Below are 115,343 nucleotides of genomic sequence, written 5' to 3' on the forward strand. Positions count from 1 at the left end.
TTTTACATTTGTGGACCGGCTTAGGTTATTACGCCAGAGCCAGAAATTTACATAAAAGCGCACAAATAATTGCGACTGAATACCAGGGACAATTCCCTACAGATTTTGAACAAGTTATCGCGTTACCGGGAATTGGCCGTTCAACCGCTGGAGCTGTGTTGTCACTTTCTTTAGGGCAACATCATCCGATATTAGACGGTAATGTAAAACGTGTGTTAACTCGCTTTATGGCGGTAGAAGGTTGGCCGGGTATGAAAACCGTAGAAAACCAACTTTGGCAAATTGCAGAGCAGTTTTCACCAGTTAAACGTATCGATAACTTTAACCAGGTGATGATGGATTTGGGGGCAATCGTTTGCACTCGTTCAAAACCAAAGTGTGAGCAATGCCCAGTTAGCAGTAAATGTCAGGCACTAGCGTTAGAACGAACCACCGACTTCCCTTATTCCAAACCTAAAAAAGACAAACCAATTAAGTTTGTGTACATGTTGTTGTTAGTTGCGTCTAATAGCAAAAGCGGTGCCGCCAATAAAACAGGCAAACAGGTTTATATGTACCAAAGACCACAAACGGGTATTTGGGGCGGGTTATATTCTTATCCTGAATTTGAAGAGCTATCTCAGCTAGAACAATATTTTCAACAGCAGTCATTACCTATGTCGGTAGATGAGTTAGATTTTAATGAAGACTTATTATTCCGTCACACGTTTAGCCATTACCATTTGGATATTCAGCCTGTTGTCGTGTCAGTAGCGTCTAAGCCTAATGTGATCAATGACAGTAGTGATATTTGGTATTCATTAGCCAATGAAGACGATGAAACATCTAAAATTGGTAAGTCTGCGGTAACAGAAAAGTTATTAAACGTATTGAAAGCTGGTGCTTATTAAAAATTTGATTACAATATTGGCAATTAAAATTAACAGAAGTTATTAAGTCATGGCTAGAACGGTTTTTTGCGAATATTTAAAACAAGACGCTGAAGGATTAGATTTTCAATTGTATCCTGGCGATATCGGCACTCGTATTTACAATGGCATTTCAAAACAAGCTTGGGCTGAATGGCAAAAGAAGCAAGTTATGTTAATTAACGAACATAAATTGTCGATGTTAAAAGTTGAAGATCGCCAATTGTTAGAAGATGCGATGGTTGGTTTCTTGTTTGAAGGTAAAGAAGTAACGGTTGAAGGTTACGTGCCAAAAGCATAATCAGCGTTAACACAATTGTATTTTTATTTAGCCAGCTTATTAGCTGGCTTTTTATTGTTTTAAATAAAATAGAAATGTTTGGCTGTTTTTCTATTGCACGCTTCGCACTTTTTTATTACTTAGTGCCTGGCATTGGAATGTACTTAAAGAAATTAACAAAATATCCACACTAAAGCCTATTTTCAGTCTCGTTGTTAAATTATTTAAAACATATAAGCATCACTTTTTGGGGCAATTGTTCGATAGTTAACTGCTGTTTTTGGGCTAAATACGGCAAATAGTGTAAAAACTGTCCGTTCAGTGAAAATATATGAGAAATAGGTTGACTTGAAAAGCCAAAATCCGTTTAATACACGCCCTCAGCAAGGAGACTCTTGTTGAGTGGTACTGGTTAACACCTTTTGTAAGAAATTATAGAAAAGTTAACTGCACTAAAGCATTCATATTTACCAAGTATGACTGTCATGTGCCTCGATAGCTCAGTCGGTAGAGCAGAGGATTGAAAATCCTCGTGTCCCTGGTTCGATTCCGGGTCGAGGCACCATTTTTTACTAGCATTTCTTTTCAAGAAAACCGCTGCTAAAAAATGCTCTTGTATAGAGATTATGTGCCGACTTAGCTCAGTTGGTAGAGCAACTGACTTGTAATCAGTAGGTCGCCAGTTCGACTCCGGCAGTCGGCACCATTTCTATATCAAAGCTTTCCTCAGTAATATAAAACCCAATAAAGCAAAATCGAGCTCAAGCTCAAGCTCTATAAAGCAAAGCAAACCAACAAATACTTCCTAGCTTAAATTCTTAACCAAGATACAATTTTAATACAACGCTCATAACTATTATTTCTCAGCTCTCAGCTTATAGGCTCATATCAATTGAACTTGATATTAAACAGCGCCCGATACTAATCAGGCACTATTTGTTATTTATGGTCGTTAGCTATTTTTGTTACTTATTTTGGAGTAGTTAACTGCTCAGATAAATGTTGTTTCATAAATCTATTTGCGCGCCATATATCCGCTAAGTGTTCACCCGTTGCTGGAAGAATGTGTGCGTATGGAAATGGGCCAAATTCTGGCGTAATAGTGAAACTGTTATCTTGACGAGCTGCCGCGTTATCAACAACCGCTTGCCATAACTGGGTATGATTTATTAAATGTGCCTGCCAACGTTCATCTTCTGGATTAGTAACTTGCGGGCCTTCTTCAAAACCAACTCTGCCATGTATGTGATACACAGACTTAAATAGTTTATTCAGTCGCTCAATTTGATCAGATAAGTCTGACTCGTGTACTACCATCCAATGACTAATATCTAAATTAAGTTTTAACTCCGGCAACACATCTATAATTTGTTCAGTGCCAAAAGTACTAAAGGTCGGTCTAAACCTGTGTGTTTCATGGGTGATAGTTACGTTATGCTTTTGCTCTAACTCAAGTGCCGCTTCAAATAAAACTAGATTGTCTTTTAGGCTAAAAATATCTCGGCCTGTATGGCAATTGATTAAAGTGGGAGAAAACTCTAACGCTTGCTCTACTTGTTTGGTCAGGCTTGCTAAATGTTGTTGTACATTTGCGCCGTCTGTCGCAATACCCGTTATTATATCTAAGCCAAATTCCGCGTGAGCTTTTAATGTGGTATCCACATCAATAGAGTAAAAAGGTAAAAACAACTCGGTTCCTTGGTAACCTTCATTGTTAATTACGTTCAAGTAATGGCTTAATTCACTCGGGTTTGTACATTGCACTTCCCAAAGGGATTTATGAAAATTTAGCTTCATTTTTATTCTCTACTGCGGGCACCTTAAAATATAAACGCAGAGTACCTTAGCTATTCGCTAAATTAATATTCCTATTTGGAAAGTCGTATATTCCATTTATTCAATATTAGAAAATATTGGTTCGGGCTATAGTCATTACCAAGAGTAAACAATATCTCTGAATTTAAACTCATCACTTAGGAATATTACAATGTTGTCAGCTGAGCAAATTACACATTTCAATGAACAAGGTTACATTGTGTTGGACGAAATTATTCCTTTGGCTGATATCGACGCCATAAAACAACGTGCCAATACCCTTGTTGAGCAGTGGGCAGAAGATAGCCCAGATCATGTTTTTACCACAAATGACAATGACCGCAGTGATGACTCATACTTTCTAGAGTCAGCAGAAAAGATACGATGCTTTTTTGAAGAAGAAGCATTTAATGACCAGGGCGAGTTAGTGCAAGAACGTTCTTTATGCATTAATAAAATTGGCCATGCATTACATGAGTTAGACCCTGTATTTAATGACTTTAGTCATAAGAAATTATTAGGTGAGCTGATATCAGATCTTGGTATGAAGACACCGCAAATTCGTCAGTCTATGTATATTTTTAAGCAGCCTAAAATTGGTGGCATTGTTAATTGGCACCAAGATGCGAGTTTCTTTTTTACCACACCGCAAAGCGTGATCACTTTATGGTTTGCCGTTGAAGACGCGACTTTAGAAAATGGTTGTTTGTGGGTTGAGCCTGCAGGACATTTGGGGCCACTAAGAGAACGTTTTAATTTACACGACCAACAAACCACTATGGTTAATTTAGACCCAATGCCATGGCCAACAGAAAAGTGCGGAGTATCGGTTGAAGTAAAAGCGGGAAGTTTAGTTATGTTCCAAGGGTTATTACCGCATTACAGCGCGCCTAATCGCTCGTCTAAGTCACGCCAAGCGTATACATTGCATGTTACTGACGGTGAGTGTGAATATGCTCCTGAAAACTGGTTACAGACCACAGCACTACCGTTACGCGGTTTTGCTAAATAGTATTTATTCAGCGTCTCTTGTTTAAGAGACGTTTTTTTTTGCTCTTAAATTCAAATAATAAATGCATAACCTAGTTAGTAAAAACACTTAATAATTGTTTACGTAACCAAGTATGGGCGTGGTTAGTTTCGCTACGTTGATGCCAAATAAGAGAATAAACAACGGGATCAGACTGACAAGGCATACTCAGTTTTACTAATTGATTAGATTTTAAAACCGAGTCAGCCCAGCTTGTCGTCGTAGTAAATACCAGATCTGAATGACTGCACAAGCTGGTTGCGGCATTAAAGTCTGGTACTTGTATGGCGACATTTCGTTGGAATCCTAATTTAGATAAAGACTGATCAAACATAGGCATGCCAAGCTCATTATCTTTAACGTGGATATGTTTACTGGCTAAATAAGCCTGTTGATCCCAGTTAGTTTGTAGGATTGGATTTGTTTTTCGTACTAAACAAACCAGATCATCTCGATACAATTCTTCACTGTGAAGTTGGTTGTTTAAATTCGGTTTTTGGCCAGTGTCGTGCGGAATAATGACAAAATCTAGTCGACCTTGGTTTAACTGTTCAATGCTAATACTGTCTTTGAACCAAGTGTCTATTTGCATGTTAGGCGCTTCATCTAACACTCGTTGCATGACTTTTGACAGGACAAATTCGAATGCGCTTTCTTGCATCGAAATTTTAAAACAGCCTTGATACTTTTTTAGGTCAAATTTAGACGGTGAAAAGATCTCGTTAATTGCACTTATTGCTATGTTTAATTTAGGTTCTAATTCTTGTGCTAACGGCGTTGGCATTAAACCGTGAGAAATACGGTGAAATAACGGATCTGCGAATATATGTCTAAGCTGAGACAAGTTCTTACTGATAGTCGACTGACTTAAATTAAGCCGAACCGCAGACGATGATGCATTACGTTCTTGCAACAGAACTTGTAAGGTAACGAGTAAGTTAATATTAATGCGGGTTAATTGCGATATTTCCATATTTTTGGCTTAAACATTCAGGTATTCAAATAAGGAAAATATATTCTACATACTATTCACTTATTGAACAATGGTGGTAAGGTTAGCCGCAAAATTAGGCTCACGCTAAAACTAACCGTTAAAAAATTACGCGTTAACTAACGTTAAAAAAACGACAACAAACACAAAGAGTGAATATGAACGTAATAATGGGTTTTATTGGAATAATAACTTTAGTCGCTTTTGCTATATTGTTGTCGAGTAATAGGCGAGCAATAAATAAAAGAACGGTATTATTAGCATTCGCTATTCAAGCCAGTTTTGGCATATTTGTTCTCTATCTACCTGTGGGAAAAGATATTTTACTGAGCATGGCCAATGGCGTTCAGTGGGTAATTAATAGCAGCCACGAGGGAATAAGCTTTTTGTTTGGTGGGTTAGTCAGCGATAAAATGGCTGAGCTATTTGGCGATGGCGGTTTTATTTTTGCGTTAAAAGTCTTGCCTGTGATCATCTTTTTCTCTTCTCTTATCGCCGTTTTATATTATTTAGGCATCATGCAAAAGGTCATTGCAATCATAGGTGGCGCATTACAAAAGCTACTTAGAATAAGTAAACCTGAAGCTATGTCTGCAACGGCTAATATTTTTGTTGGATTAACTGAAGCTCCGCTGGTGGTTCGTCCGTTTATTGGACGTATGAGCGAATCTCAATTATTTGCCGTTATGGTTGGTGGAACCGCCTCAGTTGCGGGTTCTATACTGGTTGGTTATGCCGCTTTGGGGATAGATTTAAAATACTTAATTGCTGGCTGTTTTATGGCCGCCCCTGGTGGCTTGTTAATGGCAAAACTCATCATGCCTGAGCAAGGAACACCAATAGAGTCAGTTGAAAGTATTGATGAACTTGACGAAGAAAAACCGGTAAATATTATCGATGCCGCAGCTGGTGGAGCAGCGGTTGGGATCAAGCTGGCGATAAATGTAGGTGGTATGTTGTTGGCATTTTTAGGCTTAATTGCCTTGTTAAATGGCATAGTTATGGGCATCGCAAGTTTATTAGGGTTTGACGGTGTAACCATTGAACTCTTGTTAGGTTATATGTTTTCGCCAATTGCTTTTCTTATTGGTGTGCCGTGGGATGAAGCCTTACAAGCTGGCAGCTTTATTGGCCAGAAGTTTATGGTGAATGAATTCATCGCTTACAGTAACTTTGTCGATATTAAAGATACGTTAACGGAGCATACACAAGTTATTATCACGTTTGCATTATGTGGTTTTGCTAACTTAGCCTCTATTGCGATATTAGTTGGGGGCTTAGGTGCTTTAGCTCCAAATCGCCGACATGACATAGCAAGGTTAGGGTTTAAAGCGGTTGTTGCGGGTACATTATCTAACTTAATGAGTGCCACTCTAGCGGGTATCTTTATCAGCTTAGCTGCTTATTAGGCGAGATTAATCACTTAGCTTATTAGCCGCTTAGCCGATTAAACCAAGCTGGCGATTAAAATATTTGGCTTATATGTTTTGCCTGTTTGTAATAAACCGCATGAACATAAAGCCAAATATCGACAATAAACTATTTTAAAACCCGTGTTTCAGCCGTTTAGTTATCAACTGCAATCGTCACAATTTGCGGATTGTTACTTAGTGTTTTATGCACCGGGCATTTATCTGCAATTTCCATTATTCGAGCTCTTTGCTCGCTGGTTAGCTCACCAATTAACTGAACCTTACGAATTAATGACTCCATCTTTTGTTCATGTGCGTCGGTGTTACCAGCATCTTGGATATAATCACGTTCATGCGATAAAGATACTTCTACATGTTCAAGTGGGATTTTTTTATGGCTAGCATACATCCTAATTGTCATTGCAGTACAAGCACCTAACGCGGCTAACAAATGCTCGTAAGGATCGGGGCCTGAGTTTTGTCCGCCAATTGCGGTTGGCTCGTCGGCATACCAGTGATGGTTGTCGGTGAATACTTGCTGCTGAAATTTATGGTCAAGCTCGGCTACCATTACATGTCCTTTACTAACGCTTGGACTCTCAACGCTAGGGGCTGGAATATATCGGCTAGCCCAACCAGAAATCATTTGCGCTACGTATTCGCTGTCGGCTGATTTTGATAAAAGGTGATCCGCAGTATCTAAACTAACAAAGCTTTTTGGGTGTTTGGCCGCTTTGTAAATCTTCTCCGCATCGGAAACCTCTACCGTTAAATCAACAGGCGAATGCATAACCAACAATGCTTTGTTTAGATGCTTTATATGCTCAGTTGTTTGACTGCGTAAATCATCCAAAAACTGTTTTTTAATGGTGAATTCACGAGTGCCTAAATTAACTTTTGCATGGCCGTCACTTTCAATAGTGTCTAAATGAGCATGAAAATTGTGTATAACATGGCTTGCTTCATAGGGCGCTCCAATAGTCACAACGGCTTTTACTTTTGGTAATTGTGCCGCCATAGCTAAAACCGCAGCTCCGCCAAGACTGTGGCCAATTAATAATTGTGGGGCTTCATAATTTTGCTCAAGAAAACTAGCTGCAGCAAGTAAGTCTTCGGTATTAGACGAAAAGTTAGTATTGGCAAAGTCACCGTCACTGTTGCCAAGACCTGTAAAATCAAAACGGAAAACAGCAAAGCCATGCTGAACTAAAAAACGACTTATGCGGGAGGCGGCGGCGACATCTTTGCCGCATGTAAAACAATGGGCAAATAACACATAAGCTCGTATTTTTTGATCTGGTGTTTCAAGTAAACCTGCAAGGTTTTGTCCTTGGCTAGGGAATTCTACTTTTGTTCTCATTGTTATTCCTTGGTTTTTAATAATAGCTTTGTAGTAAAGGGTCTATCAGCGACTGCCATTGAGCTAAGCTCGACTTATGATCAACAGATACATCATCTGCATTGTTAATAAACAATGTAGGCGTTGCCCAAACCGCTTTGGTTGCGGCATAACGAATTGGCGTACGCGCTTTAATATATATGTCGTTATCTTGCATTCGTTTAATAAAGTCTTCGCGGTCTACGTTGGCATGCTCTTGGGCAAAGTCAGCAACTAACTGAATTAGGTCGTTGTGAGTTTTGTTTAAAAAGACGCCATTATAAAATTGCGCTTGGCGGTCATATAAAAAGGATGCAAAGTCATAAAATTTGTTGGCATCATTCTGTGCTAACGCAAACAACCCTAAACTCATATCCCAAGCTTGTCTATGGTTGCTTAGTGTTATCAAGTGGCATCTTAAGCTCACCGATTGATTTTGATAGTGCTTTGATACTTCAAGTAATGTCGGCCAGATAGCCAGTGAGTGAGGGCATTGAATATCAATAAAAGCATCTATAGTGACGACTGCTGCAGGATCTCCAAGAAGAAAACCACTTACACGATGGGGAATAGGTATAGCCATATAAAACTGCTCTCCAAAATAACGTAAAAAAATAGCTCAAAACATGAGTATAGTTGAATATAAACTGTTTTATATTCATTGAGTTAAGTTTTATGTATTTATACTGAGCAACATTTACACTGCGGGTCTTGGTTGATAGTAAATCGTTTGAATTCCATTCCCCATGCATCAAATAATGTGAGTGTATTGAGGTTGTTGGTTTTATTTAATATTAACCTTAATGTTTCGGTCGCTTGTAAGCTGCCCAATACACCAAGCAAGGGACTAAAAACCCCAGAGGTAGCGCAATTTAGGTTATTAGTAGCACCAGCTGGAAATAGACATTGATAACAAGGATTCGCATTGGGCGCGTTAGATGACTGCGATTTTGGCGAAGAGCGCGAAGTAAAGTCAAAGCTGATCAGCTGGCCCTGGCCTTGTATAGCAGAGGCTGAAACTAATTTTATTTTACTCTCAACCGCAGTGGCATTGATGAAATGTCGGGTGCTGGCATTGTCAGTACAATCCAAAACAATGTCAGTGTTATCAAATAAATCAGATAGATTAATATCGAAAACCGATTGTTTGATTGCCTTAATGTCAATTAAGGGATTTAAACTTTTCAGCCGATATTTGGCAACATCTACCTTAGCTTTCCCTATATCTTGCACTGTATAAAGTACTTGTCGTTGCAAGTTACTGGTTTCGATAACGTCATGATCAATTAAGGTGATATGGCCAACACCAGATGCCGCTAAATATTGACTGGCAGTACAGCCTAAACCACCCATTCCGATGATCACGACCTTTGCTTTGGTGAAGGCGAGTTGTCCAGCTTCGCCAATGTGATCCGCCATTATATGACGGTTATAACGCATGAATTGCCCGTCTGTTAATTCAGAGCTTGTTAGCTGAGAGCTTGCCATATCAATTTCTGCTTATTCGTTGTTGAAGTAGCTGTTGTTGTTGAAATAGATGTTGCTGTTGAAGGATCTGTTGGAATTCTTGCACCGCACACTCTGGATCATCGGCTTCTGTAATTGCAGTTACCACAGCAATAGAACCTGCATTGGTTGCCAAAACCGATGGTGCTTTTTCGAGCGTAATACCACCAATAGCAACCATAGGAATGGTCGGATTTAACTTAACTAAATGCGCTAGCGTGTCAACGCCTTGAATTTGCCCTGTCATGTCTTTGGTTTTGGTTGGAAATATAGCACCAACCGCAAGGTAAGAGGGCTTGTATTGCTTGATTTTTAATAGCTCATAATGCCCGTGTGTACTTATGCCTAAGCGCACACCCGCTTTTTTAATGGCGCTGAGATCGGCGGTTTGAATATCTTCTTGGCCTAAATGTATGCCGTAGGCTTTATGTTTAATGGCGAGTTGCCAGTAGTCATTAATAAATAGCTTTGCTTTATATTGTTTACCAAGAGCTATGGCCTGTTGGATAGCAAGTTCTAGCTCATCACCTGTGAGTTTTTTCTCACGGTATTGAATAGTGCTAACGCCAGTTTTTAATAGCCTTTCTAGCCAAGCAATAGAGTCCACTACTGGGTATAAGCCAAGCTTGTCGGTTTCCACAGACGCAAAGTCTGAACAAAAGCCTTGATGCTGTTCTTGTTTCTGATCTTCTTTAGAAGCAGTCCAGCCTATTGACTCAGCAAGCTTGGAGCCTGCCACTAATACTTCTGGGTAATCGTTTATGTCGTTTGGCCATGCACCTTGACAGACAGCTCCTTTAAATAGAGCCCTATTATCACCTAGCTGCTTCGATATTTTTAACCCCTGATTGATATAAGCTTTGGCAATTACAAACGCATCTTTTAAGGCATAACCGAGTGCCAATAATGCAGCTAACGCAGAGGCAAAAGTACAGCCTGTGCCGTGACTGTTTTGCGTATTTATTCTGTCGCTGCTTAACCAATATTCTTGTTTGCCGTCAGTACAAAAATCTATGCTTTTATTCTCAGCTATTTCAATATGTCCACCTTTGATAATGGTTGCCCCAACACCTAAAGCTAATATTTTTTCTGCCGCTGTAGTTAAGCAATCCCAAGAAAAGGCAAATACGCCAGTGAGTTTTTGTACTTCTTTGCCATTGGGAGTCAGTAGGTCAACTAAAGGCAATAGCTTTTCTTTGATAGTAGGCAAAATGTCATCTTCAGTTAAGTTACCGCCGCTTGATGCTACCGCCACTGGGTCGTAAACAATAAAGGGTTTGATTACCCAATTGTTTTTAAATCTAGTTATCTGTTGTGCAATTAACTCTACTTGTTGCTTATTAGCTAACAAGCCTATTTTGATAACGCTTGCGGGCTTTTCCTGCTCTAATGCGTTTATTTGCGACAAGATCACGTCTTGTGACATGGCATTTATCTGTTCTACACCAAAGCTATTTTGTGCGGTAACGGCGGTGATCACAGAGCAAACCTCTAAGCCTATAACTGAAGAGGTGCTAACAAATAGCCCTAGGTTGTGCATGGTTTTGGTGTCAGCCTGAATGCCTGCACCGCCAGTGCAATCGCTACCAGCAATCGTCCAAACAGTGGCTTTGTCATTTTTGTATTGGGTTAATTGACTCATGCTCCGCTCCTGCTAATTTTGATGCCAAAAAGGCGTATCTAATGTTGGTGTGCTTGGGTGGGCGGTTTGTCTTTGTTGCATTAAACCCGCTTGATAAGCTTGCTCGCCAGAGGTGAGGGCATTAGCAAATGCACTGGCCATTAACACTGGATTATCCGCTAGCGCCACAGCACTATTTAGCAAAATACCGTCGTAGCCCATTTCCATTGCCAAGCAAGCGTCGGACGGTTTTCCAATGCCAGCGTCTAAAATTAGCGTGGCTTTTGGTAGTCGTTGTCTTATGGTTTCTAGATTGTATGGATTCATTAAACCTTTGCCGGTTCCAATAGGCGAAGCCCACGGCATAATAACTTCGCAGCCTAAATCGTATAAACGTTGGCATAACACTAAGTCGTCGGTGCAATAAGGTAATACGTTAAAGCCATCTTTTATTAACATCTCGGTGGCTTTTAACAGTTCAAATGGGTCGGGCTGTAAATTGTAATCATCGCCAATGACTTCCAACTTCAACCATGAGGTTTGAAATAATTCACGACTCATTTGCGCCAAGGTAAAGGCTTCTTTAGCGGTTTTACAGCCGGCAGTATTCGGTAGTAAAAATCCGTTGGTTTGCTTCACTATATCTTGGATATATTGCCAAATTTGTTGTCCGGATTGTTCTTGTGGATTCTGTCGTTTTAACGACAAAGTCACCACTTGCGAACCACTGGCTAAAATCGCTTGTTTCATAATATCTGGCGACGGATACAAGGCCGTTCCAATTAATAATCGGCTGTTAAGTTTTTCACCGTAAATGCTCAAACTCATGGTTAACCTCCGTGAATTGGAAATAAAACGTCAATAGAATCACCATCTTTTAATAACCTGTTGGCGTATTGGCTTTTATTGACAAAGTCACTGTTAAGGGCAACGGCAAAACTCATTTCTTGCTGCTTTTGTGACAAATATTGTTGTAACGCGTCGGCTACGGTTGTGTCTTTTACCTTGCCATTTTCTTCGGTACTAGCGCCATTTTCTAGATTTAGCGGTTCACCGTTTATATGTATTTTCATATTTGTGCTCCAGTTCCAGTCTTTTCATTTTGCTTCAGCTGTAGCTCGGACGACTTGTCTAGGGCTAAGACAGCTAACTCAACTTGTTCCAGTACAACGGGTGAAATTAAAAAACCATGACGATACAAACCATTCACCTGAATCAAGCGGCCATCAACTAAAACTTGTGGTTGGTTATCACTAAACGCAGGTCTTAATTGGCTAATGTGCTCACGAATATTAGCTTCTGCAAAACCAGCATTTACACTGTAAGCGGCACTGAGTAATTCCATTGCAGAACGTACTGTCATTGGCGATAAGTCGTCACTTTCTATTTCCGTAGCGCCTACCACGTAAACATGATTGGGTTTAGGGGCGATATAAAGCTGATACCTTGGATGCATTAATCTGACAGGCCGAGTTAAATTCACCTCAGGTGCAAACAAGTGAAACAACTCGCCTCTTACGGCTCGTAAATCGGTAAGTGCCATGCTTTTCTCAGTAAAGTGCTGATCACTTTGTAGATTAGAGTGCTGAGCCGGATCAGTTCTGGCACCAACGCCTCGACAATCAATAACTAAATCAAAGGTATGAACTTGCTCATTCACGGTTAACTGGCAATGACCTGGCTGGTTATTTATTTGAGTAACCTTAGCGCCGGCAAACCAATTTACCTGTTCAAGCTCCAGCTGTTTTTGTAGGGCTGTTAATAACATGCGGTTATCAATTTGCCCTTCGTCGGGTAAAAACAAACCTTGGCTAAAGTTATGGGCCAGTTCAGGCTCTAACTCAGTAAGTTGCTGTCTATTTAATGATTGAGCAGTATGTTGGGGATAACGTCTACTAAGGTGTTGAGCAAAACGTTGGTAGTCACCTTTGTCTTGCTCATGACTGACCATGATAGCGCCTTGTTGTTGAAAATAGACTTTGTCTTCTAACGTGGCTAATAACTCAGGCCACTTTTTAAGCGCGCTAAAGCCCATTGCAACTATGTTAGGTTCGCAGCTCATAGACTCACCCAGCGGAGTTAATAATCCCCCAGCGGCATAAGCTGCACTTTGCCTGGCTTGTTTGCTGTCCTTATCAAACAGGCTCACCTGATAGCCTTGTCTTGTTAAAGACAAAGCACTCAAGCGACCTATTAACCCCGCACCAACAACGGCTATTTTCATAATAGTTTTATCCCCAGCTCTGTTAACAAAGTGCTACTTATAAAAGCTATTCATTACGCTTATTTATAAAAGCTTCACTTCCTAAAGTTCTAATCAATAGTTATTTAGCTGGATGATAAATTTCACTGCCAGTGGCTTTAAATTCAGCCGACTTTTCAGCCATACCTTTTTTTGCTTCATCAAGCACTGCCTTTTCTTGCATAGCCTTTTCTAACTCAGCTTTATTGGTACTGACGGTTTCATCTAGCAGTTTGATAGAGATAGACTCTCCATTAGCTTCCATTTCAGCAGCGTAATCTCTAACTTCCTGGCTTATTTTCATAGAGCAGAATTTAGGGCCACACATAGAGCAAAAGTGCGCTACTTTGCCAGACTCTTGCGGTAAGGTTTCGTCGTGATATTCAAGGGCGCGTTCAGGATCTAAGCCTAAGTTAAATTGATCGTGCCAGCGGAATTCAAAACGCGCTTTAGACAAAGCATTATCACGGATTTGTGCACCCGGATGGCCTTTGGCTAAATCGCCAGCATGTGCGGCTATTTTGTAGGTGATCAACCCTTCTTTAACGTCTTCTTTATTTGGTAAACCCAAATGCTCTTTTGGTGTCACGTAACACAACATGGCACAACCGTACCAACCAATATTGGCCGCACCAATACCAGAGGTTATATGATCATAACCCGGTGCTATGTCGGTAGTTAATGGCCCCAAAGTATAAAATGGCGCTTCGCCACAATGTTCTAATTGCTGCTCCATATTCTCTTTGATCATGTGCAAAGGTACATGACCCGGACCTTCAATGATAGTTTGCACGTCGTGCTGCCACGCAATTTTGGTTAACTCACCTAAGGTTCTTAACTCACTAAATTGGGCTTCGTCGTTAGCGTCGGCTACTGAACCGGGTCTTAAACCATCTCCCAATGAAAATGACACATCGTACTTTTTACAAATCTCACAAATATCTTCAAAGTGAGTGTAAAGGAAGTTTTCTTTGTGGTGCGACAAACACCATTTCGCCATAATAGAACCACCACGTGAGACAATACCCGTAACGCGTTTTGCCGTCATAGGTACAAATCTGAGTAATACGCCTGCGTGAATTGTAAAGTAATCAACACCTTGTTCGGCTTGCTCTATTAAGGTGTCGCGGAAGATCTCCCATGTTAAGTCTTCGGCTACGCCATTTACTTTTTCTAACGCTTGGTAAATAGGGACTGTGCCAATTGGCACTGGCGAGTTACGCACAATCCATTCGCGGGTTTCATGAATATAACGGCCTGTAGACAAATCCATTACCGTGTCTGCGCCCCATTTGGTAGACCAAACTAGCTTTTCTACTTCTTCTTCAATGGATGAAGATACTGCTGAATTACCTATGTTGGCGTTTACTTTGATTAAAAAGTTACGGCCTATGATCATAGGTTCAGCTTCTGGGTGATTAATGTTAGAAGGGATGATGGCACGGCCTCTAGCAACTTCAGCTCTAACAAACTCAGGCGTGATTTCGCTTGGCATGTCTGCACTACCAACCACTGCACCAAAGCTTTGTCCTGGGTGTTGCTGAGTTAGCATTTCGTCATTAAGTTGTTGGAGTTTTAGGTTTTCACGAATGGCAATGTATTCCATTTCTGGCGTGATAATACCTTTGCGAGCGTAATGCATTTGAGTAACGTTTTTGCCCGGTAAAGCGCGGCGTACTTTAGGTAGGTTTTCAAATCGAATATGATCTAAGCCTTCGTCGGCTAAACGCTGTTGACTGTAACCAGACGTTGCGCCTGACAATACTTCAGTGTCGTCTCTGGCTTCAATCCAGCTAGCACGTAATTTATCTAAGCCTTTGTGTACGTCGATTTGCGTATCTTCGTCGGTATAAGGGCCAGAGGTGTCGTAAACACGAATAGGTTGGTTGGGTTCTAGTATTGGCTTTTCCTGGGTGCCGCCTACAAATGAGTCGGCCAGAGAGATTTCACGCATACCTACTTTAATTGGGTAAGTGCTGCCTTCAACATATACTTTTTTAGAATTTGGAAAACGTTGATTTGAACAGTTTGTTAAAAATTGTTCGGCTTGTGCGCGACGTTCGCGGCGAGTAAGTTTAGTCATTGGTTTCTGCCTTTTGGTAAGTTCGCTCAAAAAATTGAGCACAAAAGACGGAGTGTAGATATACAGGAGTTTTGTAAGACCATTCTACTAAAGATCACGCTGTGCGAGCTTTAATAAGATTGGTGTTTATTCCCTTGTTTCCTTCGCAGATATTAGTCTGAATCAGGTTCTACGGATCCCGCTTTCGCGATCTCAGCCATTACAAAAATGTAGATGGCACTCCGACAAGTCGAGCCGATACTATGCTATTGAATTTTACAGTGCAAGTTCTTCGCGCAAAATATAAAAAATTAGGGAATGTAAGAAAAGAGCATTTAAAATGCCGTTAGGTTTAAGTGTTTGTTTGATTATCGAGCAAGCAGTCAAAGTAAGTTAGGTATTTGCAAAATTTCATTTGCTATCTGCCCTGATATTATTTATCCTCCCTGCCGTTAAATTGGCCTCGATAGCTCAGTCGGTAGAGCAGAGGATTGAAAATCCTCGTGTCCCTGGTTCGATTCCGGGTCGAGGCACCATTTACTTTCCAACGGTAAATAGTGTGTCAATTTAATGATGTTCTTGTAAAAGATCATGTGCCGACTTAGCTCAGTTGGTAGAGCAACTGACTTGTAATCAGTAGGTCGCCAGTTCGACTCCGGCAGTCGGCACCATTTCTTTTATAGAATGCAAAGTGTTAAAAATGCATGTCTAAAGCATAAGATACAAAGCACATAATGTGCCTCGATAGCTCAGTCGGTAGAGCAGAGGATTGAAAATCCTCGTGTCCCTGGTTCGATTCCGGGTCGAGGCACCATCTTATTCCCCTTAATATAATTTCTCTTTAGTTAAACACAGCATTAAATAATCCTGTGATTTATTAGTCGATCGTTGTTTTCGAAAGGGAATAAGATTGTGTCTCAACACAATCGAACGCTCGCTTCGCGAGGTTCGATGACTCCGTACATCCATGTACTTCGCCCTACGGGCCAGCCTTCGGCTGTTGATGAATGTTCCCGACATTCATGCTCCGGGTCAGGCACCATCTTAATATTCCCCATGTTTTATAATTAAATTCAAATTTTATATATTCTGAATACTTTTCGTATGCCTATCGTTTGCACAATATGCCGTGGGGAATCAAAGTTTGTTCAGGGTAAGCCGCACCTGTTTCATCAATAACCCAGTCAGTATCTATTCCAAAGAACAAGTCATATAGGTAATCAAACGGATCTGACGTACTACTTGAGTGAGCTTGGCTTGTCACTAATAGCATTAATAATATTATTATTTTTTTCATTTAATTTCCTTTTAATTGTGTTTAATATGTATCTTAAATTGATATGGATTAAAATTATTATGTTTAATAAGATTGATACATTGCTTTTTTTTATATTAGGTATTTCTGCTTTTCCCACTTTTTCGAGCAATAAGTCTATCCCTATAGAAGTTGGTATAGGGGTTGAGTATGGTGGAGCGGGTAGTCAAATATTTCTTCCAGCAAGTAATCAGAAATTTAACTCATATGTTACGGTAGGTGTTGTTAGTGCGTTTAGTGAAAATGAAAACACATTCATTGTTAGTGGTGTAGGCGTAAATTTTCGACTAAATCGACAATCAACCTGGGGATTGTATTCAGGAATTCTGGGAACAGAATCTCACTTTAATATTAATGATGAATCATTAATAGAACGACAAAAAGTAAGTCTTTATGGCTTATCTGTTAACTATAAGCATAAAATTTTAAAATCAAATTTTTATCTTGGGGCAAGCTATAATATTTATTCAGAAGGTACATACCCTATGATAACATTTTCATACAAGTATTGATCTTCGGTTTTTATAGCGATGTTCCTCTAAGTTAGTATTTTTACTATCAATCATTAAACCGATCGATCACAGCTTTCATTTTCTCAGCAACTTGAGTTTGTTCAAGGTGAGCATAGCGCATTGTTGTACCAATATTTGAGTGACCTAAAACGTGTGCAGTTTCTTTTAGATTAAAGCTGTTTTGAACTAATCGACTGGCACAAGTATGACGAAAATCATGTACTCTGAAGTCATCAATACCAGCATTAGCAATAGCTCTACGAATTGAAATAGTAACTTGTTCCAGACAAATTTCCGGGTCGAGGCACCATCTTATTCCCCTTAATATAATTTCTCTTTAGTTAAACACCGCATTAAATAATCCTGTAATTTATTAGTCGATCGTTGTTTTCGAAAGGGAATAAGATTGTGACTCAACATAATCGAACGCTCGCTTCGCGAGGTTCGATGACTCCGTACATCCATGTACTTCGCCCTACGGGCCAGCTAAAGCTGTTGATGAATGTTCCAGACATTTATGCTCCGAGTACGAGGCACCATCTTAATATTCCCATTCTTATATTATTAAATTCAAATCTTATATATTCTGAATACTTTTCGCATGCTTATCGTTCGCATCATATGGCGTGGGGAATAATAAGATAGTTTCACTACACATCGAACGCTCTCTGCGCTCGGTTAGATTATGAAATACATCCATGTATATGTTGTTACGCTTGTTTATTTGCGCATTCAGTAGGAATTAAAAATTGTTTAGGCGAGATAGATTGTGTAGGCATAGTTGTTCTACGTCAAATCAATTTAGCGAAGCATAAACTATTTTTAAACCTATCGCAGACATGACAAAACATGTTTTGGCTTGCTGATTGTGTAAATAAACAAGTGGAACAACATCAAGCCCTACGGGCCAGCTAAAGCTGTTGATGAATGTTCCAGACATTCATGCTCCTGGTATGAATGCTGAGTCGTTGGGTTTTAAGTTAATTCAAAGAATATTTTTTATTTTTCTAGTAATTTTATACGCTTATAAAATTATTTATTACCCGCCTTGTTTTTATATAAATGTGGATTATATTCAATAATACCTTACGTTCCTTTTATCGGAATTTATTATGTCGCTATTTAGAAAGGAAGCTGTAGCCCAACAAAGTGAACGCCTAACGGGCGCGATTATTCTGGCTCAGCCATTATCAATAAAGTTAACGGTAGCCACACTTGTCGCCATTGCTGCTGCAATTGTGTTATTTATTTTTACTGCTGAGTATTCTAGAAAAGAAACAGTTCGTGGCTTTTTAGTCCCAAGCAAAGGTGTAGTTAAAAGCGTAGCAACACAAGGTGGTGTGGTTGATAAACTTTGGGTGAAAGAGGGTGATAAAGTAATAAAAGGCCAACCGCTTGTTAGTATTATTATTCAAAAGAAAAACGCCACAGGAATTGATTTAAGTGACCAGCTTATTGAGCAAATTGAACATCAAACGTTAATGCTTGTTGATGAAATAAGCCAACACAACACACTCCAATTACAAGAAGTTAAACATTTAAAACAACGTTATTTAGCATTGAAAAATGAACAAGGTGCATTAACAAATCAGTTAACTTTAGCGGATGAAAAGTTAATCTTATTGTTGGCACAACAAGATCATTTTAATACGTTAAGTAAAAATGGTCACCTCTCCAAGTTTGAAAAAGACACTCAAGAGCAAGAGTTACTAGCCGCAAAACAAGAAAAACAAAATATTAATCGTTTGTTGATACAACAACAAAATGAACTCACTCAAGTTAGTTTTAATATTGAAAATATTCCTCAGCAATATGCCCTTAAAATCAATAGTCTGAAACGCCAACAAAGCGAATTTTCTAGCCAAATAGCACAAATATCTAACGGCCATAAATATACGATTACCGCGAGCCAAGGCGGAGTCGTGTCTGGCATCCAAGTTTTTGAGGGAGAAAACTTAACCCAGGCAAAATCTATATTGCATATTCTGCCAGAAGATTCAGAACTGATTGCAGAACTGCTATTGCCAACTCGTTCAGCTGGATTTATTGAGGAAGGGAATAACACTCGGTTACGTTTTGATGCCTTCCCATATCAACGCTTCGGTTTTATCCAAAGCCAAATTGTACAAATAGATCAAACATTGATCACACCAAATGAAAGACAAATGCCTATTGCACTACAAGAGCCAGTTTATAGATTAAGAGCTAAGTTGAATCAACAGCAAATCCAAGCGTTTGGCAAAGCGTTCGACTTAAAAAGCGGGATGTTATTTGACGCAGACATCATGCTTGAGCAACGCACATTAATAGAATGGTTACTAGAACCCATATACAGCTTAAAAGGCCGTGTCGATTAATGCTATGGCTAAACTAAAATGGGTGTTTGGTAATAAATAGCGATAAGAATTTAAAAGAATTTTCTAACTAAGGACTTTCTAATCAGAAGATTAGTGTTAATAACTAGACCTTAATGGAAAATAGGGCGGCTAGCTTTAGTCAACTTTGAACAGAACAACTAAAGCCAGCCAAATTAACCGCTAACTTAAATAATTTAAGTTAGCTAATTAACAATCCGACAACATCTTAATGGTAAGAGAACGTCGGAAACATGGAGTATATATTATGCGTGAATTAAACGTAAATGAAATTGAACAAGTTAATGGTGGTGTTATACCTGGTGCTATTATAGGTGCGATTGCTGGTGGTGCTAATGAGGCTGCATCTGGAGGTAGTACCGGTGATATCGTTGGTGCGGTCATGATGGGGGCTATAGCAGGTGCTACTGGTGGCTTAGCTAGTGCTGCTTTCAAAGCAGGACAAAAATTTGCTGGGGCTTTATTGGGTACAACTTCAGTATATTCAACCGTCCTTCCATCACTAACTAAGTCTTGATAATAAATAACATGCAGAAGCTTTAAATTAATGTGCAAAGAGTACTTAGATACTCTTTGCATTTTTCGAAACTATGAAGGCATACAATGAAAAAAGTACTTATTAGATACTGTTCTATTTATCAAGACTGGAACGATGACAACATAGAAAAATGGAATAGCCAAAGACAGAGTGGAATGTTTAAGTTCATATTAATTGAAGGTGTCATTAAATGGGGGGTAACAGCAGCATTTTTATTTATTTCGCTTAAGCTGGTAATGAATGATGTAGGTAAAATGGAGATTATGAGAATTTGTTTTATATGGTTAGTTGCATCACTCGTATATGGCTACGTATATTGGGTAGGTACAACGGCATCATATGAAAATTATGTAGCCAATAATAAAAAAACTCACGATGCTAGAGTCTAGTATTTGGGAGAATAATCTATGCAACAATTAGACTTGAAAGTAGGTTCTGTAGTATTAAACTTTTGTTTAACATTCCTACTTTGCCAAACATTTTTAAGTGTTATTTACGGTTACGAAATTGATCTGTTCAATTTACTTTTATTAATACTACTAGGGCCTCTTATATAATTATTTACGTGAAAGTAAAAAGGTATTATCAATTAAATATTTTGTATTACCGCCTATTTTAGGATTGTGCTTATGGATCGCTTTATATTTATAGCTGGAGTGCTCTTAGCAAGACTCATTAAGGTTAATTTAAAAGAAGATATTGACTTGGAAAGGGTAAATTCATATCTCACTAATTCACTGGCGTAAGTCGTAATTTTAATCCTTTAAGTTGAAGGCTTAAAGGATTAAGAGCATGGAGGGTACAACAATCGACAACTCAATCTTAAACTTCTCATCTTTAAAATCAGTATCTTTGATCCTGCAAGCCGAAGTTGCTGAATGTGGTTTAGCTTCTATGGCGATGGTGGCGAGTTTTTATGGCCACCAACTTGATATGCCTGCCATGCGGAAGCGTTTTTCTGCCAACTTAAAAGGCATGAACTTACAGCAATTAATTGATGTGGGTGACAGTCTTGGTTTAGCAAGCCGTGCATTACAATGCCCGATAGATGACGTGCATAAATTAGCAACGCCATGCATTTTACATTGGGATATGAATCACTTTGTGGTGCTAACTAAAGTCTCTGGTAAAGGCAGTAAATCTACTTTTTCTATTAATGATCCCGCCGTCGGTAAACGTACCTTAACCTTTGACGAATTTGGTAAACATTTTACTGGTATTTGTTTGGAATTAACCCCTACTAATAAATTTGAAGTAAAACAAGAACAAGCTCGGATGAAGTTTACCCAGTTGTGGAGTTCAATGTCTGGATTAAAATCTGGACTGGTTAAGCTGGTATCTTTGTCTTTGGTATTACAACTTTTTGCACTGATGTCGCCATATTATATGCAGTGGGTGGTGGATGAGGTATTAGTTAGTTTTGATGAACCCTTGTTAACTGTGTTGGCTATGGGCTTTGGCTTAATTGTTATTATTTCCACTATAACCAACGCAGTACGTAGTTGGCTTATTCTGCGTTTATCCAGCGTGCTTAATATGCAAATGGGTGTGAATTTACTCAGGCATTTATTGCGCCTGCCAATGAATTATTTTGAGTCTCGGCATGTGGGAGATATTATTTCTCGTTTTGGATCCCTTGCGCAAATCCGTGAACGGATTACTACTGGTTTTGTGGAGACCTTAGTAGATGGTGTGATGTCTATTACGGTATTAATTATGATGGCGTTATATTCATTAAAGTTGACTGCTATTGTTTTAGGGGCAATAACTTTATATACAATAGTGCGTTTAGTTTTGTACCGTCCTTTGCACCAGGCAACAGAGGAGATGATCCAAAGCTCAGCCAAAGAGCAATCTAGTTTTTTAGAAAATATCCGTGGCATGCAAACCATTAAGTTGTTTGGTAATGAATCTCAACGACAAGGTATTTGGCAAAACCGTTATGCAGAAGTGATAAATTCTGAAATTAGACTTGGCCGACTAAACATAAGTTTTGAGTCTTTTAACAAACTGTTATTTGGTCTAGAGAATGTATTTGTTATTTATTTTGCTGCACAGATGGTGATGGTTAATAGCTTAACCGTTGGTATGGTATTGGCGTTTATTGCTTATAAAGGTCAGCTAACGCAACGTTTTGCTAATTTAATTGAGCAAATTATTCAGTTTAAAATGATGCGTTTACACCTTGACCGCATTTCCGATATTGCGCTCACTAATCAAGAGGCTAATAGAGAAGGGAAAGGCGATGGTAATGGAAGTCTACAACTTTCAACTGGTTCTTCAAAAGGAGCGCTAACGTTAGAAAATATATGTTTTGCTTATAGTGATGAAGATGCATCCATTTTAAACAATGTTAACTTGTCATTAAACGCAGGTGATTCTATTGCGATTACTGGCCCATCTGGTGCGGGTAAAACAACGCTAATGAAAATTATGCTTGGGCTATTACAACCAACATCTGGCAGGGTATTGCTCGATGGTAAAGACATTACTCACATTGGCTTAAAAAATTACCGTAAACAGATAGCTGCCGTTATGCAGGACGATACATTATTGGCGGGGTCCATTGCTGACAATATTAGCTTTTTTGATACTCAACCTGATTTTGCAAAAATAGAGCAGAGTGCTCAGTTAGCGTCTATTCATGATGATATTGGTAAAATGACAATGGGATATAACTCTTTGGTGGGTGACATGGGCTCTAACCTTTCAGGTGGACAACTTCAGCGCGTTTTACTCGCCAGAGCTTTATATCAATCACCAAGTATTTTATATATGGATGAAGCGACAAGCCATTTAGACACAGATAATGAAGCTAAAATTAGTGAGCAAATCCAGCACTTATCAATGACGCGTATTATGATTGCACACAGGAAAGAAACGATTAATATGGCCAATAAAGTTTATCAGTTACTTGATGGCCAGTTGACCGAACTCAATAAGCTTTAATTGAATAAGTTTTAAACTAAAAAAGAAATAATCTAAAAAGGAAATAAATTATGGATAACTTGAATCAAGAAAAGGACGTGTTTTCACTTTCAGGATCTTTATTATGGTGCTTTACATTAACTGTTGGGCTTTAGATCATAATTAGTTTTGTATTTACAGTCGGTTTGAGTATAAATGGTGTTGCTTCTGATGATATAGAAGCACAGTTTTTAAAGCCAGATATCATGTTTTATACGTCCTTAATTGCAATGCTCTTATCTATTCCTTTAGTAAAATCTGCTTCCAAACAAGTTACTTATACTCACTTAGCTAGCTTTATAAAAATGATGCCAATTAAAAAAACAGACGTTAATAAAGCCAATTTGTAATTGGCTTTGTGTATTACCTTTTTAAATATTTAACCGTTAAGTTATTAGGTATTGGAACCCCGCAATACATGTTGGATGTAAAATCACAGGTTAGTACTAATTGGGATTTAATTTTACTTGTTATAGCTGTTTGTATTATTGCGCCGATTGTTGAAGAGGTGATTTTTAGAGGTGTTATTTTTTCAAGACTTCAAAACAGTAGAGTTGGTTCACCTGATGCTATTGTCTACACTAGTATTTTTTTTTGTATTTTACATGTACATTATGAGTTAATTATCATGAGATATACACTTTTGATAGGAGTGATGTTGGGCTTTATTAGTTTGAAAACCAGCAATATTTGGTACTGCATAATCTTGCATATGATGGTGAATGTATTTTCTACGATTGAGTTATTTGCGTTTTAGGGGGGGAAGCCGTATATATTTAGTGCTAATGTAATCACCTTTAAAAAGCCTATCTAAATTATAGTGTTACGTCATACATCTAAGTTAGTGCTTATGCACTTAGGAAATTTTTGCTAATAAATTGTTTACGGGAAAAATAATGTTAAGAATATTTTTTATATTAGTCGTCGCTTTGGCTAGTTATACTTACTATAGAGATAATGGCGAAATAAAAATCGGTCTCATGGTAATCCTTGTGTGGTTAGTAGTATCTTTAATACATTCTTATTATGTTAAGTTTTTCCCTCGAGTAAATAAATTATCTACCCCAGAAAACAACTCTCAAATGTAAATTTATTATGAGAGAGGTTAGCGAGCAAAGAACTACTTAACTCATCCCCTAGTGGCTCTTTGTTCATTTATTACCATCTTGGTTAGGCTCTCTTTTTCTAGGTCGATACCTTGCAAATGCGCTATGTCTAAAACCCTAAGTACTATATTTGCCAATACTTCACCAAAGGCATCTGTAGGTATTTCGTTTCGGTATTCTTTAATTGCTTCACCCACTTCAGATGCAACCAGTGCTAAGACTTCTAAATGAGTTGGAGCTAACTTCTCAATACTTAACCAAATTGCAGAATTGGTTACTCTATATTTAATTATATCTTACAGTTTAAACTCCAAGTTTGATTTAAAGCGTAAAAAATAACCTACAGGTTGAATTTTGTTATGTTTTAATTTTTTTCGTGTGAAATTATACACTTCAGTAAGGGGGGTGATATTAATATCATCAATACTAGCTTTTTTCCTTGATATATCAGGTTGATAGATAAATAAAGGTCTGAGTTGAGTAATGTTTTTCTAAAATTAATCAATACAATATTATCTAGTGTAAATTAATAAAGATTTTTATTGACGCAACTTATTTTGTGTGGAAATATTCCAACATTAAGTTGTTGCACGTTGTTATTAATCGGAATTAATATGTCGCTATTTAGAAAGGAAGCTGTAGCTCAACAAAGTGAACGCCTAACGGGTGAGATTATACTGGCTCAGCCATTATCAATAAAATTAACGGTAGGTACGCTTGTCGCCATTACCGCTACAATTGTGTTATTTATTTTTACTGCTGAGTATTCTAGAAAAGAAACCGTTCGTGGCTTTTTAATCCCAATAAAAGGCGTGGTTAAAAGCGTAGCCACACAAGGTGGTGTGGTCGATAAGCTTTGGGTAAAAGAGGGCGATAAGGTAATAAAAGGTCAACCGCTTGTTAGTATTATTATTCAAAAGAAAAACGCCACAGGCATTGACTTAAGTGACCAGCTTATTGAGCAAGTTGAACGTCAAAAGTTAATGCTCTCTGATGAAATAAGCCAACACAACACACTCCAATTACAAGAAGTTAAACATTTAAAACAACGTTATTTAGCATTAAAAAATGAACAAGGTGCATTAACAAATCAGCTAACGTTAGCGGATGAAAAGTTAACCTTATTGTTGGCACAACAAAAATACTTTAATACGTTAAGTAAAAATGGCCATCTCTCCAAGTTTGAAAAAGACACTCAAGAGCAAGAGTTACTAGGCGCAAAACAAGAGAAACAAAATATCAATCGCTTGTTGATACAACAACAAAATGAACTTAGCCAAGTTACTTTTGATATTAATAATATTCCTCAGCAATACGCCCTTAAAATAAATAGTCTTAAACGCCAAAAAAGTGAATTCTCTAGCCAAATAGCACAAATATCTAACGGCCATAAATATACTATTACAGCGAGCCAAGGCGGAGTCGTATCTGGCATTCAAGTTTTTGAGGGCGAAAACTTAACTCAGGCAAAATCTATATTACATATTTTGCCAGAAGACTCAGAACTGATTGCAGAACTGCTATTGCCAACTCGTTCAGCTGGATTTATTGAGGAAGGGAATAACACTCGGTTACGTTTTGATGCCTTCCCATATCAACGCTTCGGTTTTATCCAAAGCCAAATTGTACAAATAGATCAAACATTGATCACACCAAATGAAAGACAAATGCCTATTGCACTACAAGAGCCTGTTTATAGGTTAAGTGCTAAGTTGAATCAACAGCAAATCCAAGCGTTTGGCAAAGCGTTCGACTTAAAAAGCGGGATGTTATTTGACGCAGACATCATGCTTGAGCAGCGCACATTAATAGAATGGCTGCTAGAGCCGCTATACAGCTTAAAAGGCCGAGTTGGTTAAAGCTATGGCTAAACTAAAATGGGTGTTTGGTAATAAGTAGAGATAAGAATTTAAAAGAATTTTCTAACTAAGGGATTAGTGTTAATAACTAGACCTTAACGGAAAATAGAGCGGCTAGCTTTAGTCAACTTTGAACAGAACAACTAAAGTCAGCCAAATTAACCGCTAACTTAAATAATTAAGCTAGCAAATTAACAATCCGACAAATCTTAAGCCTGGATACAAGCAAAGAAATGTCAGAAACATGGAGTATATATTATGCGTGAATTAAACGTAAATGAAATTGAACAAGTTAATGGTGGATTCATTGTGAGTGCAATTAAGGCTATTGTGAAGTCTTTTAGTTCGAAAAACACAGCACGTGCTATTACAGTTTTGGAGACTACTGAAACTTTAGTCTCTGACACTGAGACTGCTAAATAGCAAATAGCAAATAGCAAATAGCAAATAGCTATTTGCTATTTCAACTTCAATTCTAATTTTAAGTGAAAAAGATGTTAAAAATTTTTTTTATACTAGTAGTATCTTTGACTAGCTATACCTACTATAGGGATAATAAAGAAGTAGATGTCGGTCTCATGGTAATCCTTGTTTGGCTACTGTTGTCTTTATTACATTCTTTTTATTTGAAATTGTTATCTTTAAAAAGAAAAAAATATGACCGTTAGTATTTTTGTGAAAAATGCAGCGAAGCTAACTTAAACTACTATTCCAATTATGTGTTCTTTAATGTACACCGGTTTATATATGTAATCACAAATTCAAAAACTAATTAACTTTTCATCCTTAAAATCAGTTCCATTGATCCTGCAAGCTGAAGTTGTTAAATGTGGTTTGGCTTCCATGGCTATGGTGGCGAGTTTTATAGTTTTAAAAAATTAAATATAAATGGTCATGTCATTCAAGACGTTAGCTTTATAAAGGGTGAGAAAAATATTTTAGGGACTAATATTTTGTCAAAATTTGATTTCCCTAATCGTCAAATGTACCTGAAATCAAGGAATGAAAATGAATAAATATATCTTTATTACCTGCATTATCTTTTTGAGTGCCTGTACATCTCAATCTGGACAACGAGGGAATAGTTCTCTTGATTGCAAAAGAGTGGAGGAGCAATGTAGATTCTCAGGATATTATGATGAGTGGTATACAACCAATGGTGATTTAGGATGTAATTGCGTTGACTTGTAGCTAATAGTTTATTTTAAGTGTGGTTATGTAAAAATACACACGTTTAAATTAAGGTTTACATGAAAATATAAGAATGGTATTAATATCACCAATACTAGTTTTTGCCTTGACGTATCAGCTTAGTATGTAACTAAATCTTTGATTTTATTATGTTTTTATAAAATTAACAAATGCAATATCATCTAGTGTAAATTAATAAAAATTTTTATTGACGCAACTTATTTTGTGTGGAAATATTCCAACATTAAGTTGTTGCACGTTGTTATTAATCGGAATTAATATGTCGCTATTTAGAAAGGAAGCTGTAGCTCAACAAAGTGAACGCCTAACGGGTGAGATTATACTGGCTCAGCCATTATCAATAAAATTAACGGTAGGTACGCTTGTCGCCATTACCGCTACAATTGTGTTATTTATTTTTACTGCTGAGTATTCTAGAAAAGAAACCGTTCGTGGCTTTTTAATCCCAATAAAAGGCGTGGTTAAAAGCGTAGCCACACAAGGTGGTGTGGTCGATAAGCTTTGGGTAAAAGAGGGCGATAAGGTAATAAAAGGTCAACCGCTTGTTAGTATTATTATTCAAAAGAAAAACGCCACAGGCATTGACTTAAGTGACCAGCTTATTGAGCAAGTTGAACGTCAAAAGTTAATGCTCTCTGATGAAATAAGCCAACACAACACACTCCAATTACAAGAAGTTAAACATTTAAAACAACGTTATTTAGCATTAAAAAATGAACAAGGTGCATTAACAAATCAGCTAACGTTAGCGGATGAAAAGTTAACCTTATTGTTGGCACAACAAAAATACTTTAATACGTTAAGTAAAAATGGCCATCTCTCCAAGTTTGAAAAAGACACTCAAGAGCAAGAGTTACTAGGCGCAAAACAAGAGAAACAAAATATAAATCGTTTGTTAATACAACAACAAAATGAACTGACTCAAGTTCGTTTTAATATTGAAAATATTCCTCAGCAATATGCACTTAAAATCAATAATCTTAAACGCCAACAAAGTGAATTTTCCAGCCAGATAGCCCAAATATCTAACGGCCATAAATATACGATTACCGCGAGCCAAGGCGGAGTTGTGTCTGGTATTCAAGTGTTTGAAGGTGAAAACTTAACTCAAGCCAAATCCATATTACATATTTTGCCAGAAGACTCAGAACTGATTGCAGAACTGCTATTGCCAACTCGTTCAGCTGGATTTATTGAGGAAGGGAATAACACTCGGTTACGTTTTGATGCCTTCCCATATCAACGCTTCGGTTTTATCCAAAGCCAAATTGTACAAATAGACCAAACTCTGATCACACCAAATGAAAGACAAATGCCTATTGCACTACAAGAGCCAGTTTATAGATTAAGAGCCAAGTTGAACCAACAGCAAATACAAGCTTTTGGCAAAGAGTTCGACTTAAAAAGCGGGATGTTATTTGACGCAGACATCATGCTTGAGCAGCGCACATTAATAGAATGGCTGCTAGAGCCGCTATACAGCTTAAAAGGCCGAGTTGGTTAAAGCTATGGCTAAACTAAAATGGGTGTTTGGTAATAAGTAGCGATAAGAATTTAAAAGAATTTTCTAACTAAGGACTTTCTAATCAGAAGATTAGTGTTAATAACTAGATCTTGAATGGAAAATAGGGCGGCTAGCTTTAGTCAACTTTGAACAGAACAACTAAAGCCAGCCAAATTAACCGCTAACTTAAATAATTAAGTTAGCGAATTAATTCCGACAAACATCTTAATGGTAAGAGAATGTCGGAAACATGGAGTATAGATTATGCGTGAATTAAACGTCAATGAAATAGAGCAAGTTAATGGTGGTTCATTTAATGCGCCAGAGCCTGAATATATTTGGGTTCGCGACCCTCTTACTGGTGGTTACAAAAAAATGCAAGTATCACCATATATTTTTGGCCAATAAGAATTCTCATTCTACTTTTATAACAAAGTAAAATGAAAATAGAGCGGCTAGCTTTAGTCAACTTTGAACAGAACAACTAAAGCCAGCCAAATTAACCGCTAACTTAAATAATTAAGCTAGCAAATTAACAATCCGGCAACTTTCGTATAAAAGTAATGTCGGAAACATGGAGTATATATTATGCGTGAATTAAACGTAAATGAAATAGAGCAAGTTAATGGTGGTATATCGTGGACTGGAGCGGCAAGAATGGCAGTAAAATACTTATCTCGTATGCCATCTTTTAGAGGGCCTAGTAGATATAATGGAGAATGGAATGGTTAAGCGACACCTAATAAAGTATATAAACTAAATAGGAGTTTTTTGAGCATGGATGCTCTCATCTATTATAAAAGTGAAAGTATGGAAGAAGTATTTGATCAAAGAAATAAAAAAATTGGAGATGTCTTAAATACGGCGTATTGGATATTTTTCCTATCAATAGTTTTACCTTTTTTTTCAGCATTTTTTATTTTAATTTCAGGGGTGGGCTCTCTGTTTCTGAGCGATGTGTCTACGTTAGAACATATAGAGTCTAATCCATTCTTTAATTTCTTAAGTACAATTATGTGGACAATATTAATTATTCCATTAATTAAATACTCTCTAGACGTTAAAAGCTACTCGGACTGTATAAGAAAATTAGCATTTAAGTCTATCTCGATTTATCCATTACTGGGAAGTATTCTAGTGATGTTTGTATTTTCATTTTTTGAGTCGTTATTTTTTAAGTTTGAAATATTAGAAGTACCGAGTTTTTTACTCGAGCTTGAGTATCAAACAGATTCAATATTAGAAGTCGTGATGTTATTTATAATTGTTGGTGTAGTGGGTCCTTTTATCGAAGAAATTATATTTAGAGGAATAGCTTATGAAAGATTAAAATACAGTACGTTAGGTCCGGCAGGAGCAGTTATTATGCCAAGTATTATTTTTACATTTATACACACTCAATATGAGCAGCCTATCCTTTTAGCTTTAATTTTTGTTTCATCGTGTATTTTTGGATGGCTTCGTTATTTTACTGGTAATTTATGGTATCCGATAATTGGACATGTTGCTATGAATGTTCTTTCGTTATCAACTGGGCTTTTATGACTATAATTATTAGTTACATTTATTCTCTAAGCTGAATGTGGTTTGGTTTCTATGGAGGAGATGGCTAGTTTTTTTAGATATCAGCTTAATATTAGGGTTACCAAAGAAATATATGAACTGACCAAAGTTGTTAGTTAGTGATTTATTTTTTTAGCAGGTAAGATGAAAAACATACTCTTTATCACAATGTATTTATTTTTTGTGATTTTGAACGCTTACTCTCGGTTTCTTTTGTTGGGATTTTAGCAAGCGCTGTGTTTTCTCACACAATGCAATATAACGCAGCGGACTTATAAAAATAATCAGATATATTTATACAAAATAATACTTAGTTCTGTGCATAAGCAACATTTGAATACTCGACCAATTTTAAAGGTGACGATCATGGAAGATACAATAAATAATAGTTCATTACTTAACTTCTCATCATTAAAATCAGTTCCTTTAATCCTGCAAGCGGAAGTTGCTGAATGTGGACTTGCTTCCATGGCGATGGTGGCGAGTTTTTATGGCCACCAACTTGATATGCCTGCCATGCGGAAGCGTTTTTCTGCCAACTTAAAAGGCATGAACCTGCAGCAATTAATTGATGTGGGTGACAGTCTTGGTTTAGCAAGCCGTGCATTACAATGCCCGATAGATGACGTGCATAAATTAGCAACGCCATGCATTTTACATTGGGATATGAATCACTTTGTGGTGCTAACTAAAGTCTCTGGTAAAGGCAATAAATCTACTTTTTCTATTAATGATCCCGCCGTAGGTAAACGTACTTTAAGTGCTGATGAATTTGGTAAACACTTTACTGGTATTTGTTTGGAGTTAACCCCCACTAATAAATTTGAAGTAAAACAAGAACAAGCTCGAATGAAGTTTACCCAGTTGTGGAGTTCAATGTCTGGATTAAAATCTGGACTGGTTAAACTGGTGGCTTTATCTCTAGTGTTACAACTTTTTGCACTGATGTCGCCGTATTATATGCAGTGGGTAGTGGATGAAGTATTAGTCAGTTTTGATGAACCACTGTTAACTGTGTTGGCAATGGGCTTTGGTTTAATTGTTATTATTTCTACTGTGACTAATGCGGTACGTAGTTGGTTAATATTGCGTTTATCTAGTTTGCTTAATATGCAAATGGGTGTGAATTTACTCAGACACTTATTGCGTTTGCCCATGAATTATTTTGAGTCACGCCATGTGGGAGATATTATTTCTCGTTTTGGATCCCTTGCGCAAATCCGTGAACGGATTACTACTGGTTTTGTAGAGACCTTAGTAGATGGTGTGATGTCTATTACGGTATTAATTATGATGGCGTTATATTCATTAAAACTCACCGCTATTGTTTTAGGTGCAATAACTTTATATACAATAGTGCGTTTAGTTTTGTACCGTCCTTTGCACCAGGCAACAGAGGAGATGATCCAAAGCTCAGCCAAAGAGCAATCTAGTTTTTTAGAAAATATCCGTGGCATGCAAACCATAAAACTGTTTGGTAATGAATCTCAGCGACAAGGTATTTGGCAAAACCGTTATGCAGAAGTGATAAATTCTGAAATTAGACTTGGCCGACTAAACATAAGTTTTGAGTCTTTTAACAAACTGTTATTTGGTCTAGAGAATGTATTTGTTATTTATTTTGCTGCGCAGATGGTGATGTTTAATAGCTTAACTGTAGGTATGGTATTGGCGTTTATTGCTTATAAAGGTCAGCTAACGCAACGTTTTGCTAATTTAATTGAGCAAGTTATTCAGTTTAAAATGATGCGTTTACATCTTGACCGAATTTCCGATATTGCGCTCACCAGTCAAGAGGCTAATAGAGAGGGCTCTGTACAGATTAAAAATGGTGATTCCAAAGGCGCGCTAACGTTAGAAAATATATGTTTTGCTTATAGTGATGAAGACGCAGCCATTTTAAACAAGGTTAACTTGTCATTAAACGCAGGTGATTCTATTGCGATAACTGGCCCATCTGGTGCCGGTAAAACAACGCTAATGAAAATTATGCTTGGGCTATTACAACCAACATCCGGCAAAGTGTTGCTAGATGGTAAAGACATTACTCACATTGGCTTAAAAAATTACCGTAAACAGATAGCTGCCGTTATGCAGGACGATACATTATTGGCGGGGTCCATTGCTGACAATATTAGTTTTTTTGATCCTCAGCCTGATTTTGCAAAAATAGAGCAGTGTGCTCAATTAGCATCTATCCATGATGACATTGGTAAAATGACAATGGGATATAACTCTTTGGTGGGTGACATGGGCTCTAACCTTTCCGGTGGACAACTTCAGCGTATATTATTAGCCAGAGCGTTATATCAATCACCAAGTATTTTATACATGGATGAAGCGACAAGCCATTTAGACACAGATAATGAAGCTAAAATTAGTGAGCAAATCCAACACTTATCCATGACACGTATTATGATTGCACACAGACAAGAAACTATTAATATGGCAAGCAAGGTTTACCGATTGCTAGATGGTGAATTAACCGATGTTCAGTTAACAAAGTAGTGAGCGATAAGAACTTTCTAACCAAGGTACTCGCAAGGTTATAAGAGGCTTGTATACATGAATAAAATAGATAAAACTAAAGAACAAAAGCTAATGAAAAAAATTAGGCAGAGTTTTATTTTCTACACTGTCATTGGTTGTAGTGTTATCTCCTTCTTCTTACTAATTTCTATTTTTACTAGTTCAGGGGCATCTTTATTACCATACTTATTTATAATTATATTACTTTCATTAAATTATCTATTTATTAAAGATTGTTTTGCCGAATTATTAACTCTATTGCAAGGCGATGAGAAATAATAATCTATATGCAGCAGTATCTTTTTTAATACATAGAATTAGTTTTTATACTGTTCTAAATACTTTGGAAGGTATCAGCCATATGAGTATGACTTTAGCTCTTCTTCCTTTGGTACAGCCTGTTTAGATAATCGATACTTTGTTTCTTTTGAGCAATCCATTTTTAAATTTATGAATATGCCCAAGTTGTAAGACTACGCGAACTGAATCAGGGTATTAGATTTGTGTAAGTGAATTATTTTAGCTATTAAAAGTGATCTAAGCTGTAAGTGTGATTATAATACATAGGAATAATTAGTCCCCTCACTTATTTTATAAGCTAACATGCTTAAGGGGATTACAATTAAATAACGAATGGGTAAATATTAGCGATGAAGTTTTCAGGTAAAGAACTAAGGGGATTGAGAAAAGAAGCTGGATTTACTCAAGCTCAAATAGCTAAAGAAATCGGGATCAGTCGTGAAACGGTTGTAGCGATTGAAAATGAACATCCTAAAGTCATAGATGCACTTAGCCTTGAGGTCGTTAATGCCTGGTGGTTAGCGTGCAGACAGTCTGTGTCCGAGAGCAGTCAATTATCATTTAAGGTTCAGTTGCTAAAGTTTTTTGGTATGTAGTTTATGTATCTCATTAGAGATTGGATTGAAAAAGCGATCACAGCAACGTTAGCTTTGGTGTTTATATATTTGGGATATTTATCTTTCGATTACCCCTTATATTTTGATCGATTGTTTATTCTTGTACTACTCGTGTTAATTGCTACATTCAAAGTAAATAAAAACTTATTCTCCATTGGCCTTATCCTTTTACTGGAAAGGGTGTTAGCTGCTTTATTATTTGAAATCAGTTCGGAAATAATGTCTAAAGTGGCGGTTTATTGTTTAGGTTTATTTTTTATGTATAAGCTTAAATTTGACAAGCAGGTCTTTAGTATTCTGTTACCTATCTGGCTTGGTAGTATATGCGCTGAAATTTATTGGTTTGTAACCAATTATCCCGCTCCAAGGATCCACACATATATTGGGTTGATTTATCTTAATTTAGTTACTCGTTTTTTCTTGATCTTTAGAGGGCATATCTTAAATTCTAAATTAACATTTAGAATCTCAAGTTTACCCTTAGATTGGAATTTATATAGAATCGCTGGTTTTTATAACTTGGTTATCGCGGCTATAATAATTGAATATATTATCAGGCATATGACTTCAGCTAAGCCAATGTTGGTTTATACTAACTACTCAGGTATTACCCAATTAACTACATTGGTTACTTTATATTTAATTCTATCTTACGTTTTGAACTCCAAATTTAGATTAAAAGCTTAAAATTCAATCTATATGTTTTAATCTCATTATATTTCTAGTATGTTATGTGTGAAATTTCACACATAATAATAAGGGTTCACATGAAAAAGATAAAAATAATATTAATATCATCAATACTAGTTTTTAGTCTTGACGTATTAGCTGCAGAAACTGGATCTCAGAAAGAGCCACCTACATTGACAAGTATGTTTTTTAAATTGATAAATACAATACTAGGTGATGAAAAAAAATAATCACTTTTTTATTAATGCAACCCTGGTGGTGTGTAAATATATCCACATCGTCAGTGTTGTGCATTCTTATTAATTACATGCTTTCTAACGTTTGGTTGTTCAAATATACCAAAGCATGGATTATCTTCCAGTGAGGTTGAAGCTAATCAAAATCTGCGTTAGAACAATGTGGTAATGGTAATGTTAAAAAAGTAACTAGCTCAGGCTTCGTTTGTAAAAATAAATCTTAATAACAAGTGTAATTGTGAATGGTTTACTCTTAGGAGTGTGTACTTTCAACTTTAGGAGCCTTGTTATGTAAAGTTCCCCCCGAGTAAATAAGTTATCTGATCTAAAAAATAACACTAAAACGTAATTATTAATGAGGTTATAAGTTACTTAACTCGCCCCCTAGTGCCTCTTTGTTCATTTATTGCCATCTTGGCAAGGATCTCTTTTTCTAGGTCAATACCTTGCCAATGGTCTATGTCTAAAACCCTAAGTACTATATCTGCCAGTTCTTCGCCAAAGGCGTCTGTAGGTGTTTCGTTTCGGCATTCGTTAATTGCTTCACCCACTTCCGATGCAACAAGCGCTAAGGCTTCTAAGGTGGTTTTGTTATGCCATCCCATCTTTTCAACCCATAAGTAATTTTGTTCTGCGATGTCGTTGATTTTCATGTGAGGTTCCAAGGTCGATTGTCGAAATTTCTTATTACACCATACCTATCAGGATAAAATAATCCAACTGCGCTAACCTTAATCTTTACCGATTTGCGTGTTAATACACGCTTTTATCAATGTGTTCATGCATTTAGACTAATTGCCGTTAATTAGGTTTTCATATACTGTAGCGGCATATACGTTACCCAATTTCAAAAAATGAAGCATTATGTCTTTTAAAATAACACCCCATAGAATGGCAGTACCAGAATTACAACCACACCACTCAAGGCTAGGAAACCGATTCACTCGCTGGTTTGGCCGTAGCATGTTGGGTTTATTAGGTTGGAAAATTACCGGTGAATTTCCAGCTGATAAAAAATGCGTTATTTGCATTGCGCCACACACTTCCAATTGGGACTTCTTTATTGGTATGTTCACTTTGTTAGCTCTGGACGTAAAATTGAACTGGGGTGGGAAACATCAAATATTTATTTGGCCGATTAAACCTTTATTACTTGGTTTAGGTGGCATCGCCATTAACAGAAAACAAGCGGGTGGATTTGTAGGTCAAATTGTAAATGAATTTGATAAGTCTGAGTCTATGGTTTTTGCCCTTGCACCAGAAGGCACTCGTAATTATGTACCAAAATGGAAAAATGGATTTTTACGAATTGCTAAAGAGGCGAATGTTTCAGTGTATTTAGTCAGTTGGGACTATGGCAATAAAGAAATGCACTTTGGTCACGGTATTGAAGTGAATGACTTGGATGAGTCTATGGATATTGTTCGTGGCTATTATCAAAAAATAGTGGCTAAACACCCAGCGAAAACTAATTAATAAATACCTACTAATTTAGTCTTTATACATTCAGCTATTACTTAAACTGTAAGCTTTCTAGTTTCGTATTTTTAAGGGCAAACACTGAAACCTTTAAAGCGTAAAATAAAAAGTGGAGTCTAAACTTGTGTGTTTAGACTCCATTTTGTTTTTACTACTTAGCACTGTAGCTACATACATCTACTATATGAAAGTAGTTTAATTTAGAACATAAGCTTATGTTCTAAAAGCTTTATGCTTTAGAAGCAACCCACTCATTTACCAAGTCTTCAAGTGTGCTTAGTGGAACGGCACCGTCTTTAAGTACTACGTCATGGAATTCAGGTAAGCTGAATTTATCACCTAGTTTGGCTTTTGCTGCTTCTCGTAATTGAACAATTTTCAGCATACCAATTTTATACGCAGTTGCTTGTGAAGGCATTACTACGTGACGTTCTACCATTTTAACTGCGTCTGGTTTTGGATTTGGTGTATTGGTAACGTAATAGTCTATACCTTCTTGGCGAGTCCATTTTTTCGCATGAATACCAGTATCAACCACTAAACGACATGCTCTCCATAATTCCATTGATAGGCGACCAAAGTCAGAATATGGGTCTTCATAAAGACCAATTTCTTTAGGGATCATTTCTGAATACAAACCCCAACCTTCAACGTATGCGGTATAACCACCAAACTTACGGAACTTAGGAATACCTTCTAGCTCTTGAGCAATCGCAATCTGCATATGGTGTCCTGGAATACCTTCATGGTAAGCAAGTGCTTCCATTTGGTATGTAGGCATATCGCTCATGCGGTATAAGTTTGCGTAATATGTACCAGGGCGAGAACCGTCTGGTGCAGGCTGTTGATAAAATGCTTTACCAGCTGATTTTTCACGGAAAGATTCAACTGCTTTTACAATTAGGTCTGCTTTAGGTTTTACTATAAATAGCTCGTCTAAACGCGACTTCATGTTTTCAATTAAGGCAACTGCTTCGCTAAGGTAACGTTCTTTACCTTTAGCCGTTTCAGGATAATAAAAGCGTTTGTCAGTTCTCATGAATTGGAAAAATTCTTGTAGGTCACCCTCAAATTTTACTTTTTTCATGATGGTGCGCATTTCGTCATGAATTCTTGCAACTTCACTTAATCCAACGTTATGAATTTCATCCGCTGTCATATTTGTCGTTGTGGTGTTTTTAAGTGCGTTGTTATAAAACGCTTCACCTTCTGGGAATTTCCATGCACCGTCACGATCATCAGCTTTAGCTTCTAACTTTTTTAGTGTCATGACTAAGCTTTCGTAACCCGGTTTAACTGACTTGATTAATGCTTTTTTAGCGTCGGCAAGCAGTTGTGCTTTTATAGATTTATCTATCTCTAATGCAGTTACTTTACGTTTAAAGTCTTCCAATAAAGTACTGTCATCACCATTAGTAAATGGTGCACCATTTAATAGATTTTCGCTGTCAGAGATTACATATGGGTATACAAATTTAGGCGCTAAAATACCTAGCTCAGCACGTTTGTTAAGACCTTTTTCTAATTCAGCTAATAGTGCTTCAACACCATTTAAACGGCTGATGTAAGCAACCGCGTCAGACTCTGAAGAGATTGAATGTTGGTTAATTAATAAAGAAGGCACCATAGAGTGTAAGCCAAACATTTGGTTTACTGGGTAGTTATGGTTACGCCATTTATAATCAGCAATTTCATCTTCTAATTGCTGCTCAAGTAACTTGTAGCTTAATGCCGTTTGTGAATCTAACTTAGCACTGTCTAACGTTTGCAACTTAACAAGGTTTGCTTTGGCAAATTCATGATCTTCTAATCCACGAGCTTCAGATATGTCATCCCATTTTCCGTAATCTTTTTTTATCGCCATATAAGTTTGATAAATAGGAGAGCGCATCACGCCTTCCATAAACATGTCGTCAAACATTTTATTGGCTTTTTCTGATTCAGATTGAACAGTTGCTGACGCACTTTGAGTACCAGTTTTTGTCGTTGCTGTTTCATTACTACAGGCACTTAGCCCTAATGATAACGCGATAGCAAGCGCTGTTATTTTAAGTTTCATATCTGTTCCTTAGTTTATTTATAAGCTTATTGTTGTTTTTATATTTTGAAATTTAATGCTGTTAGCAGCATAACACGCCTTACTATTTTTGTGAGTCCATTAGAGGTCTCTATGAGATGAAATATATAAAAAATAAGGTGAATTAATGTAACGTTTTATGTCTGTTTTTTAGGGACTTGTTTTTAGCTACTAGCTCTAGCTTAAACAACACGTTAGGTGAATTTTGTTAACTCGTCACCTGCATTTAACTTGTTTGTGCGATTGCTTGTGATTACCTAGGTTATAAGTGTATGAATATTCATTATGGGTTATTGCTCAGGAATAGGGCATGTCAATAAAGTAGCCTATTTAACCTGTATTATTAGTTTAGGTATTCGATAAAAATTTATGAATTATATTAGTGTCATTGAAAGGTACCAAGATTATAAAAATCCAATTCATGAGCTCATGGCGTCTATTATGGCTGGCGCATTTGATGAGGCTTTCTTTACTGATGAAGATACTTTAGTCAAGTCGATGAAATGGCTGCGCCGCAATTATCCTTTTGTAGAGTTAATGTTTACCTTGGACAGCAAAGGGGTGCAATTAAGCCCTAATATTTCAACCAAATCATTAAGTGATAAAACTTTCGGTCTTGGAAAAGGTATCGACCGGTCTTATCGTCCGTATTTTATTAAAGCCAATGAAAGTGATGGTATTGGCGTTACTGAGCCTTATTTATCAACATCTAGCCACAACTTGTGTATTTCAGCCGCGCTTAAACACGTAAATAAAGAGGGTGAAGTGGTTGGTATTTTAGTACTGGATATTGATCTATCTCACGCCATAGAGTTTTTAATGGGGGACAATAAACGTAAACGTTTTCAACCATTTTTTATTAGTGTTTATTCTTGCATAGTAGTGGGATTGTTTTTTATTGTCGGTATTTTGTTGTACTCAGCAGGTAACGAAATTGTTGGTTTGTTGCTAGACCCCAGTACGGAAGGACTTCAGTCTAAGCCGTTTGGTATTATTATATTCTTAACTCTGGCGTTGGCGATATTTGACTTAGGTAAAACCACCATGGAAGAAGAAGTCTTAATGCAAAAAGACATCTTTAGACACAGCTCTACGCGCAGAACGATTACTCGCTTTATGGCAACGATTCTAATTGCTATCTCTATAGAAGCGCTGTTGTTAATGTTTAAGTCTGTTTTAGGCTCACCTCAGTATTTGGTGAATGCGGTAGCTATGATGGCGGCATCTGCTGGATTATTAGTGGGGTTAGGAATTTATGTGTATTTAGGAGCAAAAGCGGAAGTGTTGTTAAAGGGAAATATGACAGATAAAGGAAGTGCGTAATAGATATAGGGATTCGGTGTTTTATGTTAAATGAGTACTGTATAGTTTAGTTAAAATAAAAGGCTAAGAATGTAAATTCTTAGCCTTTTTGTTCTAATGTATATTTTTCACATCAATTAAAAGCTATATGTTACACCAACGCTAGCTTCAACAGGTGCACCGTAATATCCTATATTTTTTAAGCTAGTGATGTACTTCTCATCAGTTAAGTTGTTGATATTAGCTTGTACACTTAACGCCTTACTGACATTCCAACGGGCAAACGCGTTTACTAACAAGTATGAATCTTGTTTAACGGTGCCAGCTGCATTTTCAACATCTGATTGCCATTTACCACCAAGACCTAATGATAATTCAGGTAGCTGAGGTAAAGCATAATCGGCTGAAAACTTAACTGTGTTTTCAGGCTCCCATGCACTAGTCTCGTCTCCGTTTTCATCTTTTATATCTAGATAAGTGTAAGCAAAGTTTACATTTAGATTCTCTGCAATGTTTCCAAATACTTCTAATTCAAAACCTTCAGTATCTTGAGTTGTACCTTCATAATATGCAAATCCCGCAGCGTTTGCTCCTGCGTAAACCGCGATATTTTCTTGCTCTGCACTAAATACGGCAAAAGTCGTGAGCAACGCGTCATCAAACCACTGACTTTTAACACCGATTTCAAAGTTTACACCTTTACTTGGGTCTAAAAACTCTCCATCAATATCATACTGATCTAATGGTTGATAAATGTCTGAGTAACTTGCATAGACATTAATGTCGTCGTTAATTGAATAAGTCGCCGCTACATAAGGACTTATTTCACTTTCCTGGTTATTTACAGCAACACCAGAGTTATCACCTTCACGGCTGTAATCAATGGCATTAATACCAGCGATGAAAAATAAGTCATCGGTTACATTTAACTTGGTTGAACCAAATACACGAGTTAACGTGACATCAAGATCAGAATATCTAATTTGGTCTTCCCATTCAGGTTCAGGAAGCGCATCAGAGCTTGTAGAGTATGGAAATGCAGGAGCGTATGCGACAGTCGAACCGTAATAAGAAAAATACGGAGCTGATGCAATAGCCATGTTAGTAAAAGACTCAGCAGTGCTTTTAGAGGTACTTACCCCAAACATTAACTCATGTGTTTTTCCTGCTAAATCGAATCCACCTTTAACGGTTACATCGAATAGGTTAGCATTAAATTCAGAATCATAACGCCCTGGTAAAGCAACCAAACCTAAGTTAGTTGCACTGTCAAAAGCACCAAGAGCATCATAAACATAAAGTAATTTACTTTGGTCGTCTGAATTCTGGTGATTATAAGTTGTCTTAATTTCCCAGTCGTTATCGAAGGAGTAAGAGTATTCCACAAAAATATTGTTATTTGCTGCATCCCACATAGTCCAATCTTGAGTGGGACTTGTACTTACATCAAACTCAGCTTGTGTGCCATCAGCGTAGGCTAAAGATAAGCCACCCCACATAACGCCATCGCTATTGGCATCTTGATATGAAAAGCCTGCAGCTAATGTTGAATTGTCAGTTAATTGCCCATCAACTACAAAAGAAACATAAGCGCGGTCATCTTCTAAAGCATCAAGGTATGAACCTGAATCTTCGACTGCAGCAACAAGGCGTGCAGCCCAACTGCCGCTCTCAGTTAATAACATAGAGTAGTCGGCTTGTAAGCGTTTAGAGTCATAAGAACCAAGTGTTACACCAACTTCACCTTCGTTTTTATTGGTTGGACGTTTACGCACATAGTTTATGGTACCTGAAGAGTTACCTACGCCTGTAAGTTGGCCATTGGCGCCACGGATAACTTCAATTTCTTCGTAACCGTAGCTTTCAACTGCACCAGTAACAAGACCCCAAGAGTTAGGTAAACCTATGCCATCAACTTGAGTATTTTGAATGTCGAAACCACGAGCTGTAAATCTAGTGCGGTTGGTTTCACCTTTTTCTACTGTAATGCCTGTTGCTAGTTGCATTGCATCATTTATGTTATCAATCGAGAAATTTTTGATTTGTTCTGCGTTAATAACGCTAATTGATTGTGGAGTTTCATTAATCTCCATTGTTAAGCCTGTTGCGCCTTTACTATCGCGGTCTGTTCTTGTGCCTACGATAAGTATCTGTTCAACATCTTGCTCTACTTCTGTAGCGTTGTTTTTATTTTCAACGTCTTGCGCATGAGCCTGAAAACCCATTGCTAGAACTAGAGTTGTAAGTGCAAAGTTATGATTGTTTTTCATGTTTACGTTTACCTATATCAAGATCTTTATCTTGAAGTTTTGAGTCATATTTAAAATTTTTCAGGAGTATATTTAAATGTCGCGCGAATGTAAATGAGAATTGTTCTCACTACCGAATGGTATAGTAAATAGGAATGATTTTTATTTAGTTTTGTCTTGATGTGGTTATGTCCGGCAAGATAAGATGCTTTTCTAAGTAGTCTAAAACTCAATTTAATTAGGTAACAAATGGCAAAGGTTAGTAATCGTTTTTTATTTCAACTACACGGTTGGTTCTCATTACCAGTGTGGCTTATATTCTGTATTGTTTGCTTAACAGGAACTATTGCTGTGATAAGTCATGAATTAACTTGGCTTACTAATCCAGCATCACGTGCATTGAATCCAGATGCTCTTCCAGAAAAAACCATGCCTGAACTTATCTCTATTGTAGAAAAAGCTTACCCTACGGCGAAAGTCAGTACTGCGATGAATTTTGAAGACTATTTAGTTAATGCGGTTATTTTTACTGACACCGATAAGCCTGTTGCTGTTGCTTATGTAAACCAGTACACAGGAGAGATACAAGAGATCAACCAAGGCATGACATTTATAAACTTTATGCGCTCCTTACATGCCTGGTTGCTGTTTCCTTGGGAGAGTAATTACAGCATTGGTTATTATCTAGTTAACTTAATGGCGTTTGTCATGTTGGGGGCTTTAATTACAGGCTTATTGGTTTATAAGAAGTTTTGGCGTTCTTTTACCCAGCCTAAGTTAAGGGTCGATCAAGGTAAAAAAACGGTATTAGCCGACTTACACAAGCTAGCAGGTGTTTGGTCTATTTGGTTTTTAATAGTTATGAGCGCCACAGGTTTATGGTATTTAATTCAAGCCGTGTTATGGCATGCTGATTACACCATTGAAGAGCACCCACCTTTAGCTGCAATTTCAGAGCTTCCTGCCAGTTCAAATAAAATGACAACTGAAGTAGCTACCGATTCAATACCGTCAATATCTTCAGCACCTCCAGTGTCGTTAGCAAATGCGTTAGAGATCACCAAACAAAAATTTCCAGACTTTAAAAGCTCTTATATTATGCCGATTGAACATAACCGCGATACATATAAGTTGTATGGTGAAGGTGACTTTATTTTCTATGACAAATACGCTTATGGAGTAACGGTTAATCAATGGACTGGCAAAATTGAAAGTGTGCGTGAACCAGATGAAATGACCACATTACAAACCTTATCGCATATTGCAAATCCACTGCATTACGGAACCATTGGCGGTATTTGGACTAAAATAATCTGGTTTTTGTTTGGCGTCTTACTAACAGGAATGTCTATAACTGGTTTTATGATGTGGGGCGGTAGAACGGTTAGGGCAGCTAGAAATACTGACGTTAAATCAAATGAACAGGAGGTTGTGTAATGTCGCGTTCTAAAAGAAACTTTTTATCCCGCAATAAATACAAACTTAACGGTCTTGTTTTAATTCTGCCTTTTATTTTTCTTTATCAATCGCTAAATCCTGTTTTTCCAAGTGTATGGCAAAAACAAATAATAGGTTCATTTGAAATAGCACCTATGCCGTATAATTTAAAGCAACCGTATTTACATGGTGGGCATTACACCAAAGACTTTTTCTTAATATTTAGCAAAGGTAAAGTTGCTGATATTCGTCAGGCTTATCTTAATATTGGTGAGCAAGCACTGCCATTAGTTGAATTGCAAAAACACGATGAAGGTATTTTACATGGTAGCCAGCACGGACAGGAAGTACACGGAATTGCACCTGAAACCTTAAAGCCAGAGCATAAAGTTTGGCTCACCATTGAGGATTGGCAAGGTGATGTGTGGGTGACTAGTTGGGATTTACCAAAAGAGTTATTGGCCGATTGATTTTACTTGTAGTGGATTACAGAACAAAATAGGAAGAAAAAAGGCTTAGTGTTAACTAAGCCTTTTTGCATTCATTTGGACTGATAAATGAAAATCTAACCTGTATTACGCATGCCCGTCGCTATACCTGTCATGCTAACCATAAGTAACTGCTCACATACAGGATGTTCAGGTTGTTTACGTAAACGTTTTAACGCTTCTATTTGCATTAAATGCAACGGCAATAAATACGGCTTACGTAAGTTAAACGAGGTTAGATTCCACTGGTCCGTTTCCAATGTCTCAGTTTGACCAAGTAACTGTAAAATAAATGCTTTATCTTTAGTTAGTTGCGCACGTAATGCATCGCCCATAGGTTGTAGTTCTGGATCAACTAAGCTTTGATCATATAACTGAGAGATCTCTGTGTCAGATTTTAAATACACCATTTCTGTTAATGAAATACGTGCTCTAAAATAAGCCCAGTTATCTAACATATCTTTAATCACGTCACCTTGAGTTTGATTATACTCAGAGATAGCTTGTCCAGACCCTAACCAACTTGGAACCACTAAGCGATTTTGACTCCATGAGAATATCCACGGGATAGCACGCAGCGATTCAATACCACCGTCAGACTTACGTTTGCTTGGACGCGAACCCAGCGGCAAAGAAGAAAGCTCTTGCTCTGGCGTGGCTTGACGGAAGTACTTAACAAAGTCTTCTTGTTCACAAACATAATCACGATAAACCTCACAACTACGTTCAGACATATCATCCATGATTTTACGCCATGCCGCTTTTGGCGCTGGTTGTGGCTTCACTAAGTTAGCTAAAATTGCACTTGCGTATAAATGTAAGCTACGCACCGCTAGGTTAGGTAAACCAAATTTGAAGCGAATAGTCTCGCCTTGTTCAGTGACTCGTAATCCACCCTCCAGTGTTCCAGGAGGTTGTGATGCTATTGCTGCATGTGCAGGACCGCCGCCTCGACCGATTGTGCCACCACGGCCATGAAACAGTTTCAATGTGATCTTATGACCTTTAGCGACCGCAACTAACGCTTCTTGCGCTTGATATTGCGCCCAAGCCGCAGCTAACACACCTGCGTCTTTTGCTGAGTCGCTGTAACCTATCATTACATGCTGTGCGCCATGAGTACGTTTGGTGTAATCTGAGTCGCCTAACAATAAGTCCATGACTTTAGATGCGTTGTTTAAGTCGTCCAAGGTTTCAAACAGAGGTGCAATTGGCATGTCCCAGCTAAGGTCAGTCGCTTTCATTAATAAATTTACGGTAAGCACATCGCTTTGTTGGCTCGCCATAGAAATAATGTAAATACCTAATACTTCTTTTGGCTGCTCCGCTATGAACTTAAAGGTATCGAGTACCTCTTGAGTTTGAGCGCTCCATTTTGCGTTTGGTAATAATGGTCTTGGATTATTTATTTCTTTTTGCAAAAACTCACAACGTTTAGGTTCATCCCAAGATAAGTAATCACCCAAACCAAGACTTTCAACAATTTCGGCGATGACCTGGTCGTGGAATTCACTATGTTGACGTACATCCAATTTCACTAGTGAAATACCAAAACAATGTACTTTGCGTATAACGTCTAACAGGATTGAATTGGCGGCTTTATGCAGACCAACTTCTAACAAGCTTTCACGACATAAGTTTAATGGCTGTAGCAGCTCTTCTGGGCTGGCAATAACCCCCTGAATTTGATCGTTTTTAAGTAACTCAATGCTGTGTTCAAGTTTACCAATGGTTTGTTTTATTAGATTTCTATATGGCCCAATACTATTAGTATCTGCTGCAATAAGCTCGTCGTTGGCTTTGTGCATAGACAGTTCTAAATATAAGTTTTGGAAATCAATTAAATATAATTCAGCCGCAAGCAGTCGAGCTTTTAAAATGGCTTCTTTACTTAATTCAGCGGTTACAAATGGGTTACCGTCGCGGTCACCGGCCATCCAGCTAGCCATTGTTATCGGCGTAGCATCAACAGGTAATTCTTTGCCTGAAACTTCCTGACATAACTCATCAAGCTCACGAACAAATTTAGGAACGGCAAACCACAAGCTGTCACGAATTGCATTCAAACCCCAGCGTGATTCATCTAACGGAGTAGGGCGTTGAGGGCGTATTTCGTTAGTATTCCAAGCCTGTTCAATTAATTCTTCAATACGGCCGTTTAATTCCGGCCCTGTGACTTCTAACTGCTCGGCAATTTCATGATACTTATGAATAAAAGTACGGCGGTTTACTTCGGTTGGATGGGCCGTTAACACTAATTCAATATGCAGTTTTTTAATGGCGGCGAAAAACTCATCAGGTTTACAGTCGCTTAATTGTTCTTGCAAAGACTCTAACGGATGCGGCAGGTCTAATTCAGCTAAACCTTGCTCGCTGGTGGTGTGTTGCTGCTCTGCAATATTGGCTAAGTTTAAAAATTGACTAAACGCGCGAGCATAAATCAATAAGTCTTGTTCATCACAAGATTGGAATAAGGCTTTTAATTCATCAATGGCATAGGCTTCATGCGCTACGCCATCTTTGGCTAATAGTCGAACACGTTCAATGTTGTCCAACCAACGTTGGTCTTTGTCGTTAGCGATAGTTTTACCTAACACCGAACCGAGCGACCGTATGTTTTGTGAGATTGTTTCTAACATAATATTGCTCTCAAATAGTTATTAATGAATTGTCTAATTCATATACGTAATTGGTATAACTCCATCCTAGAATTAGTTTTGAATAGAGTCTAATATATATAATTAATTATATTCATAGATAAAAATCTATAATGAGCTTGAGTCCCAAAACAAATCGACAACCAACAATTAGACAATTCCAATTGGTACAAGCATTAGCTCGGTATCAGAGTTTGTCTGTGGTTGCCGAAAAATTGCATATATCTCAACCTTCTGTTTCTATTCAGTTAAAAAACTTAAGTGATATTCTCGGTTTACCTGTTTATCAAATGCTAGGACGAAAGCTTGAACTAACGGACGCAGGGCAAGCGGTATTACGTAGTGCCAATCAAATCTTTGAAACCTTAGATAATCTCAGAACAGATATCGACAATTTACAGGGCGTGGTAACGGGGACTTTATCTATTTCTGTGGTGACAACAGCGCAATACTTTTTACCTTTGTTATTGGCGGCATTTGCCAAACATTACCCACAAGTTGAGGTTAAATTAGAAATAGGCAACCGCGATAAAATACACGCTAGGTTGGCGGATAAGCTCGATGATTTTTATTTGTTTGGCCAAATACCAGAAAACGTTGAGGTGATAGAAACCCCATTTCTAGATAATGAATTAGTGGTGGTTGCGCCTGAACGACACGAATTAACTTTAATGCCAAACATCACTTTAGCGCGCTTAAGTCACTATCCCTTCATTTTGCGTGAAGAAGGTTCCGGCACCCGAGAAACAACGGTTCAGTTATTCAAACAGCACGGTTTTGAGTTGCACGAAAAAATGACCATAGCCAGCGGTGAAGCAATAAAACAGTCGGTTGCTGCGGGGTTAGGTTTGTCGGTTTTAAGCAAACACAGTTTAGATTTTGGTATTTTGCCAGGATTGAAAATACTTAAAGTAGAGCATTTTCCTATTAGGAGTAAGTGGCGTTTAGTGCAAAATGCATCGCGTAAACCAACTATTTTGGCTCAGGCTTTTCAGCAATTTATGTTAGAAAATGGTGTGCATATTTTGGCGGCAGCAGTGCAAAACAGTCATGATTAGTTTTGTTTTTTCTTCAAATATTTATCCATGCTTTTTCTATAGGCTTGCCTAAGCGGATCGGTCGATAACGGGCAAGGTGTACCTGACCAGACTGAATCACCAAGCGAGTTTTTCTGAATTACAAAACATGCATCGCCAGATTTTATTAATTGGCTACCATCACCCGTTTTCCCTAAATCTGTCATCCCACTAATATCAGGTGTAAATTTACCATCGTATTTTTTAGCTTTTTCATTTTCTACTTGTTCATTTAACTTTTTTTGTGTTTGTTGAAATTGATGTTCCTGCCAGCTTGTCGGAGGCATACTTTGGTTCTGATTTAAATAATCGCGTGCGTTTGAAATACTAGATGGTTTTTTATTTATGATCATCATCGAACTTGTAGGGGCTGTTGGAGTTGAAGTCGGCTTTTCTACCACTGTTGGCTCCTGTGCTGCTTTCTGCACTGGTTTTTTGACAATTGGAGCTTTAGGTTTAACCGTTTTAGGCTTAATAGCTTCAGGTTTTGCAACCTGCTTTTTTACTATTGTTTTCTTTGCTGGGGGAGGTGTTGGTGCTTTTTGTTTTTTCACTACTGTTTTTTTTATTTTAGGTTTGGCGACAATTAAATAGGATTTTATTGCAGTGTTAGTTTGTGCTTTTTGTTTGGGGGTTGTTGCTGACAATTCTTGTTGCACAAGAATTGTGACAATAATGGCATGAATAAAAATAGAGAATAATACAGGGGCTAACCATTTAGGTGTTTGTATTTTAGCGCTCCACTTTTCCATGTAAAAATTCTACTTAGCTATCTGTGTTAGGTTAAACAATGTATTGGGCAAAAAGTTCCATAGTGGAACTCGTAAAGCATAATATCTGTATAAAAGGTTTTATAAAACAGTAACAAAACTGCAGGCTAACGTCTCATATTAAGAGGCGTTAGTCTTGTTTCTCTTTGGTTTTAGGAGTAAATACTTTTCTTAACCTAAATGGAGTAGGTTGTTGTTTCCAATTGGTATATTTGGTGTGAACGCCTTTTGATAAGGTTTGAAATGTGTTTTCCAATATGTCGACACCAACTAAAATAAACACCACAACTAATGACAAAATAATAGAAGTGGAATAATTGTTACTAGCAATAGAAACACCAATAGCCGCCAGTACCCATATAGTTGCAGCAGAAGTAACACCGACCACAGCGCCATCTTTAGCTAACATAACACCAGCACCTAAAAAGCCAACACCTGTGATCACTTGCCCTATGATCCTGGAAGGATCGACTGCTGCAGAGTCAATCACCACATAATTAGCTGTGGCGACAAATACATAAGTTCCAAGCACAATTAAAGACGATGTTCTTATACCTACAGGTTTGCCTCTGAATTGTCTTTCCAGTCCAATAATAGTGCCACACAATAATGACGTAAAAATGCCCATCCAACTATATGGCGTAATGTTAAATATCAGTTCCATTGTGTCCTTGTGTATTTATTATTGGTTTCTAGTTAGTGCAGGTTAATACGTGACGAGGGAAGTTAGCCAATTGTAATGCCTGTGTAATAATTACAAATATATGCAATATGAAGCAATAAGTTAAGTGATTATTTTTACAGGGAAGATTAAGAGCGCTATTCGTGTGAATATGCGCTCTTTTTATTTAGCATTAAATGTTTACAACTTAGTGTTACTTGAACTTTTTTGGCATTTAGTTTGATAAATGCGCGAGAGTTTACTGCTTAAATTTGTGGGAATACTCCCCTACCATTCATCGTAGTAGTTAACCTCTTTGTTCATACGTCGCATTTCTTTTAAATCTTCAATTCGTCTTTGGGTTTCAAAGCGTCTTCTGCGATCACCTTTGTCTGACTTATCAGACACGTCATCAACTTCATCAATTTCACAGATATCGTCAAAATAATCCATAAAAAAACCTCAATAAATTAATATTAGAGTTCTAGATAATATTCACCAGACTCAAAGTTATTTTGTGGGCGTCCCATCCCATATACATTTTCGTACTTTCTTGGTGCCGCTAACGAAATGTATTTCATCCATGTTTTTTCTACCAATGTCTGCGCGATTTCTCGGCCTGTGCAAACATCAGCGAATCTTACTTCCTCTGTATTCTCTGGCATCAAAGAGCCATTGGATAACAGTTGCAAGGAATAGCCATAATCATTTAACAAATTCGATTCTTGTACCGTAAATTCTCCGCTGCGGCTAAAGCCTCTAGGGAAATTAACATCATCAAAAAACGATTTAGAACCTTTTCTAATTTGTGTGTTCATTTTAATACCCTCAACAATTTTGCTAAAAATAGTCTTAGTTTGAGCATTTGAAAAACAAATTATTTTTGTCGAAGTTAAAAAAAAGTTTGTTAATTAATTTTTTTTATTTATCCTGCCCTTATGGACGTAAAAGTATTCAAAACCTTCCTAGAGGTAGCAAACACTAGGCACTTCGGCAAAGCCGCGGAAACACTCTATATTACTCAAGCTGCGGTTAGCGCCAGAATTAAGCAGCTAGAGGAATTTGTCGATGCTCCGTTATTTGAACGTATTAGAAATAATATTTGTTTAACGCCCGCTGGTGAAAGACTCATCCCTTATGCAACCACTATGGTTAGGGCGATGCAGCAGGTGAAAACCGACATATCTTTGGCCGACTCTCAACTTGTGCAACTATCTATTGGCGCTACGCCCAATGTTTGGGATGCGTATTTTCAAAACTACTTAACGGTAGTGACGAAAGGTTTACCAGAGTTAACGTTTAAAACTGAGATGTTAGGCATCAGGCAGTTACATTCTTCTATATTAGATAACACGTTAAATTTAGCGTTAACCTTTGACCCATTCTTATCAAACGAAGTAATTAGTGAACAAATTGCGAATGTAAATTTGGTGATGGTAACCACCAAAGGCAACATTAAAGCAGACGAAGCGATGGCTGAACATTACGTTTATGTTGATTGGGGTACCCAGTTTGCGTCTGAACATGATGCCAAATACGGTAAAAGTTACGTGCCTAAGCTAATTACCTCTACAGGCCGCATCGCGTTGGACTTCATTTTGTCTGAGGGCGGAACGGCATATTTACCAACTGCACTGGCCGAACCCTTTATTGAAAGTGGCGAATTGTTTAAGGTCAAAGGTAAACATTCGTTAACTCGTTCCATCTATGCTGTGTATCAAAAACACAATAGATTGGTCGACACAATAGAGAATGTGGTCACGGTTATTGATCAATCTTCACCAGAACGTTCAGCGGTTATTGAAATGGCTTCTAACAACGACTAAAAAATATTGTTAATTCGATAAAAAATATTAGTTTTCCAAATAGCAAAAACAACACTAATTTAGCGCAACTTCTTTTAGTGAATAAAATGTTTTTAAGAACAAACTTTTTTGGAGAATTAAATAATGAAAAAAATAATTGGCTTAGTGTTGTTAGTTAGTAACTTAGTTTTTAGTAATCTAGCTGTTGCTAACGATGAAGTTGAAAGTCCGGATCCAGAGTTCGTTAGAGACACTTATGAATATTGTCTAAACGTTCAAGATCCTGAAACAATAGATAAAAAAGCATTGTTAGCTTGTGTAAACAGTGAAATGGATTATTACGAATACGCTAAATTTACCAGTGTAGAGAAAATAATTGAGTACATTGCATCGGTAGTTGATGAAGAAGAAATGTAATCAAGCTTATTAAAACCTAAGGTAAAACACCATTAGGTTTGCTACAAAAAAACCAATAACATTTGTTATTGGTTTTTTATTTTGAGAAAAAATAATAGGTTAACGACATACATTAGCTACTAATGCTAAGTTAACAAACGCAGACATGAAGTTTGTACTTAGGCAAAAGTGATAAATATTTATCATCGGCCAACCAAATAAGAAAAATCACAGGCATTATTAACAATGAAATTTATTAAATCAGTTATTTGTTTTATCTCTTTAACCGCGTTATTAACCGGAACTGCTATGGCAGAAACCGTTGATAAAGTAGCGGGTCAATTGTTTAAAAAAGTTGAGATTGAACTCACTAGTTTAAAACAACAAAACAATTTAACGGTTCAAACTGCACAGCTACTTGTTGAAAAAGAGTTGTTGGTCAATATTGACGAAAAGTTTTTTGCTTACAAAGTGTTAGGTAAGCATTTGGTTAAGTTGACGCCAGAGCAAAAAGCCGAATTTGTTACTGTATTAAAAGATACTTTGGTGGCTAATTACGCCAGCAGTTTAGTAAATTATAATAATGAAAAAATTGTTTTAGCGTCATCGATAATGACCAACTCGAATAAAGGTGCCAGCATTACCATGAAGTTGGTAGGCGAGAATAAAACAACTCAGTTGACGACCAAATGGCGCTTTTCTGATGTTGAAGATAAATGGTTAATGTACGATTTTGTTATTGAAGGCATTAGTTTGTTGCAATCAAAACAAAAAGAACTTGCTAAGGTATTAGCTACATCTGGTCCCGAAGCCACGCTTGAATTACTTAAAAGTAAAATTAAAAAATAATAAGGCAGTCACTTGATTACATTTATGCAAAGCCATTTAGCTATCACCATAATGTTGATCCTAACGTCGTGGTTTTTAAAGTACTTTATTTTTCAATTAATCAAAAAAAGAGCCATAGAAAAAGGCGACGATAAACGTTATTTGATCAATCACTTAAAAAACTTAATTAACGTTTTGGTGGTTATCTTATTGTTTGCTATTTGGCATGAAGAAATTCAAGGCTTTGCATTTTCCATTGCTGCTTTTGTGGTGGCAATTATTTTAGTAACTCGTGAAATAATTCAGTGTTTCATTGGCTTTGTTTATATCTCTAGTTCTAGACCATTTAGGATTGGTGATTGGATTCAAGTTGGACACCATGCCGGTGAAGTTACTGCGACAGACATGGCAAAAACCACTTTATTGGAAGTTGATTTAGTTACTTATTCTTATACTGGTAAAAGTGTTTTTATTCCCAATTTACAGTTGATTAATTTACCAATAACTAACTTAAATTATATGAAACGTTATGTGAATCACTCGTTCTTTTATATAAGAGAAAGTTTGACCATTAATCCGTACGCGCTAAAAAATGCTTTGATGAAGCAAGCCCAAAAGTATTGCGCTGAATTTAAAGACGTTGCTGAACGTTATAATTCTATGATTGAAAATAGACTCGACATAAAAATTACCGGACCTGAGCCAACCGTCTCTTTTGAGTCTACCGAGCTAGGTAAAACTAAGGTGGTATTTAGTATTTTTTGTCCAACAGAGCAAGCAACCTTAATTGAGCAGCAAATGTTGGAAGAGTGCATAAGACTCTTTTTACTTGAAGAAAAGAAACAATTAGATAAAAAACAGTTAGCTAGTACGAGTTCAGAAAGTAAATCATTAGAAAATAAGACAGCAGCCAGTACTGCAACTGCTAAACCAAGAGCGAAACCAAGCGCTAAGCCAAATACGAAAGCAAAAACTAAAGCCGTTGTAAAAACAAAGGCAGCAGTTAAAAGTGAGCAAAACAAAACTTAACTTTTTAAGGTAGTCACATGGAACATCAAACAATACCATCACTAGACTTTGTCAGTATCTTAGCTGACGATTTGGTTGTGCTACCGGCTGAAACTGAAAGTTACACACCTAATAAATGGGCATTGATCTTAGAAGGGTTAACCAATGCCCAGCGTTTAAAATTGTGGCCGTTAATCGATCAGTCGCTAGAAGGCGCTATTTTATATGAAATGCGTGACGACGCTCGTCAGCAGCTACTTTCAGTATTAACCTCAGAAGAGTTAGAAGACGCCGTTAAGTCCAGCTCTGACAATGAAGTAGTAGAAATTCTAACTGCGTTACCGCAAAAGTTGGTTGCCAAGTTAATCAACAAGCTATCGCCTCAGTCACAATCAAACGTTGAATCTTCATTAAGTTATGATGAAGAGCAAGTTGGACGTTACGCAAATTCAGATGTTTATACCGTTAAGCACAATACTTCAATTGAAGATGCATTAGACGAAATACGCCAAAGCGATTTAACGGATTATTCTGGTAATTACATAGTGTTAGATGATGAATCTCATTACGTAGGTGAAGTCTCAATAAACGATTTGTTAAACGCTGAAGGCGTAACGTTAGTCCAAGCGATTGCAGAAAAAAGCGATGACAATATCTTAGATACACTTTCATTAATGGAAGCGTCAAATCTGATTAAAAACAGCAATCGCCCAACCTTACCGATATTAACGGACGCGGGTAAGTTTGTTGGTGAGTTTTCTATGGGTGACGCCTTATCTATCTTCCAACATCATTACGAAGCCCAGGTTGCTCACATGGGTCAGGTAAGTGATGAAGATTTATTTGCACCAATATTTACCAGTGCCAGACGCCGAGCGTTATGGTTGGGGATTAATTTAATTACTGCTTTTTTAGCGTCAGCAGTTATTGGTATTTTCGACAAGGTCTTAATTGAAGTGGTGGCTTTAGCGGTATTAATGCCAATTGTCGCAAGCATGGGTGGGATAACAGGTAGTCAAACCTTAACGTTAACCATCCGTGGACTTGCCACTGGACAATTAAATACAGCCAACTACAGAGCGTTGCGTGATAAAGAACTAAGTGTTGCTGCGGTAAACGCGGTTGTTTGGGCTGTTATTGTTGCAGCCATGACTATATTTTGGTTCGACAACTATTTATTATCGGTGATTTTAAGCGTGGCCATGGTGGTGAATATGTTAGTGGCTGCTTTGTCTGGCATTATCATTCCAATGGTGCTTGATAAAAATGGCATAGACCCAGCACTAGCAGGCTCAGTTATTCTAACTACAGTGACAGACGTGGTCGGCTTCTTTGTATTCTTAGGCAGCGCCACTATTATTTTTATGAGTTAAAACCGTTAACAACTTTACCCGAACAATTAAATCAAGTTGGTTAAGTTACCCAACTATTAATGAGTTGTTAATTAACCGAGGGGAAAAGCTCGTTCTTTAGGTAGTACTGAATTAGCCCGTATTGCTGCAGCATCCAATGGCTTATTGATGGCACTACCATACAGGTCACTATGGGAGTGCCAGCGTCAGTGGAATCTATTGAAGCCTTTTTAAGGGCGTTGAGTTTATTATCAAAAAAAGTGAGTCAATAACGTCATTTATTACTGATTAATTTAAAAAGTAAAAACAGCCCAGCTCTGGTTCTATATTTAATAGGGAATGATTTTATTGGTTGATTTTTGTTCAAAAAAGTATTAATACTGAAGTGGTAAAAACTCTAGCATCACATCAATTTTCAAAAAAAAGGAACAGTTATGAAATACTTAGTAATGCTTTCTATTTTAGTTTTGTCAGCTTGCAGTTTAACCACAGAGATTACAAAGGTTGAAGAAGAGGCAAAACCAACAGATTTAAATCAACTTGTTGAAAAAGCGATCATTCGATATCCAGCAAGTGTAAATGGCACCTTTCAATTTCCAATACAAACAGCCGAGAGTAAAGATGGCGTTGTTTACTTGTACACACACTCCAACGAAAAAGACCCTAAAAATATAACGGTTATACTTGCTCAATCAAGTATTGATGCTTTTGTTGATATTTATGGTTCATCACTTGAGTCATATTTCAAAGGAAAAACTATTGAAGTCGATGGTCATGTTAAGCTTAATAAAGTAATCCCTCTTAAAGGTGGTAAACATTATTACAAAACTGAAATAAAAGTGAGATCTACTGACAATTTAAAAGTACTGAACCAAGTTTAATTTTTTAGTCTTCTCTACACAGATTTAAATCTAGTTAATATTTAGGCCTTTTCAACGGTGCTAAATACGGTTGAAAATTCTGCCACTGCTCAGTGGCAAATTTATAAATAGGCTGTTGTACTTGTTCAGAACTTGGTGTTTTGATGTTTCTTTTGGTTTTATGAAAATCAATACAAGGCTGTTCAAACTCCAAACCACAAAAATCTGCCTTATCTATTTTCCAACATCATTACGAAGCTCAGGTTGCTCACATGGGTCAGGTAAGTGATGAAGATTTATTTGCACCAATATTTACCAGTGCCAGACGCCGAGCGTTATGGTTGGGGATTAATTTAATTACTGCTTTTTTAGCGTCAGCAGTTATTGGTATTTTCGACAAGGTATTAATTGAAGTGGCTGCTTTGTCTGGCATTATCATTCCAATGGTGCTTGATAAAAATGGCATAGACCCAGCATTAGCAGGCTCTGTAATTTTAACTACAGTGACAGACGTGGTCGGCTTCTTTGTATTCTTAGGCAGCGCCACTATTATTTTTATGAGTTAAATTTGCCCCGTATCTAGTTTACGGGGTCACACCATACTCATTACGAAATTAGTACCATAACAATAGTTAATTAAATCAAGTGTTTTCATTCTCGACTTTTTGCTACAGTGCATGTATTCACAGTCGTACCACTTGAGTTTTATTTGTATGGAAACGAAACAAGTCACCGTTGTTACTATTTCTCCTATTTATGCACCGTTAGAATTAAAGACGGGCATCAATCGTTTATCAGAACAGTACATTGCGTTCAAAAAACAACTTAAAAGCCCTAACATATTATTTTTAAACGACAGTGTTCAAAAAGAATACGAGTTTATTAATCATGACAGTTGGGATCATCGCCTATTTATATGGTGTGATGAGGCGTTAGACCCAACGCTGTCAATTCATGTATTCCCCAATAATATTGCAATAGCTGTGGTTACACACACTCTTGATTATAACGATGACACTGAAGCCTTAGAAAGCGCGGCTCAAACCAGTGCTAATTTTCAAATCAAACAAGCTTATCCTGGCTTTGTAAATGCGATTAATAATTTAAAAACGGAATCAACACAGACGTTTTTTGAATTTGATAACACTGCGTCATTAACGCCAGATATCTTTTGGGTTTCAAGAACCTTAGTGGTAAATAGTGATGAGGTCTCATCGGATGTTAACCAACCGTTATTAACTAAATGGTTACGACATACTTACAATCCGGATGATGCTCAAAACATTATTGATGGCACTTTAGATTGCTCATTAACCTGGCTTAACTATGTGATTGTTGATTTAGCCTCTTTAAGCGACGAAAGATTAGAAAGTATGATTTTGGCGCAATATTATTACTCTGCGCAAGAACGCTGCAATCGCTTATTAAAATCAGCGATTGATAGCGCGTATAATGACTCAAATGATAAACAAGCCAACAAACAGTTAATTAGCAGTCGTGTTATTACTCGTTTGCATCAGGTGGATTACCATGAGCATTTGAAGTACTTAACGCAAACAAAACGTAAACGTGTGCAAGACATTCTAAAGTGTTGGGACTTTGAACAGCTGACTGAAAATGGTCAAAGAATGATTGAGATATGTTCAAGTAAAATTGAAGACACTGAAAATAAAAAACGTGAAAAAAGCTCCCTGATGACAGACTTACTGCTTGTCGCCTTGAGCTTTTTTACTGTGTTTGAGCTTTCGTTATATTTGACTGAATTAAGCCGCGAAATGATGTCTCGTCCAGCGCTTGATTTTAATGACGATAGTCGCTCGTTCATGCTGCAGTTTATTGCAGGAATAGATACAGATGTCATGTTTGGTTCGGGCTTTGTTCTTACCTTATTGCTGTTCTTCGCTTATAAAATTATAAAATCTAGGTAGTTATCATGTTTCATATTAGCTCACGCTTAATCCGCGTTATTGCATCGTCATTACTTATATTATTTGCCAGCTTGTCATACGCCGAGCCGACAGAAACTATTTTAACTGAAACTTGGCCGCCTTATATTTTGTCGCAAGATGAACCTAAAGGGAGCGCCGCAAAGTGGTTGGATTTACTTTTTGAACATCAAAAAACAACACCTAATTGGCAATACATGCCTTATGACGTTTCTTTTTATTATGTGAGTAAAGGGCAACGAAATTTAGGCTTTCCATTTTTTAAAACGTCCGAAAGGGCATCTCAAGTATTGTTTTCCGATCCTGTTTTTTATGTCACCAGTAAAATGTATTACAACCGCCAATACTTGAATGCGGACTCAGCTAAAATCGCCTTTGAGCAAAAACAAAAAATGGGCAAAGTAGCCGGCTACAGTTATGGCGCAACCTTAGATAAATTGCTTGAAAATGCGATTGAGTTTGGTACTGAAAAGCAGGCGTTAACGGCTTTGTTTAATCATGAGATATACATATTGCCAATGACGGAAGGCGTGATGAATTACCATTTAACCAACGACTTCCCGCTTAGAAAAGAGCTTGTTAAATCGTTAAAAGGCATTGAAGACACGTCTAGCTTGCATGTTATTGCAGCCAACAATAGCGCGGGTAAAAAACTAGTTAATGACATTAACCAAACGATTAAAATATTGGCCGACGCTGGCATTAATGACTTACAAACTAATAAAACCAATATACCTGTTGCTATCGACGTTGCTCAACTGATCACATCGGAAGGTTATCCGTTAATCACCGGGCAAACTGAAAAGCAGGGTGAGAATATTGATTATTACGCGCTACCAAGAGGCAGTAAAGTTATTGTTATCCAGTGGAGTGATAAAATGACTCAGGCTTCAAAGAGCGATAGGATTTATAAAAACATGATGGATTTAAGTAAAGTGGTTGTATTAAATGGGCCTCATGTAGGCAAAGAATTATTTGTGCGTAATATGCATATTGAGCTGCTGTAAGATGATTTTAATAATTGGTTGGTTTGGGACATTTCTTTATTTAATTGGTCATGCTTATATTTCGCTTAAGCAACATTGGCATAAAAATACCTATTACACCTTTAACTTGGTTGCGGCGATAAGCTTAATCATTAGTTCGGTGTATAACGCTTCATGGCAAGCGGTTGTGGTGAATTCATTCTGGGTCATTATCAGTGTTTTACTGCTTCTGAATGTTAACTTAACCTCAACTAAGTTTACAGTGCGTCAGTATTACTGGATATTCTTTGCGCTGGTTGCAAACTTTGTTATTCAATCTCTGTTAAAAAATCAGCTGGATTTAGCCTCTTTAGGTTGGATTGCTGCTTATGTTTTCTCTGCAGTTTACTTGTTGTTTAGTGCCGAAAAAATGCTGCCTAGATATTATTTACTGTGGAATATTTTTGCTGCGTTAGCGCTATTACCACAATTGTGGGTTGATCAAAATTGGCCTGTTTTTGGTTTGGAAGTTAGCTGGGCAATAATTTCAGCATACGGCGCAATACGGAAGTTTGAGCAAGCGCATTTAATAAATTAGAGTGGTCGCTATTTTCAGTTAGAGCCAGCCTGAAAGTGAAGGTATGCATATCATAAAATAGCCACTTTTTAAAAGCAGTGCTCAGTTAAGTTACTACTTATAGAGCGATTTTGATGAGGAATAAATCATGGCGTTTGACAGAGGATTAGAAGAGCGCTTGTACGATCATTTCCAAGGGCGACATGATTTAACCACCAAGAAGATGTTTGGTGGTTTGTGCTTTTTACTGTCAGAGCATATGTGCTGTGTCATCATAGGTGATAAATTGATGGCTCGTGTTGGCCCTGACAATTACCTCGACTGTTTAGCCAAACCTCAGGTTACAGAAATGGATTTTACCGGCAAACCCGTCAAGGGGTTAGTTTATATCCTACCAGATGGGTTTGAGTCAGACTCTGACTTAGCTTATTGGCTAAATACCAGCATTAGCTTTGTTGATTCTTTACCGCCTAAGCAACCCAAGCTTGCTAAAAAAAAACCTTCAAAAAAATAAGAAACTAAAAAACAAAACCACTTAAAAGTTAAAACTAATAAACCTCTAGGTGCGATCTAGATGTTATGTCCAGAGGTTATGCCCAGATGTTAGGTATAGCCTTACATACCAATGTAACTGCGTTGTAAAAACACTTAGTGAATTGGTTTTCTAAATAAGACGTTGCCTATCTTTAAGTCGTTCCATTGTGGTGTAACGGCTTCAACTTCATTATTTAATAAATCAGTTTGCATTCCTGAAGCGTCGCCAGAGCCACTAGTATTATCCATATATTTATATTCCCACTGCTCATTGTTTAATTGGAGCAGATAAGCTGAGTAGTAATTGTCTTCTTCTGATATAAACACAAAGTTTAATTCACCGTCGTTGTTTAAGTCTTTAGCGACAACGTAATTAGTTATTTTACGCCCAGCCCGATAGAGTCCTATTTCCTTGTCATAGATAGCTTGGATTAAGTCCTCAGAGAAATAACTTTGCTCTGGCCAGTATGTAAGGAATTGCTTAAATACGTCAATACTCACTATTTCAACTTCTGTATCGTCATATTTGTAGTTCACATAGAGTCCATCAAGGAGTTCTACTTTTTCAGGTGCGTTTAGCTGTAGTTCAGGTCTAATTTCTTGTAAAGCCAAATAGCCTTGTCTGCCCAAAGAGTTTGCAAAGTAGTAATAACTAAAATCTTGATATGATGTTGTACCGTCTTGCAAGCGAGCTATTTGATTATTGGCGGTTAAACTCTGAAAACTTAACAACGGTGAGTTAACCAGTAACATAAAGGACATTACAACAAGGCCCATGACGACATTGACTTTACTCACGATTTCTAGCCATGCTCCTCGCTTTTTAATAATACCAACCAAATAACTAACTGAAAAACATGCTAATAAAAAGCAAACTAATACAGCCCAGCAGCGTGAAACGGTTAATCCATATTGGTCGATGCGAGACCAAATACCATAAAATGAAATAATGCTATAAAGCGGTAATAACGCCACACTAATAATAATGATTTTATTTAATACTGAGTGATAAATACGTTCTTTGATATTTCCTTGGTAAACCGCATTGACAAAAAATAAGGTTAACGCTTGTAACCAAAGTGCTAGCGAACTGCCTTTGCCTGTTTCCCAAAGTGTGTCTAAACCGGTAAATATGAGTGTTGTTAAAAAGCCTAATGAAATAATACTCAACGCAGGTAACAAAAACTTTATAAGTGTTTTAAGTATGGTTGCTATGCTCTCGGCGGTAGAGGTGATATTTCTAAAAATGACAATAGCAAAGCCAAAAGCAAGATTTAATACTGGTATTACAAACCAATTTTTATCTAATAATGTTGAAAAGAAATGTATGCCCAAAATTGAAAATAACTCAGCACCTAAATTTAGAATTCCCCAAAAAACCAATACAAATAAACAGCACTCACTAAAAATAATAAAGTTTTGCCAAGACAGTTTAAACAATGAATGGAAGTTCGCTTTCTCTCCAGTAAGGCGCAATTGTATATACATTAATGCTTTAAAACACGCGATCAAAACGGTGAAGATAAATACAGTTACAGCGGTGTCGTTATTGATAAGTTTAAGTGGGAGTTGTTGTAGACCAATGTAAGCGCCCAATAGTGATAACACTAAGCTAAAAGGTAATAGGTATTTGAAACAAGCTATAACCTTCTGTTTTGTTATACAAAGTAAAGTTAACAAAGGGAAGCTAATGGTGAAAGTCATCAGTGAAATAAACCAAATAGGGTTACTACTAGGCCAAGATTGAGATTCCGAGCTTTGGTATAAAAGTGTTAATAAAATACCTTGAATGAGAGATATGATAATAATGAGTGGTTTAGGTAATTGATTGTCCATAATGACTTTTTACTTACTTCTCTAATAGTTAGTCCAATATGGGAAAGTATCACTTAGGTGTTTTTGCTACAAGTTTTTCAATGTTGAGTTGCCTGCTCTTTAAATACAGTTGGTGTCATGCCAGTCCAGCGTTTGAAGGCTCGTCTGAAATTGGTCACGTCGTTAAATTGTAAACTGTTGGCTATGTGTTCGTTATTCTGTTGGTTTTCTACCATGGCAAAAATAGCGTGTTGGCAGCGTATTCTATCTAACAAAATTTGATAACTAGTTTGGTGTTGAGCCAACTTACGTTTTAACGTTGATGTGCTAATTGATAAGTATTGAGCGCAATGCTCCAAACTAACATCTTGATACGTTACGCGGGATTCTATGAATTGGCTAACGGCTTGTACAAAGCCAATGGGATGCTGCTGTTCCTTTCTAATAAGTCGTGCATCTAACAAGGACATGTTTTTTAACGACTGACTGCAATTTTCAATTTCATGAAATAACCAAACATCATCAAAGCTGACCATAGCAAGTTGCTGATCAAAGCTTACTTTATTACCTAAGTTAACATGGTACTGCTCAATATAATCCACCTCTTTATAAGGTAACTTTATTGCGATTGGGATGATTTCACCCAATCTATATTTAATGGCACCGACCATGGCAGATAAAATGAATTCGTATAAAAATCGTTGTTGAATATTTGATACTTCGCCTATCGCGCTGTTAAACAAAAGATGAGTTTTGCCTTGGGTTTTTACAACATTGATATATAAAAACGGACATATCTTAAATTGAAATAATTGACACAGCTTTAACATCTGGGCAATGTTTTTACAGTTTAAAAAGGCTTGAGATAAACTACCTAGCTGACCTGGGAAAAACTTTCGACCCAAAATAAAACTCAAATCGCCTCGCTTGGTTAAGCGTATGGCATTGTCAATTATGGTTAATAATTCTGTGGTGGAAATACGTTTGTTAGGGATGTCGAGATCTTGATGAAAGCAACGAGTGCCTTTTAATATTTTATCTGGATGCACACCGCTTTGTTTGGCCAAATCAACAAGAACAACCACGAATTGTCTGCACAAAACAATATTGTCGTGTCGTTCAAATATCTTCATTATGCGACGTCTTTGCTATGTATAAGTTGATTAGGTGAGGCTTGGTTATTTATGTCGTGTTTGGTTGCCAGCATGCGGTCGTTTAACTTGTCTAACACATTTAAGTATTCATCCTCGCCATTACATTCCATGACGCAACTTGTCACATGCTGATATTGTGCAGCGGCTGAATTACCAATTTTAAAGGCTAGATTAGCAATGGCTTGTTCTATATGCGTCGCCACGGTTTGTGCGGTTTGCACTGAAGTGTTTGGCATTAAAATAATAAAACGGTCACTGGCATAACGGCAAGCTAAGTCTTCGTCTCTTAAATTCATTAGAATTAACTGTGCTGTTTCGCGTAATAAAGTGTCGCCTTGTTGATCGCCATATTTACGGTTAAAACTGTCGAACTTACGGATATCTATTAACATCATGACAAATGATTGTTGGTGTATCCCGGCGTTAATAATTTCTCTTTGTAATTGGTTTTTCATGTACTTGGCACTGTAAAGTCCAGTGACAAAGTCGGTTAAGCTATGGTCGCGATAATAACGTTCAGTGTTACGTAATTGTGCGTTGATACTCATTTGTTCTTGATGCCACCAATACAAAGCCACCGACATAATGATCATACCAACAGGTGCTGGTAATGACTCTATGGTGCCTAACCAGGCGCTATCAGAAGTATAAAAGTAGAACTCATCTATAAAATCTAACAACATAGAAACATGAGTTAAGGTTAACCCAACAAATAATAAGTTAGTTACCTTGCCAGAGGGGCGGCTAATTAATATGAAAAATATCCACACTAAAGTCACGAGAGTAATGCCAGCCTCACCAACGGCATCAAACCAGTCGAGTTCAGACGCCTCTTTAAGTGTGCCAAGGTGAGTGGTAATGGCAACTATGCTTGTTATCACTAATAAAAGGATAAGAAACAAGTGACGGTGGAATTTTAAAAAAGATAGATTCATAAGGCTTAATAATAGTTTTGGTCGTTTTTAATAGCGTAAAAGAACGACCTTAAAGTGAATAGGGTCATATTAGCTCAGGTTAATGACACTTTTATGAAACCTATTTACCCTTTTTACTTCATTCACTAAGCCCCCTTTAAATATCCTTTGATTATCAAAAGCTCATACCTCTTAAAATGACTTTTGTATTGGAGTCATATCAGCTCATAGAGTACAAAATGTTCAGCTTAATTGAGTGAAAATCAGATGAATTCTTGTTTATGAAATTTACTGAAATATTTCTGTCACTTTCATTGTTTAGGTTAGCGGCGCTTTAACCAATTATTGATTTGATTGGCAAAACAACAACTAACAATTCAGTACGAACAACATACGCCCTAAATTCGCATAACAACGAGAATGAAAATGAAAAATAAGAACGGAATATTTAAGCTATCACTTTTAAATACCGCTTTGATCAGCGCGATAGCATTATCTTCAACAACGGCATTAGCTAACTCTGATATGTCAGGACGCATTACTGACGCTAAAAATAGTGTTTATTTTGGTGGTGCAAAAGTAACGATTGAAGAACTAAATTTAACTACGATTAGTAAACGCGATGGTTCATTTCATTTTGATAATCTACCTGTTGGCGAATACACCTTAGTGATTAATTATGTGGGTACGGATGAACTACGTAAAAAGCTAGTGGTTACTTCGGATGAACCAATTAATAATAATTATGTGATTGGCGATGTTGAAAACGTGATTGTTTATGGTCAACGAGCAGGGCAAGCGGGCGCGTTGAATCGTCAAAAAAATGCAAATCGTTTAATATCGGTTGTTAGTGCGGACTCAATTGGTCAACTTCCAGACCAGAATGCAGCAGAAGCATTGCAAAGACTACCAGGTTTATCAATACAACGTGACCAAGGCGAAGGCCGTTTTGTTACTATCCGTGGTATAGATCCAAACCTAAATAATGTGACTATCAATGGACTAAACGTACCTTCGCCAGAAGCGGGTGTGCGAAGTGTTGCTATGGATGTTATTCCAAGTGAATTAATATCTAGCCTTGAAGTCAGTAAAACTGTGACGCCAGATATGGATGCAAATGCAGTAGGTGGTTCAATAGAAGTTAAAAGTTTAAGCGCGTTTGACCGTGAAGGTAAGTCGTATAGCGTTACTGCACAAACTTCGTATAACGAATTAGTAGAAGAAGTTAGCCCTAAATTATCCGGTAGTTATTCAGATATATTCACACTTAATAATGGGTATGAATTGGGTATTGCAGGTGCTGTATCTTGGCGCAAGCGTGAATTTGGATCAGAAAATGTAGAAACCGATGGCGGTTGGTCTGAGATTGAAGTTGAAGATGCGGCCACCGGTGATGATGTTGAAATATTTGGCGCTGAAGAAATAGAACAAAGACTATACCGCATTGAGCGTGAGCGAGTGGGTGTAGCGCTTAATCTTGATTTATATACTTCAGTAACCGACAGCTATTATGTTCGTAGCTTCTTTAGTCAATTCTCTGATGATGAATACCGTATAAGAAATGAATACAAACTTGATAAAGGCGAAATCGACTTAACATCGTATTCAGAAACGTCAGCACAGTATTCAAATGCTGAAATGGATCGTGACACCAAAGACAGATACGAAACTCAAGAGATCACGTCTATTGTTGCTGGTGGTGAAAATAAAATAGATTCTTGGTTGCTTGAATATCAATTGGGTTATTCAAAATCTACCGAAGAAGAGCCAGACCGTTTAGATGTATCGTTTAATGGTGAAGATCTTGATTTAGGTTACTTATCTTCTGGAGAAGTTCCTGAATTAACGCAATCGGCTAATGCTCATGATTTATCTAATTTTGCATTGGATGAAATCGTTGCTGAAAATAACTTGGCAGAAGATGAAGAAACCAGTTTCCGTGTCGATATTACCAAGAGCTTTATTTGGAACAATAACAGTGGTGAATTTAAGTTTGGTGGTAAATACAGCACACGTGAAAAAACCAATAGTGTTTTATCTAACATTTATGACGGTGGATTCGACGACTTAACCGCTGAAGATTTTAACGGCGGCAGCGTAGACTTCAGTTTAGGTTCATTTGGTGATGGTTTATCGCGTGAAGGTATTCAACAATTTGTTAGTGACAACAAAGATAACTTTGAGCGCAATGATCTAGAGTCAGAAATCGAAACTAAAGGTAACTCTTATAACAGCAGCGAAGATGTATTTGCAGCGTATGCTATGGTGACGTTAGACATAGATAAGTGGCAAGTTATCACTGGTCTTCGTTATGAAGGCAGTGAGTTTGCAACCAAAGGCAACCAAGTTGAGTTGTTAGTTGATGAGATTAACGACGACGAAAGCGTTGCTATCGATAGCTGGGAAGTTAGTAAAGATTACGATTACTTTTTACCAAGCTTAAATGTTAGATACGCAGCAAGTAAAAAATTGATTGCTCGTTTTGCTTACACACAAACAATTGCCCGTCCTACTTTTGACGATTCAGCGGCATTTCAGGTAATTGAAACTGAAATGACAGACGATGATGGCGAAATTGAAATTGAACGTAAAGCGGAAGTTGGTAACCCAGATTTAGACCCGTATGAGTCACAAAATCTAGACTTTTCTGTGCATTATTATCCTGGTTATATTGGTGTAATATCGGCCGGTGTTTTCTACAAAGATATTGATAACTATATTATTTATAGTGAAGTACAAGAAAATGGTGAGTGGGACGGTTTTGAGGAAGTTATCCAGCCAGTCAATGGCGGCACTGCAGAGTTAACAGGTTTGGAATTAGCGTGGAACAAAACCTTTGATTCTGGTTTGTTACTTGGCGCAAATGGTACGTTTGTCGATGCAAGTAGTGGTTTGCCAAATCAGTCGGACACTATAGCTAACTTAATGTTAGGATTTGAAAATAATACATTTAGCACTCGTTTAAGTGCCAGTTATAAAAGTAATGTATATCAGTTTGATGAAAATGATGCGGGTGTGTTTGAAGACGACCATGCTCAGTTAGACTTTAGCAGCAAATATCACTTTTCAGACTCGATTCAGTTTTACTTTAATGCATCAAACTTAACAGACGAACCTATGTACTTGTATCACGGAGTTAAACAATTTAACTACCAATATGAGCAATACGGTCGTACTTTTGAATTTGGTATTAAGATTAACTCGCTTTAATTACAAACGTTAATATAAAAATAACCTACAAAGTGTGCTTTGTGGGTTATTTGTTTTTTTATATGATTATGGGTAAAGATTTATGAATAAAATGATACTTAGTAGCTTATTGGTTGCTTCTGTTCTAGCTGGTTGTGGTGGTAATAAAGAGACAGAAACAACGACAAAGAAAGATGCAAAAAACATTGAGTTTTTGGCTTTTGGCGATGGTGGATATCATCCGGATTATCCAAAGAAAAAGCATATTAAAAATCCAAGAAATAAAGAAGAGTTTATCGCAAAAGAAAAAGAAGATTGGTTAGAAGATTATCGACCAATTGAAGAATTTGATCATGCGCCAATCTATATGTATCCAAATACCGATATTGCTACCGAGCAAACCGGAGCATCAGCAGTAGGTAATGCAATGGCTGAAGTTTGTCGTACTCGTGAATGTGAGTTTGCTCTGCAACTTGGCGACAACGTTTATCCAGATGGTGCAGACGCCAAAGATGGCAAAGACGACCAGAAACGCATGGACGATCTTATATTAAAACCTTTATTACCTTTGTTAACAGAAAATCCAGATTTAGTGATTTACTCTGCTCTTGGTAACCACGACTGGAAAACGTCGCGTAAAGGTGTTGAATTACAAACTAACTGGATGGCAGAACAGCCAAACTTCCATTTAGATAAAAAAGGTTACTATCAATATAAAATGGGTGAAGCGGGTAACGATGTTGAGTTCTTTGTACTCGATACCAACATGTTATTGTCTGCTAAACCTATTTATGAAATCCCATTAAATCCAGATGGCAGCGAAATGGAATTAGCTGAAGCAAAAAGTAAAGGCATAGGCGAATTAGAAACACCAGAGTCTCACGAAAGCCCAGTTCATGGTGAAGACATAGTACAAATAGATTGGTTGAAAGCGGGCTTAGCTAACTCAACCGCTAAATGGAAAATCGTTTATGGCCACCATATTTTATGGTCAATAGGCGGCAGTAAATACAGTGAAGGCCATGTATTGCGTGAACGCTTAATGCCAATGCTTTGTGAATATGCTGATGCCTATATTGCAGGTCATGAACATGACTTAGAGCTATTAACCGATGATTGTTCGTTATATTTAGCTGACTCAACACGTCCACCTTTACCGCTTATTATTAGTGGTGCTGCATCAAAAATGCGTGGTAAACACACACCATTTGCACAGCAGCAGGAAAAGCGTTACCCAGAATATGACTTGTTGTGGTCTAAGAGTTTTGTATGGGGCTTTGCTCATATTAAGCTAGATAATCAAGCTGACAAACTGGATGTTGAGTTCTTTACAACACCAAGAGATTTATCGAACAAATTAGTACCAGAAGCCAAGTTTAGCTTTGACCGTAGAAATTAATAACCAGGTTAATTTCTTGTGAAATAAGTATTAATTGGAGCCAGTTATGAGAGTAACTGGCTTTTTTGTGATTTTAAAAGAAGTAACTTACTACCTTTATTGAGTATGTAGCTATGCATCTATTTAATTGAAGTCACCGATAAGTGGTGCTAATTTACATCAATATAAGCTTTAGGTTTTCAGGGAAGTATCTATGAATATTAAGAAAATAATGACGTCTCCAGCCTTAACCATAAGTCTTGATGATGATTTGGCAACGGTAAATGAGATCTTTGCGAATGCTAAATTTCATCATTTGTTAGTGGTTGAAAAGAATAAATTATTTGGTGTGGTATCCGACCGAGATTTATTAAAAGCGGTGAGTCCTAAAATTGGTACGGCTGCAGCCAAGTTGACGGACACTGCGACTTTGAATAAGAAAGTGCATCAAATCATGACTAGAAAACCGATATGCTTGCAGCAAGATAATACAGTACACGATGCGGTAAATTTATTTCTAGAGAATAATATATCTTGTATACCTGTGGTAGATAGTAGCTTCTGTCCAGTTGGCATTGTGAGCTGGCGAGATATTCTTAAAGCAATTAAAAAACCAAAGCTTTAATTTTTGCTAACGAAATTCTAACGTCAGCAGTTCTTGAGCGGAGGTCTTATATTGTCTACAATAGGGCACTTTTTTATATTAGGTTACGAACATGAACGACAGCACATCTGAGTCAACAGCGTCTGAATCAGCGGTATCAAAACCAGATTTACCAGATCGCCTTTCTATTAATCCACGCAGCCCACATCATGTGAAAGCAGTTTTTGAACATAATATTGGGATTAAAATCAATGGCAAAGAGCGTTTTGATGTTGAAGAGTATTGCATCAGTGAAGGTTGGATAAAAGTTGCGTCACCTAAAGCGTTAGACCGCCGCGGTCAACCTTTGTTGATCACGCTAAAAGGAACGGTTGAAGCTTTCTATAGCTAAATCGTTTTAACGTGCCCCAATCTAATTATTACTATTATTTAGATTGAGGGCATGAGTCAATTAACTATCAAACCTGCGCCGTAAACTTCAGTAGTTTCCCCATACTCACAATAAATATTCACTCTCGCTAATTAATGACTATTCGTAATCCGTGTTCTTTAGTATTCTCGGTTATATAATTTTTTCAATTACGGTTATCCATTCAAATTATGTTTAAAACGCTGCCAATTTTAGCTTCTCTTTTATTAGCGCCATTTCAGTTGTTGTCTGCACAGCACGACTTCACAGAAATTGATGTCCAGGCGAGACTCTCTGCTATTGCTTATTTAAATGCTGATGGAGTTAAAAGCGGATTAGAAAGTCAAAGTAAGGTGCTTGTTCACCACTCTATGATTGAAGAAAATCAAGTAAGCTACTTTTTAACTCAATCTAACGGCGTGCAAACCATAGTCATACGCGGTACGGCTAATGAAGCAAACGTTATGTTGGACTTAGATTTAGAATTGAAACCTGATACTCAGCTTAATATTAAATTACACCAAGGTTTTGCTTCAGCCGCAAGAGCGGTTTTAAATGACGTAAAACCTTATCTTAACGCTGACCAACCAGTTCATTTAACAGGACATAGCCTAGGCGGTGCGGTTGCCGTTGTGTTGGGAATGTATTTAGAGAAAAACGATTTTAATGTGGCGCAAGTTATTACTTTTGGTCAACCTAAAGTGACCAATGTTGCGGGAGCTGAATTGTTTGCAAGCTTACCTTTACTCCGTATTGTAACGCCTGACGATATCGTGCCTTTAGTTCCGCCAATTAGTCCTTTGCAAATAAGAGATTTAGATATTTATTGGCACATGGGGGTTGGCGTGATTTTGGATGGCAACGGCAAGTATTCTGAAGTTAGTGGCGTAAAAAGTGCACTAAGAGCTACTAAATTTACCTCGTCAGTACCAGGCCAGAAAAATATTAATGCACATATGATGACGGAATATATTCGTTTAATAGAGCAACTTAAAATCTCAGCACAAGAGATACCTTATGAAACCGGCATTAGCTTGTTCGGACTTTCCATTAATTAGTTAATCCGTTTTAAGGGCTCTTTGCATCACATATATTTAAACTGTGATGTACAGTTAGTCTTATTAATTTATTCGTAGTATCAAAAAACACTAGTATCAAAAAACACTAGTATCAAAAAACACTAAGGTTAAAAGCCTTAGTGTTTTTTTGTTTAAACTGCTTTTCTAGGTTCGCGTTTTAAAATAAGTGAGCCGTCGACGTGTACATCTCTTTGTGGGTAAGAGATAACAATTCCGTGTTGGTTAAATAGTTCATCAATCTCAAAGCGGATGTTACTACGCATAACTCTTAATCCACCTTCTACGGTCGAGTTAATCCAAAAATTAACTTCAAACATTAATGAATTGTCACCAAAGTCATCAAAGATCACACTAGGCGCTGGATCTTTTAACACTTCAACTTGTGCATTTGTAGCTTGTAATAATAGCTCAGCAACTTTTTTTGCTGGTGAGCCGTAAGCGACACCCACACGTACCGAGGTTCTCATTAATTTGTCGACTAAGGTCCAATTGATAACGGTGTTTTCTAATAATTTACTGTTTGGAATTAGCATATGAACACCATCAACCCGGCGGAAACGAGTAGAACGTGTGTTTATCTCTTCTACTATACCTTTGGCATTTTCAACTTCTAAAAAGTCACCAATACGTATTGGGCGTTCCCACATTAATATCCAACCGCTAATAAAGTTGTTTATTATGTTTTGAGCACCAAAACCAAAGCCGATAGCGATGGCGCCAGATAAAAAGGCAAAGGCGGCGATAGGAATGTTTATCAGATCTAATGTGGTGATGAGTATGATAGTAATGGCTAATACATACATTAGTCGTTGAGTTAAATGAATTAAGTTAGGATCTTTGCTTTTACTGGTGAGTTTTTTGGTCACAAATCTAACCAAGGCTTTGGTAAGCCAAAATCCAACGAGTAAAACGATGGGGATCAATAAAATATTGCCTAATGAAACTGGTTGGCCGGAGATAATGAAAAGGGTTTCATTTAATATATTTCTAACACTTTCTAAATTCATACTATTCCTTAGGCGTACTTTTTCGGATTGCTTATTTCGAGAGATTTATTGCACATGACTTTTCATGCTCAGCTATAGGTATAGGCTGCTTATAAAGAAAATCCCAATTGCTAAAGGGCAATTGGGATTAATGATATTTTAGTTTTCTGAGATACAAAAAACTTCATCAGGGTCAACTAAGTATCTTGCCCCAATCGCTTCACGGCCAAACAACATGAGATAGTTCATGTCTGAACGGTCGGTAAGCGTGATCTCTACTAACCAAGTGTCTTCACCTAGTGTGAGAGGTGTTTCAATAACGTAGCGCATTTCCGCTGTGCCATTAGACGATTTTATGTTTCTAATATCGCTAAGACGAGCCGTACATGTCACTTGTTTATCAACATTATGAATATCAGGGTGAATGTCGAACTTAACGTGCGGCTTCCCTTTGATTTTCACTTTTTCAATGTTGTCTACATGCAATGACGACGTTTTAGCGCCAGTATCTACCTTCACTTGCATACTTGTTATGCCGAGCTCTGGTAATGATACAGACTCTAGTCGACCAATGATTTTTTTAACGCTTACGTTGCTAGATTCGGCCGTCATTGTTCTATCCTCTTAATAAACCTTCATCTTCAGGCAATAACAACTCATTCGCTGTTTCAATTTGCTCTGCGATGTCTTCGTGATCTTCTTCAAAGCTAGCGATATGGAACATAGCTTCGCCTTCTTGTGCCAAAGGTATGTTTTGTTTACCAATAACAATACCACCGCGGGTTGCAAGTACTTCACCTAAGATGTCACCAAAAGGACCACAGATTTTAGCCAGTAACTGGTTTTTCTGGACATGATCACCAAGAGTAACTAAGTTATTCACAATGCCGCTCGCATTGGCTCGAGTCCAACTGCTGTTATTGGCGATAAAAGGTTCAACTTTACGTTTTTTAGCCGTTTGCTTACGGATCATTTTTAAATGCTGCAATACATTTAATATGCCCTTAAGACCGGCACGGATTGATAATTCATCAAAACGTAATGCTTCACCCGCTTCGTATAACAATACTTTGGTGCCACTGGCAAAAGCTGACTCTCTTAAAGAGCCTTCTAATACTTCAGAATTCAACACCACACTTACACCAAATACTTCTGCCAACTCTTTTACTTCCGCGTCTGACAAGTCAGCTCTTATTTGAGGAAGATTAGAGCGGTGAATCGCACCTGTGTGTAAATCAATACCAAAGTCACAATGTTTAATGATCTCTGTCATAAATATATGTGCCACACGTCCAGCTAAAGAACCTTTAGCTGAGCCTGGAAAACTACGATTTAAATCGCGTCTATCTGGCATGTATCGGCTTTGAGTCACTACGCCATACACATTAACCATAGGTACTACGATTAATGTTCCGCAGGTGATTTTAAAGTTCTTTTGGCTTATCAGACGACGAATGATCTCAATACCATTAAGTTCATCGCCGTGCACTGCCGCGCTTACAAAAACCACAGGCCCAGGCTTTTTACTTCTAAAAATATGTACAGGTAAAGATACTGGAGCATTGGTGTATAACTTTGAAACCTGTAATTCTATTTGACGAGATTCGCCAGGGGCGATTTCAAATTCGCCAATTTTAATATTTTCCATTTTAAAACCTTTATCTTAACCTTGACCTTTAGTCTTATTCACATTGGCTACTGGAGTTTCTGCAACGCGTTTTTCAATAAATTCTATAACCATTTTAGCTACATCTTTACCCGTTGCAGTCTCAATACCTTCAAGACCCGGAGAAGAGTTTACTTCCATTACCATAGGACCGTTTTGTGATTGCAATAAATCAACACCACAAACACCAAGACCCATTATTTTAGCTGCGTTTACTGCAGTTTCACGTTCGGCTTTGGTTAGTTTAACAACTTCAGCTGTACCACCACGGTGAAGGTTTGAGCGGAATTCGCCTTCTGCACCTTGACGTTTCATTGCAGCAACTACTTTACCGCCAACAACTAAACAACGAATGTCAGCACCGCCAGCTTCTTTAACAAATTCTTGTACTAAGATGTTTGCTTTTAAGCCCATGAACGCTTCAATAATAGCTTCAGCTGCTTTTGCAGTGTCGGCTAAAACAACACCAATACCTTGCGTACCTTCCAATAATTTAATAACAACTGGTGCGCCACCAACGTTTTTAATTAAATCTTTTACTTTATCAGGTTTGCTAGCAAATCCAGTTCTTGGTAGACCAATGCCTTTACGAGATAACAATTGTAATGAACGTAATTTGTCACGTGAGCGACTGATAGCAACAGACTCGTTAACGTTAAAGGTTCCCATCATTTCAAACTGTCTTGCTACGGCTGTACCGTAAAAAGTGACTGATGCGCCAATACGAGGGATGATTGCATCGTATTTTGGTAACTCTTTACCATGATAGCGAACTGTCGGACGGCTACTTGTGATGTCCATGTAGCAATGTAAAGTGTCGATGATATCAACTTCATGACCTAGCGCTTCGCCTGCTTCTTTTAATCGTCTAGTTGAATATAAGTTTCCGTTACGAGATAAAATTGCAATTTTCATAGTTATTCCTAATGCGTTTAATTAATTATTTAATTTGATGATTTAAGAATAGCTTTAAACCTGTAATTAATATAATTTATTATTTCTATCGGTTTGATAAAAAATATTGATTAACCTTTTACTTATAATAGCTATGAAAAAAAGGTTTAATTAACAACCCCAGTAAAACCCAAATTTAGTGGCTAAACATAAGCGCCTAAAAACAATAAGTGGCTAAATATAAATGAATACTCAATTGTTAAGAACCTTTCTTGAAGTAAGCGAAACACTTCATTTTAGAATTGCTGGGGAAAACCTTGGTTTGTCACAGGCGGCTGTTAGTTCGCGTATAAAACAGCTGGAAATCGAACTCTCAGCTTCTTTATTCGACCGTACTCACAAACAGTTAAAGCTAACACCAGAAGGGCATAGGTTAATAAAACACGCCAATGGTATTTTAGATATGTGGCAAAAAGCCAAACAAGACATTGGTATGTCACGTCATCAAGCTAGCCAATTGGTTATTGGCGCTATGATGTCTATTTGGGATATTGCCTTACACTCTTGGATGCAAAAAATTCATCGTAATATTGATGATGTTGGTTTGTTTACTCGGATTTATAATCCGTTGGAATTACGTAGTGATATTTTAAATAGAAAAGCCGATATTGGTTTTTTGTTTGAACCGCCATCAGTCGATTTAATTAAAACTCGAAAAGTCGCCTCAATCCCTTTGCACTTAGTGACCACGTCAAAATTGGCCTCAACTAGTCATAACTATCCCAATTTGGTCAGTGTTGATTATGGCGAGTCGATAAATGATGGTTATCGAACATTTTTAGGTGAACAACACCAAGCCAAACATAATATGAGTCAGCCGAAAATTGCTTTGGATTATATTTTAGAAGCTGGCGGAACAGCTTACTTGCCTAAACCTATGACTTTTCAATTAACTCAGCAAAAACAATTGTTTGAGGTTGAAGGTGCGCCCGTATTTTACCGAGATATAAACGCGATATATTTAGAAAAAGGGCAGAAGCAGGAATTGATAGAACAAGCGTTAGATTTGTTTCCAGTTGTGAAATCTTTGGTTAAGACTCCAGTAGATAAACCTTTAGTCTCTAATCGCCCGTTAGCTAATCCCTTGCTAGATGATGTTTTGGTAGATGAGCTTTTAGTAGATGATCTTTTAGTAGGTAGCCCCTCGCTAAATAACTCAGAGCCTACCGATACTGTATGATATTAAGTAAAGAGCAGTTACTCACTTCCTTATTGGCTGAAATAGAAAAGTCATTAGAAATAGCAACACGTGCCGCTAATGACGCCAAGGATCTTGCGACCCACGAGCAAAGCAAACCTGAAACCCAATATGACACGGTGGGATTGGAAGCCTCTTATCTTGCCCACGGGCAAAGTCAGCGAGTCGCCGAGTTAAAACTGGCTTTATTACAATGGCAGAAACTCAGAGGTGTGTTGATAGATCAACACAAACCAATTGAATTCGGTAGTTTAATTCAGCTGCAAAATGACAACGGTGATAGTTCTAGTTCTATTTCTAGCACCAATGTAAACAATCATGCTTCTTGGTTTTTACTCGGTCCTGCAATGGGCGGGTTAAAGTTAAAACAAAACAATAATTTGATAACTGTGATCACAGATTCATCGCCATTAGGTAAACTGCTTATTGGCAAATATTTAGATGATGAAATAACACTGACCTTACAGGGTAAAAAAATAGATTACGAAATTGTGGAAATAGCTTAGGGGCTGTTTATCTTTCATTTTGCGCAACGCTGGCGGCTATTTGTTGCATCCAGCGAGGCAGAAGACTCGCGAATAGTGGTTCTATTTAAGTGTCTGATGACGAAGTTGGGGTGACAAATAGACCCAGCCCTTCGGGTTGAGGTTAAATTATCCCCACTCTTTGTTATAAACATACTTATTTAATCCATTAAACCTCGATTTTTATGCCGCGATTGGGAATGATTTTCCACTCAACGTTGCGTAAAATGAAAGATAAACAGCCCCTAGGTACTTTGTAAAAAATACTAGGCTCTGAAAATTATGGATAGATGGATGATCGAGCACCAATATCTTATTGTTTTAATGTAATTAATTTAGGTATGTATATGAATAAAGAACTTGCTGCACAATTTGTCACTAATATTTTAACGCTAACTACGGTGTTTTTTTCTATTGGGCTGATTTCATCTAATATTCAATTGAATATTCAAAATATTTTCCCGTATTTAACTTCCTCCATAGTAGGGACAGGAGTTGGGATCGTCTATTTTCAATTTATCGGCTTTAAATTTACCAAGTTTCAATTTATATCTTGTATTGTTCCGACCGTCTTGTTTAGTTTTATACTTATGAAATCTGGCTTACACCATAATTGGATAGTCCATGATTTAACCGCCATAATTTCTTTTATGTTAGTCGTGCTTAATTCATTAGAAAGTAAACGCAAGTTATTCTAACAAGGCTGATAGAGCCTTGTTAGATATGGCATAGTGTTTCGGTTACGGTAATTGGCGGCCTCTTGCTGCTAACCATAGCTCATACCAATGACTGCGAGTTAGCTGTATATTTTCAGCTTGTGCGCAGTTTTTAATTCTAGTTGGATTTGTGGTGCCAATAACGGGTTGGATTTTTGCGGGATGTCGCATCAACCAGGCTAAGACGATAGCTTCTTTACTTACCTGATATTCAGCCGCTAATTTTGCTACTAGCTGTGCGGTTTGTTGAACATGCACTGGTTCGTTTGAAACATCAGCACCAGAAAATAATCCTTGCGATAAACTGCCCCAAGATTGCAATTGGATGTTATTTAATTGGCAATATTCCAAAGTCCCTGCACCATAGTTAACAATACTTTCTCCTGAATTCCCTGTAGTTACACCTTCTTCTATAAAGGCTAAGTGAGAAAGACTTAGCTCTACTTGGTTCACTATTAAAGGTTTAGATAACGATGCTTGTAAAAATGCCATCTGGTGATGTTGCATGTTAGATACACCAAAGTGTTTTACTTTGCCTGAGCCTTGTAGCTTATCAAATACTTCAGCAACAAGTTCAGGCTCCATTAATGGATCTGGACGGTGTAATAAAAGAATATCCAGTTGTGTTGTATTAAGTTGTTTTAAGCTGTTATCAACCGATTGTAAAATCCACTCTGGTGAAAAGTCGTATTGCTGAGGGTTGTGTTCGTTGGGAAAGCGGATACCACATTTTGATTGAATGCTAATTTGCTCTCGTAACTCAGGGCGTTGCTTTAATACTTCGCCAAATACTTTTTCTGCTTTGCCTCGGCTATAAATGTCGGCATGGTCAAAGAGTGTTATGCCAGCATCAAGGGCTGCATCTACCGCTTGATGTGCATGTTTAATATTCTCAGCACTAATTTGGTTACTATCCCAACTGCCGCCTAAGCCCATGCAGCCAAATACAATAGGGCTATTTGGTGAAATCAATTTAGATAATGGGTAACGAGAATGAGTCATAAAGGATATTCCTTAATACCAAATTGATAAATTTAACTGATTTATCTAAGTTGGTATAAAAAGCGGGCTAGAGTACAATTACTGCATTGATGATACATGTGTTTTTACTAGGTTTTAAGAGATGATAAATAAAAGTGGCAACGAGGAATATAGTTATTGGGTTCGTTTTGCGAGCTCAGCTGCTATTTTTGCGGCGTTTTCGATGATACTTGTAAAGGGTTATGCCTGGTTAAATACCGACTCTGCTAGTATTTTGGCTTCGTTAACTGACTCTGTATTTGATATTGCAGCTTCGGTTGTTAATTTTTTTGCCGTACGTTATGCGTTAACACCTGCCGATGATGATCATAGATTTGGTCATGGTAAAGCGGAGTCATTGGCCGGATTGTTTCAATCTGCATTTATTACTGGTTCCGCACTGCTATTAATATTTCATTCAGTTGGTCAGCTTTCTCACCCTAATCATGTTGAAAATATTTCAATAGGTTTAATGGCCATTTATTTTAGTATTGTTATTACTTTGCTATTAGTTGTGGTGCAAACCTATGCACTTAAACGTACAAGCTCAATCGCCATTAAAGCCGATAGCTTACATTATAAAGGTGACTTGTTAATGAATGTAGGCGTTCTAGTTGCTTTGTATTTAACTCAATTGGGTTATGCGTCTATTGATTCATGGATTGCTATTGGCATTGCAGGGTATTTATTTTACGGCGCATATTTAGTTGGTAAAGAATCGGTTCAATCGTTAATGGATAAAGAGTTACCAAGTGAAGATGAGCAAAAGATCATACATATAGCTAAAAACATTCCACTAGTAAAAGGGGTTCATGATATTCGAACTCGCCAATCTGGTGGCACAGTATTTATTCAAATGCACCTTGAGTTAGATGATAATCTGATATTACTGGATGCTCATGACGTGAGCGATAATGTAGAAGCGGCTTTGGAAGATGCATACCCATATTCAGATATATTAATTCACTTAGATCCCGTTTCAGTTGTGAGAAAGTAAAAAAATAAATTATGTTAGAAAATAAGGGGTAACGCATAAAATTTTAAATAAATTTGATCTAAAACAACAAAATAAGGGAATTCCCTATGTTTGTTTTTTAGTCGGATCAATACAATGCACCCATCAGATTTATTACACACTAATTTAAATAATTTATTAAACGGGGATTTAAAATGAAAACATTAATCGCAGCATTAACTTTAGTAATTGGATTTGCATCAGCTTCATTCACTCAAACAGCTCAAGCTGCTAGTGCAGACGCGTTAAATGGTATTTGTGAAAACGTAGCAGCAGATAACAAGTCTCGTTTTCGTAAAAAATTAAAAGAGTCAGGTATGAAATTACGTGATATTTATACTGGTATTTCTTGTGGTGGCGAAAACCTAGTTCGTTACGCTATGACAAATAAAGCTGAAACTGTTGGTAGCTACATCGTTAAACGTATGCCTGCTTCTCATTTTGCAGCTTCTGGTGATTTAGATTGGGCTAACACAAGTGGCCATGCTAATTCTTCAATTGCTACTTCTATCGCTTCTCGATAAGAACAAAGTATTTGAATTAAAAAGGATGCCATTGGCATCCTTTTTTTGTGCCTGTAATTTTAAATCATATATTTAAAATTACAGGTTTATAGTTATTTTATTAGCTGAAAACGCTCTGCTAATACATCAATTACTTCTTGTTTTGGATTGTCAGATAATACAATTTTGCTACCTGTGATCTTTTCAGCAATATTGATATAGGTTGAAGATATATCCATTATTACTTCTTCAGGTAATGCGTTGTCACGAGCTAACGCTTCACGCTCCGGCATTCTGTTTTTGTTTAACAAGATGTCAGGGTCTGGAAAATGATTAAGTAACATTTGTCTAAATCCTTCTTTCGAGTTTTCGACAACTTTACCATTTCTAAAATTAGGGCCGTCCCAAATTCTTGATGAATCAGGTGTTCCAACTTCATCCATATAAATTAGCTTGTCATTACCCGCCGCATCTTTTACATAACCGAACTCAAACTTGGTATCTACAAAGACTTGATCTAATTCAGCTAACGCACCACTGATTAAATTAAACCCTTGTTTCAACAGTACTTCATATTTATCAACATCAGCTGTGTTTAAGAAATTGAAGGCTTTGAAATTATTACTAATATCCTGACGGCTTATATTTACATCATCCACTTCTGGCACATTAGGAATACCTTTTAGGATGCCTTTTGTTGATGGTGTTATGAGTATGTCGTTTAACTTTTGATCTTTAGTTAAGCCTTCAGGTAATTGAATGCCACAAAACTCGCGTTCGCCTTTTTCATAACTGCGCCACATAGAACCTGTGATGTATTGACGTGCGATGGCTTCAATCATAACGGGTTTAGCTTTTTGTACTATCCAAACAAATGGATGTGGGATATCTAAAATATGACTGTCGGCTAAACCATTGTCTTTGAACATTTTAAACCAATGATTAGAAACTGCATTTAATGCAGCACCTTTACCTGGAACACCTTTAATACCGCCTTCACCATGCCAAATGCAATCAAATGCAGAGATACGGTCACTGATGACCATAATGGCTAGAGGGGCGTCAGATTGGACGTTATAACCATTTTTTTCAATCAGTCGTTTGCTATCCGCAGCTGTTAACCAGTACACGGAACGAACTTTGCCACTATGAACTTTTTGATCTGTAATGATAGGTAGGTCGTTATTTACGGCTAAAACCGAGTTAGCTAAGCTCATTGGGCTTCCTAATGTAAGAGGTCTGTTGGATGTTAGTACAATTACTTTAATGCGGGCATTCTAGCAAATTCCTTTAGTCAGCATCAAACGTTAAATTTAATAGTTACTTACATCTACATATATAATTTCTAGACATAAAAAAAGACCACATTAAGTGGTCTTCATTTTACAAGGGGCTTTCTTTTATTTGATAGAAAGTGCTTGTTACAGTTTAAATTTAGAAGCGGCTTCCAACAAGTCATCAGACAATGTATGCAAGTTACTTGATACATCTCTAATGCCACCTAAGGCTTCTAATGTTGAGCTAATAGATGTATTCATATCGTTCACGTTATCTATAACTGTTGTCGCTACAGCTGTTTGTTCTTCAGTTGCGGTAGCTACTTGTGTGTTCATGCCATTGATTGTATTAATGTGCTCTGCAATTTTCTTAACTGACTCTCCAGTTTGAGCTGCATACTCTTCATTGCGCTCTGCTTGAGCACTGGCACTTTCCATTGAATCAACTGATGCTGTTGCAGCTTCCGTTAATGCAGTTAATAATTCACGAATTTCAGTAGTTGATTTAGATGTTCTTGATGCTAATCCTCGAACTTCATCAGCAACAACCGCAAAACCTCGTCCATGTTCTCCAGCTCGCGCTGCTTCAATCGCCGCGTTAAGCGCTAACAAGTTAGTTTGGGCTGCAATGGCCGTGATCACATCTAATATTGTATTTACGTTTTGAGTATCTTCTGCAAGTTTATGGATAACCGAAGATGCGCCTTTAATTTCGATATTTAGCGCTTGAGATGCCGCCATCGACTTACTCAAAATTTCTAAGCTTTGTTTTGCTTCTATTTCTGCATCGCTTGTAGCTTGTGATGCTAGAGCTGCAGAGTTAGATATTTCATTTACGCTATGATGCATCTCTTGCATTGATTGGCTTACAAGTTCTGAATCTTCGCTTTGCTTATGCATTGCTGACTCAGCAGTTTCCATGCGTTGAATAAGACGAGTTGAGTTATCAAGTAATGGCTGAACAACTGACATTACATCACTTATCGCACCACGTAATACTTCCATAAACTTATTAAAGTTTTTCGCTAGTTGACCAATTTCATCTTCACTTTCAACATTCAAGCGAGATTTTAAGTCACCATCGCCGTTAGCTAATTCACCTAATGTACAAGCTGCATCTGATGCCGCTTTACGGATGTTAGCACCGATAATATAACCTAATAGGATGATAAGTATGGTAAGTGTGATTGAAATAATAAGACTGTTATTAATTGCATTTTGAGAGCGGGTTTTAGCGTCGTTTGCCATTTTTGAATATAGGTCGTCAGAATTCATTTTATATTCATCTAACGCGGTATTAATGCTTCCGTATAAGTCAGCTTTAATTTTTGATTTTTCTTGGATAATTGAAAAATCTAATGATTCATTAATAAAGCCTTTAACGATTTCAACTGCAATTTGATTATAACTATTAAGGTCGGCTTTAAATTTTTCAAGTAAGCGAGTGTTAGAGGCATTGTCGAGTGCTTCAATTTTTTCAATATTGTTGATTAATAAATTGTATTGTTCACCAGCTGCAGTGATGAGATCTTCATCACCAAATGACACTGCTTGCGTGTAAAGTTCATCGATGCGATTGATGATAAAAGAGTTTGCTGTTGAATACTGAGCAATAAGATAACGTTTATCTTTGAGTTCATCTAAGCTTTTATTGTTTTCACTGATAGCAGATGCATTTAAGATTAATACCACTATTAACGCGAACATAGCGATAACAGTAATGACATTAATTTTAATAAATACACTTAAATTTTTAAATTTGTTCACTCGACACCCTCAAAATAATCAAAATAACCGTTTAACAACATTCATATCGGCACAGAATTAAAATTCTTTATTGGCTATTGTAACCTTTATTGTGCTGATTAGTAGGTAATGGTGCTACTAATGGCATTAAAATTCACATAAATAAATTTATAATGGCAATATATTGTTATGTATCAACAATTAAAGCACATATTTAAAAAAAAGGAGGGGAGAGTGTAATTATTTTTAATAATTACACTCTAAATGACAATTTTTATTGTTTTTCGCTATTTAAGAGCGAATACCAATACCTTTATTGATCAAATAAAGAGCAAGAGCAAAGAAGATAACAGTAAAACCAATGATCATGATAACTGCAAAAGTTAAGTCTACGTCCGATACGCCTAAAAATCCGTAACGAAAGGCGTTAACCATATACACAATTGGGTTTATTTTAGAGATGTCCTGCCAAATTTCAGGTAACAATGTAAGACTATAAAACACACCGCCAAGATAAGTTAATGGCGTTAAAATAAAAGTAGGAATAATAGAGATATCATCAAAACTATTGGCAAAAATAGCGTTAATTAAACCAGCCAATGAAAACACCATGGACGTTAATAACACAGTGAATATCAGTATGGTGTAGCTGTGGATTTGAATATCAACAAACAACATAGATACACAAGTGACAATTAAACCAACTAATAAACCACGCAGCATGCCACCGCCAATATAGCCTAAAATAATAATGTAGTTAGGAACTGGTGCAACCAACAACTCTTCAATGTTACGTTGGAATTTAGCGCTGTAAAACGAGCTTGCTACATTGGAGTAGGAGTTAGTGATAACTGACATCATAATTAAGCCAGGGACAATGAAGGACATATAATCAAAGCCACCCATTTCACCAATACGAGAACCAACTAAGTTACCAAAAATAACAAAATATAATGTCATGGTAATTGCTGGCGGCACTAAGGTCTGTACCCAAATTCGTAGGAAACGATTACATTCTTTAGTGAGAATAGCTTTTAATGCGACTGAATATGACAACATATTATTTATCTCCTTTGGCTTGGTTAGACTTGCCTTCTTCTACTAATCGGACAAACAATTCTTCTAACCTATTGGCTTTATTACGCATACTTAGCACTTGAATATCTTGTGTATCCAATTGTTTAAATATTGCATTTAAGCCTTGTCCTTTTTTCACTTCAACTTCAATTGTATGATCATCGACAATTTGGTGATGATAATCCGCTAAATCTGGTGAGCCTTCAAAAGGGCTAGTGTCTAATACAAATGTTTCTACATTTAATGTAGCTAACAATGATTTCATATTGGTGTTTTGGCCAATTTTGCCGTTGTCGATAATGGCAATGTTACGACACAGCATCTCAGCTTCTTCAAGGTAATGCGTGGTTAAAATAATGGTAATGCCCTGGGCATTTAAGTCTTTTAAGAATTCCCACATACCACGGCGGATTTCAATGTCCACGCCAGCGGTTGGCTCATCCAAAATCAAAATCTTTGGTTCATGCATTAGAGCACGAGCTATCATTAAACGGCGTTTCATGCCGCCAGATAATTCACGACCACGGGCATTACGCTTTTCCCATAAGTCAGTTTGTTTTAAATATTTTTCAGCACGTATTAATGCTTCAGTGCGTTCAACGCCATAGTAACCGGCCTGGTTTAGCACTATTTGTAATACAGTTTCAAACATATTGAAGTTGAATTCTTGAGGAACCAAACCTATTTGAGACTTTGCCGCTTCTACATCAGAGTCGATATCGTAACCAAACACTTTTACTGTGCCTGATGTCTTGTTTACTAATGAACTGATGATACCGATAGTGGTCGACTTACCAGCGCCGTTTGGACCAAGTAAGGCAAAAAAGTCACCTTGTGCCACGTTTAAAGAAATCCCTTTTAACGCTTCAACGGTTCTTGATTTTGATTGGTAGGTTTTTTTGAGATCTGTAATTTCTAAGGCATTCATAGCTGTTTTTTTACCATTAATAGTCGGCTCTAAGGTGTTCATAATAGCCTCTTAAGATTTTGTATAGCCCCAGCGAGGCACTATTTGTTGATTTATTTGTAAGTGGTCTAACACTCGGGCAACCATAAATTGCACTAAGTCTTCGATTGATTTTGGTTGATGATAAAACCCAGGAGCTGCAGGCATGATAGTCACGCCTAAGTTAGAAAGTTTTAACATGTTTTCCAAGTGAATAGAGGAAAACGGAGTTTCTCTAGGCACTATAATTAGTTGTCCACGCTCTTTAATAACCACATCGGCGGCGCGTTCTAATAAGTTATCTGATGCACCAACCGCAATAGAAGAAAGAGTGCCGGTCGAACAAGGGATCACAACCATTTGTTTAGGCGCCGCAGAACCTGATGCTACTGGAGAGAACCATTCGTCTTTACCAAAAACCGTAATTTGTTGGCTTTTCGCATTAAAAAATTCGGTAAAAAACTCAGTTGCCTTTTGCGGATGTCCGGGTACATCAATGTCGGCTTCCGTTTTAAATACCACACGGGCAGCAGAAGAAATAATGACAAATACTTGAATGTTGTTGTTAACCAATTGCTTAATTAATTCAACGGCGTAAGGAGTGCCAGACGCACCTGTGATACCAATAGTAATCTGGCTTGCAAAATTGTTTTCACTGTCAATAACGGACATTAAATGAGCCTTTAAGGTTACTTTATAAGTTAAGCTGGTTTGTTAAATTTGCCATTAATCGCATCGGCTAATTTTACATGGATACCGTCAAAACCACCATTACTCATGATCACTATATGGTCATTAGGCGCAGAAATATCAACAAGCTGTCGGACAATTTGTTCCACATCATCCGAGATAATTAATTTATTATCTTCTGGTAAGTGCCAAGTCTGTTCTTTGCTTTGACATAAAAACACTTTGTCGGCTTCTTGCCACGAATTTGCCAAGGTATCTTTATGTATTCCCATTTTCATTGTGTTAGACCTAGGCTCTAAAACCGCAATGATCCTGTTACTGCCTACCTTGTTGCGTAAGCCTGCTAACGTAGTAGCAATTGCCGTAGGATGGTGAGCAAAGTCGTCATAAATAGTAATGTCATGCTGCGAGTATATTTGCTCCATGCGACGCTTTGGTGTTTTAAAGGTATTCAACGCCTGTATTGCTACTTTAACATCGATACCTGCATGTCTAGCTGCCGCAATCGCCATAACGCCATTATAAACATTATGCTGGCCTGTCATGTCCCAGTTCACTGTGCCCAATACTTGTTTGTTAAACAGTACCTCAAACGACGAACCATCTTTATTGCCTAAGGTATTCGGCAGTAAATTAACTTGCCAAGCACCATTGCCTAGAACAGCAACACTTTGAGTTTCAGTCCAACAACCTAAAGATAAAGTGTCGGTGACATTGGCGTCATCCGAGTTATTTAATATCAGTCCATTGGCTGGCACTGTTCTGATCATATGATGGAATTGACGTTTAATTGCGTCCAAATCATCAAAAATATCGGCGTGATCAAATTCAAGGTTATTAAAAATTAAGGTATTAGGTAAGTAATGAATAAACTTAGAGCGCTTATCGAAAAAGGCGGTGTCGTATTCATCCGCTTCAATAATGAAAAACGGGTCTACGCCCGCAGTCGCTGATAACTCTAAATTACCTGGTACGCCACCAATTAAATAACCCGGTTCAAAACCAGCGTCTGACAATATCCAAGTTAACATGCTTGTTGTGGTGGTTTTGCCATGTGTGCCTGCCACTGCCAATACCCAACGATTTTGCAACAAGTTGTTCTTTAACCATTCCGGACCTGAGGTATATGGAATTTTACGTGATAATACATATTCAACGGCTTGGTTACCGCGAGACAGCGCATTGCCGATAATGACAACGTCAGGTACAGGTTCAAATTGTTCTGGTCCCCAACCTTGGGTTAACGAAATACCCAGTTTTTCTAACTGTGTAGACATTGGCGGATAAACATTTTGATCTGAGCCTGTCACCTGGTGACCTAATTCTTTGGCGATAGCAGCGATGCCACCCATGAATGTGCCGCAAATACCTAAAATATGAATATGCATAAAAGGGGTGTTTTCCTTTGGAATTGTCCTACAGAGTATATATTACGCTAATTTACAGCATTTAAATTATGTAGAAACTATCTTAACAAATAGATTGAAGACGAATAATAACGCAGACAAGGTTAGACGCAAAGCGCCAACCTTATCTAAATGTTATTAAATTGGAGAGCCAGGAGGTAAAGCGGTTGGTTTGATCAGCGGTAACCACTTTCTGTGTTCAAAATACCAAGCTAAATGATGATTAACTAAGTTGTTGAAACTGGTTTTTCTAGAATAGGATGACAACCAAACTGACAATTCTTGTAGTGATTGGAATAACTCAGCTTTGACTTCAACCGAGGTTCCATCACTTAATAACGCATTCATTAACGACTCTACCGTTAATGCCGCGACTCGTTTGTGTAATAAGCCATTAACGCCAGCATCCATATCCGCTTTTATGGTCGAGTCTAAAATTTGCTGTAAATACAAAGATAAAGACCAATTCCCAGTATCAAGCTGATAACTAGACTGTTGAACAAGTCGATTTAATCTAGCCGGATTCAACAAGGCATTTAATGAATGTTGTGCAGACGCGGCAGCTAACTCAATAGGATCAAAAACCAATCCTGTTTTAGTCGGCGCACTTTCTCTATTGCGATAAGCACCATAAGCTTTAGGTGGAATTAAATTAACAATATGCTGTGGAATAACTAATTCAGCAGGGCTTAATGTTAGCAATATAGCGTTAAGCGCCTCTTGTTGCGCCGTAAACGAAACCGCAGTAACACCAACATTTACATCTTCTTTTACTTGATAGCTGTAATCCACACCGCCGATTACTTTCGCCGCAGCAGTCACTTGAAAGCGATGAAATAAATAGATTGGAACTAGTATTTCTTGTAAGTCGGATACATTTCTTCCATCCGCTAAATTATCAAGACCAAAGTTGTTAAGGGCTAATTTACGCACTTTTAACATGCGCTCTAATTCAACCGCTGGATTATCGCCATTATCCCATAAGTGTCCATTAGGCTCGGCACCTGACAATGGACGCGCGTCTGAGTCCGACATATACAAGTAACCTTGTTGTCTGGTTTTAGCCATTAGGTTTGATAACTGTTGTTTTTCGATTTCAGGTGTTGCAAATTCGCTGTAACCATATTTTATGACATAGCTATCCCAAGGGCCTATTTTGTTATCATAAGCGTCAGACAAATCTATTTCACCGTTTGTGATCTTCACTAGCGGGTGAGGGTAGTCCATCACAGACGCTCGGTTGTTTACTGACGCCGAAAAGTTGTGCGATATTCCTAAAGTGTGGCCAACTTCATGAGCGGATAATTGACGAATTCTGGCTAATGCCATTTCTTTTACTGCATTGGTATTTGTATCTTCGCCTTTAAACGGAGCAGTTAAACCTTGGGCAATTAAGTAATCTTGACGAACACGTAATGAACCTAATGTTACATGGCCTTTTAAAATCTCACCGGTTCTTGGGTCGATAACTGACGAACCGTAGCTCCAGCCACGTGTAGCACGGTGAACCCATTGAATGGTGTTGTACCTAACATCCATAGGGTCAGCATCGTCAGGTAACATTTTCACTTGAAAGGCATTGATGTATCCGGCTTGTTCAAACGCTGTATTCCACCACTTTGCACCATCTAACAATGCCGAGCGAACAGGCTCAGGTGCGCCGGGGTCGAGGTAATAAATAATAGGTTCAACCGCTTCGCTTTTTTCAGCGTTAGGATTTTTTTTCTGTAAACGATGACGAGGAATATACTTAACGCTCATGTCGTTATCTAAACTAGCGGCGTAGTCTTTGTATTCAATACTCCAAAAGCCAGAGTACGGGTGGAAAACTCTTGGCTGATACTTATCATCTGGCAACTCAATAAGAGAGTGATGCAAATGTACGGTAATGTTATGTGCATCTGGCGCAATACTTTGTAAATGTTTACCTGGTGAAGTGCCTTTAAAGCTGACGACAGATTCTAATTCGGTATTTTTAGGAAATGCTTTACTGCGCTCGAGAAATACAGCACTGCGGGAGGTATCTAATGAAAACTTGCCTTGTTTCTTATTGTCTAAGCGGCGTTTAATGCCATGAATATCACTTAATAAAAAAGGCGTGTAATCAATTAAGACTGAATTGCCATCTTGGCTGACAATGGTAAAGCCTTGTAAGACCGACTTAGCAAAAGCCTCTTCCACACTTTTTTGTTCAGCTTGGTTGTCAGAGTCAGCTCGGTAATAAGTATTAAGTTGATTTAAGAAAACTTTATTGCCATAACGCTCAAATTGCACAATACGAGTATCGCCAAGTTGTCCACGGTCGAGTCCAATATCATTAGAGCCTAAACCTTGAGGCATTGAACTCTGGAATAGAAAAGGTTGTGATAATTTGTCTATATCTAAATAAACTTTACCTTGGCTGTCATCATAGTAAAAAGTATAAAAGCCTTTGGCTGCCGTCATTTCTTTTGTGAATGAACTGATACTTTTTGCCATTAGCGAGTTAGACGCTAACGCGATAATTAAAACAAACAACTTAATACTTGATGTCATATTTGAGTCCCATTTATGCATTATTTTTGTGTGGCTAATAATTTATAGTAATTGTGTCGATTATTATTATGTGGATTACCGATTTAGTCTGCCTGATTTATTTATATTTAACAAAGACTAACTAAACGCGTGTAAATAATTCAACCTTACTAAGCTATGCAGCAAGTTATACGGAAAGTTACTGGAGAATAGTGTGTAGAGATAGATGGCAGTACAAAACATCTGTACTGCATCCAAAATTAGAATATTAAGACGTGACGGTTGACTTGAAATTACGCTTTGCATAACTCAAGAGTAAAATGCCACAGGCAACAATCATCGCGGTTAAATACAAGGCTTGGTCATAAGTATTAAATTGTTTGATTAACGCCACACAATATAAAGGGGCGACAATTTGTCCTACTCCATAAGCCGAGGTTATTGCGCCCATGATAAATACCGGGTTGTTACTGGATTGCTGACCACCAAAGTTCATAAACAAAGCGACTAAGCCAATAAATGTTGCGCCAAACAGCAGTCCACTGATCAGGTTCATTACTATATTGTTAGAAAGAGTAGGAATTAAAATCCCAACTATCTGTAACAACATGGCAACTATCATAATATTAATGCTGCCAAATCTATGGGCTAAACGCATCCAGATAATACAAGACGGAATACCAGCCAGACCAACCGCCAACCAAACATATCCGCCATAGCCACTTAACCCTTCTAATGAGTTAACTATGTCTGGGAGGAAAGTCGCTTGTACCACCATACCAACACCTTCAGTAAAGTACGCCAGTATTAAGATGATCACCATTGGCGAAAACAGTGACTTATCAAACTTATGTTTAACCACTTGGTCTTTGGGTTGTTTTTCAAATTGTAAAATGTAAACGCAGTAACATGATAATAGCGCTCCCATTATGGCTAATATTAACCATGCATCTTTCCAGTCACCGCCATAATAAAATACCGCTCGCATTAACAAGTCGGTAATGACTATTGAGAACCCTAATCCGCTAAAATGTATGCCCATGGCTTTGGTTTTGTTGGTGGACTGTAGCTTTAACATCACAACGGCAGAACCCACAACAAGTGCCATGGCTGCGCCAAATCCTGCAAGCAATCTAGCAATGATCCATACCGTATTATTCTCGGTAATACCTAATACAAAAGATGAAACAACACACAGAACAAGACCCAAGCGGAAGTATTTAACCTTGCTGTGTATATCTTTAATAAATATAGAGAAAACAGAACCAGCTAAATATCCAAGGTAATTAATGGAAGCCAATACGCCAGCAAAAGCAATGCTAATAGAGTCGACTAACATAGCGGGTAACAATGAAGTGAAAACAAATCGAGCGACACCAACACCAACTACTAGGGCTAATATGCCAGCCAGTAAAATAGAACTATTTTTGTCTCGGTCAAATATCGACATACTTTCCTATTCAAATTTTGATTGTTGTGTTTAGTTATTACTACTTGGAGATATTGTGCATGTAAGCAGTATATGACTAATTGATATCAATAAGGAAGTTAGCAATAAGTCTAAGGAAGACAAAAAGATACTAACTTACTTAAAACTACTTGCGCTTGTTTGGGGGAAATAATCATGGCAGTTAAGATTAGTGATTTTACAGTTAAAGACGTTAACCATACTCAGTCAAAGCCTGTTAAAGTAACGTTGAAAAGTTGTCGATAATTATTAGTCGGCAAGCTCCTTTATCAATTAAACAGAGGTGACGTAACGTTATGCGCAGATTAGCTCCAGTATTACGTGAAGATGGTGTAGAACTCGATCTAATTTCTTTGGTTCGTACCATATTAGCCGCGTGCAAAGATATTTCATTTCGTGTTGGTCAGGCTGAATTATCTGGTGTTCTAGGTTCAACTTTAGACGAGAATATTCAAGGCGAAACACAGAAAAAACTGGATGTATTATCCAATCAATTATTGAAGGACATGTTGCTTGAGTCTGGTTTTGTAAGAGCAATCGCATCGGAAGAAGAAGACTTTATTGTAGAAGGTGAACACGGCGGGCGTTTCTTAGTGGCGTTTGACCCACTTGATGGCAGCTCAAACATAGATATTAATAGCTTAACCGGAACCATTTTTTCTATCTTGCCTGTGCCGGATAACAAGTTAGCTGGCGATGCTATTACTGAGTCTGACTTTTTACAACCTGGGCGCAATCAAGTTGCCTCTGGTTATGTCATGTACGGGCCTTCTACCATATTGGCGTTAACCACAGGTAAAGGCGTAAAACTGTATACGTTAGATAAAACCCATGGCTCGTTTTTATTAACCAATGAAAACGTGAGTATTCCAGAGGAAACTCAGGAGTTTGCGATTAACGCGTCAAATCAACATAGCTGGCAAGCGCCAATGCAACGATATGTTCGAGACCTGTTAGATGGCAAAAACGGAGTGCGCGGTAAACGTTTTAATATGCGCTGGGTCGCTTGTATGGTTGGCGATGTACACCGTATTTTATGTCGCGGAGGTATTTTCACGTATCCTGTTCATACGGATAACCAAGCTCAACCACATAAATTACGTTTGTTGTATGAAGCCAATCCAATGGGCTTGTTGATTGAGCAGGCTGGTGGTTTAGTGTCTACTGGCGAACAAAATATATTGGATATTCAGCCCACTGAATTACACCAAAGAGTCCCTGTTATTTTAGGCTCAAAACAAGAAGTGCAGGTGTGTCTGGGCTACCATGACTAGAACAACAATCATAACCACAAAGAAAAATAATTTTTACGTGTGGTGTGAGTGTATTTTAGAAAATGCTCTAGGCTAAATTTAATGTATGCATTGGCGTCAACAATAAAGCAATTGAGTTTTTCTGGTCGGATGTGTTAATTTGGCGTTAATCAATCGAAGCAATACACACAAACGAATAAAAACAAAAGCAGGGTAATATCATATGAGCAGCAACTACGTTTTAAAACTTTACAATAAATTAGAAAAATACCCGTTTGGTAATAAATTATTTTCTATGTTTGCTGCGAGAAAAGCACCGTATTTTCAAACTATCTCACCAGTTATTACTAAAGTAGTGCCTGGTGAATGTCATTGTTTAATTAAGAAAAAACGTGCGGTAGAAAACCACATAGGCACAGTCCATGTTATTGCGATTTGTAATGGTTTAGAAATGGCGATGGGCTTTATGGCAGAAGCGTCAATTCCAAAACACTTACGTTGGATACCAAAAGGCATGCAAGTGGATTACACCGCCAAAGCTGACTCTAATATTCGTTGTGAAGCGGTATTAAAAGACAATCATTGGGAAGAAGGTGATTTGCTGGTGGATATTAATGCCTATGACGAAAATGACGTGGTTGTGGTTAAAGGTCATATCAAGCTTTGGGTTTCAGCTAAGAAATCAAAATAAGCTCGTTAAACTGAGCTGTACGGTAGTGTTCTGTATAAAAAAGAGCAAAAGAAGCAAAGACCGAAATAACCCAAGAACCAAATAACAAAATAGAAAAGCCGTAAGAGATGCGATCACTTACGGCTTTTTGTTTGGAATTTTATTTTGTTCTTTATTGAAATACGACTGCCAGAGCTTAATCAGGGTTTAGACAGTGCCTAATCAGCAAAGATCACGGTTTTATTGCCTTGCACCATAACTCTATGTTCAAGGTGATACCTTAAGCCTCTAGCAAGTGCCGACTTCTCACACTCTTTGCCTTTTCTTACCATATCTTCCACAGAGTCACTGTGACTGATACGCGATATTTCTTGTTCAATAATCGGTCCAGCATCTAACTCAGCAGTTACATAATGGCAGGTAGCGCCAATCAGTTTTACGCCACGTTTATGTGCTTGATGATAAGGTTTAGCTCCAACAAATGACGGCAAAAAGCTGTGGTGGATATTGATCACTTGGTGTTTAAACTTCTGACAAAGTGAATCTGGAAATATCTGCATAAACCGCGCTAATACTATGGTGTCGGTTTGGTATTGTTCAATTAAGTTTTCTAATTGAGAAAATGCAGCCAGTTTGTCGGTTTTAAAATCAACATGGTGAAACGGCAGTTGATACCAGTTTGCGTACTTTTCCATTTCAGCATGATTGGCAATTACAGCAACAATCTCACAATCTAATTCTTGTTCATGCCAACGGTGAAGTATGTCGGTTAAACAATGGGATTCTTTACTGGCGAGCAGCACGACCTTATTTTTAATTTTTTTAGGTGTAATAGCCCAGGTCATTTTAAATTGTTCGGCTATAACAGAAAACTCTGTATTTAGCTGCTCAAAACTAATAACGCTAGGGTCAAATAACATCTCGTGACGCATAAAAAACCACTGTGTTTCATTATCAGTATGATGATTTGCATCTGAAATTGAGACATTATTTTTTGCTAAAAATTGACTCACTGCGGCAACGAGTCCAACTCGGTCAGGACAAGAAATGGTGAGTGTTAGTTTATTTTCTAAGTTCATGTGTGCCAATGGATTTACTATCAGCTGTCCAATTTAATGATAAAGTAAGCAAAAATAAAGCTGATATTGGTATAACTTAATCTTAGTTATCACAATAGACAGTGAAACCGGGTGAATAGATTAGGTTATTACTTTAATTCAAGGCTCGAATTTTATAAAAAACCGTTTATAATTCCGGGCAATAGTTTTACTGCCGTTAGTTTTTTACCATTAAATTTGGAGGACTGGCGCAACATTTAATTTTTTAAGGTTTGATATGCCAAATTACGTAGTGGGTCATAAGATCCCAGATTCAGATTCAATTTGCTCAGCAATAGCATTAGCGTATTTAAAAACCACGTTAGGTGAGCCTACTGTGCCAGCACGTTTAGGTGAGCTTTCACCTGAGACTTTGTTTATTTTAGATAAGTTTGGTTTTGAACAACCAGAGCTTAAAACCAGTTATGCTGGTGAAAGCCTTTATATTGTTGACCACTCAGACCGAGTTCAAGGGCCAGACGATATTGACCAAGCTACAATATTGGGCATTATTGATCATCATAAATTGGGCGACCTTACAACGTCTACTCCGCTAGAATGTTGGATCCGTCCAGTAGGTTGTACTAATACCATCATAAAAATGATGTATGACTTTCACGATGTTGCTATTCCAAAAGACATCGCGGGTGCCATGATGTGTGCAATTTTAAGTGACACGGTTATTTTCAAGTCACCAACATGTACAACGGCAGACATTAAATGCGTTGAAGCATTAGCTGAAATTGCAGGAATTGAAGACCCACAAGAGTTGGGTATGGATATGTTTAAAGTTAAATCTGCAGTTGAAGGCACACCGGTACGTGACTTAGTATTGCGTGACTTTAAAGACTTCAACATGAACGGTAACTTGGTTGGTATTGGCCAATTAGAAGTTATCGACCTAGCTATTTTTGATGAAATGAAAGCCGACTTAGAAGCTGACATTATTAAGTTAAAACAAGAAGGTAAGCGTCATACGGTTATTTTATTGTTAACTGACATCATGAAAGAGGGCTCTGAGTTCTTAGTTGTGAGTGATGACGCTGCAATTATCGAACGCGCTTATGATGTTACATTAACAGACAACAAAGTGTGGATTGACGGTGTATTAAGCCGTAAAAAACAAGTTGTTCCACCACTTCAAGATGCGTTTGCTTAAGCCTAATATCATTTTGTAAATGAAGCCGCCTAGTTAACAGCTAGGCGGCTTTTTTGTGTCTGGTGGTTTAGTTATTAAGTGTATTCAAATTTTATCTCAACAAGCCATTCAACTTTCTAGCAATTATAAGTTCGATATATGGCAAACTAGAGCACAGTTAACATTCATGATTAGTCAGCATTAGCGATTAACCACTCAAAATAAGTTTTGTCACACCATGAATAAAATTCAGCAAATGTTAAAAAGTTCCATACAAAAGAGCATTACGCAGCCGCAGCTGTTTTTATTAGTAATGGCGTTTGTGATGCCGTTTGTATTTCAAGTGTGGATGACATTATTAAATAACTTTGTAGTGGAAAAAGCAGCTTTTACTGGTGCCGAAATTGGCATGTTGCAATCTATCCGAGAAATCCCAGGCTTTTTAGCATTCACCGCCATTTATATTTTGATTGTTATAAAAGAGCAAAAATTCGCTATTTTATCACTCGGACTATTAAGCATAGGTGTTGCGGTAACAGGCTATTTCCCATCTGAATACGGCCTGTTTATTACTACCTTTATTATGTCTGTTGGGTTTCATTATTACGAGACTATTCAACAGAGCTTAACGCTACAGTGGCTAGATAAAAAAGAAACTGCGCATTTTATGGGTAAGCAACTGGCGGTGAAATCCTTTGCCTCCATATTAGCTTTTGTGGGTATCTGGTTTTTAATGGAGCAATTTAGCGTTAGCTATCAGACCACTTATTTAATAGCCGGCATACTAGGTTTTATCGTGGTGCTGTGGATGGCATGGCATTTTCCGCAATTTGAACAACCGCATGTTCAACATAAGAAGTTCCTTATGAGAAAGCGTTACTGGTTATATTACCTACTCACTTTTTTAAGTGGCGCACGCAGACAAATCTTCGTAGTCTTTGCTGGCTTTATGATGGTTGAGCAGTTTGGTTATAGCGTTGGCGAGATTAGTATCTTGTTTGGTGTGAATTACATATTCAATCTGTTTTTTGCTGCCAAAATTGGCAAGTGGGTTGGTAAAATTGGTGAGCGTAAAGCGTTAACCTTTGAATACGTAGGTTTAATATTTGTATTTACCGGTTATGCGTTTGTTGAAAATGCAGAAATAGCCGCAGGCCTATACATAATCGACCACATGTTTTTTGCTTTAGCCATTGCCATTAAAACCTATTTCCAAAAAATTGCCGACCACAAAGACATAGCCGCCACCGCGTCAGTGAGCTTTACCATTAATCATATTGCCGCCGTGATCATTCCAGTATTATTGGGCATGGTTTGGTTGTATTCACATACTTTAGTGTTTTTTGTAGGCACAGGTTTTGCGGTATTAAGTTTGGTTGGGAGTAGGTTGATTCCGGATAATCCAAGTCAGGAGGAGTATATTCGAGGGTGATATCAAAGGTGAGCTTTGGTCTCTTTTAAGGGCAAATTTGTTTTATACATTTAGTTCTCATTGGTAACGTTCAATTAACTTATTTCTGAACTCTAAGGTTTCGCCCCTCGGCGGTCATCAAGAAAACATCCCTGTATTGATGACATCCCATCGTCCCTGATGTGAACTATACCTTTTTGCAACAGCCCAAAAAGGTAGGCGGCTTTTATAATAAAACAGAGCGCCGCTTCCAAGCAAAATCCAATACTTCATTAAATAGTTATTTTTGTTTACAAAAACGGACTGAAAAGTCGTCCCTGACATACAGTCCTTTCTCAGCATCCATGCTTCGAATTTTATAAAAAATAATATTTGATGAAGTGATTTTGTGATGGAGACTAAAAGCAAAAGCAAAAGCAAAAGCAAAAGCATTACAGTTTTATATGCAAATTACTTTTTCTAGCAATTGATACACGACTCTGGTAAAAATAAGTGATTCAGGAAAGTGAGCTATGACTCGGTAGAAAAATGCGCGATTCGCTCGCTATAAACATGTTATGTTTCAAGGGTAAAACGTGAGAAAAATATTAATTTTACTGCTAGTTACTTGTGATTCATTTTCTTGCCAGTTAAGAGACGAAGAGCGCTTTCGAGATCATTTTTTCGAGGCTATGAGTGCTGGAAAAATAGTGGCTATTGCGGAAGTAAAGCGAACGTATCAGCGGCAAGATGTGTGTGGTTCGAAAAAATTCTGTTCGGATAGCGGGTTAGTTTTCGAAATTAAGGAACTATTGAAAGGTACATCCTCAAGGTTTGTTGAAACATTTAGGTCAATTAGAACCTCTTGTTCTGATATTGAATTTCACCCTTCAATTATAAATGAACCTCGTGAAGCAGGCCTTTTAATCCGTTATCAAGTGGGTAATGATTACCTTGTTGTAATAGACGAATTGGAAAACGACTTTATTCTTGTTGCAGGAAAGAGGTTAAGAGATAGCTTATTGCTGATTAATAAGTACCAGAGTATTGGAATAGCTAGCAAGCCGATGAAGAAATAAAACGAAATAAAACGAAATAAAATAAAACGGGTCAGGGTCAGAGCAAAATTAAATGTTAATCAACTATTTTATTGTGTCAGGAGGTTAGGTAATTTATGAAATATTTTATCCTACTTATTCTTATGTGGCCTAAAGTTGCAATGTCTGAATTGAATGTTATTGCGCCCCCTTTAGGTTTGACTCCTTTCTGGCTATTTGATGCAAGAACTCAATTGGAGAGCGAAGCTTTTTCTGCTGCAAAGTTGTATTTTAATGACAAGAATGAAAGGTTGAATGACTATTATTTAGTAAGCAGTTCTTTAGATGTTTCAACTGGTTTATATAGTTTCTATATAGTGCACCGCTCAACATACAATGAAAGTCGCAAAGTAATGGATGAATCATATAAAAACGGAGAAATTTTCTTTGATATACGTAAAAATAAAATTGTGAAATTTGAGAGGAAAAAGCACAAAACAATCAAAATAAATTAACCCCGTGTCTACTTTTACGAGGTCACATCATACTTACAACTTACAACTTACAACTTACAACTTACAGCTTACAGCTCAAACCTTACAACTCACACCTTGTGACCCTAAGCTTGTTTAATCTCAAAACTATGCGTTATGGTCGCTGCATTTTCTAACATCTTAGCTACTGAGCAATATTTGTCGGCAGACAGTGCTACTGCGCGTTCAACGTGTTTCTCTGCCACGTCGGTGCCAGTTACTACAAAGTTAAGGTGAATAGATGTGAAGACCTTAGGGATGGTTTCAGCACGTTCTGCGCTTAATTCTACATCTACATTTTGAATTTTTTGACGGGCTTTTTCTAAGATAGAAACCACGTCAATTGCGCTACAGCTACCAACCGACATTAGAACCATTTCCATTGGTGATGGTGCGCCACCTTCACGGTCGCCGTCGATAACAACTTTATGACCCGTTTCTGAATGACCAATAAATGCCATTCCATCAACCCAAGATACTTTTGCTTTCATGTTTTCTACTTATTGAATTTTATATTGTAAAAATTAATCTAATAACTCAGCAATGGCTGAATCAAATACATTTTTAATTAAGCCTGCAAATTCGTGAATAAACTCAGCTTGTTCTTCAGTCGCATGGTTAGTCCAATATACGTCTAATACTTGCTGGATATCATAAACAATACCGTCAACTTCACGCACGATAATCGCTCTGTGATTGGTCTCTAATGCTTCTTGTTGAGTACATAAATTGATGATCTGTTCAGACAGTTCTTCTTCAATCAATGTCTCGATTGTTGGCATGTCAGCAACGGGAGTCGTTGTATTGTGGAATATTGATTTACTGGTTGTTAAATAATCTATTAATTGATCATATGCTGGTTTATCTGTGACCATGGTTATACCTATAAAAATACCTGTAAAGTTAAGTTGGTTCAGTAAAAATAAGGATCACTGAACCAAGATTATGTCTAATCTAACCTTTTACGTTGGTACTTTCAAAGATCTTATCGGCAGAAGCTGCAACAAAACCGGTATAAAGTTCGCCAGACGGTAGTGGATAACGTAATGCAAATTCATAAAAACAGCTTGGAATAGTAAAATCACCATCGCTGAAATTAGTCACTGCAGAGTCTGCCATGGTTGAAGATTGCTCTAACAATACTTCAGCAGAACCTTTAATTTCGCCACCGGCACTGTTTAATACAAAACCAGACGCTTTTAATTTTTCGTTAACTTCTTCAATAGTTGAATATTGGCTAAGTTGATTAATGCTTACGGTAAAGTGATTTGCTCTATAACCCCAAGCGGCCATCCATGCGGCATATTCACTTTCTTCAAGCAGTAATTGATATTCAGCGTGGCTGATCTTCCAATGCGTACCAGAGTACGGGAAGTTATCGGCTGTGACGGCATCAATAGAAATCTGATCAACCATTTTGTGAATAATCGTTTGCACATTCTGTGGGAATTCTTCAACAAGCAATTCACTGATAAATACTTTTGGTAATTCAGTATTAGGATGTTCAAAGTGTTTGGCTTTTAATTTTTTAGCTACAAAATCATAATCGCCACAATCTTTATAACCTAAAGCTTCAAAGTGCGCAGATAGCTTTGCTAAATTCACTTTTTCGATGTTAAAGGTACGCAATGCAATATGATCATTAATGATATCTTTACCATTTTGCTCACCCAAAAGTGTGTGAATTTTGTCAGCAGAAGGGGTGACCGTTAAGTAATTTTGCCAAAGGTTATCAAATAGTTCGTTTACATTTGTATGCATAGTATTCATTCCTAAACAAAGTTATTAAAAAGGCAGCTAAGCTGCCTTTAATATGTACCGGCTAATATAAAATCAGCGTAACTAAAAAATTTAGATAGAAAGACCAGGGCTTAATGTCGCTGGTAATTCAACTTTATCTAACTCAACAGACGCTACTGGGTAAGCGCAGTAGTCAGCGGCATAATAAGCGCTGGCTCTGTGATTACCACTTTGACCAATTCCACCAAATGGAGCGGCACTGCTCGCACCTGTAATTGGACGGTTCCAGTTAACGATACCAGCACGAATACGGCTTAAGAAACGGTCGTATAACGCAGCATCATCACTTAATAAGCCTGCAGATAAACCAAATGAGGTATCGTTAGCTAGTTCAATTGCGTGGTCAAAATCTTTGAATCTGAATACTTTTAATAATGGACCAAAGTGTTCGTCATCTGGGAAGTTTTTGATATTAGTACAATCAATGATCCCTGGAGATACAAAACCAGTTTCTTCTTTTAAGTGAACAAGCTCAACTAGAACTTCGCCGCCCATTTCAACTAATTCTTGCTGTACTGCAACCATGCCTAATGCGGCAGTTTCAGAGATCATAGATCCCATAAACGGCTCTGGAGCGCCTTCTAGTAAAGAATCACCAACAACGATAGCCTTTGTTGATTCAATTAATTTGGCTAGCACTGCGTCGCCTTCTGGACCTTCTGGCAACATTAAACGACGCGCACAAGTACAACGTTGTCCACTAGTTACAAAAGCAGACTGAATAATGTCATGAACAACGGCATTAGTATTACTGGCATTAGAAACGATAAGTGGATTATTACCGCCCATTTCAAGCGCTAATATTTTACCCGGTTGAGCTGCAAATTGTTTATGTAGAATGTGACCAGTACCAGAACTACCAGTAAAGAATAAACCGTCAATTTGCGGGTGGTTAGCTAATGCTTTACCCGTTTCAACTTCACCTTGAACTAAGTTTAATACGCCAGCTGGTAAGCCCGCTTTTTCCCATAACTCAACCATAAGTTGAGCAAACATAGGTGTTAATTCACTTGGTTTGAATACCACTGTATTACCAGCGATTAATGCTGGAACTATGTGTCCGTTTGGTAAATGGCCTGGGAAGTTATAAGGGCCATAAATCGCAACAACACCATGTGGGCGGTGACGTAACATTGCTTTACCAACAGGCATTGCATTTTCTTTTGTGCCAGTGCGTTCGAAATACGCTTTCTCAGAAATGGCGACTTTACCAACCATAGCGCCAATTTCAGTGCGGGTTTCCCATAAAGGTTTGCCCGTTTCCATTGCAATGGCTAATGCTAGTTGTTCTTTGTATTCGCCTAACAGTTCTGCGAACTTTTTAGCGATAGTTAAACGTTCTTCAACTGTTTTATCTGCCCAAGGCAAAAATGCTGCACGTGCTGCTAAAACTGCGTCGTTAACTTGTGCAACGGTAGCTGATTTTGCTTGCCAAAGAGGTTCGTCAGTAGCAGGGTTTAATGATTCTAATTCATGGCCTTGACCTGCATGCCATTGACCATTAATGAATTGGCCGTCGATAAATTTATTTTCAGATTGAGTCATTATTTTGCTCTCTATATTAATTTAACTGCACGAAGTTGTTCACCCGCTGATACTTTAAGTACATCAGCAATTTCTTGTGTGATTTGAATCGTTAGCAGTGTTTTATCTAATTGTGCTGTGGCTGCCGTTGCTCGGAACAATTCAACTTCAAGGTTAGACATTAAAACATTGTCTTCCCCAGTTAATTGTTCAACAACTTCAACTGTATATAAGTTACTGCCTTGTACACTGCGTAATTGTGACAAGTTTGCTTCTACAGTGGGGCCGGCATCAAAAATATCAACGTAGCCTTTCCAACTAAATCCTTCAGACTTTAGTAGGTTTAACGCTGGTGCTGTATTTTCGTGTACTTTACCGATTACATCCTGTGCGGCTTGAGATAATAAGTTTACGTACACTGGATATTTAGGCATAAGTTCTGCGATAAATACTTTTTGGCCAATACCTGTTAAATAATCGGCAGTTGGAAAGTCTAATGAAAAGAAGTTATCTTCTAACCACTGCCAAAAAGGAGATTCACCATTGTCGTTTGACACTCCGCGCATTTCTGCAATAACAGTGTCAGAAAAACGAGTTCTATTTTGTGCTAAAAACAAGAAACGACATTTACTTAATACTCGGCCGTTTATTCCTTCGCGATAAGGTTCTCTTAGGAATAATGTACACAGCTCAGATGCAGCAGTGTAGTCATTACATAACGTTAAAACTTCAGCGGTATTGTAAACGTTTAATTCACGGCTGTTGTGGACAACTTTGCTTAAATGGTAATGATAAAACGCATCTTTTAAGCCGACAGAAGATTCAATTCCTGTGGTTCCCATTATTTGGCCAGTGTCGGTATCTTCCATGACAAACAAATAACTATGATCACAAGGTCCATCACCAACATCTTCTTTAAAAGAGGCTTCTGCGTTGTTGATCTTGTTAGCAATCAACTCTTCATTTACTGGTAATGAAGTAAAGCCATGACCCGATTCAACTGCGATTTTGAATAGTTCTGCATAGTCTTTTTGCTGTATAGGGCGCACTACAAACATGCCGTATTCCTTTTATAAAATAAAGCCAATGCAATGCATTGGCTTTTTTATTCAGTAAGTTAAATTATGCGTTTACGATTGCGGCAACGGCTGACTCAAAACGAGCTAACCCTTGTTCAATATCTTCTAAAGGAATAACAAGAGAAGGGGTAAATCTAATCACACTCACTCCAGCAACTAAGATCATAAGACCTTGGTCAACAGCTGCATTAAGGAAGTCTTTGGCACGTCCTTGATACGCTTCAGTTAATTCCGCACCAATTAATAGACCTTGGCCACGGATATCAGCAAATACATTATATTTTGCATTGATGGCTTTTAATCCATCTTTAATAATTACTTCACGTTGTTTAACGCCATTTAATACTTCTGGAGTATTAACGGTATCAAATGCTGCTTCACCAACGGCACACGCTAATGCATTACCACCATAAGTTGAGCCATGAGTACCAATTTTTAAATGCGCCGCTAATTCTGTTGTTGTTAACATAGCGCCAATTGGGAAACCGCCACCAAGTGCTTTAGCTGTAGTTATAATGTCAGGTGTCACACCTAAACCCATGTAAGCGTATAATTCGCCAGTACGGCCAACACCCGTTTGCACTTCGTCAAAAATCATAAGTGCGTTGTGTTTGTCACATAAGTCACGCACACCTTGCATAAATTCTTTAGTTGGTGAAACGATACCGCCTTCACCTTGTAATGGCTCAAGCATAACAGCACAAGTGTTGTCAGAGATAAGCGCTTCTAAGCTTGCTAAGTCGTTGTATTCAGCGTGATCGATATTACCAGGCTTAGGACCAAAACCATCTGAGTAGGCTGCTTGACCACCAACCGTAACAGTAAAGAAAGTACGACCGTGGAAACCTTTATTAAATGCAATGATTTGAGATTTTTTCTCACCGTGAGTATCTAATGCCCAACGACGTGCAAGCTTAAGTGCTGCTTCATTTGCTTCTGCGCCAGAGTTGGCGAAATATACTTTTTCAGCGAATGTCGCATTTACTAATTTTTCAGCTAAACGTAATGCAGGTTCGTTTGTCATTACATTGCTAAGATGCCAAAGTTTTTCACCTTGTTCTTTTAATGCAGCAACTAGATTTGGGTGACAATGACCTAGACAGTTAACTGCGATACCGCCAGCAAAGTCGATGTATTCTTTATCATTTTGATCCCATACTCGAGATCCCATTCCTTTAACTGGAATTACTTGTGAAGGAGAATAGTTTGGTACCATCACTGAATCAAATAACGCTCTGTTTACTGTCATTTCTGAATCCTTAAATAGGTTATATCTTAATATCCCAATTACATTAACTTTAGAGTAAACCCACAGACTAGTTACAACCAGTAGGTGATTTAGCTTTAATTATACTTTTATTGAAAAGTTAAAATCTAATTGGTATTGATTTTTTGACATTATATTTAGCCAAAATTTAACTGATTATTGCAGAAAAAATAACAGAAGTCTTCCTTTGCGATTGTCCGTGATGCCTTTAAAATTGGGCGGTTCGATATAATTTCGATAAATGTGAATAATTATTAAGGTGTTTGGAATATTTGATAGAAAAATAAAGTGGCGGGGGATTAGCTAGAATCGACTTAAGGTGACCAATGCTGGTTTGTAATAGGGCAAGTTACAGCGAATGAATAACCTGCATACTTGCCCAGAATATTTATTTGGTATATTTGATATTTGTTAGGTTAACTTTGTTTAATTCACCGATTATGGCGTTGCTGATCTTGTAATTAGTCAGGAAAACCTTGGCTTCATCGAGTTCAATTAAACGTGCTTTTTGCAGTATTTTATATTGTGCGAATGTACGAGCTTGCATCAATACTTGTGTCATTGGGCTGGCTTGGGCAAATGTTAACTTGTCTTTTATCTCTTCTGCGTATGGCGCGACGACAGCGTATTTTAAGCCTAATTTCTCAAATACTTTATAAGAAATTAAGTTAGAAAACTTACTCAGCGCTTCACTAATAAAGATTGGATCACTTTCTAGACTGTTAAGTACTTTTTCAATATCTCTACGACCCGTTTTTAACGAGTCTTTCATTTGTGCAATTCGTACTGTGTCAAATGCACGTAGATATAAACGTAACGCAATAGAAATACCAACCGCGTGGAATAAGCCTAAGAAAAATGCCACAACTTCATTTAATCCGTTGTACTTGGCTAGCTGTCTTGAGCAATTAGCGGTAGCGATTGCATATTGCCAATAACGACTTTTAAACGTGTTGTAAGGTTCTGTGCTGTGTGGCAACCAATGTTGTGCAGCTTGTGATAGAACCACTAATTTAGTGTTGTCTAACCCTATATATCGAATTGCTAACCCAAGGTTTTCAACCTTTGGTTTAATTGATTTAGCTTCACGAAAAGGAGGGTTGTTGATGGTTTCGATAAACTTGCTTTTTAACCAAGGAATGTTGGCGATAATTTGTTCAAAATGAGTGACGCCAGACGCTTTTGCCGCGCAAGCATCGAACAATTTAGGTAATTCAGGTTCAAAATTGAGTAGTTCATTAAAGATGTAATCTGGGTCAGCAACACGCTGTTTTAAATATTCGAATAGTGTTTCATGGAAATATTCACTGACATAAACTTTAAACTCTTGTTCTGTTTCTTGTCTTTTTTGCTTTTTTTCTTGAGCTTTGGCTTCAATATCTAACAAGGCACGAGTAGAGCTTTGACGTAATTCTTCACGATTGAACCCTAATCGAGATAAGGCAAAGTCATCAGAAAGCAGTAAGTCTGAGAATCTAGACTCGACAAAAGATGCTGTTTTTTGATAATTAGGGTTATTCATATGATAGTTATATTCAGTTTATGTTAGTTATTTAGAATGACGCAATTACATCAAGTCTATTGGAATTTGATCAATATGTCAGGAAATTTGCTAATAATTTATGACCATATTGGGTTAGTACCGACTCAGGATGAAATTGTACACCTACGACAGGGTAATTTTTTAACTTCAAAGCCATCAGTTCATTTTTATTATTATTTTCATCATAGCTCCATGCCGTGGCTTGGATTTGTTCGGGTAATGTCTTTTCATCAACAATTAAAGAGTGATATCGGGTAACGGTAAACGGGTTGTCAATTCCTGCAAAAATATCAGTTTCAGAATGAATGATAGTTGAGGTTTTTCCGTGCATTACCTTATTTGCTCTTATTACTGTAGCACCAAAAGCTTGTGCTATCGCTTGATGGCCTAAACATACTCCCAATATCGGCACGTTTTTATAGAACTGAAGAATAATTTTTTTTGATAAACCAGCCTGTTCTGGTGTTCCAGGTCCAGGAGAAATAACAATATGATCTGGATTTAGTTGTTTGATCTGCTCAATTGTTATTTGGTCATTGCGCTTAACTAAGACATCTGCGCCCAGGGCTTTAAAATATTGCACTAAGGTATAAGTAAAAGAGTCGTAGTTATCAATCATTAACAGCATAAATCTAATCTATAAATATATGTAAGTGGTAATAACTACAGACCACCTAAATTAGGTGGTCTGTTATGGATATTGTGATTAAGGTCTCACAAATCCAATTGCGTCATAAACTGCAGATAATGTTTTTTCTGCTTTGGCGGATGCTTTTTCTGCACCAAGCTTCATTATTCTATTAAGCTCAGTTTTATCATCTCTAATTTGATAAAAACGTTTTTGAATTGGTTCTATCATACTAACAACCGCATCTGCGGTGTCTTTCTTCAAATGGCCGTACATTTTATCTTCGTATTCAGGAACTAAATCTGCAATAGATTTACCTGTTGCAACACTCAATAAAGTTAAAAGATTGGAAACGCCTGGCTTTTCTTTACGATCAAAATAAATACGAGCTTGCTCGTCTGAGTCAGTAACTGCTTTTTTCAGTTTCTTTTCTATTTGTTTAGGTTCATCCAACAACATGATAAAACCATTTAGGTTTTCATCCGACTTAGACATCTTTTTCGTTGGTTCTTGTAGGCTCATGACACGGGCACCAAACTCAGGAATATATGGTTCAGGCACTGTGAAAATATCACCATGGATATTATTAAAACGCGTTGCTATATCGCGTGTTAATTCTAAGTGTTGTTTTTGATCTTCGCCTACAGGCACTTTGTCTGCTTGATACAAAAGAATATCGGCAGCTTGCAATGCTGGGTAAGCAAAAAGGCCAACGTTAATATTATTCTGATTTTTTGATGACTTATCTTTAAATTGAGTCATACGGTTTAGCTCACCCATTTGGGTGTAACAGCTTAACGCCCAAGCAAGTTGAGCATGCTCTTTTACTTGAGATTGTACAAATAGGGCTGATTTATCAGGGTCAATTCCACATGCTGTATATAAGGCAATACCGTCTAGCGTACGATCATGCAGATTCTTAGGATCTTGGCGAACGGTTATTGCATGTAAATCGGCAAGCATAAAGAAACAGTCATGATCTTGTTGTAATGTTAGCCATTGGTTGATGGCACCAATGTAATTACCTATTGTCATTCCGCCTGTGGTTTGGATCCCACTTAAAACTGTCTGTGTCATAACTGTCCCATCATTTGATACTTGTGATTACTATTGTTGATATATTATTTCAACGTACGAAGAGCGACATTGTAACCCGAAAACAAGGTTGCGCAATCTCGCAAAGTGGTTAATTGCTTAATTAAGTTAGAATTAGACTCTTGCTCAGATTTTACTTAGCTTTTATTTAGTTACCAGTTGAGCAAATGCCTGTTCAATGGCAAGCTTTCTGTCTTCTTGATTAAAAATCGCTGAGCCCATTACAAAAGTATCGGCTCCAGCATCGGCGATTGATTTTATGTTCTGTTGATTAACTCCACCATCAACAGAAATACGAATGTTCTTGTTATGCTTCAACGCCATCGCTCTTACACGTTTTATCTTATCTAAAGTACTAGGAATAAAGGCTTGTCCACCAAATCCTGGATTTACCGACATTATCAATACCATGTCTAATTCTTGGATAGACTCTTCAATTAATGACAGTGAAGTTGCAGGGTTTAATACTAACCCAACTTGGCAACCTAATTCTTTCACTAGGTTAATAGAACGATTGATATGTTTGGATGCCTCAGGGTGAAAGCTAATAGACGTCGCACCAGCTTTGGCAAATTGCTCTATCATGTTATCGACAGGTTCAACCATTAAATGCACATCTATTGGTGCGGTAATGCCATGATCTCTAAGGGCAGAACAGATCATTGAACCAAAGGTTAAATTAGGGACGTAATGATTATCCATCACATCAAAATGTACCCACTGACAACCACCGGCTAATACTTCATTCACTTCATCGCCCAACTTGGCAAAATCAGCAGACAATATTGAAGGCGCTATTATTGGTTTATTGTGCATTCTTTATCACTCTTATAATTTATGTAATTAAGCACTACTTTGGTGTATCGCTGCACCAAATTGGCAATAACAAGCTATTTTTTTTTGTTCGTTCAAAAAAACAACAACAATATCATGCGTATATGATTCGGCATGTTTGTTGAATTGTATTCAATAAAAATAAAATCAACAACTACAATTATAATCAATAACTACAATTACAACACATAAAACTATAATAATATTAAGGATGAACAACATGAGAAATAACATGAAAAAAACAATTTTAGCTAGCTTACTGACTGCATCAACATTAGTTTCTGCCGCTGCACAGGCTGAATGGTCATCTAACGCTGGTTTTGTATCTCAGTATCACTTTCGCGGAATTCAACAAACAGCTGGAGCGTCAGCAAGTGGCGGTTTTGATTATGAAAGTGGTTCATTTTCATTTGGTACATGGGCTGCTGACGTACAAGATGGATTAGAAATTGACCTTTACGGCGCATATTCAATGGAAACTGAAAGTGGTTTTGGTTTTAGTATTGGCGCAACAACGTATCAATACACTGGTGATTTTGATACGTCGTATAATGAAGTGAACTTAAACGCTGGTAAAGGTGCATTCAGTGCTGAGATTTCTGTTGGTTCTTGGGAAGAGGGGATGGCTGATGGCAGTGATGCTAGTTATACTTTCTTAGCGGGAACATATTCAGCAGATAGCGGTCTGTACGGAACAGTTGGTGCATTTACAGGTGATATTGAAGGTTCTTATGTAGAAGCGGGCTATGGCACAACCGTTGCTGATTTAGATATTGGTGTATCACTGATCATTAGTGGTAGTGATTTAAGCGATGATGAAGCTTTAGTCTTCAGCATTGGTAAGTCATTTTAAGTTTTATTGATATAGATTAAATAATGCCGACCTAGTGTCGGCATTTTTGTATCCTTTATACTCTGAATATTAAACAATATAGGTTATGCTAGCGTCACTGAATTGGATATTGGAAAAATCATGAACCCAACTAATATATTAGAATCAATCATTAAATTACGCTCTGAATTAGAAACGACAAGTAATTTAGAACCGGCTGTATTGGAACAAGTTAAGTTGTTTCAAAATGAAGTTCAGGAAAAAGTAGATTCAAATGAATTTAAAGCTGAAGAATCTATTTTTGATCAATTGTTAGAATTAGAAACTGACTTTGCTGCAAACCATCCCACCCTAGAAAAACTAACTCGAGACGTTATTGATAAATTATCACTAATGGGGATCTAGATTTCAGACTCAGATTTATACTTTGCTTGAATTATAAGCAGTTAAACAATAAATCTGATGTTTCTCTTGTAGTGACCTTTAATTCTAGCATATCGTCCATATGTCTTTTGTAGCAATATATGGATAGCATTAAGTAGTTATGGACTTTTCTGCCTTAAATAAATCTGCCGCAAATTCGTTTAACCAACAAAAATCTTTAATTAAAAAGGTTTTGGCTGGAAAAACGGTTAAATGTAGTAATTGTAAAACGTTAATTAGCATCAAAACTAGTGTAGACAGTGTGATGATCAAGTGTGAGAAAAACTGCACAGATATAAAGCTTGATGCTGAGTTAATGAAATAAAAATTTGAGTCAGTAAAACTGACCTGGAACATATTGGAGAATCAAAATGGCAGTTAATTTTCAGCCTTTACATAAAGAAACACATAAGAATATTAAAATAAAACCAGTTCAATCTGTAGAAGATTTAGCAACTCAACACGCATTAGGTGTTGTTGTTCAAGAGTTTGCATTAGCTGGGAATCAATACCCAATTGCTTTTATTAAAGAAAAAGATAAAGAAACTTTTTATCCTGTTGTTCTTTTAAGTTTAGAGCCAAACAAAAATTTATTCGTTAATGCTGATAACAAGTGGGATGGTATGTATATGCCAGCTCGCTATACTCACAAACCATTTTCAGTTATTCCAAGCCAAGAAGATAAAAACCTTTTTGGTATTGCTATTAACATGGACAGTGAAGTTATTTCTGAAGATGAAGGCCAAGCGTTATTTGATGAAAAAGGTGAAGAAACTGAGTATTTAGCAAACCGTAAAAAGTCGCTAATTTCTTATGTTGAACATGAGCAAATCACGAAAGCATTTATTGATGAGCTAGTTAAGTTCGATCTTTTACATTCGCAAAATATTGGTGTAAAAGTTGGTGAAAAAGAGTTTAATCTTAACGGTTTGTTTATTGTTGATGAGAAAAAGCTTTCAGCTCTTTCTGATGAAGATTTCCTGAGCTTACGTAAACGTGGATTCTTAGGTCCAATATACTCTCACCTAAGTTCAATGCATCAAGTAAATAACTTAGTTAAAGTGTACACAGAAAAAAATAAGTAATTTAAGTTATTTTTAACTCAAAAAAAACCTCGTTTAATACGAGGTTTTTTTATATCTAAAATTCATAGTTAAAGAATTATTTGATGTTGAATTTAAAACAATTCATCATCTTCTTTAATTTGATTTTTGTTTTGATCTAATCTCATTGATGAATTACTGTCGGCATATTTAGTAGGCTCAGTGCCTTTTATAAAATATTCCCACTGGCTTGTATAGTCTGTTTTACGAGACAATAAGCCAGTGTCAGCATCTATTCTTACCGATATTATTCCTTCAGGGATTTCACGATAGCTCACAGGAATACTTGGAAGTATCTCCTTCATAAACGCCATCCATGTTGGTAATGCAGACTTAGCACCTGATTCACCACCGTAAGTTTGCTTGTCGCTTAAGTTACTATTGTATTGAACTGAACCTAGAGGTCGTCCAGGGGCGTCAAAACCTAACCAGCTAGTCGCTGTGATTTGGCTATTAAACCCGGTAAACCAAGTATCAATTGCGTCATTAGTTGTACCTGTTTTTCCAGATAAGTCACGACGGCGTAGTGATTGTGCTTTCCATGCTGTGCCATTCCAACCTGTACCATTCTTCCAGCTGCCACCGCCCCAAATTGTATCGTTCATGGCATCAGCAATTAAAAATGAATTAGCGGCTGAGATCACTCTTGGCGCTGGCATAATATAGTTAGCTTCTTCTTCAGTTGTAGTTTCTACAGAGTCTGTAAGATAAGTTGGCTCTTTAGGTTCTGGTGCTACATAGCCTGCAACTACCTTACTGTTTTTGAATAAAACGTTACCATTTGAGTCTTCAACTCTGTCTATAACTTGATTACCGACAAGGTAACCACCATTAGCGAATACACTCATGGCTGTGACAACGGAAATTGGTGTTAATGCGGCAGAACCTAACGATAATGATTCATTTCTTGGTAAATCACTTTTATTAAAACCAAATTTTGCCATATGATTTATGGTTTTACTTACACCGACTGAACGCATTAATCGTACTGACATAACGTTTTTCGATTGTGCTAAACCTCTTCTTACTCGAGTCGGCCCGCCATAAGTAGGTGGCGAGTTTTTAGGACGCCATGCTGTTCCTAATTTGTTGTCCCATTTATTAATTGGTGCATCATTAACTAGACTCGCTAGTGTATAACCATTGGCCAATGCTGCAGAATAAACAAATGGTTTTATATTTGAACCTATTTGGCGTTTAGCTTGATTTATTCGGTCAAATTGATTATTACCAAAATAGTAACCACCAACAGAAGCTTTTATATCACCGTTGGTTGGGTCTATGGCAATAAAGGCGCCACTTACATCTGGGATTTGACTTAATCTATAGCTATCATCTTGATTTTTGCGTAGCCATATTAATGCACCAGATTGAATTATTTCAGCAACGATTTTAGGTGCAGGTCCCTGTAAATTATCACTAATATAAGGTCTTGCCCATTTTAAATTGTCCCAATCAAGAACTTCAATAATCCCAGATCTTAATTGAACATAAGCGGTTTTATCCGTTAGGTTAGTCACTATCGCAGGCACTAAATCATCGTAATCTCTCAACGTATTCAAATGATCATTAATTTGTTCAAACGACCAGGATAAATCTTCAGATGGTTTATAGTCACCTGCATCATCAAAAGCGGTAAAGTCATTCTCAGAAAACAGACTGTCAGCCGCTTCACCAATTGAGTCTTCAATTGCTGCAGTTTCAGTAACGGAAGCTTCTTCGTTAGTTGGGGCTTGATAAACTATCTCAGACTCTCGCCATAAGTAGCTAACTGGACCTCTATAACCATGTCTTTCATCGTAATTATGAATATTGTCTTTTACTGCTTTTTGAGCTGCATTTTGAGCTTTTGAATCAATTGTCGTATAGACATTAAAGCCTTCAGTATAAGCGCGTTCAATACCATATTTTTCAACCATTTTTTTACGCACATCTTCCGCTACATAAGGAGCGTAGGATGTGATTTTTGCGCCATGTTGTTTTGCCGTAACCGGTTGTGCAATTGCATCGTCATAGGTCTCTTGGTCAATTGCACCAACAATTAACATTCGACTTAATACGGTATTACGTCTTTGTTTTGATTTTTCAGGATAACGCAGTGGATTGTAGTTAGATGGTGCTTTTGGTAATCCTGCAATTGTAGCGATTTGAGCCAATGTCAGATCATTCAAGTCTTTACCATAATAAACTTGTGCAGCAGCACCCACACCATAAGCTCTATTGCCAAAGAATGTTTTATTGAAATACAGAGTTAAGATTTCATCTTTAGTTAATAGTTGTTCAATATGCAGCGCGATATAAATTTCTTTAACTTTACGGATCAAGGTTCTATCTAATGTCAAAAATGCATTTCGAGCAAACTGCATGGTTATTGTACTTGCACCACGCGCTCTTTTTCTTAGTACAATAGAATCAAATGCAGCTCTTACTACACCAATTGGATCGACACCGTAATGGTAATAAAAACGAGAGTCTTCCGTTGCTAATAATGCATCAATAAGTGCTTGTGGGATCTCATCATGAGAAAGTGGGATCCTACGCTTTTCACCAAACTGTGATATGAGCTCGCCATCAGCCGAATATACTTTCATCGGGATTTGAAAACGAACGTCTCGTATTACCTCCTCAGTCGGTAATTCATCTTTTATATAGTAATAAAAACCAATTACTAAAATAAGTCCTACGAGCATGCCCAATAAGAAAAGTTTAAAAAGTCGTTTAAGCCAAATCATCAAATACATCAAAACTGAATAAAAAAGAGACAGGAATTTTAATCTATGTAGTGGCAAATGATAAGGGAAAAATTAAATATCATTTTTGTATTGATTTTGGGTAATTATATTCTAGTCTTAAATTGCGACTTAAAGGAGATGGGATATGTGGCTTAAAGCACTTAAAAACCTAGTTTGTAGGGAGAAACTCTATTTGGGAATTGATATAGGTTCTAGCTCAATTAAGGCAATTGTATTGTTTAAATTGGCGGGTGAAATGAGGTTAATGTCGCTAGTTATTGTTCCTTTGTCGCAAGGAACGTTAAAAAATAAAGAGGTTTATGGTGTCGATGAGTTTGAAAGTGCTTTGAAATCATTACGTCAATTCATACCTAAACCTGTCAAAAAGGCCGTTATTGCCATAACGGGTTCTCAAGTTATTACTAAAGTCATCCAAGTTGACCGCTCTTTGAGTGAGATAGAAATCGAATATTACCTTTATGGTAATTTGAAGTTAGTCACCGAGAAAATGGCTGGTGAAGTAAATATCGATTTTGTGGTGCTGGGGAAAAATAAAATTGATGAAAATTTAAAAGATGTTTTTGTTGTTGTGGCTAAAAAGAATTTAATTGATAGCAGAACTGCAGCACTAAAACGTTGTGGTTTTGAGGCTGCCGTTGTCGATTTAGAAAGTCACGCTATTACTAGAAGCTTACAATTAGAGTTTTCTTTGGCTAAACAGGACTTAATAGGTGTATTTGCTAACCTTCATATTGGCGAGATGACTTCCTTATTTATGATGTTGGTAGATGGCGAGTTAGTTTTTAGCCGAGAGTTAAACATAGGCGTATCCCAGTTAATAAACAAAAATGCGGACGAAAAAAACGCGACAGCAAAAAAGAATGCCTTGTTAAATATTAGTGCAATAGAAAAATTACTTGCGCAACTTCGGCACTGCCAACAAAGTTACCTAGCTATTTTTGATGGACAACTTATTGAGCATTGGATTTGTTCTGGCGGGGGTTCTCATTTTTCTGAATTAGTCACTTATATAACCAATTCACTAAATGTAAATATTCAGGTGTGTCAGCCGTTAAACCGACTTGTTGCCTCTGATAATAAAGTGAGTTCGGCAAAACAAAACCTTATGTCGGTGCAAGGTAGCTTTCAAGTAGCGTTAGGTTTGGCTGCTAGGGGGTTAGTTTAATGATCAATATAAACTTAATTCGTTGGCGCTCTAGTCAGAGGCAACATCACTTTGCACAATTTGTGGTTAATGTTTGCGCCGCAATTTTACTGGCTCTATGTTTGGTATGGTCTTTATATACTTGGTCTCAAACCGAAGTCATGAAACAAACTGCGATACTGCAGCACGATATTTTATCTTTGAATAAGACTAGGGTGCCTGCGACAAAAGAGAGAATATCTATTGCAAGCTTAGGTATTTATCAGCAGCAATACATGCAGATTAAAAAGATATTACTGAGTCATTATCAAGCCAGTGAATTGCTTGCGGCGTTAGATGAATTATTACCACAGCAAATAGTATTAACTGAACTTCACTTAAAGGACGATCAGCTTTGGTTGAAAGGGATAAGCCATTCTAATAATTCGTTAACTGACTTTCTAGACGAACTTGGGCAGTTTGGATTATTTAAACGACCTAAAATAAGTTTTTCATTGCAAAAAAATCCCCCTTCATTACAGAGTGATCTCAATTCAAAACATGTCTCGTTTGACGATGAAATAAGTAAGTATTTTGAAATTTATGTTTTATTGAACAATAAGCTTGAGGTGTAGGGCATGTTTGGTAATCGTGTTCACTTAACCATTCCTTTGCATTTACCTTATATTGTATTTAGCCATGCAAAATATAGAGCCTTATCTAGTTTGATTGTATTTTTGGTTTTAATTGTCGCTGGCACTTTACTGTTGGTTTATCCAAACTTACAAAACAGCTCAGATTTGAAGGAGCAAATAACTAAAACCAAACAAGATATAAAAGCCAGAAAAAAGCTTTTAATACAACAAACTAAATTACTGGAATTACAACAGCATTTAAAACGAGTGTTAATGCCTTTTGTTATAAATGAGCCAGATTATTTAGTCACCACCAACCTGATCACCCAAATAGAAAATTGGAGCAAACAGCATAATATACGGCTGAATAAAGTAGTTTGGGGGCAGTTAAAACAAGACGATGAGCAAAAAACTCAAGCGGTTAGCTTATATTTTACTGGAACTTATCAGCAGTTGATTAACTTATTTGAGTATATCGGCCAGTATTACGGGCTTGTGGCAATTTCTGAATTTAATATGCATAGCGATTCAAACTCTAACAGTGGCAATAACACAGCGGCAGAAATTTCCTTAGATCTCAATTTAGATATTGTTATGTTAAATATGGATTGGGACTGAAATGTATTGTTACGCCGATAAACAATGTCCTCATACGTTAAAAGATAAACTGAGTTACTTCCTTGTTCCGCTATTGATATTGTCGCTCGCTTTTTCTAGTTTTGCTGTTGCACAAAAACAAGCTGTTAGTTTAGATGTTACGCAATACCCTGAATTGATTTACAAAACACAGAAAATACCTATCACCAGAGACTTGTTTAGCTTTGGTAGTAACCTTGTTGCTAATCGCTCTGAAGATAAAGAGATATCAACCTTTAATAAAGGCTCTTATGGGCCACTAATTTGCAACGAGTGGTCGCAAAAAATTAAGTATTTGGGTGTATTTAAAGCTAAGGGTGAGACTTGGATATTAGTTCAAAATTCAAAGTTGTTAATAGACAAGGTAAGAAAGGGTGACTCAATAACCCACTCTGAATTAGTAATTACCGCTATATCTGAAAATAGTTTTATTGCATCGGTTGGGGACTCATCAGAGTGTTCTTTTCAAAAGATCAATTACTGAGTGACACAAAGTTACATTAACTAGGCCCTTTGGTTGGTGAATTAACTAGCTTGGGTTAAATAACTAACAAGGATGTTAAAATGATACTCAAATTATATTATCGGGCGCTCTCTTTCTTATCCAATTTCATTAATCATTTCTCTAAGTATTTAATCGAGCACTTATCTAAGCATTCGTTTAAGCATTCGGCTAAGCCTTTTACTAAGCGTGTGACGAGAAACTTAATTAGATTTTTAGCCGTGTTTACTCTAGTCATTAATTCCATCGGCTTGTTAGAGGCGAAAGAAATAGACGCCAAACAACCAAGCACCAAGCAGATTAAAACGTCAGAGTTTCTGTCTTTTAAAGTTATTGATATCCCGGTGCGGTCAGCACTACAAAGCATTGCAGATTCTCAAAAGCTCAATTTAGTTATGTCAGAAAATGTAACTGGAACGATTAGCCTAAATCTGTCCAATGTACATTGGCAGCAAGCGTTAGACATAGTGTTAAACCTATGTGGGTTACATAAACATATGGTAGGTAATATATTACTGATAAACACATTGGAAGAATCAGACCTCCAGTTAACCGCTAAATTGGAGACGCAAAACAAACTAGATGAATTTGAGCCTCTTCTGTCTGAGTTTATTCAAATCAATTATGCAAAAGCCGAAGACCTCGGCAAGCTCATTAAAACGGGAACCGACTCCATACTGTCAAATCGAGGGCAGGTGACGATAGATACTAGAACCAATACGTTACTAGTAAGAGATACAGCTAAAGGATTGGCAACCTTGAAGGCAGCGATAACAAAGTTAGATATTCCAGTAAAACAAGTGTTAATCGAAGCCAGGATGGTCACAGTACGAGATAATATGGACGAACAACTGGGGATTCGTTGGGGGATGTCTGGCTCTTCAGTAGAAAGCAATACGCAGAATACTTATTCGGGAACGTTAAGTGGTGCCGAGCAAATTCAAAGTGAAGGCTCTGAACAAAGCTTTACTGATAGGCTCAATGTTAATTTGCCTGTGGCTAGTCCTGCAGGTAGTTTGGCGCTACAACTAGCTAAATTATCAGATGGCTTCCTATTAGATTTAGAATTGTCAGTGTTAGAACGAGAAAATAAAGGTGAAATTGTTGCATCCCCTAGGATATTAGCGTCTAATCAGAACATGTCTCGCATTGAGCAGGGTACTGA

110 protein-coding genes, 5 tRNA genes, 1 pseudogene and 1 riboswitch (2 of these 117 cut by a window edge) are annotated in these 115,343 nt (G+C 37.4%); of the genes and pseudogenes, 67 read left to right on the forward strand and 49 right to left on the reverse strand.

From position 1 onward, the window contains the following. The 4 genes from mutY to BTO11_RS06135 form a co-directional block, all read left to right on the forward strand. Positions 1-890, forward strand: partial view of an A/G-specific adenine glycosylase gene (gene mutY, locus BTO11_RS06120; protein ID WP_105051773.1) — the 3' portion only. The gene continues 235 nt to the left of window position 1, outside the view; the window shows 890 of its 1,125 coding nt (coding positions 236-1,125); the start codon falls outside the window, past its left edge; the stop codon is at positions 888-890. Positions 891-939: 49 nt separating this feature from the next. Further along, the gene (locus BTO11_RS06125) at positions 940-1,209 is read left to right on the forward strand and encodes an oxidative damage protection protein (RefSeq protein ID WP_105051774.1); all 270 of its coding nucleotides are present in this window, start codon (positions 940-942) and stop codon (positions 1,207-1,209) included. Positions 1,210-1,677: 468 nt separating this feature from the next. Next, positions 1,678-1,753, forward strand: a tRNA-Phe gene (locus BTO11_RS06130). A 65-nt stretch (positions 1,754-1,818) separates the two neighbouring features. Beyond that, positions 1,819-1,894, forward strand: a tRNA-Thr gene (locus BTO11_RS06135). A 263-nt stretch (positions 1,895-2,157) separates the two neighbouring features. On the opposite strand, the gene BTO11_RS06140 is transcribed toward BTO11_RS06135, so the two are convergent. Further along, complete coding sequence (locus BTO11_RS06140) at positions 2,158-2,985, reverse strand: sugar phosphate isomerase/epimerase family protein (RefSeq protein WP_105051775.1); 828 nt, start codon at positions 2,983-2,985, stop codon at positions 2,158-2,160. 190 nt (positions 2,986-3,175) lie between these two features. On the opposite strand from BTO11_RS06140, the gene BTO11_RS06145 reads away from it, so the two are divergent. Then, entirely contained in the window at positions 3,176-4,015 is an 840-nt protein-coding gene (locus BTO11_RS06145) for a phytanoyl-CoA dioxygenase family protein (RefSeq protein ID WP_105051776.1), read from the forward strand. A gap of 70 nt (positions 4,016-4,085) precedes the next feature. Here the strand turns inward: BTO11_RS06145 and BTO11_RS06150 are convergent, their stop codons facing one another. Continuing rightward, on the reverse strand, positions 4,086-5,006 hold the full coding sequence (locus BTO11_RS06150) for a LysR family transcriptional regulator (RefSeq protein WP_105051777.1): 921 nt from the start codon (positions 5,004-5,006) through the stop codon (positions 4,086-4,088). Between the two features lie 176 nt (positions 5,007-5,182). Between BTO11_RS06150 and BTO11_RS06155 the strand changes: the two genes are divergently transcribed. Then, the gene (locus BTO11_RS06155; RefSeq protein ID WP_105051778.1) at positions 5,183-6,433 is read left to right on the forward strand and encodes a NupC/NupG family nucleoside CNT transporter; all 1,251 of its coding nucleotides are present in this window, start codon (positions 5,183-5,185) and stop codon (positions 6,431-6,433) included. 157 nt (positions 6,434-6,590) lie between these two features. On the opposite strand, the gene BTO11_RS06160 is transcribed toward BTO11_RS06155, so the two are convergent. The 8 genes from BTO11_RS06160 to thiC form a co-directional block, all read right to left on the reverse strand. Beyond that, positions 6,591-7,796 (reverse strand): bifunctional alpha/beta hydrolase/OsmC family protein, encoded by a 1,206-nt coding sequence (locus tag BTO11_RS06160; protein ID WP_105051779.1) that lies wholly within the window; start codon positions 7,794-7,796, stop codon positions 6,591-6,593. Between the two features lie 16 nt (positions 7,797-7,812). Further along, the gene (locus BTO11_RS06165; protein ID WP_105051780.1) at positions 7,813-8,397 is read right to left on the reverse strand and encodes a DsbA family protein; all 585 of its coding nucleotides are present in this window, start codon (positions 8,395-8,397) and stop codon (positions 7,813-7,815) included. A 98-nt stretch (positions 8,398-8,495) separates the two neighbouring features. Beyond that, the gene (locus BTO11_RS06170) at positions 8,496-9,302 is read right to left on the reverse strand and encodes a HesA/MoeB/ThiF family protein (RefSeq protein ID WP_105051781.1); all 807 of its coding nucleotides are present in this window, start codon (positions 9,300-9,302) and stop codon (positions 8,496-8,498) included. Position 9,303: 1 nt separating this feature from the next. Continuing rightward, entirely contained in the window at positions 9,304-10,962 is a 1,659-nt protein-coding gene (thiE, locus tag BTO11_RS06175) for a thiamine phosphate synthase (protein ID WP_105051782.1), read from the reverse strand. A 12-nt stretch (positions 10,963-10,974) separates the two neighbouring features. Then, positions 10,975-11,769 (reverse strand): thiazole synthase, encoded by a 795-nt coding sequence (locus BTO11_RS06180; RefSeq protein WP_105051783.1) that lies wholly within the window; start codon positions 11,767-11,769, stop codon positions 10,975-10,977. Between the two features lie 2 nt (positions 11,770-11,771). Further along, entirely contained in the window at positions 11,772-12,014 is a 243-nt protein-coding gene (gene thiS, locus BTO11_RS06185; RefSeq protein ID WP_105051784.1) for a sulfur carrier protein ThiS, read from the reverse strand. Next, positions 12,011-13,165: an FAD-dependent oxidoreductase gene (locus BTO11_RS06190; RefSeq protein ID WP_105051785.1), complete on the reverse strand. Its 1,155-nt coding sequence runs from the start codon at positions 13,163-13,165 to the stop codon at positions 12,011-12,013. The genes thiS and BTO11_RS06190 overlap by 4 nt, the downstream gene beginning before the upstream one ends. Before the next feature lie 100 nt (positions 13,166-13,265). Continuing rightward, positions 13,266-15,266: a phosphomethylpyrimidine synthase ThiC gene (gene thiC / locus BTO11_RS06195; protein ID WP_105051786.1), complete on the reverse strand. Its 2,001-nt coding sequence runs from the start codon at positions 15,264-15,266 to the stop codon at positions 13,266-13,268. 121 nt (positions 15,267-15,387) lie between these two features. Next, positions 15,388-15,500, reverse strand: a riboswitch (TPP riboswitch). Between the two features lie 205 nt (positions 15,501-15,705). On the opposite strand from thiC, the gene BTO11_RS06200 reads away from it, so the two are divergent. The 3 genes from BTO11_RS06200 to BTO11_RS06210 all read left to right on the forward strand — a co-directional run bounded on the left by BTO11_RS06200 (position 15,706) and on the right by BTO11_RS06210 (position 16,059). Further along, a tRNA-Phe gene (locus tag BTO11_RS06200) sits at positions 15,706-15,781 on the forward strand. A gap of 59 nt (positions 15,782-15,840) precedes the next feature. Then, positions 15,841-15,916, forward strand: a tRNA-Thr gene (locus BTO11_RS06205). Positions 15,917-15,983: 67 nt separating this feature from the next. Beyond that, positions 15,984-16,059: transfer RNA gene (locus BTO11_RS06210), tRNA-Phe, on the forward strand. A 294-nt stretch (positions 16,060-16,353) separates the two neighbouring features. Here BTO11_RS06210 and BTO11_RS06215 read toward each other — a convergent pair. Continuing rightward, complete coding sequence (locus tag BTO11_RS06215; protein WP_105051787.1) at positions 16,354-16,542, reverse strand: hypothetical protein; 189 nt, start codon at positions 16,540-16,542, stop codon at positions 16,354-16,356. Positions 16,543-16,601: 59 nt separating this feature from the next. On the opposite strand from BTO11_RS06215, the gene BTO11_RS06220 reads away from it, so the two are divergent. After that, the gene (locus BTO11_RS06220) at positions 16,602-17,072 is read left to right on the forward strand and encodes a hypothetical protein (RefSeq protein WP_146105466.1); all 471 of its coding nucleotides are present in this window, start codon (positions 16,602-16,604) and stop codon (positions 17,070-17,072) included. 46 nt (positions 17,073-17,118) lie between these two features. Here the strand turns inward: BTO11_RS06220 and BTO11_RS16695 are convergent, their stop codons facing one another. Then, positions 17,119-17,403: a tyrosine-type recombinase/integrase gene (locus BTO11_RS16695; protein WP_105053673.1), complete on the reverse strand. Its 285-nt coding sequence runs from the start codon at positions 17,401-17,403 to the stop codon at positions 17,119-17,121. Positions 17,404-18,184: 781 nt separating this feature from the next. On the opposite strand from BTO11_RS16695, the gene BTO11_RS06230 reads away from it, so the two are divergent. The 6 genes from BTO11_RS06230 (at position 18,185) to BTO11_RS06255 (ending at position 23,709) form a co-directional block, all read left to right on the forward strand. After that, positions 18,185-19,429 carry a beta-barrel domain-containing protein gene (locus tag BTO11_RS06230; RefSeq protein WP_105051789.1) on the forward strand — a complete coding sequence of 415 codons (1,245 nt, stop codon included), beginning with the start codon at positions 18,185-18,187 and terminating at the stop codon, positions 19,427-19,429. A 265-nt stretch (positions 19,430-19,694) separates the two neighbouring features. Then, positions 19,695-19,964, forward strand: coding sequence for a class IIb bacteriocin, lactobin A/cerein 7B family (locus BTO11_RS06235; RefSeq protein ID WP_105051790.1), 270 nt, complete (start codon positions 19,695-19,697; stop codon positions 19,962-19,964). 86 nt (positions 19,965-20,050) lie between these two features. Beyond that, the gene (locus BTO11_RS06240; protein ID WP_105051791.1) at positions 20,051-20,374 is read left to right on the forward strand and encodes a hypothetical protein; all 324 of its coding nucleotides are present in this window, start codon (positions 20,051-20,053) and stop codon (positions 20,372-20,374) included. Positions 20,375-20,777: 403 nt separating this feature from the next. After that, positions 20,778-22,934, forward strand: coding sequence for a peptidase domain-containing ABC transporter (locus tag BTO11_RS06245; RefSeq protein ID WP_105051792.1), 2,157 nt, complete (start codon positions 20,778-20,780; stop codon positions 22,932-22,934). Between the two features lie 164 nt (positions 22,935-23,098). Further along, on the forward strand, positions 23,099-23,302 hold the full coding sequence (locus BTO11_RS06250) for a hypothetical protein (protein WP_105051793.1): 204 nt from the start codon (positions 23,099-23,101) through the stop codon (positions 23,300-23,302). Between the two features lie 68 nt (positions 23,303-23,370). After that, on the forward strand, positions 23,371-23,709 hold the full coding sequence (locus BTO11_RS06255; protein ID WP_105051794.1) for a CPBP family intramembrane glutamic endopeptidase: 339 nt from the start codon (positions 23,371-23,373) through the stop codon (positions 23,707-23,709). 372 nt (positions 23,710-24,081) lie between these two features. Here BTO11_RS06255 and BTO11_RS16450 read toward each other — a convergent pair whose 3' ends face one another. Continuing rightward, a complete protein-coding gene (locus BTO11_RS16450) occupies positions 24,082-24,255 on the reverse strand; it encodes a nucleoside triphosphate pyrophosphohydrolase family protein (RefSeq protein ID WP_181135854.1) in 174 nt (57 codons plus the stop codon). A 417-nt stretch (positions 24,256-24,672) separates the two neighbouring features. On the opposite strand from BTO11_RS16450, the gene BTO11_RS06260 reads away from it, so the two are divergent. The 11 genes from BTO11_RS06260 to BTO11_RS06295 all read left to right on the forward strand — a co-directional run bounded on the left by BTO11_RS06260 (position 24,673) and on the right by BTO11_RS06295 (position 34,329). After that, positions 24,673-25,917 carry a beta-barrel domain-containing protein gene (locus BTO11_RS06260; protein WP_105051795.1) on the forward strand — a complete coding sequence of 415 codons (1,245 nt, stop codon included), beginning with the start codon at positions 24,673-24,675 and terminating at the stop codon, positions 25,915-25,917. A gap of 258 nt (positions 25,918-26,175) precedes the next feature. After that, on the forward strand, positions 26,176-26,340 hold the full coding sequence (locus BTO11_RS16455; RefSeq protein WP_181135855.1) for a hypothetical protein: 165 nt from the start codon (positions 26,176-26,178) through the stop codon (positions 26,338-26,340). A gap of 404 nt (positions 26,341-26,744) precedes the next feature. Beyond that, the gene (locus tag BTO11_RS06265; RefSeq protein ID WP_105051796.1) at positions 26,745-26,933 is read left to right on the forward strand and encodes a hypothetical protein; all 189 of its coding nucleotides are present in this window, start codon (positions 26,745-26,747) and stop codon (positions 26,931-26,933) included. 455 nt (positions 26,934-27,388) lie between these two features. Then, entirely contained in the window at positions 27,389-28,633 is a 1,245-nt protein-coding gene (locus tag BTO11_RS06270; RefSeq protein WP_105051797.1) for a beta-barrel domain-containing protein, read from the forward strand. A 264-nt stretch (positions 28,634-28,897) separates the two neighbouring features. Then, positions 28,898-29,041, forward strand: a complete 144-nt coding sequence (locus BTO11_RS16460) for a hypothetical protein (protein ID WP_181135856.1) — start codon at positions 28,898-28,900, stop codon at positions 29,039-29,041. Between the two features lie 180 nt (positions 29,042-29,221). Continuing rightward, positions 29,222-29,365, forward strand: coding sequence for a hypothetical protein (locus tag BTO11_RS16465; protein ID WP_181135857.1), 144 nt, complete (start codon positions 29,222-29,224; stop codon positions 29,363-29,365). 78 nt (positions 29,366-29,443) lie between these two features. After that, positions 29,444-30,178, forward strand: coding sequence for a CPBP family intramembrane glutamic endopeptidase (locus BTO11_RS06275; RefSeq protein WP_181135858.1), 735 nt, complete (start codon positions 29,444-29,446; stop codon positions 30,176-30,178). Between the two features lie 384 nt (positions 30,179-30,562). Beyond that, the gene (locus BTO11_RS06280) at positions 30,563-32,704 is read left to right on the forward strand and encodes a peptidase domain-containing ABC transporter (protein ID WP_105051799.1); all 2,142 of its coding nucleotides are present in this window, start codon (positions 30,563-30,565) and stop codon (positions 32,702-32,704) included. Between the two features lie 57 nt (positions 32,705-32,761). Further along, positions 32,762-33,004: a hypothetical protein gene (locus BTO11_RS06285; RefSeq protein WP_105051800.1), complete on the forward strand. Its 243-nt coding sequence runs from the start codon at positions 32,762-32,764 to the stop codon at positions 33,002-33,004. 371 nt (positions 33,005-33,375) lie between these two features. Continuing rightward, complete coding sequence (locus BTO11_RS06290) at positions 33,376-33,621, forward strand: helix-turn-helix transcriptional regulator (RefSeq protein WP_105051801.1); 246 nt, start codon at positions 33,376-33,378, stop codon at positions 33,619-33,621. A gap of 3 nt (positions 33,622-33,624) precedes the next feature. Further along, positions 33,625-34,329, forward strand: coding sequence for a hypothetical protein (locus BTO11_RS06295; protein WP_105051802.1), 705 nt, complete (start codon positions 33,625-33,627; stop codon positions 34,327-34,329). Positions 34,330-34,936: 607 nt separating this feature from the next. On the opposite strand, the gene BTO11_RS06300 is transcribed toward BTO11_RS06295, so the two are convergent. Then, positions 34,937-35,221: a nucleoside triphosphate pyrophosphohydrolase family protein gene (locus BTO11_RS06300; protein ID WP_105051803.1), complete on the reverse strand. Its 285-nt coding sequence runs from the start codon at positions 35,219-35,221 to the stop codon at positions 34,937-34,939. Between the two features lie 211 nt (positions 35,222-35,432). On the opposite strand from BTO11_RS06300, the gene BTO11_RS06305 reads away from it, so the two are divergent. Then, on the forward strand, positions 35,433-36,044 hold the full coding sequence (locus tag BTO11_RS06305; protein WP_105051804.1) for a 1-acyl-sn-glycerol-3-phosphate acyltransferase: 612 nt from the start codon (positions 35,433-35,435) through the stop codon (positions 36,042-36,044). A gap of 232 nt (positions 36,045-36,276) precedes the next feature. On the opposite strand, the gene BTO11_RS06310 is transcribed toward BTO11_RS06305, so the two are convergent. Then, positions 36,277-38,106, reverse strand: coding sequence for a DUF885 domain-containing protein (locus BTO11_RS06310; RefSeq protein WP_105051805.1), 1,830 nt, complete (start codon positions 38,104-38,106; stop codon positions 36,277-36,279). 387 nt (positions 38,107-38,493) lie between these two features. On the opposite strand from BTO11_RS06310, the gene BTO11_RS06315 reads away from it, so the two are divergent. Beyond that, positions 38,494-39,447, forward strand: a complete 954-nt coding sequence (locus BTO11_RS06315; protein WP_105051806.1) for a PDC sensor domain-containing protein — start codon at positions 38,494-38,496, stop codon at positions 39,445-39,447. Between the two features lie 116 nt (positions 39,448-39,563). On the opposite strand, the gene BTO11_RS06320 is transcribed toward BTO11_RS06315, so the two are convergent. Beyond that, positions 39,564-41,696 (reverse strand): TonB-dependent siderophore receptor, encoded by a 2,133-nt coding sequence (locus BTO11_RS06320; protein WP_105051807.1) that lies wholly within the window; start codon positions 41,694-41,696, stop codon positions 39,564-39,566. 228 nt (positions 41,697-41,924) lie between these two features. On the opposite strand from BTO11_RS06320, the gene BTO11_RS06325 reads away from it, so the two are divergent. After that, entirely contained in the window at positions 41,925-43,112 is a 1,188-nt protein-coding gene (locus BTO11_RS06325; protein WP_105051808.1) for a PepSY-associated TM helix domain-containing protein, read from the forward strand. After that, the gene (locus tag BTO11_RS06330) at positions 43,112-43,582 is read left to right on the forward strand and encodes a hypothetical protein (protein ID WP_105051809.1); all 471 of its coding nucleotides are present in this window, start codon (positions 43,112-43,114) and stop codon (positions 43,580-43,582) included. The genes BTO11_RS06325 and BTO11_RS06330 overlap by 1 nt, the downstream gene beginning before the upstream one ends. 95 nt (positions 43,583-43,677) lie before the next feature. On the opposite strand, the gene ppc is transcribed toward BTO11_RS06330, so the two are convergent. Next, positions 43,678-46,239, reverse strand: coding sequence for a phosphoenolpyruvate carboxylase (ppc, locus tag BTO11_RS06335; protein WP_105051810.1), 2,562 nt, complete (start codon positions 46,237-46,239; stop codon positions 43,678-43,680). A 131-nt stretch (positions 46,240-46,370) separates the two neighbouring features. On the opposite strand from ppc, the gene BTO11_RS06340 reads away from it, so the two are divergent. Then, positions 46,371-47,315: a LysR family transcriptional regulator gene (locus BTO11_RS06340; protein WP_105051811.1), complete on the forward strand. Its 945-nt coding sequence runs from the start codon at positions 46,371-46,373 to the stop codon at positions 47,313-47,315. Here BTO11_RS06340 and BTO11_RS06345 read toward each other — a convergent pair. From BTO11_RS06345 to BTO11_RS06355, 4 genes are all read right to left on the reverse strand, one after another. Continuing rightward, on the reverse strand, positions 47,312-48,085 hold the full coding sequence (locus tag BTO11_RS06345; protein ID WP_105051812.1) for a hypothetical protein: 774 nt from the start codon (positions 48,083-48,085) through the stop codon (positions 47,312-47,314). The genes BTO11_RS06340 and BTO11_RS06345 overlap by 4 nt on opposite strands. 148 nt (positions 48,086-48,233) lie before the next feature. Next, positions 48,234-48,767, reverse strand: a complete 534-nt coding sequence (locus BTO11_RS06350; RefSeq protein ID WP_105051813.1) for an MgtC/SapB family protein — start codon at positions 48,765-48,767, stop codon at positions 48,234-48,236. A gap of 285 nt (positions 48,768-49,052) precedes the next feature. Then, positions 49,053-49,217, reverse strand: a complete 165-nt coding sequence (locus BTO11_RS16470; RefSeq protein ID WP_181135859.1) for a PA3496 family putative envelope integrity protein — start codon at positions 49,215-49,217, stop codon at positions 49,053-49,055. Positions 49,218-49,240: 23 nt separating this feature from the next. Beyond that, complete coding sequence (locus tag BTO11_RS06355; protein WP_105051814.1) at positions 49,241-49,582, reverse strand: MaoP family protein; 342 nt, start codon at positions 49,580-49,582, stop codon at positions 49,241-49,243. Positions 49,583-49,702: 120 nt separating this feature from the next. On the opposite strand from BTO11_RS06355, the gene BTO11_RS06360 reads away from it, so the two are divergent. From BTO11_RS06360 to BTO11_RS06410, 11 genes and pseudogenes are all read left to right on the forward strand, one after another. Further along, on the forward strand, positions 49,703-50,590 hold the full coding sequence (locus BTO11_RS06360; RefSeq protein ID WP_105051815.1) for a LysR family transcriptional regulator: 888 nt from the start codon (positions 49,703-49,705) through the stop codon (positions 50,588-50,590). Positions 50,591-50,713: 123 nt separating this feature from the next. Beyond that, the gene (locus BTO11_RS06365) at positions 50,714-50,986 is read left to right on the forward strand and encodes a hypothetical protein (RefSeq protein ID WP_105051816.1); all 273 of its coding nucleotides are present in this window, start codon (positions 50,714-50,716) and stop codon (positions 50,984-50,986) included. Between the two features lie 225 nt (positions 50,987-51,211). Continuing rightward, the gene (locus BTO11_RS06370) at positions 51,212-51,814 is read left to right on the forward strand and encodes an MlaC/ttg2D family ABC transporter substrate-binding protein (RefSeq protein WP_105051817.1); all 603 of its coding nucleotides are present in this window, start codon (positions 51,212-51,214) and stop codon (positions 51,812-51,814) included. Positions 51,815-51,826: 12 nt separating this feature from the next. After that, positions 51,827-52,822, forward strand: coding sequence for a mechanosensitive ion channel family protein (locus BTO11_RS06375; protein ID WP_229793340.1), 996 nt, complete (start codon positions 51,827-51,829; stop codon positions 52,820-52,822). Positions 52,823-52,839: 17 nt separating this feature from the next. Beyond that, a complete protein-coding gene (locus tag BTO11_RS06380) occupies positions 52,840-54,174 on the forward strand; it encodes a magnesium transporter (protein WP_105051819.1) in 1,335 nt (444 codons plus the stop codon). Between the two features lie 413 nt (positions 54,175-54,587). Next, on the forward strand, positions 54,588-55,034 hold the full coding sequence (locus BTO11_RS06385) for a hypothetical protein (RefSeq protein WP_105051820.1): 447 nt from the start codon (positions 54,588-54,590) through the stop codon (positions 55,032-55,034). Between the two features lie 200 nt (positions 55,035-55,234). Then, positions 55,235-55,579, forward strand: a pseudogene (locus BTO11_RS06390) (magnesium transporter); the annotation flags it as partial. Positions 55,580-55,726: 147 nt separating this feature from the next. Continuing rightward, entirely contained in the window at positions 55,727-56,941 is a 1,215-nt protein-coding gene (locus tag BTO11_RS06395) for a hypothetical protein (protein ID WP_105051822.1), read from the forward strand. Between the two features lie 5 nt (positions 56,942-56,946). Further along, positions 56,947-57,966 carry a substrate-binding periplasmic protein gene (locus BTO11_RS06400; RefSeq protein ID WP_105051823.1) on the forward strand — a complete coding sequence of 340 codons (1,020 nt, stop codon included), beginning with the start codon at positions 56,947-56,949 and terminating at the stop codon, positions 57,964-57,966. 1 nt (position 57,967) lies between these two features. Further along, on the forward strand, positions 57,968-58,522 hold the full coding sequence (locus tag BTO11_RS06405; RefSeq protein ID WP_105051824.1) for a CBU_0592 family membrane protein: 555 nt from the start codon (positions 57,968-57,970) through the stop codon (positions 58,520-58,522). 127 nt (positions 58,523-58,649) lie between these two features. Beyond that, entirely contained in the window at positions 58,650-59,015 is a 366-nt protein-coding gene (locus BTO11_RS06410; protein ID WP_105051825.1) for a TfoX/Sxy family protein, read from the forward strand. 134 nt (positions 59,016-59,149) lie between these two features. On the opposite strand, the gene BTO11_RS06415 is transcribed toward BTO11_RS06410, so the two are convergent. The 3 genes from BTO11_RS06415 to BTO11_RS06425 all read right to left on the reverse strand — a co-directional run bounded on the left by BTO11_RS06415 (position 59,150) and on the right by BTO11_RS06425 (position 62,939). Further along, positions 59,150-60,871, reverse strand: coding sequence for a DUF4153 domain-containing protein (locus BTO11_RS06415; RefSeq protein ID WP_105051826.1), 1,722 nt, complete (start codon positions 60,869-60,871; stop codon positions 59,150-59,152). Between the two features lie 77 nt (positions 60,872-60,948). Continuing rightward, positions 60,949-61,983: an AraC family transcriptional regulator gene (locus tag BTO11_RS06420; protein WP_105051827.1), complete on the reverse strand. Its 1,035-nt coding sequence runs from the start codon at positions 61,981-61,983 to the stop codon at positions 60,949-60,951. Continuing rightward, positions 61,983-62,939, reverse strand: coding sequence for a GGDEF domain-containing protein (locus BTO11_RS06425; protein WP_105051828.1), 957 nt, complete (start codon positions 62,937-62,939; stop codon positions 61,983-61,985). Before BTO11_RS06425 ends, BTO11_RS06420 begins: the two co-directional genes overlap by 1 nt. Before the next feature lie 405 nt (positions 62,940-63,344). Between BTO11_RS06425 and BTO11_RS06430 the strand changes: the two genes are divergently transcribed. The 5 genes from BTO11_RS06430 (at position 63,345) to BTO11_RS06450 (ending at position 69,556) form a co-directional block, all read left to right on the forward strand. After that, positions 63,345-66,128: a TonB-dependent receptor gene (locus tag BTO11_RS06430; protein ID WP_373295197.1), complete on the forward strand. Its 2,784-nt coding sequence runs from the start codon at positions 63,345-63,347 to the stop codon at positions 66,126-66,128. 82 nt (positions 66,129-66,210) lie between these two features. Continuing rightward, positions 66,211-67,506, forward strand: coding sequence for a metallophosphoesterase (locus BTO11_RS06435; RefSeq protein WP_105051830.1), 1,296 nt, complete (start codon positions 66,211-66,213; stop codon positions 67,504-67,506). A gap of 193 nt (positions 67,507-67,699) precedes the next feature. Continuing rightward, positions 67,700-68,110 (forward strand): CBS domain-containing protein, encoded by a 411-nt coding sequence (locus BTO11_RS06440; protein WP_105051831.1) that lies wholly within the window; start codon positions 67,700-67,702, stop codon positions 68,108-68,110. Between the two features lie 91 nt (positions 68,111-68,201). Further along, entirely contained in the window at positions 68,202-68,480 is a 279-nt protein-coding gene (locus BTO11_RS06445; RefSeq protein WP_105051832.1) for a DUF3297 family protein, read from the forward strand. A gap of 209 nt (positions 68,481-68,689) precedes the next feature. Next, entirely contained in the window at positions 68,690-69,556 is an 867-nt protein-coding gene (locus BTO11_RS06450) for a lipase family protein (protein WP_105051833.1), read from the forward strand. Between the two features lie 152 nt (positions 69,557-69,708). Here the strand turns inward: BTO11_RS06450 and BTO11_RS06455 are convergent, their stop codons facing one another. The 4 genes from BTO11_RS06455 to rimK all read right to left on the reverse strand — a co-directional run bounded on the left by BTO11_RS06455 (position 69,709) and on the right by rimK (position 73,144). Then, positions 69,709-70,584, reverse strand: coding sequence for a mechanosensitive ion channel family protein (locus BTO11_RS06455; RefSeq protein WP_105051834.1), 876 nt, complete (start codon positions 70,582-70,584; stop codon positions 69,709-69,711). A 138-nt stretch (positions 70,585-70,722) separates the two neighbouring features. Then, positions 70,723-71,175, reverse strand: coding sequence for an ATP-dependent zinc protease family protein (locus tag BTO11_RS06460; RefSeq protein ID WP_105051835.1), 453 nt, complete (start codon positions 71,173-71,175; stop codon positions 70,723-70,725). A gap of 4 nt (positions 71,176-71,179) precedes the next feature. Further along, positions 71,180-72,211 (reverse strand): succinylglutamate desuccinylase/aspartoacylase family protein, encoded by a 1,032-nt coding sequence (locus BTO11_RS06465; RefSeq protein WP_105051836.1) that lies wholly within the window; start codon positions 72,209-72,211, stop codon positions 71,180-71,182. Positions 72,212-72,226: 15 nt separating this feature from the next. Then, a complete protein-coding gene (gene rimK / locus BTO11_RS06470) occupies positions 72,227-73,144 on the reverse strand; it encodes a 30S ribosomal protein S6--L-glutamate ligase (protein ID WP_105051837.1) in 918 nt (305 codons plus the stop codon). 223 nt (positions 73,145-73,367) lie between these two features. Between rimK and BTO11_RS06475 the strand changes: the two genes are divergently transcribed. From BTO11_RS06475 to BTO11_RS06485, 3 genes are all read left to right on the forward strand, one after another. After that, a complete protein-coding gene (locus BTO11_RS06475) occupies positions 73,368-74,363 on the forward strand; it encodes a LysR family transcriptional regulator (protein ID WP_105051838.1) in 996 nt (331 codons plus the stop codon). After that, the gene (locus BTO11_RS06480; RefSeq protein WP_105051839.1) at positions 74,360-74,887 is read left to right on the forward strand and encodes a GreA/GreB family elongation factor; all 528 of its coding nucleotides are present in this window, start codon (positions 74,360-74,362) and stop codon (positions 74,885-74,887) included. The genes BTO11_RS06475 and BTO11_RS06480 overlap by 4 nt, the downstream gene beginning before the upstream one ends. A 365-nt stretch (positions 74,888-75,252) precedes the next feature. Continuing rightward, positions 75,253-75,603, forward strand: a complete 351-nt coding sequence (locus BTO11_RS06485; protein WP_105051840.1) for a hypothetical protein — start codon at positions 75,253-75,255, stop codon at positions 75,601-75,603. A 42-nt stretch (positions 75,604-75,645) separates the two neighbouring features. Here the strand turns inward: BTO11_RS06485 and BTO11_RS06490 are convergent, their stop codons facing one another. Next, positions 75,646-76,623: an aldo/keto reductase gene (locus tag BTO11_RS06490; RefSeq protein ID WP_105051841.1), complete on the reverse strand. Its 978-nt coding sequence runs from the start codon at positions 76,621-76,623 to the stop codon at positions 75,646-75,648. 121 nt (positions 76,624-76,744) lie between these two features. On the opposite strand from BTO11_RS06490, the gene BTO11_RS06495 reads away from it, so the two are divergent. Beyond that, positions 76,745-77,638 (forward strand): cation diffusion facilitator family transporter, encoded by an 894-nt coding sequence (locus tag BTO11_RS06495; RefSeq protein WP_105051842.1) that lies wholly within the window; start codon positions 76,745-76,747, stop codon positions 77,636-77,638. Positions 77,639-77,811: 173 nt separating this feature from the next. After that, the gene (locus BTO11_RS06500) at positions 77,812-78,180 is read left to right on the forward strand and encodes a DUF3718 domain-containing protein (RefSeq protein WP_105051843.1); all 369 of its coding nucleotides are present in this window, start codon (positions 77,812-77,814) and stop codon (positions 78,178-78,180) included. A 92-nt stretch (positions 78,181-78,272) separates the two neighbouring features. Here the strand turns inward: BTO11_RS06500 and BTO11_RS06505 are convergent, their stop codons facing one another. From BTO11_RS06505 to BTO11_RS06540, 8 genes are all read right to left on the reverse strand, one after another. Next, positions 78,273-79,376 (reverse strand): phosphoribosylaminoimidazolesuccinocarboxamide synthase, encoded by a 1,104-nt coding sequence (locus tag BTO11_RS06505; protein ID WP_105051844.1) that lies wholly within the window; start codon positions 79,374-79,376, stop codon positions 78,273-78,275. Between the two features lie 204 nt (positions 79,377-79,580). Then, positions 79,581-81,203 carry a methyl-accepting chemotaxis protein gene (locus tag BTO11_RS06510; RefSeq protein WP_229793339.1) on the reverse strand — a complete coding sequence of 541 codons (1,623 nt, stop codon included), beginning with the start codon at positions 81,201-81,203 and terminating at the stop codon, positions 79,581-79,583. Between the two features lie 270 nt (positions 81,204-81,473). Beyond that, a complete protein-coding gene (locus tag BTO11_RS06515) occupies positions 81,474-82,241 on the reverse strand; it encodes an ABC transporter permease (RefSeq protein WP_105051845.1) in 768 nt (255 codons plus the stop codon). A 1-nt stretch (position 82,242) separates the two neighbouring features. Further along, positions 82,243-83,187, reverse strand: coding sequence for an ABC transporter ATP-binding protein (locus BTO11_RS06520; protein ID WP_105053675.1), 945 nt, complete (start codon positions 83,185-83,187; stop codon positions 82,243-82,245). A 51-nt stretch (positions 83,188-83,238) separates the two neighbouring features. After that, positions 83,239-83,877: a flavin prenyltransferase UbiX gene (locus tag BTO11_RS06525; RefSeq protein WP_105051846.1), complete on the reverse strand. Its 639-nt coding sequence runs from the start codon at positions 83,875-83,877 to the stop codon at positions 83,239-83,241. A 29-nt stretch (positions 83,878-83,906) separates the two neighbouring features. Next, a complete protein-coding gene (mpl, locus tag BTO11_RS06530) occupies positions 83,907-85,283 on the reverse strand; it encodes a UDP-N-acetylmuramate:L-alanyl-gamma-D-glutamyl-meso-diaminopimelate ligase (RefSeq protein WP_105051847.1) in 1,377 nt (458 codons plus the stop codon). A 156-nt stretch (positions 85,284-85,439) separates the two neighbouring features. After that, entirely contained in the window at positions 85,440-87,836 is a 2,397-nt protein-coding gene (locus BTO11_RS06535) for a zinc-dependent metalloprotease (protein WP_105051848.1), read from the reverse strand. A gap of 247 nt (positions 87,837-88,083) precedes the next feature. After that, positions 88,084-89,265, reverse strand: a complete 1,182-nt coding sequence (locus BTO11_RS06540) for a YbfB/YjiJ family MFS transporter (protein WP_105051849.1) — start codon at positions 89,263-89,265, stop codon at positions 88,084-88,086. A gap of 314 nt (positions 89,266-89,579) precedes the next feature. Here BTO11_RS06540 and BTO11_RS06545 point away from each other — a divergent pair, with 314 nt between their 5' ends. Continuing rightward, on the forward strand, positions 89,580-90,557 hold the full coding sequence (locus BTO11_RS06545; RefSeq protein ID WP_105051850.1) for a class 1 fructose-bisphosphatase: 978 nt from the start codon (positions 89,580-89,582) through the stop codon (positions 90,555-90,557). Between the two features lie 202 nt (positions 90,558-90,759). Beyond that, the gene (locus BTO11_RS06550; protein WP_105051851.1) at positions 90,760-91,227 is read left to right on the forward strand and encodes a hotdog fold domain-containing protein; all 468 of its coding nucleotides are present in this window, start codon (positions 90,760-90,762) and stop codon (positions 91,225-91,227) included. 197 nt (positions 91,228-91,424) lie between these two features. Here the strand turns inward: BTO11_RS06550 and purU are convergent, their stop codons facing one another. Then, entirely contained in the window at positions 91,425-92,285 is an 861-nt protein-coding gene (gene purU / locus BTO11_RS06555) for a formyltetrahydrofolate deformylase (RefSeq protein WP_105051852.1), read from the reverse strand. A gap of 256 nt (positions 92,286-92,541) precedes the next feature. Between purU and BTO11_RS06560 the strand changes: the two genes are divergently transcribed. From BTO11_RS06560 to BTO11_RS06580, 4 genes are all read left to right on the forward strand, one after another. Then, the gene (locus tag BTO11_RS06560; RefSeq protein ID WP_105051853.1) at positions 92,542-93,462 is read left to right on the forward strand and encodes a manganese-dependent inorganic pyrophosphatase; all 921 of its coding nucleotides are present in this window, start codon (positions 92,542-92,544) and stop codon (positions 93,460-93,462) included. Positions 93,463-93,679: 217 nt separating this feature from the next. Then, positions 93,680-94,873, forward strand: coding sequence for an MFS transporter (locus BTO11_RS06565; RefSeq protein WP_229793338.1), 1,194 nt, complete (start codon positions 93,680-93,682; stop codon positions 94,871-94,873). Positions 94,874-95,427: 554 nt separating this feature from the next. After that, the gene (locus BTO11_RS06575; protein WP_105051855.1) at positions 95,428-95,910 is read left to right on the forward strand and encodes a hypothetical protein; all 483 of its coding nucleotides are present in this window, start codon (positions 95,428-95,430) and stop codon (positions 95,908-95,910) included. A gap of 95 nt (positions 95,911-96,005) precedes the next feature. After that, positions 96,006-96,383: a hypothetical protein gene (locus BTO11_RS06580; protein WP_105051856.1), complete on the forward strand. Its 378-nt coding sequence runs from the start codon at positions 96,006-96,008 to the stop codon at positions 96,381-96,383. Between the two features lie 104 nt (positions 96,384-96,487). On the opposite strand, the gene BTO11_RS06585 is transcribed toward BTO11_RS06580, so the two are convergent. From BTO11_RS06585 to rpe, 10 genes are all read right to left on the reverse strand, one after another. Then, entirely contained in the window at positions 96,488-96,892 is a 405-nt protein-coding gene (locus BTO11_RS06585) for an OsmC family protein (protein WP_105051857.1), read from the reverse strand. Between the two features lie 33 nt (positions 96,893-96,925). Further along, a complete protein-coding gene (locus BTO11_RS06590; RefSeq protein ID WP_105051858.1) occupies positions 96,926-97,276 on the reverse strand; it encodes a DUF3802 family protein in 351 nt (116 codons plus the stop codon). 79 nt (positions 97,277-97,355) lie between these two features. Beyond that, on the reverse strand, positions 97,356-98,162 hold the full coding sequence (locus tag BTO11_RS06595; protein ID WP_105051859.1) for a DUF1338 domain-containing protein: 807 nt from the start codon (positions 98,160-98,162) through the stop codon (positions 97,356-97,358). Between the two features lie 90 nt (positions 98,163-98,252). Further along, a complete protein-coding gene (gene astD / locus BTO11_RS06600; protein WP_105051860.1) occupies positions 98,253-99,746 on the reverse strand; it encodes a succinylglutamate-semialdehyde dehydrogenase in 1,494 nt (497 codons plus the stop codon). An 11-nt stretch (positions 99,747-99,757) separates the two neighbouring features. Continuing rightward, positions 99,758-100,783, reverse strand: coding sequence for an arginine N-succinyltransferase (astA, locus tag BTO11_RS06605; RefSeq protein WP_105051861.1), 1,026 nt, complete (start codon positions 100,781-100,783; stop codon positions 99,758-99,760). A gap of 64 nt (positions 100,784-100,847) precedes the next feature. Further along, entirely contained in the window at positions 100,848-102,053 is a 1,206-nt protein-coding gene (locus tag BTO11_RS06610) for an aspartate aminotransferase family protein (RefSeq protein ID WP_105051862.1), read from the reverse strand. 406 nt (positions 102,054-102,459) lie between these two features. Continuing rightward, entirely contained in the window at positions 102,460-103,593 is a 1,134-nt protein-coding gene (locus tag BTO11_RS06615; protein ID WP_105051863.1) for an HDOD domain-containing protein, read from the reverse strand. A gap of 70 nt (positions 103,594-103,663) precedes the next feature. Further along, positions 103,664-104,242: an anthranilate synthase component II gene (locus BTO11_RS06620; protein WP_105051864.1), complete on the reverse strand. Its 579-nt coding sequence runs from the start codon at positions 104,240-104,242 to the stop codon at positions 103,664-103,666. Between the two features lie 78 nt (positions 104,243-104,320). Next, the gene (gene trpS / locus BTO11_RS06625; RefSeq protein WP_105051865.1) at positions 104,321-105,319 is read right to left on the reverse strand and encodes a tryptophan--tRNA ligase; all 999 of its coding nucleotides are present in this window, start codon (positions 105,317-105,319) and stop codon (positions 104,321-104,323) included. Positions 105,320-105,481: 162 nt separating this feature from the next. Next, complete coding sequence (rpe, locus tag BTO11_RS06630; RefSeq protein WP_105051866.1) at positions 105,482-106,153, reverse strand: ribulose-phosphate 3-epimerase; 672 nt, start codon at positions 106,151-106,153, stop codon at positions 105,482-105,484. 250 nt (positions 106,154-106,403) lie between these two features. Between rpe and BTO11_RS06635 the strand changes: the two genes are divergently transcribed. The 3 genes from BTO11_RS06635 (at position 106,404) to BTO11_RS06650 (ending at position 108,511) form a co-directional block, all read left to right on the forward strand. Then, complete coding sequence (locus BTO11_RS06635) at positions 106,404-107,024, forward strand: TorF family putative porin (protein ID WP_105053677.1); 621 nt, start codon at positions 106,404-106,406, stop codon at positions 107,022-107,024. Between the two features lie 120 nt (positions 107,025-107,144). Then, positions 107,145-107,408, forward strand: a complete 264-nt coding sequence (locus BTO11_RS06640) for a DUF4404 family protein (RefSeq protein ID WP_105051867.1) — start codon at positions 107,145-107,147, stop codon at positions 107,406-107,408. A gap of 389 nt (positions 107,409-107,797) precedes the next feature. Then, positions 107,798-108,511, forward strand: a complete 714-nt coding sequence (locus tag BTO11_RS06650; protein WP_105051869.1) for a SapC family protein — start codon at positions 107,798-107,800, stop codon at positions 108,509-108,511. Positions 108,512-108,603: 92 nt separating this feature from the next. Here the strand turns inward: BTO11_RS06650 and BTO11_RS06655 are convergent, their stop codons facing one another. Further along, complete coding sequence (locus BTO11_RS06655) at positions 108,604-111,120, reverse strand: penicillin-binding protein 1A (protein WP_189620484.1); 2,517 nt, start codon at positions 111,118-111,120, stop codon at positions 108,604-108,606. Positions 111,121-111,406: 286 nt separating this feature from the next. On the opposite strand from BTO11_RS06655, the gene pilM reads away from it, so the two are divergent. The 5 genes from pilM to BTO11_RS06680 form a co-directional block, all read left to right on the forward strand. Next, positions 111,407-112,447, forward strand: coding sequence for a type IV pilus biogenesis protein PilM (gene pilM / locus BTO11_RS06660; RefSeq protein ID WP_105051871.1), 1,041 nt, complete (start codon positions 111,407-111,409; stop codon positions 112,445-112,447). Beyond that, complete coding sequence (locus BTO11_RS06665) at positions 112,447-113,040, forward strand: PilN domain-containing protein (protein WP_105051872.1); 594 nt, start codon at positions 112,447-112,449, stop codon at positions 113,038-113,040. Before pilM ends, BTO11_RS06665 begins: the two co-directional genes overlap by 1 nt. 3 nt (positions 113,041-113,043) lie before the next feature. Next, entirely contained in the window at positions 113,044-113,658 is a 615-nt protein-coding gene (gene pilO, locus BTO11_RS06670; RefSeq protein ID WP_105051873.1) for a type 4a pilus biogenesis protein PilO, read from the forward strand. A 1-nt stretch (position 113,659) separates the two neighbouring features. Beyond that, positions 113,660-114,160, forward strand: coding sequence for a hypothetical protein (locus BTO11_RS06675; protein ID WP_105051874.1), 501 nt, complete (start codon positions 113,660-113,662; stop codon positions 114,158-114,160). 80 nt (positions 114,161-114,240) lie between these two features. Beyond that, positions 114,241-115,343: the 5' portion of a type IV pilus secretin PilQ gene (locus BTO11_RS06680; RefSeq protein ID WP_105051875.1), read on the forward strand. 397 nt of this gene lie beyond the right edge of the window; the window shows 1,103 of its 1,500 coding nt (coding positions 1-1,103); its start codon is at positions 114,241-114,243; the stop codon falls past the right edge of the window.

Origin of the sequence: Psychrosphaera saromensis (genome assembly GCF_002954545.1) — a bacterium.
In the GTDB taxonomy this organism is placed as follows: domain Bacteria; phylum Pseudomonadota; class Gammaproteobacteria; order Enterobacterales; family Alteromonadaceae; genus Psychrosphaera; species Psychrosphaera saromensis.

What these genes read in the sequence shown, in the direction of transcription:
- BTO11_RS06125 (WP_105051774.1), top strand. Translation starts at nt 940, where the DNA reads ATGGCTAGAACGGTTTTTTGCGAATATTTAAAACAAGACGCTGAAGGA.
- BTO11_RS06140 (WP_105051775.1), bottom strand. Translation starts at nt 2,985, where the DNA reads ATGAAGCTAAATTTTCATAAATCCCTTTGGGAAGTGCAATGTACAAAC.
- BTO11_RS06145 (WP_105051776.1), top strand. Translation starts at nt 3,176, where the DNA reads ATGTTGTCAGCTGAGCAAATTACACATTTCAATGAACAAGGTTACATT.
- BTO11_RS06150 (WP_105051777.1), bottom strand. Translation starts at nt 5,006, where the DNA reads ATGGAAATATCGCAATTAACCCGCATTAATATTAACTTACTCGTTACC.
- BTO11_RS06155 (WP_105051778.1), top strand. Translation starts at nt 5,183, where the DNA reads ATGAACGTAATAATGGGTTTTATTGGAATAATAACTTTAGTCGCTTTT.
- BTO11_RS06160 (WP_105051779.1), bottom strand. Translation starts at nt 7,796, where the DNA reads ATGAGAACAAAAGTAGAATTCCCTAGCCAAGGACAAAACCTTGCAGGT.
- BTO11_RS06165 (WP_105051780.1), bottom strand. Translation starts at nt 8,397, where the DNA reads ATGGCTATACCTATTCCCCATCGTGTAAGTGGTTTTCTTCTTGGAGAT.
- BTO11_RS06170 (WP_105051781.1), bottom strand. Translation starts at nt 9,302, where the DNA reads ATGGCAAGCTCTCAGCTAACAAGCTCTGAATTAACAGACGGGCAATTC.
- thiE (WP_105051782.1), bottom strand. Translation starts at nt 10,962, where the DNA reads ATGAGTCAATTAACCCAATACAAAAATGACAAAGCCACTGTTTGGACG.
- BTO11_RS06180 (WP_105051783.1), bottom strand. Translation starts at nt 11,769, where the DNA reads ATGAGTTTGAGCATTTACGGTGAAAAACTTAACAGCCGATTATTAATT.
- thiS (WP_105051784.1), bottom strand. Translation starts at nt 12,014, where the DNA reads ATGAAAATACATATAAACGGTGAACCGCTAAATCTAGAAAATGGCGCT.
- BTO11_RS06190 (WP_105051785.1), bottom strand. Translation starts at nt 13,165, where the DNA reads ATGAAAATAGCCGTTGTTGGTGCGGGGTTAATAGGTCGCTTGAGTGCT.
- thiC (WP_105051786.1), bottom strand. Translation starts at nt 15,266, where the DNA reads ATGACTAAACTTACTCGCCGCGAACGTCGCGCACAAGCCGAACAATTT.
- BTO11_RS06215 (WP_105051787.1), bottom strand. Translation starts at nt 16,542, where the DNA reads ATGAAAAAAATAATAATATTATTAATGCTATTAGTGACAAGCCAAGCT.
- BTO11_RS06220 (WP_146105466.1), top strand. Translation starts at nt 16,602, where the DNA reads ATGTTTAATAAGATTGATACATTGCTTTTTTTTATATTAGGTATTTCT.
- BTO11_RS06230 (WP_105051789.1), top strand. Translation starts at nt 18,185, where the DNA reads ATGTCGCTATTTAGAAAGGAAGCTGTAGCCCAACAAAGTGAACGCCTA.
- BTO11_RS06235 (WP_105051790.1), top strand. Translation starts at nt 19,695, where the DNA reads ATGCGTGAATTAAACGTAAATGAAATTGAACAAGTTAATGGTGGTGTT.
- BTO11_RS06240 (WP_105051791.1), top strand. Translation starts at nt 20,051, where the DNA reads ATGAAAAAAGTACTTATTAGATACTGTTCTATTTATCAAGACTGGAAC.
- BTO11_RS06245 (WP_105051792.1), top strand. Translation starts at nt 20,778, where the DNA reads ATGGAGGGTACAACAATCGACAACTCAATCTTAAACTTCTCATCTTTA.
- BTO11_RS06255 (WP_105051794.1), top strand. Translation starts at nt 23,371, where the DNA reads ATGTTGGATGTAAAATCACAGGTTAGTACTAATTGGGATTTAATTTTA.
- BTO11_RS06260 (WP_105051795.1), top strand. Translation starts at nt 24,673, where the DNA reads ATGTCGCTATTTAGAAAGGAAGCTGTAGCTCAACAAAGTGAACGCCTA.
- BTO11_RS16455 (WP_181135855.1), top strand. Translation starts at nt 26,176, where the DNA reads ATGCGTGAATTAAACGTAAATGAAATTGAACAAGTTAATGGTGGATTC.
- BTO11_RS06265 (WP_105051796.1), top strand. Translation starts at nt 26,745, where the DNA reads ATGTGGTTTGGCTTCCATGGCTATGGTGGCGAGTTTTATAGTTTTAAA.
- BTO11_RS06270 (WP_105051797.1), top strand. Translation starts at nt 27,389, where the DNA reads ATGTCGCTATTTAGAAAGGAAGCTGTAGCTCAACAAAGTGAACGCCTA.
- BTO11_RS16460 (WP_181135856.1), top strand. Translation starts at nt 28,898, where the DNA reads ATGCGTGAATTAAACGTCAATGAAATAGAGCAAGTTAATGGTGGTTCA.
- BTO11_RS16465 (WP_181135857.1), top strand. Translation starts at nt 29,222, where the DNA reads ATGCGTGAATTAAACGTAAATGAAATAGAGCAAGTTAATGGTGGTATA.
- BTO11_RS06275 (WP_181135858.1), top strand. Translation starts at nt 29,444, where the DNA reads ATGGAAGAAGTATTTGATCAAAGAAATAAAAAAATTGGAGATGTCTTA.
- BTO11_RS06280 (WP_105051799.1), top strand. Translation starts at nt 30,563, where the DNA reads ATGGAAGATACAATAAATAATAGTTCATTACTTAACTTCTCATCATTA.
- BTO11_RS06285 (WP_105051800.1), top strand. Translation starts at nt 32,762, where the DNA reads ATGAATAAAATAGATAAAACTAAAGAACAAAAGCTAATGAAAAAAATT.
- BTO11_RS06290 (WP_105051801.1), top strand. Translation starts at nt 33,376, where the DNA reads ATGAAGTTTTCAGGTAAAGAACTAAGGGGATTGAGAAAAGAAGCTGGA.
- BTO11_RS06295 (WP_105051802.1), top strand. Translation starts at nt 33,625, where the DNA reads ATGTATCTCATTAGAGATTGGATTGAAAAAGCGATCACAGCAACGTTA.
- BTO11_RS06300 (WP_105051803.1), bottom strand. Translation starts at nt 35,221, where the DNA reads ATGAAAATCAACGACATCGCAGAACAAAATTACTTATGGGTTGAAAAG.
- BTO11_RS06305 (WP_105051804.1), top strand. Translation starts at nt 35,433, where the DNA reads ATGTCTTTTAAAATAACACCCCATAGAATGGCAGTACCAGAATTACAA.
- BTO11_RS06310 (WP_105051805.1), bottom strand. Translation starts at nt 38,106, where the DNA reads ATGAAACTTAAAATAACAGCGCTTGCTATCGCGTTATCATTAGGGCTA.
- BTO11_RS06315 (WP_105051806.1), top strand. Translation starts at nt 38,494, where the DNA reads ATGAATTATATTAGTGTCATTGAAAGGTACCAAGATTATAAAAATCCA.
- BTO11_RS06320 (WP_105051807.1), bottom strand. Translation starts at nt 41,696, where the DNA reads ATGAAAAACAATCATAACTTTGCACTTACAACTCTAGTTCTAGCAATG.
- BTO11_RS06325 (WP_105051808.1), top strand. Translation starts at nt 41,925, where the DNA reads ATGGCAAAGGTTAGTAATCGTTTTTTATTTCAACTACACGGTTGGTTC.
- BTO11_RS06330 (WP_105051809.1), top strand. Translation starts at nt 43,112, where the DNA reads ATGTCGCGTTCTAAAAGAAACTTTTTATCCCGCAATAAATACAAACTT.
- ppc (WP_105051810.1), bottom strand. Translation starts at nt 46,239, where the DNA reads ATGTTAGAAACAATCTCACAAAACATACGGTCGCTCGGTTCGGTGTTA.
- BTO11_RS06340 (WP_105051811.1), top strand. Translation starts at nt 46,371, where the DNA reads ATGAGCTTGAGTCCCAAAACAAATCGACAACCAACAATTAGACAATTC.
- BTO11_RS06345 (WP_105051812.1), bottom strand. Translation starts at nt 48,085, where the DNA reads ATGGAAAAGTGGAGCGCTAAAATACAAACACCTAAATGGTTAGCCCCT.
- BTO11_RS06350 (WP_105051813.1), bottom strand. Translation starts at nt 48,767, where the DNA reads ATGGAACTGATATTTAACATTACGCCATATAGTTGGATGGGCATTTTT.
- BTO11_RS16470 (WP_181135859.1), bottom strand. Translation starts at nt 49,217, where the DNA reads ATGGATTATTTTGACGATATCTGTGAAATTGATGAAGTTGATGACGTG.
- BTO11_RS06355 (WP_105051814.1), bottom strand. Translation starts at nt 49,582, where the DNA reads ATGAACACACAAATTAGAAAAGGTTCTAAATCGTTTTTTGATGATGTT.
- BTO11_RS06360 (WP_105051815.1), top strand. Translation starts at nt 49,703, where the DNA reads ATGGACGTAAAAGTATTCAAAACCTTCCTAGAGGTAGCAAACACTAGG.
- BTO11_RS06365 (WP_105051816.1), top strand. Translation starts at nt 50,714, where the DNA reads ATGAAAAAAATAATTGGCTTAGTGTTGTTAGTTAGTAACTTAGTTTTT.
- BTO11_RS06370 (WP_105051817.1), top strand. Translation starts at nt 51,212, where the DNA reads ATGAAATTTATTAAATCAGTTATTTGTTTTATCTCTTTAACCGCGTTA.
- BTO11_RS06380 (WP_105051819.1), top strand. Translation starts at nt 52,840, where the DNA reads ATGGAACATCAAACAATACCATCACTAGACTTTGTCAGTATCTTAGCT.
- BTO11_RS06385 (WP_105051820.1), top strand. Translation starts at nt 54,588, where the DNA reads ATGAAATACTTAGTAATGCTTTCTATTTTAGTTTTGTCAGCTTGCAGT.
- BTO11_RS06395 (WP_105051822.1), top strand. Translation starts at nt 55,727, where the DNA reads ATGGAAACGAAACAAGTCACCGTTGTTACTATTTCTCCTATTTATGCA.
- BTO11_RS06400 (WP_105051823.1), top strand. Translation starts at nt 56,947, where the DNA reads ATGTTTCATATTAGCTCACGCTTAATCCGCGTTATTGCATCGTCATTA.
- BTO11_RS06405 (WP_105051824.1), top strand. Translation starts at nt 57,968, where the DNA reads ATGATTTTAATAATTGGTTGGTTTGGGACATTTCTTTATTTAATTGGT.
- BTO11_RS06410 (WP_105051825.1), top strand. Translation starts at nt 58,650, where the DNA reads ATGGCGTTTGACAGAGGATTAGAAGAGCGCTTGTACGATCATTTCCAA.
- BTO11_RS06415 (WP_105051826.1), bottom strand. Translation starts at nt 60,871, where the DNA reads ATGGACAATCAATTACCTAAACCACTCATTATTATCATATCTCTCATT.
- BTO11_RS06420 (WP_105051827.1), bottom strand. Translation starts at nt 61,983, where the DNA reads ATGAAGATATTTGAACGACACGACAATATTGTTTTGTGCAGACAATTC.
- BTO11_RS06425 (WP_105051828.1), bottom strand. Translation starts at nt 62,939, where the DNA reads ATGAATCTATCTTTTTTAAAATTCCACCGTCACTTGTTTCTTATCCTT.
- BTO11_RS06430 (WP_373295197.1), top strand. Translation starts at nt 63,345, where the DNA reads ATGAAAAATAAGAACGGAATATTTAAGCTATCACTTTTAAATACCGCT.
- BTO11_RS06435 (WP_105051830.1), top strand. Translation starts at nt 66,211, where the DNA reads ATGAATAAAATGATACTTAGTAGCTTATTGGTTGCTTCTGTTCTAGCT.
- BTO11_RS06440 (WP_105051831.1), top strand. Translation starts at nt 67,700, where the DNA reads ATGAATATTAAGAAAATAATGACGTCTCCAGCCTTAACCATAAGTCTT.
- BTO11_RS06445 (WP_105051832.1), top strand. Translation starts at nt 68,202, where the DNA reads ATGAACGACAGCACATCTGAGTCAACAGCGTCTGAATCAGCGGTATCA.
- BTO11_RS06450 (WP_105051833.1), top strand. Translation starts at nt 68,690, where the DNA reads ATGTTTAAAACGCTGCCAATTTTAGCTTCTCTTTTATTAGCGCCATTT.
- BTO11_RS06455 (WP_105051834.1), bottom strand. Translation starts at nt 70,584, where the DNA reads ATGAATTTAGAAAGTGTTAGAAATATATTAAATGAAACCCTTTTCATT.
- BTO11_RS06460 (WP_105051835.1), bottom strand. Translation starts at nt 71,175, where the DNA reads ATGACGGCCGAATCTAGCAACGTAAGCGTTAAAAAAATCATTGGTCGA.
- BTO11_RS06465 (WP_105051836.1), bottom strand. Translation starts at nt 72,211, where the DNA reads ATGGAAAATATTAAAATTGGCGAATTTGAAATCGCCCCTGGCGAATCT.
- rimK (WP_105051837.1), bottom strand. Translation starts at nt 73,144, where the DNA reads ATGAAAATTGCAATTTTATCTCGTAACGGAAACTTATATTCAACTAGA.
- BTO11_RS06475 (WP_105051838.1), top strand. Translation starts at nt 73,368, where the DNA reads ATGAATACTCAATTGTTAAGAACCTTTCTTGAAGTAAGCGAAACACTT.
- BTO11_RS06480 (WP_105051839.1), top strand. Translation starts at nt 74,360, where the DNA reads ATGATATTAAGTAAAGAGCAGTTACTCACTTCCTTATTGGCTGAAATA.
- BTO11_RS06485 (WP_105051840.1), top strand. Translation starts at nt 75,253, where the DNA reads ATGAATAAAGAACTTGCTGCACAATTTGTCACTAATATTTTAACGCTA.
- BTO11_RS06490 (WP_105051841.1), bottom strand. Translation starts at nt 76,623, where the DNA reads ATGACTCATTCTCGTTACCCATTATCTAAATTGATTTCACCAAATAGC.
- BTO11_RS06495 (WP_105051842.1), top strand. Translation starts at nt 76,745, where the DNA reads ATGATAAATAAAAGTGGCAACGAGGAATATAGTTATTGGGTTCGTTTT.
- BTO11_RS06500 (WP_105051843.1), top strand. Translation starts at nt 77,812, where the DNA reads ATGAAAACATTAATCGCAGCATTAACTTTAGTAATTGGATTTGCATCA.
- BTO11_RS06505 (WP_105051844.1), bottom strand. Translation starts at nt 79,376, where the DNA reads ATGAGCTTAGCTAACTCGGTTTTAGCCGTAAATAACGACCTACCTATC.
- BTO11_RS06515 (WP_105051845.1), bottom strand. Translation starts at nt 82,241, where the DNA reads ATGTTGTCATATTCAGTCGCATTAAAAGCTATTCTCACTAAAGAATGT.
- BTO11_RS06520 (WP_105053675.1), bottom strand. Translation starts at nt 83,187, where the DNA reads ATGAATGCCTTAGAAATTACAGATCTCAAAAAAACCTACCAATCAAAA.
- BTO11_RS06525 (WP_105051846.1), bottom strand. Translation starts at nt 83,877, where the DNA reads ATGTCCGTTATTGACAGTGAAAACAATTTTGCAAGCCAGATTACTATT.
- mpl (WP_105051847.1), bottom strand. Translation starts at nt 85,283, where the DNA reads ATGCATATTCATATTTTAGGTATTTGCGGCACATTCATGGGTGGCATC.
- BTO11_RS06535 (WP_105051848.1), bottom strand. Translation starts at nt 87,836, where the DNA reads ATGACATCAAGTATTAAGTTGTTTGTTTTAATTATCGCGTTAGCGTCT.
- BTO11_RS06540 (WP_105051849.1), bottom strand. Translation starts at nt 89,265, where the DNA reads ATGTCGATATTTGACCGAGACAAAAATAGTTCTATTTTACTGGCTGGC.
- BTO11_RS06545 (WP_105051850.1), top strand. Translation starts at nt 89,580, where the DNA reads ATGCGCAGATTAGCTCCAGTATTACGTGAAGATGGTGTAGAACTCGAT.
- BTO11_RS06550 (WP_105051851.1), top strand. Translation starts at nt 90,760, where the DNA reads ATGAGCAGCAACTACGTTTTAAAACTTTACAATAAATTAGAAAAATAC.
- purU (WP_105051852.1), bottom strand. Translation starts at nt 92,285, where the DNA reads ATGAACTTAGAAAATAAACTAACACTCACCATTTCTTGTCCTGACCGA.
- BTO11_RS06560 (WP_105051853.1), top strand. Translation starts at nt 92,542, where the DNA reads ATGCCAAATTACGTAGTGGGTCATAAGATCCCAGATTCAGATTCAATT.
- BTO11_RS06565 (WP_229793338.1), top strand. Translation starts at nt 93,680, where the DNA reads ATGAATAAAATTCAGCAAATGTTAAAAAGTTCCATACAAAAGAGCATT.
- BTO11_RS06580 (WP_105051856.1), top strand. Translation starts at nt 96,006, where the DNA reads ATGAAATATTTTATCCTACTTATTCTTATGTGGCCTAAAGTTGCAATG.
- BTO11_RS06585 (WP_105051857.1), bottom strand. Translation starts at nt 96,892, where the DNA reads ATGAAAGCAAAAGTATCTTGGGTTGATGGAATGGCATTTATTGGTCAT.
- BTO11_RS06590 (WP_105051858.1), bottom strand. Translation starts at nt 97,276, where the DNA reads ATGGTCACAGATAAACCAGCATATGATCAATTAATAGATTATTTAACA.
- BTO11_RS06595 (WP_105051859.1), bottom strand. Translation starts at nt 98,162, where the DNA reads ATGCATACAAATGTAAACGAACTATTTGATAACCTTTGGCAAAATTAC.
- astD (WP_105051860.1), bottom strand. Translation starts at nt 99,746, where the DNA reads ATGACTCAATCTGAAAATAAATTTATCGACGGCCAATTCATTAATGGT.
- astA (WP_105051861.1), bottom strand. Translation starts at nt 100,783, where the DNA reads ATGTTTGTAGTGCGCCCTATACAGCAAAAAGACTATGCAGAACTATTC.
- BTO11_RS06610 (WP_105051862.1), bottom strand. Translation starts at nt 102,053, where the DNA reads ATGACAGTAAACAGAGCGTTATTTGATTCAGTGATGGTACCAAACTAT.
- BTO11_RS06615 (WP_105051863.1), bottom strand. Translation starts at nt 103,593, where the DNA reads ATGAATAACCCTAATTATCAAAAAACAGCATCTTTTGTCGAGTCTAGA.
- BTO11_RS06620 (WP_105051864.1), bottom strand. Translation starts at nt 104,242, where the DNA reads ATGCTGTTAATGATTGATAACTACGACTCTTTTACTTATACCTTAGTG.
- trpS (WP_105051865.1), bottom strand. Translation starts at nt 105,319, where the DNA reads ATGACACAGACAGTTTTAAGTGGGATCCAAACCACAGGCGGAATGACA.
- rpe (WP_105051866.1), bottom strand. Translation starts at nt 106,153, where the DNA reads ATGCACAATAAACCAATAATAGCGCCTTCAATATTGTCTGCTGATTTT.
- BTO11_RS06635 (WP_105053677.1), top strand. Translation starts at nt 106,404, where the DNA reads ATGAAAAAAACAATTTTAGCTAGCTTACTGACTGCATCAACATTAGTT.
- BTO11_RS06640 (WP_105051867.1), top strand. Translation starts at nt 107,145, where the DNA reads ATGAACCCAACTAATATATTAGAATCAATCATTAAATTACGCTCTGAA.
- BTO11_RS06650 (WP_105051869.1), top strand. Translation starts at nt 107,798, where the DNA reads ATGGCAGTTAATTTTCAGCCTTTACATAAAGAAACACATAAGAATATT.
- BTO11_RS06655 (WP_189620484.1), bottom strand. Translation starts at nt 111,120, where the DNA reads ATGAAAGTATATTCGGCTGATGGCGAGCTCATATCACAGTTTGGTGAA.
- pilM (WP_105051871.1), top strand. Translation starts at nt 111,407, where the DNA reads ATGTGGCTTAAAGCACTTAAAAACCTAGTTTGTAGGGAGAAACTCTAT.
- BTO11_RS06665 (WP_105051872.1), top strand. Translation starts at nt 112,447, where the DNA reads ATGATCAATATAAACTTAATTCGTTGGCGCTCTAGTCAGAGGCAACAT.
- pilO (WP_105051873.1), top strand. Translation starts at nt 113,044, where the DNA reads ATGTTTGGTAATCGTGTTCACTTAACCATTCCTTTGCATTTACCTTAT.
- BTO11_RS06675 (WP_105051874.1), top strand. Translation starts at nt 113,660, where the DNA reads ATGTATTGTTACGCCGATAAACAATGTCCTCATACGTTAAAAGATAAA.